Annotated in this window: 100 protein-coding genes, 2 tRNA genes and 1 pseudogene (2 of these 103 running past the window's edge); 54 read left to right on the top strand and 49 right to left on the bottom strand. The window is 70.4% G+C overall.

What is annotated here, in order from left to right; translation table 11 throughout:
- Positions 1 to 447, bottom strand: partial view of an arginase family protein gene (locus tag AB0K00_RS02310; RefSeq protein WP_363513932.1) — the 5' portion only. Its footprint begins 315 nt before the window's first position; only the first 447 of its 762 coding nucleotides appear in the window; it begins with the start codon at positions 445 to 447; its stop codon lies off the left edge, out of view.
- Positions 444 to 1,259 carry a DUF4184 family protein gene (locus AB0K00_RS02315; protein WP_363513934.1) on the bottom strand — a complete coding sequence of 272 codons (816 nt, stop codon included), beginning with the start codon at positions 1,257 to 1,259 and terminating at the stop codon, positions 444 to 446. The genes AB0K00_RS02310 and AB0K00_RS02315 overlap by 4 nt, the downstream gene beginning before the upstream one ends.
- Positions 1,260 to 1,357: 98 nt before the next feature.
- On the opposite strand from AB0K00_RS02315, the gene AB0K00_RS02320 reads away from it, so the two are divergent.
- Positions 1,358 to 1,894 carry a dihydrofolate reductase family protein gene (locus tag AB0K00_RS02320; protein WP_363513937.1) on the top strand — a complete coding sequence of 179 codons (537 nt, stop codon included), beginning with the start codon at positions 1,358 to 1,360 and terminating at the stop codon, positions 1,892 to 1,894.
- A gap of 127 nt (positions 1,895 to 2,021) precedes the next feature.
- On the opposite strand, the gene AB0K00_RS02325 is transcribed toward AB0K00_RS02320, so the two are convergent.
- Positions 2,022 to 2,342 carry a hypothetical protein gene (locus tag AB0K00_RS02325; protein WP_363513940.1) on the bottom strand — a complete coding sequence of 107 codons (321 nt, stop codon included), beginning with the start codon at positions 2,340 to 2,342 and terminating at the stop codon, positions 2,022 to 2,024.
- Positions 2,343 to 2,397: 55 nt separating this feature from the next.
- Between AB0K00_RS02325 and AB0K00_RS02330 the strand changes: the two genes are divergently transcribed.
- Positions 2,398 to 2,523: a hypothetical protein gene (locus tag AB0K00_RS02330; protein ID WP_363513943.1), complete on the top strand. Its 126-nt coding sequence runs from the start codon at positions 2,398 to 2,400 to the stop codon at positions 2,521 to 2,523.
- Between the two features lie 1,026 nt (positions 2,524 to 3,549).
- On the opposite strand, the gene AB0K00_RS02335 is transcribed toward AB0K00_RS02330, so the two are convergent.
- The 6 genes from AB0K00_RS02335 to gyrB all read right to left on the bottom strand — a co-directional run bounded on the left by AB0K00_RS02335 (position 3,550) and on the right by gyrB (position 9,334).
- Positions 3,550 to 3,625: transfer RNA gene (locus tag AB0K00_RS02335), tRNA-Ala, on the bottom strand.
- A gap of 27 nt (positions 3,626 to 3,652) precedes the next feature.
- The gene (locus tag AB0K00_RS02340; RefSeq protein ID WP_239136238.1) at positions 3,653 to 3,781 is read right to left on the bottom strand and encodes a DLW-39 family protein; all 129 of its coding nucleotides are present in this window, start codon (positions 3,779 to 3,781) and stop codon (positions 3,653 to 3,655) included.
- A gap of 1 nt (position 3,782) precedes the next feature.
- A tRNA-Ile gene (locus AB0K00_RS02345) sits at positions 3,783 to 3,856 on the bottom strand.
- A 127-nt stretch (positions 3,857 to 3,983) separates the two neighbouring features.
- Positions 3,984 to 4,853, bottom strand: coding sequence for a DUF3566 domain-containing protein (locus AB0K00_RS02350; RefSeq protein ID WP_363513946.1), 870 nt, complete (start codon positions 4,851 to 4,853; stop codon positions 3,984 to 3,986).
- 3 nt (positions 4,854 to 4,856) lie between these two features.
- A complete protein-coding gene (gene gyrA / locus AB0K00_RS02355; protein ID WP_363513949.1) occupies positions 4,857 to 7,367 on the bottom strand; it encodes a DNA gyrase subunit A in 2,511 nt (836 codons plus the stop codon).
- Between the two features lie 29 nt (positions 7,368 to 7,396).
- Positions 7,397 to 9,334 (bottom strand): DNA topoisomerase (ATP-hydrolyzing) subunit B, encoded by a 1,938-nt coding sequence (gene gyrB / locus AB0K00_RS02360; protein WP_363515016.1) that lies wholly within the window; start codon positions 9,332 to 9,334, stop codon positions 7,397 to 7,399.
- A 457-nt stretch (positions 9,335 to 9,791) separates the two neighbouring features.
- On the opposite strand from gyrB, the gene AB0K00_RS02365 reads away from it, so the two are divergent.
- Entirely contained in the window at positions 9,792 to 10,349 is a 558-nt protein-coding gene (locus tag AB0K00_RS02365; protein ID WP_327007218.1) for a hypothetical protein, read from the top strand.
- Between the two features lie 45 nt (positions 10,350 to 10,394).
- On the opposite strand, the gene AB0K00_RS02370 is transcribed toward AB0K00_RS02365, so the two are convergent.
- From AB0K00_RS02370 to dnaA, 5 genes are all read right to left on the bottom strand, one after another.
- Positions 10,395 to 10,877, bottom strand: coding sequence for a DciA family protein (locus AB0K00_RS02370; RefSeq protein WP_363515019.1), 483 nt, complete (start codon positions 10,875 to 10,877; stop codon positions 10,395 to 10,397).
- 127 nt (positions 10,878 to 11,004) lie between these two features.
- Positions 11,005 to 12,147: a DNA replication/repair protein RecF gene (gene recF, locus AB0K00_RS02375; protein ID WP_363513952.1), complete on the bottom strand. Its 1,143-nt coding sequence runs from the start codon at positions 12,145 to 12,147 to the stop codon at positions 11,005 to 11,007.
- A gap of 2 nt (positions 12,148 to 12,149) precedes the next feature.
- Positions 12,150 to 13,022, bottom strand: coding sequence for a phosphogluconate dehydrogenase (NAD(+)-dependent, decarboxylating) (gene gnd / locus AB0K00_RS02380; RefSeq protein WP_363513955.1), 873 nt, complete (start codon positions 13,020 to 13,022; stop codon positions 12,150 to 12,152).
- Between the two features lie 18 nt (positions 13,023 to 13,040).
- A complete protein-coding gene (dnaN, locus tag AB0K00_RS02385; protein WP_363513958.1) occupies positions 13,041 to 14,171 on the bottom strand; it encodes a DNA polymerase III subunit beta in 1,131 nt (376 codons plus the stop codon).
- Positions 14,172 to 15,082: 911 nt separating this feature from the next.
- The gene (gene dnaA, locus AB0K00_RS02390) at positions 15,083 to 16,921 is read right to left on the bottom strand and encodes a chromosomal replication initiator protein DnaA (protein ID WP_363513961.1); all 1,839 of its coding nucleotides are present in this window, start codon (positions 16,919 to 16,921) and stop codon (positions 15,083 to 15,085) included.
- Between the two features lie 477 nt (positions 16,922 to 17,398).
- On the opposite strand from dnaA, the gene rpmH reads away from it, so the two are divergent.
- From rpmH to AB0K00_RS02445, 11 genes and pseudogenes are all read left to right on the top strand, one after another.
- A complete protein-coding gene (gene rpmH / locus AB0K00_RS02395) occupies positions 17,399 to 17,545 on the top strand; it encodes a 50S ribosomal protein L34 (RefSeq protein ID WP_203849339.1) in 147 nt (48 codons plus the stop codon).
- A gap of 26 nt (positions 17,546 to 17,571) precedes the next feature.
- On the top strand, positions 17,572 to 18,102 hold the full coding sequence (gene rnpA, locus AB0K00_RS02400; RefSeq protein WP_363513965.1) for a ribonuclease P protein component: 531 nt from the start codon (positions 17,572 to 17,574) through the stop codon (positions 18,100 to 18,102).
- Positions 18,099 to 18,370 (top strand): annotated as a pseudogene (gene yidD / locus AB0K00_RS02405) (membrane protein insertion efficiency factor YidD). Before rnpA ends, yidD begins: the two are co-directional and overlap by 4 nt.
- A gap of 11 nt (positions 18,371 to 18,381) precedes the next feature.
- Positions 18,382 to 19,428, top strand: a complete 1,047-nt coding sequence (gene yidC, locus AB0K00_RS02410; RefSeq protein WP_363515022.1) for a membrane protein insertase YidC — start codon at positions 18,382 to 18,384, stop codon at positions 19,426 to 19,428.
- Between the two features lie 112 nt (positions 19,429 to 19,540).
- Positions 19,541 to 20,197, top strand: coding sequence for a R3H domain-containing nucleic acid-binding protein (locus AB0K00_RS02415; RefSeq protein ID WP_363513968.1), 657 nt, complete (start codon positions 19,541 to 19,543; stop codon positions 20,195 to 20,197).
- Between the two features lie 280 nt (positions 20,198 to 20,477).
- Entirely contained in the window at positions 20,478 to 21,344 is an 867-nt protein-coding gene (locus AB0K00_RS02420; protein ID WP_363513971.1) for a tetrahydrofolate dehydrogenase/cyclohydrolase catalytic domain-containing protein, read from the top strand.
- Between the two features lie 108 nt (positions 21,345 to 21,452).
- Positions 21,453 to 22,130, top strand: coding sequence for a 16S rRNA (guanine(527)-N(7))-methyltransferase RsmG (gene rsmG, locus AB0K00_RS02425; RefSeq protein ID WP_363513974.1), 678 nt, complete (start codon positions 21,453 to 21,455; stop codon positions 22,128 to 22,130).
- Positions 22,131 to 22,888: 758 nt separating this feature from the next.
- Positions 22,889 to 23,872, top strand: coding sequence for a ParA family protein (locus AB0K00_RS02430; protein ID WP_363515025.1), 984 nt, complete (start codon positions 22,889 to 22,891; stop codon positions 23,870 to 23,872).
- Positions 23,869 to 24,912, top strand: coding sequence for a ParB/RepB/Spo0J family partition protein (locus AB0K00_RS02435; RefSeq protein WP_363513977.1), 1,044 nt, complete (start codon positions 23,869 to 23,871; stop codon positions 24,910 to 24,912). Before AB0K00_RS02430 ends, AB0K00_RS02435 begins: the two co-directional genes overlap by 4 nt.
- Before the next feature lie 336 nt (positions 24,913 to 25,248).
- Positions 25,249 to 26,082: a hypothetical protein gene (locus tag AB0K00_RS02440; RefSeq protein WP_363515028.1), complete on the top strand. Its 834-nt coding sequence runs from the start codon at positions 25,249 to 25,251 to the stop codon at positions 26,080 to 26,082.
- Between the two features lie 150 nt (positions 26,083 to 26,232).
- The gene (locus AB0K00_RS02445) at positions 26,233 to 26,910 is read left to right on the top strand and encodes a GNAT family N-acetyltransferase (protein ID WP_363513979.1); all 678 of its coding nucleotides are present in this window, start codon (positions 26,233 to 26,235) and stop codon (positions 26,908 to 26,910) included.
- Between the two features lie 51 nt (positions 26,911 to 26,961).
- Here AB0K00_RS02445 and AB0K00_RS02450 read toward each other — a convergent pair whose 3' ends face one another.
- From AB0K00_RS02450 to murJ, 7 genes are all read right to left on the bottom strand, one after another.
- Entirely contained in the window at positions 26,962 to 28,125 is a 1,164-nt protein-coding gene (locus tag AB0K00_RS02450) for an N-acetylmuramoyl-L-alanine amidase (RefSeq protein WP_363513982.1), read from the bottom strand.
- A gap of 136 nt (positions 28,126 to 28,261) precedes the next feature.
- Entirely contained in the window at positions 28,262 to 28,597 is a 336-nt protein-coding gene (trxA, locus tag AB0K00_RS02455) for a thioredoxin (RefSeq protein ID WP_363513985.1), read from the bottom strand.
- Between the two features lie 34 nt (positions 28,598 to 28,631).
- The gene (trxB, locus tag AB0K00_RS02460; RefSeq protein WP_363513988.1) at positions 28,632 to 29,558 is read right to left on the bottom strand and encodes a thioredoxin-disulfide reductase; all 927 of its coding nucleotides are present in this window, start codon (positions 29,556 to 29,558) and stop codon (positions 28,632 to 28,634) included.
- Between the two features lie 98 nt (positions 29,559 to 29,656).
- Positions 29,657 to 30,553: a hypothetical protein gene (locus AB0K00_RS02465; protein WP_363513991.1), complete on the bottom strand. Its 897-nt coding sequence runs from the start codon at positions 30,551 to 30,553 to the stop codon at positions 29,657 to 29,659.
- Positions 30,550 to 31,182 carry an RNA polymerase sigma factor SigM gene (gene sigM, locus AB0K00_RS02470; protein WP_363513994.1) on the bottom strand — a complete coding sequence of 211 codons (633 nt, stop codon included), beginning with the start codon at positions 31,180 to 31,182 and terminating at the stop codon, positions 30,550 to 30,552. The genes AB0K00_RS02465 and sigM overlap by 4 nt, the downstream gene beginning before the upstream one ends.
- Before the next feature lie 37 nt (positions 31,183 to 31,219).
- Positions 31,220 to 32,752: a protein kinase family protein gene (locus tag AB0K00_RS02475; RefSeq protein ID WP_363515031.1), complete on the bottom strand. Its 1,533-nt coding sequence runs from the start codon at positions 32,750 to 32,752 to the stop codon at positions 31,220 to 31,222.
- A gap of 339 nt (positions 32,753 to 33,091) precedes the next feature.
- Entirely contained in the window at positions 33,092 to 34,999 is a 1,908-nt protein-coding gene (murJ, locus tag AB0K00_RS02480) for a murein biosynthesis integral membrane protein MurJ (protein ID WP_363513997.1), read from the bottom strand.
- Positions 35,000 to 35,180: 181 nt separating this feature from the next.
- On the opposite strand from murJ, the gene AB0K00_RS02485 reads away from it, so the two are divergent.
- Positions 35,181 to 36,623 (top strand): CCA tRNA nucleotidyltransferase, encoded by a 1,443-nt coding sequence (locus tag AB0K00_RS02485; protein ID WP_363513999.1) that lies wholly within the window; start codon positions 35,181 to 35,183, stop codon positions 36,621 to 36,623.
- Here AB0K00_RS02485 and AB0K00_RS02490 read toward each other — a convergent pair.
- Positions 36,610 to 37,449: a peptidylprolyl isomerase gene (locus AB0K00_RS02490; RefSeq protein WP_363514002.1), complete on the bottom strand. Its 840-nt coding sequence runs from the start codon at positions 37,447 to 37,449 to the stop codon at positions 36,610 to 36,612. The genes AB0K00_RS02485 and AB0K00_RS02490 overlap by 14 nt on opposite strands.
- Before the next feature lie 548 nt (positions 37,450 to 37,997).
- A complete protein-coding gene (locus tag AB0K00_RS02495; protein ID WP_363514005.1) occupies positions 37,998 to 39,137 on the bottom strand; it encodes a glycosyltransferase in 1,140 nt (379 codons plus the stop codon).
- A 214-nt stretch (positions 39,138 to 39,351) separates the two neighbouring features.
- Here AB0K00_RS02495 and AB0K00_RS02500 point away from each other — a divergent pair, with 214 nt between their 5' ends.
- Complete coding sequence (locus tag AB0K00_RS02500; RefSeq protein ID WP_363514008.1) at positions 39,352 to 40,278, top strand: hypothetical protein; 927 nt, start codon at positions 39,352 to 39,354, stop codon at positions 40,276 to 40,278.
- Here the strand turns inward: AB0K00_RS02500 and AB0K00_RS02505 are convergent.
- The 3 genes from AB0K00_RS02505 to AB0K00_RS02515 form a co-directional block, all read right to left on the bottom strand.
- Complete coding sequence (locus AB0K00_RS02505; protein ID WP_363514011.1) at positions 40,268 to 41,638, bottom strand: MFS transporter; 1,371 nt, start codon at positions 41,636 to 41,638, stop codon at positions 40,268 to 40,270. The genes AB0K00_RS02500 and AB0K00_RS02505 overlap by 11 nt on opposite strands.
- A gap of 91 nt (positions 41,639 to 41,729) precedes the next feature.
- A complete protein-coding gene (locus AB0K00_RS02510) occupies positions 41,730 to 43,247 on the bottom strand; it encodes an SPFH domain-containing protein (protein ID WP_363514014.1) in 1,518 nt (505 codons plus the stop codon).
- A gap of 13 nt (positions 43,248 to 43,260) precedes the next feature.
- Entirely contained in the window at positions 43,261 to 43,767 is a 507-nt protein-coding gene (locus tag AB0K00_RS02515) for an NfeD family protein (RefSeq protein WP_363514017.1), read from the bottom strand.
- Positions 43,768 to 43,906: 139 nt separating this feature from the next.
- Here AB0K00_RS02515 and AB0K00_RS02520 point away from each other — a divergent pair, with 139 nt between their 5' ends.
- On the top strand, positions 43,907 to 44,341 hold the full coding sequence (locus AB0K00_RS02520) for a methylated-DNA--[protein]-cysteine S-methyltransferase (protein WP_363514020.1): 435 nt from the start codon (positions 43,907 to 43,909) through the stop codon (positions 44,339 to 44,341).
- A 111-nt stretch (positions 44,342 to 44,452) separates the two neighbouring features.
- Here the strand turns inward: AB0K00_RS02520 and AB0K00_RS02525 are convergent, their stop codons facing one another.
- Together AB0K00_RS02525 and AB0K00_RS02530 are read right to left on the bottom strand one after the other, a co-directional pair.
- Positions 44,453 to 45,532, bottom strand: a complete 1,080-nt coding sequence (locus tag AB0K00_RS02525; RefSeq protein WP_363515034.1) for an inositol-3-phosphate synthase — start codon at positions 45,530 to 45,532, stop codon at positions 44,453 to 44,455.
- A gap of 23 nt (positions 45,533 to 45,555) precedes the next feature.
- Positions 45,556 to 46,155, bottom strand: coding sequence for a PadR family transcriptional regulator (locus AB0K00_RS02530; protein ID WP_363514023.1), 600 nt, complete (start codon positions 46,153 to 46,155; stop codon positions 45,556 to 45,558).
- Between the two features lie 185 nt (positions 46,156 to 46,340).
- Between AB0K00_RS02530 and AB0K00_RS02535 the strand changes: the two genes are divergently transcribed.
- The 4 genes from AB0K00_RS02535 (at position 46,341) to AB0K00_RS02550 (ending at position 52,535) form a co-directional block, all read left to right on the top strand.
- Positions 46,341 to 46,775 (top strand): DUF5318 domain-containing protein, encoded by a 435-nt coding sequence (locus AB0K00_RS02535; RefSeq protein WP_363514026.1) that lies wholly within the window; start codon positions 46,341 to 46,343, stop codon positions 46,773 to 46,775.
- 424 nt (positions 46,776 to 47,199) lie between these two features.
- Complete coding sequence (locus AB0K00_RS02540) at positions 47,200 to 49,803, top strand: transglycosylase domain-containing protein (protein WP_363514029.1); 2,604 nt, start codon at positions 47,200 to 47,202, stop codon at positions 49,801 to 49,803.
- 82 nt (positions 49,804 to 49,885) lie between these two features.
- Positions 49,886 to 51,079 carry a glycosyltransferase 87 family protein gene (locus AB0K00_RS02545; RefSeq protein ID WP_363514032.1) on the top strand — a complete coding sequence of 398 codons (1,194 nt, stop codon included), beginning with the start codon at positions 49,886 to 49,888 and terminating at the stop codon, positions 51,077 to 51,079.
- Positions 51,080 to 51,083: 4 nt separating this feature from the next.
- Entirely contained in the window at positions 51,084 to 52,535 is a 1,452-nt protein-coding gene (locus AB0K00_RS02550; RefSeq protein ID WP_363514036.1) for a glycosyltransferase 87 family protein, read from the top strand.
- Between the two features lie 50 nt (positions 52,536 to 52,585).
- On the opposite strand, the gene AB0K00_RS02555 is transcribed toward AB0K00_RS02550, so the two are convergent.
- On the bottom strand, positions 52,586 to 54,772 hold the full coding sequence (locus AB0K00_RS02555; RefSeq protein ID WP_363514039.1) for a hypothetical protein: 2,187 nt from the start codon (positions 54,770 to 54,772) through the stop codon (positions 52,586 to 52,588).
- A complete protein-coding gene (locus tag AB0K00_RS02560) occupies positions 54,769 to 55,542 on the bottom strand; it encodes a deoxyribonuclease IV (protein ID WP_363514042.1) in 774 nt (257 codons plus the stop codon). Before AB0K00_RS02560 ends, AB0K00_RS02555 begins: the two co-directional genes overlap by 4 nt.
- 225 nt (positions 55,543 to 55,767) lie before the next feature.
- Between AB0K00_RS02560 and AB0K00_RS02565 the strand changes: the two genes are divergently transcribed.
- The 5 genes from AB0K00_RS02565 (at position 55,768) to rplI (ending at position 58,460) form a co-directional block, all read left to right on the top strand.
- Positions 55,768 to 56,586 carry a hypothetical protein gene (locus tag AB0K00_RS02565; RefSeq protein ID WP_363514045.1) on the top strand — a complete coding sequence of 273 codons (819 nt, stop codon included), beginning with the start codon at positions 55,768 to 55,770 and terminating at the stop codon, positions 56,584 to 56,586.
- 222 nt (positions 56,587 to 56,808) lie between these two features.
- Positions 56,809 to 57,099: a 30S ribosomal protein S6 gene (rpsF, locus tag AB0K00_RS02570; RefSeq protein WP_033359943.1), complete on the top strand. Its 291-nt coding sequence runs from the start codon at positions 56,809 to 56,811 to the stop codon at positions 57,097 to 57,099.
- A gap of 108 nt (positions 57,100 to 57,207) precedes the next feature.
- Positions 57,208 to 57,738, top strand: a complete 531-nt coding sequence (locus AB0K00_RS02575; protein WP_363514048.1) for a single-stranded DNA-binding protein — start codon at positions 57,208 to 57,210, stop codon at positions 57,736 to 57,738.
- A 20-nt stretch (positions 57,739 to 57,758) separates the two neighbouring features.
- Positions 57,759 to 57,998 (top strand): 30S ribosomal protein S18, encoded by a 240-nt coding sequence (gene rpsR / locus AB0K00_RS02580; protein WP_033359945.1) that lies wholly within the window; start codon positions 57,759 to 57,761, stop codon positions 57,996 to 57,998.
- A 12-nt stretch (positions 57,999 to 58,010) separates the two neighbouring features.
- Positions 58,011 to 58,460: a 50S ribosomal protein L9 gene (gene rplI / locus AB0K00_RS02585; RefSeq protein WP_363514050.1), complete on the top strand. Its 450-nt coding sequence runs from the start codon at positions 58,011 to 58,013 to the stop codon at positions 58,458 to 58,460.
- An 87-nt stretch (positions 58,461 to 58,547) separates the two neighbouring features.
- Here rplI and AB0K00_RS02590 read toward each other — a convergent pair whose 3' ends face one another.
- Together AB0K00_RS02590 and AB0K00_RS02595 are read right to left on the bottom strand one after the other, a co-directional pair.
- Positions 58,548 to 60,050 (bottom strand): von Willebrand factor type A domain-containing protein, encoded by a 1,503-nt coding sequence (locus tag AB0K00_RS02590; protein ID WP_363514053.1) that lies wholly within the window; start codon positions 60,048 to 60,050, stop codon positions 58,548 to 58,550.
- 144 nt (positions 60,051 to 60,194) lie between these two features.
- On the bottom strand, positions 60,195 to 60,644 hold the full coding sequence (locus AB0K00_RS02595) for a hypothetical protein (RefSeq protein ID WP_363514056.1): 450 nt from the start codon (positions 60,642 to 60,644) through the stop codon (positions 60,195 to 60,197).
- 354 nt (positions 60,645 to 60,998) lie between these two features.
- On the opposite strand from AB0K00_RS02595, the gene dnaB reads away from it, so the two are divergent.
- Positions 60,999 to 62,453, top strand: coding sequence for a replicative DNA helicase (dnaB, locus tag AB0K00_RS02600; protein WP_363514059.1), 1,455 nt, complete (start codon positions 60,999 to 61,001; stop codon positions 62,451 to 62,453).
- A gap of 476 nt (positions 62,454 to 62,929) precedes the next feature.
- Here the strand turns inward: dnaB and AB0K00_RS02605 are convergent, their stop codons facing one another.
- Genes AB0K00_RS02605 through AB0K00_RS02615 form a run of 3 tightly spaced genes read right to left on the bottom strand, consistent with a single transcriptional unit; the run spans position 62,930 to position 67,308 of the window.
- A complete protein-coding gene (locus AB0K00_RS02605; RefSeq protein WP_363514062.1) occupies positions 62,930 to 63,550 on the bottom strand; it encodes a phosphoribosyltransferase family protein in 621 nt (206 codons plus the stop codon).
- Positions 63,551 to 63,559: 9 nt separating this feature from the next.
- Positions 63,560 to 64,792 (bottom strand): glycosyltransferase family 87 protein, encoded by a 1,233-nt coding sequence (locus tag AB0K00_RS02610; protein WP_363514065.1) that lies wholly within the window; start codon positions 64,790 to 64,792, stop codon positions 63,560 to 63,562.
- On the bottom strand, positions 64,780 to 67,308 hold the full coding sequence (locus tag AB0K00_RS02615; RefSeq protein ID WP_363514068.1) for an EAL domain-containing protein: 2,529 nt from the start codon (positions 67,306 to 67,308) through the stop codon (positions 64,780 to 64,782). Before AB0K00_RS02615 ends, AB0K00_RS02610 begins: the two co-directional genes overlap by 13 nt.
- 347 nt (positions 67,309 to 67,655) lie before the next feature.
- Here AB0K00_RS02615 and moaC point away from each other — a divergent pair, with 347 nt between their 5' ends.
- From moaC to AB0K00_RS02635, 4 genes are read left to right on the top strand one after another with little or no spacing between them, the layout of a single operon-like run.
- Complete coding sequence (gene moaC, locus AB0K00_RS02620) at positions 67,656 to 68,132, top strand: cyclic pyranopterin monophosphate synthase MoaC (RefSeq protein WP_363514071.1); 477 nt, start codon at positions 67,656 to 67,658, stop codon at positions 68,130 to 68,132.
- Positions 68,114 to 68,596, top strand: a complete 483-nt coding sequence (locus AB0K00_RS02625; protein ID WP_363515037.1) for a MogA/MoaB family molybdenum cofactor biosynthesis protein — start codon at positions 68,114 to 68,116, stop codon at positions 68,594 to 68,596. The genes moaC and AB0K00_RS02625 overlap by 19 nt, the downstream gene beginning before the upstream one ends.
- Before the next feature lie 37 nt (positions 68,597 to 68,633).
- Positions 68,634 to 69,836: a molybdopterin molybdotransferase MoeA gene (locus tag AB0K00_RS02630; protein WP_363514074.1), complete on the top strand. Its 1,203-nt coding sequence runs from the start codon at positions 68,634 to 68,636 to the stop codon at positions 69,834 to 69,836.
- Positions 69,833 to 70,255 (top strand): molybdenum cofactor biosynthesis protein MoaE, encoded by a 423-nt coding sequence (locus AB0K00_RS02635; protein WP_363514077.1) that lies wholly within the window; start codon positions 69,833 to 69,835, stop codon positions 70,253 to 70,255. Before AB0K00_RS02630 ends, AB0K00_RS02635 begins: the two co-directional genes overlap by 4 nt.
- A gap of 20 nt (positions 70,256 to 70,275) precedes the next feature.
- Here AB0K00_RS02635 and AB0K00_RS02640 read toward each other — a convergent pair whose 3' ends face one another.
- Positions 70,276 to 70,884, bottom strand: a complete 609-nt coding sequence (locus tag AB0K00_RS02640) for a DoxX family protein (RefSeq protein WP_363514080.1) — start codon at positions 70,882 to 70,884, stop codon at positions 70,276 to 70,278.
- Between the two features lie 54 nt (positions 70,885 to 70,938).
- Here AB0K00_RS02640 and AB0K00_RS02645 point away from each other — a divergent pair, with 54 nt between their 5' ends.
- The 5 genes from AB0K00_RS02645 (at position 70,939) to AB0K00_RS02665 (ending at position 79,142) form a co-directional block, all read left to right on the top strand.
- Positions 70,939 to 72,288 carry an SWIM zinc finger family protein gene (locus AB0K00_RS02645; RefSeq protein WP_363514083.1) on the top strand — a complete coding sequence of 450 codons (1,350 nt, stop codon included), beginning with the start codon at positions 70,939 to 70,941 and terminating at the stop codon, positions 72,286 to 72,288.
- A gap of 70 nt (positions 72,289 to 72,358) precedes the next feature.
- On the top strand, positions 72,359 to 73,879 hold the full coding sequence (locus AB0K00_RS02650) for a DUF5691 domain-containing protein (RefSeq protein ID WP_363514086.1): 1,521 nt from the start codon (positions 72,359 to 72,361) through the stop codon (positions 73,877 to 73,879).
- Positions 73,876 to 74,973, top strand: coding sequence for an AAA family ATPase (locus tag AB0K00_RS02655; RefSeq protein ID WP_363514089.1), 1,098 nt, complete (start codon positions 73,876 to 73,878; stop codon positions 74,971 to 74,973). The genes AB0K00_RS02650 and AB0K00_RS02655 overlap by 4 nt, the downstream gene beginning before the upstream one ends.
- A complete protein-coding gene (locus tag AB0K00_RS02660) occupies positions 74,966 to 77,971 on the top strand; it encodes a DUF5682 family protein (RefSeq protein WP_363514092.1) in 3,006 nt (1,001 codons plus the stop codon). The genes AB0K00_RS02655 and AB0K00_RS02660 overlap by 8 nt, the downstream gene beginning before the upstream one ends.
- The gene (locus AB0K00_RS02665) at positions 77,964 to 79,142 is read left to right on the top strand and encodes a VWA domain-containing protein (RefSeq protein ID WP_363514095.1); all 1,179 of its coding nucleotides are present in this window, start codon (positions 77,964 to 77,966) and stop codon (positions 79,140 to 79,142) included. The genes AB0K00_RS02660 and AB0K00_RS02665 overlap by 8 nt, the downstream gene beginning before the upstream one ends.
- 6 nt (positions 79,143 to 79,148) lie before the next feature.
- Here AB0K00_RS02665 and AB0K00_RS02670 read toward each other — a convergent pair whose 3' ends face one another.
- The 9 genes from AB0K00_RS02670 to AB0K00_RS02710 all read right to left on the bottom strand — a co-directional run bounded on the left by AB0K00_RS02670 (position 79,149) and on the right by AB0K00_RS02710 (position 91,749).
- Positions 79,149 to 80,357: an ATP-binding protein gene (locus tag AB0K00_RS02670; protein WP_363514098.1), complete on the bottom strand. Its 1,209-nt coding sequence runs from the start codon at positions 80,355 to 80,357 to the stop codon at positions 79,149 to 79,151.
- Positions 80,358 to 80,644: 287 nt separating this feature from the next.
- On the bottom strand, positions 80,645 to 81,409 hold the full coding sequence (locus AB0K00_RS02675; RefSeq protein WP_363514101.1) for a hypothetical protein: 765 nt from the start codon (positions 81,407 to 81,409) through the stop codon (positions 80,645 to 80,647).
- Between the two features lie 108 nt (positions 81,410 to 81,517).
- On the bottom strand, positions 81,518 to 84,730 hold the full coding sequence (locus AB0K00_RS02680) for a UvrD-helicase domain-containing protein (protein ID WP_363514104.1): 3,213 nt from the start codon (positions 84,728 to 84,730) through the stop codon (positions 81,518 to 81,520).
- 36 nt (positions 84,731 to 84,766) lie between these two features.
- Positions 84,767 to 86,071: a metallophosphoesterase gene (locus tag AB0K00_RS02685; protein ID WP_363514107.1), complete on the bottom strand. Its 1,305-nt coding sequence runs from the start codon at positions 86,069 to 86,071 to the stop codon at positions 84,767 to 84,769.
- Between the two features lie 4 nt (positions 86,072 to 86,075).
- Complete coding sequence (locus AB0K00_RS02690; RefSeq protein WP_363514110.1) at positions 86,076 to 86,321, bottom strand: MoaD/ThiS family protein; 246 nt, start codon at positions 86,319 to 86,321, stop codon at positions 86,076 to 86,078.
- Positions 86,318 to 87,349, bottom strand: coding sequence for a GTP 3',8-cyclase MoaA (moaA, locus tag AB0K00_RS02695; protein ID WP_363514113.1), 1,032 nt, complete (start codon positions 87,347 to 87,349; stop codon positions 86,318 to 86,320). The genes AB0K00_RS02690 and moaA overlap by 4 nt, the downstream gene beginning before the upstream one ends.
- A 31-nt stretch (positions 87,350 to 87,380) precedes the next feature.
- Positions 87,381 to 88,247: a fructosamine kinase family protein gene (locus AB0K00_RS02700; RefSeq protein WP_363514116.1), complete on the bottom strand. Its 867-nt coding sequence runs from the start codon at positions 88,245 to 88,247 to the stop codon at positions 87,381 to 87,383.
- Between the two features lie 12 nt (positions 88,248 to 88,259).
- Positions 88,260 to 89,918: a GTPase gene (locus AB0K00_RS02705; RefSeq protein ID WP_363514118.1), complete on the bottom strand. Its 1,659-nt coding sequence runs from the start codon at positions 89,916 to 89,918 to the stop codon at positions 88,260 to 88,262.
- A 10-nt stretch (positions 89,919 to 89,928) separates the two neighbouring features.
- Complete coding sequence (locus tag AB0K00_RS02710; RefSeq protein WP_363514121.1) at positions 89,929 to 91,749, bottom strand: ABC transporter; 1,821 nt, start codon at positions 91,747 to 91,749, stop codon at positions 89,929 to 89,931.
- Between the two features lie 238 nt (positions 91,750 to 91,987).
- On the opposite strand from AB0K00_RS02710, the gene dnaK reads away from it, so the two are divergent.
- Genes dnaK through AB0K00_RS02730 form a run of 4 tightly spaced genes read left to right on the top strand, consistent with a single transcriptional unit; the run spans position 91,988 to position 96,328 of the window.
- Entirely contained in the window at positions 91,988 to 93,865 is a 1,878-nt protein-coding gene (gene dnaK / locus AB0K00_RS02715) for a molecular chaperone DnaK (protein WP_363514124.1), read from the top strand.
- The gene (grpE, locus tag AB0K00_RS02720) at positions 93,862 to 94,626 is read left to right on the top strand and encodes a nucleotide exchange factor GrpE (RefSeq protein ID WP_363514127.1); all 765 of its coding nucleotides are present in this window, start codon (positions 93,862 to 93,864) and stop codon (positions 94,624 to 94,626) included. The genes dnaK and grpE overlap by 4 nt, the downstream gene beginning before the upstream one ends.
- Positions 94,627 to 94,650: 24 nt before the next feature.
- On the top strand, positions 94,651 to 95,889 hold the full coding sequence (gene dnaJ / locus AB0K00_RS02725; RefSeq protein ID WP_363514130.1) for a molecular chaperone DnaJ: 1,239 nt from the start codon (positions 94,651 to 94,653) through the stop codon (positions 95,887 to 95,889).
- On the top strand, positions 95,879 to 96,328 hold the full coding sequence (locus AB0K00_RS02730) for a helix-turn-helix transcriptional regulator (RefSeq protein WP_363514133.1): 450 nt from the start codon (positions 95,879 to 95,881) through the stop codon (positions 96,326 to 96,328). The genes dnaJ and AB0K00_RS02730 overlap by 11 nt, the downstream gene beginning before the upstream one ends.
- Positions 96,329 to 96,453: 125 nt before the next feature.
- Here the strand turns inward: AB0K00_RS02730 and AB0K00_RS02735 are convergent, their stop codons facing one another.
- Positions 96,454 to 96,885, bottom strand: a complete 432-nt coding sequence (locus AB0K00_RS02735; RefSeq protein ID WP_363514136.1) for a hypothetical protein — start codon at positions 96,883 to 96,885, stop codon at positions 96,454 to 96,456.
- Positions 96,886 to 97,085: 200 nt separating this feature from the next.
- Between AB0K00_RS02735 and AB0K00_RS02740 the strand changes: the two genes are divergently transcribed.
- The 10 genes from AB0K00_RS02740 (at position 97,086) to AB0K00_RS02785 (ending at position 107,159) form a co-directional block, all read left to right on the top strand.
- Positions 97,086 to 97,640 (top strand): DUF1707 domain-containing protein, encoded by a 555-nt coding sequence (locus AB0K00_RS02740; RefSeq protein WP_363514138.1) that lies wholly within the window; start codon positions 97,086 to 97,088, stop codon positions 97,638 to 97,640.
- Positions 97,628 to 98,779 carry a sialidase family protein gene (locus AB0K00_RS02745; RefSeq protein ID WP_363514141.1) on the top strand — a complete coding sequence of 384 codons (1,152 nt, stop codon included), beginning with the start codon at positions 97,628 to 97,630 and terminating at the stop codon, positions 98,777 to 98,779. The genes AB0K00_RS02740 and AB0K00_RS02745 overlap by 13 nt, the downstream gene beginning before the upstream one ends.
- Positions 98,780 to 98,852: 73 nt before the next feature.
- The gene (clpB, locus tag AB0K00_RS02750) at positions 98,853 to 101,447 is read left to right on the top strand and encodes an ATP-dependent chaperone ClpB (RefSeq protein WP_363514144.1); all 2,595 of its coding nucleotides are present in this window, start codon (positions 98,853 to 98,855) and stop codon (positions 101,445 to 101,447) included.
- A 10-nt stretch (positions 101,448 to 101,457) separates the two neighbouring features.
- Positions 101,458 to 101,826: a hypothetical protein gene (locus AB0K00_RS02755; RefSeq protein WP_363514147.1), complete on the top strand. Its 369-nt coding sequence runs from the start codon at positions 101,458 to 101,460 to the stop codon at positions 101,824 to 101,826.
- 69 nt (positions 101,827 to 101,895) lie between these two features.
- Positions 101,896 to 102,561, top strand: coding sequence for a hypothetical protein (locus AB0K00_RS02760; RefSeq protein WP_363514150.1), 666 nt, complete (start codon positions 101,896 to 101,898; stop codon positions 102,559 to 102,561).
- Between the two features lie 49 nt (positions 102,562 to 102,610).
- Entirely contained in the window at positions 102,611 to 103,465 is an 855-nt protein-coding gene (locus AB0K00_RS02765; protein WP_363514153.1) for an SDR family oxidoreductase, read from the top strand.
- 341 nt (positions 103,466 to 103,806) lie between these two features.
- Positions 103,807 to 104,346, top strand: a complete 540-nt coding sequence (pyrE, locus tag AB0K00_RS02770) for an orotate phosphoribosyltransferase (RefSeq protein ID WP_327007288.1) — start codon at positions 103,807 to 103,809, stop codon at positions 104,344 to 104,346.
- A gap of 63 nt (positions 104,347 to 104,409) precedes the next feature.
- Complete coding sequence (locus tag AB0K00_RS02775) at positions 104,410 to 104,790, top strand: metalloregulator ArsR/SmtB family transcription factor (protein ID WP_203848243.1); 381 nt, start codon at positions 104,410 to 104,412, stop codon at positions 104,788 to 104,790.
- A 4-nt stretch (positions 104,791 to 104,794) separates the two neighbouring features.
- Entirely contained in the window at positions 104,795 to 105,433 is a 639-nt protein-coding gene (locus tag AB0K00_RS02780; RefSeq protein WP_363514157.1) for a class II aldolase/adducin family protein, read from the top strand.
- A 49-nt stretch (positions 105,434 to 105,482) separates the two neighbouring features.
- Complete coding sequence (locus AB0K00_RS02785) at positions 105,483 to 107,159, top strand: VWA domain-containing protein (RefSeq protein ID WP_363514159.1); 1,677 nt, start codon at positions 105,483 to 105,485, stop codon at positions 107,157 to 107,159.
- Positions 107,160 to 107,213: 54 nt separating this feature from the next.
- Here the strand turns inward: AB0K00_RS02785 and AB0K00_RS02790 are convergent, their stop codons facing one another.
- The 3 genes from AB0K00_RS02790 to AB0K00_RS02800 are packed head-to-tail and all read right to left on the bottom strand — an operon-like array spanning position 107,214 to position 111,851.
- Entirely contained in the window at positions 107,214 to 107,960 is a 747-nt protein-coding gene (locus AB0K00_RS02790; RefSeq protein WP_363514162.1) for a VTT domain-containing protein, read from the bottom strand.
- Positions 107,961 to 107,985: 25 nt separating this feature from the next.
- On the bottom strand, positions 107,986 to 110,496 hold the full coding sequence (locus AB0K00_RS02795; protein WP_363514165.1) for a polynucleotide kinase-phosphatase: 2,511 nt from the start codon (positions 110,494 to 110,496) through the stop codon (positions 107,986 to 107,988).
- Entirely contained in the window at positions 110,493 to 111,851 is a 1,359-nt protein-coding gene (locus AB0K00_RS02800) for a 3' terminal RNA ribose 2'-O-methyltransferase Hen1 (protein WP_363514167.1), read from the bottom strand. Before AB0K00_RS02800 ends, AB0K00_RS02795 begins: the two co-directional genes overlap by 4 nt.
- Positions 111,852 to 111,916: 65 nt before the next feature.
- On the opposite strand from AB0K00_RS02800, the gene amrS reads away from it, so the two are divergent.
- The 4 genes from amrS to AB0K00_RS02820 form a co-directional block, all read left to right on the top strand.
- A complete protein-coding gene (gene amrS, locus AB0K00_RS02805; RefSeq protein ID WP_363514170.1) occupies positions 111,917 to 112,981 on the top strand; it encodes an AmmeMemoRadiSam system radical SAM enzyme in 1,065 nt (354 codons plus the stop codon).
- On the top strand, positions 112,978 to 113,772 hold the full coding sequence (amrB, locus tag AB0K00_RS02810; RefSeq protein ID WP_363514173.1) for an AmmeMemoRadiSam system protein B: 795 nt from the start codon (positions 112,978 to 112,980) through the stop codon (positions 113,770 to 113,772). Before amrS ends, amrB begins: the two co-directional genes overlap by 4 nt.
- A 136-nt stretch (positions 113,773 to 113,908) precedes the next feature.
- Positions 113,909 to 114,826 carry a phytanoyl-CoA dioxygenase family protein gene (locus AB0K00_RS02815; RefSeq protein ID WP_363514176.1) on the top strand — a complete coding sequence of 306 codons (918 nt, stop codon included), beginning with the start codon at positions 113,909 to 113,911 and terminating at the stop codon, positions 114,824 to 114,826.
- A gap of 59 nt (positions 114,827 to 114,885) precedes the next feature.
- Positions 114,886 to 115,343 carry the 5' portion of a SigE family RNA polymerase sigma factor gene (locus AB0K00_RS02820; protein ID WP_363514179.1) on the top strand. The gene runs 61 nt beyond the window's last position, so 458 of the gene's 519 nt are visible here — the first part of the coding sequence; the start codon lies at positions 114,886 to 114,888; the stop codon falls past the right edge of the window.

Below are 115,343 nucleotides of genomic sequence, written 5' to 3' on the forward strand. Positions count from 1 at the left end.
CAGATAGTCCACCTCTGCCGGATCGAGGTCCCGGGCGTCGACGAGCACCGCCCGCTGCTCGTCCAGCGCGCGCAGGCCGAGCCGATCCGCGATGAGCTCCGGCCGGTACCCCACCAGCAGCCGCAACGGCATCCCGCCGATGTATCCGGAGGTGGTGGTCTCCAGCGTCTGCACGTCACCGTGCGCGTCGAACCACACGATCGCGGGATCGATGCCGCTGCGCTGCAGGCCGGCCATCGTCCCCAGGGAAACGGTGCAGTCCCCGGAGATCACCACGGGCGAGTCGGCCCTGCTGACCTCGTCGGCGACCCGTTCGTACAGCACCGCCAGCCGTCCCCAGATGTCGGCGTCCTCGGGGAGCTCGGCGGTGACGGTCGCGTCCGCCGGCTCATCGACCAGCCCGTCAAGCCGCTCGTCCAGGTGGTAGGGAACGTAGATGGTGGTCATGGCCCATTTTCCCCCGCCCGTGATCGCGCCCGGCCTCGGCCTGGCGCCTGGCCCACGCTGACCTTCCGGTCTTCGTCGACCCGGGCCGACCGGGTGGCGACGGCCACCGCGGCCGCGCCGGCCAGCAGCCCGAGCATCAGCGACGTGATCAGCCGGACGCCGACAATGTGCGGGCCGTGGTATCCCAGGTGCCAGGTCACCGACGCGCCGCAACTGAAGACCACCGCAGCCGTCGGCCAGAACAGCCTCGGCAGCCGCCCGACGGTCGGCGGCGCCCCGTGCCATTGGCGAAGGAGGCGGCGGCTTCCCGCGTACCAGATGAACAACGGCATCAACAGCAATGATGAGTAATCGCTGGTCTGGCGAATGTAGAACCAATATTCCGTCGGCCCCGGATGCGTGAACAGATCCCACAGCAGGTGGCTGGCCACACCGATGGCCGCCGAGCTCACGGTGATCCACCACCGGTGCCGCACCCGCCCGAGAACGCCGTAGTCCCGCGCCCACCCGTCCGGCCGGCCCAGATGCGCGGCGACCACCGGCGCACCCAGCCGGATGAGCCAGGCGATGAGCAGCGCCACGGGCACGCTCCACCACACCGCACCCAGCAGATGTTCGGTCGAATAGCCCCATTCGTGCACGGCATGCCGCGGTACCGGCAGCTGCCGCCCCCTGTACGTCATCCGGTCGAACGCGTACGCGGTGTCCGGTGCCGCCGCCCCGGCGACCATCGCCACCCCGTCGAACCAGCGCGGGCGCCACAACTTCAGCGGCAGCACCGCGAGCGGGTGCGTCGGCAGCGTCGAAGGCATGCAGATGATCGTGCCAGGAATTTTCCGCCTGCCGTGTCGAAGCCGCCGCTGATCGTTCGACGCACCAGTAGAGGATGACCTACCTGAAGGAGCACATCATGCGGAAGATCGTCGCCGGGCTGCACATGTCGCTGGACGGCGTCATCGGTTCGCCGGAGCAGTGGAGCTTCGACTACTACTGCGACGAGGTCGGCCAGTCGATCAAATCCCGCCGCGACGCCACCGGCACGCTGCTGCTCGGCCGGCACACGTATCAGGAGTTCGCCGCGCTCTGGCCCGGCCAGACCGGTGAGGTGGCCGACTTCATGAACAACACGCCGAAGCTGGTCGCCTCAACGACCCTGACCTCGGTCGACTGGACCGGCGCCACACTGCTCGACGCCGCCGCCCTCACCGACCTCAAGCAGCGGTCCGACCTGCCCGCCGGCAACATCACGATCACCGGCAGCGCCACCCTGGTCCGGTCCCTGGTCATCGCCGGCCTGCTCGACGAGCTGCACCTCATGATCTGCCCGATCGTGCTCGGCGCCGGCAAGCGCCTCTTCGACGACAACGGCGGGCGGGTGCCGCTGCGCCTCGCCGCCTCGGAAACCTTCCCGACCGGCGTCGCCCACCTCACGTATCAGCCGGCTTGAGCTCTTGCTTGACGGCGGTTTGACGGCCGTTTTGACGACGGTTTGACGGCGGTTTGACGGCGGTTTTGACGGCGGGGCTCGCCATCCGGTGTTCGCCTCGCCGTCACGAGCCTGCGACGTGCCGCCTCTACGGTCCGACGATGCTCAGAAGGCACTTGTCGCTGCCGGTCCCTTTGCTGGTTGTCGCTTTGCTGCTCGGCGTGACGGGCTGCACTGCTGGCAGCGTTTCGGACAGCGACGCGGCCCTCCCCGGTGAGAGTGTCGCGGCGCCGCCCTCGCCGACGGCGAGCGTGCCCACCGCCGCTCCACCACCGCCGAGCGCAACCATGCCCGCACCGACGTCCGCGGCGGCGTCTAGTCCAAGCACCGCTTTTGTGTTCCCCACGTACGTCTCCCCGCTCCCGACGGCGACGGTCACGAGCGCGGAATTCGACGTGTACTCGGGCACCGGCCTGGTCCGCAGCGGCGAATTCACGGGACACCACGCGGCGAACGGAATAGCTGTGACCGCCGCTATCGTCAAGGCGAACCTCAGCGAGGGCAGCCGCACCACAGTCTTCTGGATCCAGGTGACGAGCCCGTCCGCCCTGCAGTCGAACCACGCCACCTTCCACAACAACTGCCGCTGAAAAATCGTGTGACTTGGGAGTGTGCCGGCTTGTTCGCCGGGTCACCCCTGCGTCCGCGGTCAATCGCCTCGGCGATGGCTCGCTCGCGGGTCCGGCCAGCGTGATGTCAGTTGTTCGTATTCGCCTCGTCGTGCGGATCGATGACCGGCAGGATCTCTCTGCCGCCGGGGTCCGGCCGGCCTCGTGAGCCCATACCTCGAACGCTTCAAGGTTCCCGGTGACCGGCTTGGCGAGCACGAGCGTTCCGAACCAACCCATGAGGTCCCGGCGGTTTTGTAGGCCGGGAACGCGCGTCTCAGCAACGCGAGCATTCCTCGGAGGGTGTGACAATGGATCACCACGGTCGGCTCACTCCCGCTGGAATGATCTTCCTAGGGCTGGCGGAGGCGGAGTGTCCGCTTGTTCCGCTGGCACTGGCAACCCTGGCCTTGGGAAGTCCCCCCCGGTGGCCGGGCCGCGGCCGAGATTCTTCACCGCAAGAGGTGAGCCGGATTCATCGGCAAGGCGAACCAGGGCTGGTTCGATCTCGCCGGCGCGGGCGGCCTGTTCAAGGAGGACCGTGAATTTCTGGTCGCCGTCGCGATCGATGCGAAGGCGCGCGACTGGTGGTGGGCGCGCGTCAGGCTGGCCGAGACCTGGGACCTCATGGGGGCCGGTGCCGCCGGTGCACTCGGCGGTGGGTTTGGTATGCCGGAATTCTGCACACTGTCGCCGACTGGGGACGTCTCCGTCTTCGTCATGGCGGAGGAAGCCGGGATCGGTGCTGTCCTCACGACTGGGTTCGGGGAGCTCGACGGCATCCGTAAACTCGCCGATTTCAAGGCCCGCTCGCCGAGAACGCCGCTACAGGAAAAGGCGGCGTCCGGCAGGTGGCTCGCTTCCATCGGCTATTCAGGAAGCCCGGCGGGCCGCAGAACCGTTGCGCCGTAAGCGCCCTGGACGGTCCACGACCTGCGGACGTTGAGGCGGGGACCAGAAGGGCGACAGGTCAGCTCCGAAATGGGGGCTGACCTGCGCATATGCTGTTGGTGGAAGCGAGGGGACTCGAACCCCTAACCCCCGCCTTGCAAAGGCGGTGCTCTGCCAGTTGAGCTACGCCCCCAGGCGAGGGGGAACCCCTCGATATAAACTAGCGCAGGTCCGGGGCGGTGGTCGCCTCGTGCCAGAGCGCGCGCTCTTCGCTTGCGGTCTTGACGCGCTTGGCGACGTAGGCAGCGGCACCGACGACTGCGACCACCAGAAGCACCTTTTTCCACATGTGGGGCTAGCTGGAATCGAACCAGCGACCTCAGAGTTATCAGCTCTGCGCTCTAACCGACTGAGCTATAGCCCCGTTACACCGATCCCCGCGAAAAGCGGCGTATCAGCGCGACGGCCAAGGTTACCGCACCCGGCACCGAAGCCTCAAACCGGTTCCCCCCACGGCGAGCCGCCCGGCTCGCCGTGGGGAAAACAGCAGGTCAGTCCTTCTCTGCGAGCGTCAGTTCGATGCCGCCGACCAGGTCGGCGCAGACGTTGTAGATGAAGGAGCCCAGGGTGGCGAGCGCGGTGAAGAGGACCACGTTGACCACGCCGAGCAGGGCGGCGCCGCCGATGACGCCCTTCGCGGTGATGCGGAAGGTGCTGTCGGCCTGGCCGCCGGTGGAGCTGACGATGTCGGCGAGGGCCTTGTTGACGCTGTTGAAGACGTCCATCGCGTCGAGGGCCAGGTAAAGCACCGACGTGGCGACGATGACGACGACGAACAGGACGAACGAGACCGCGAACGCGAACTTCATCACAGACCACGGGTCGATGCGCTTCAGGTGCAGCCGGGCCCGACGTGGGCCGCGGCCGACCGCTGAGCTGACCGTCTTGCGAGCGGCGCGGACGGCCTCGGTGACGCGGGCGGACCCGCTCGCCGCCGGCGCGGCCGCAGGCGCGTGCAGCGCCTGAGTGGCGCCCGCGTTGGTCGGGCGCACCGAGGCGCGGGCAACCGCGACGCTGGCCGTGCCGGTCGCCGCGCCACTGGTGGGCGCTCCGGGTGCGGCCGAGCCGAGCGTCACGGGCGGGGGCGTGACGACCCCTGCCTTGCCCTTCGCCACCAGCGGCGGCGACTGGATCGGCACCGTCAACGAGTCAGGTGGCGGCACCATACCGGGGGCACGCTGAAACTTCGGCGTGCCGCCGATGGTGGTCTCACCGGGCGCGTTGGTCCCGTTGACCGCACCGGCGTCCCCACCGGCGGCAGGCGCCCCCGAGTCAGATCCCGTCATGGCAGCCTCTCCGGCCTGCTTGGCCTCATCGGTTGCTGCCGAGGCGGTCCCCGACTTCGCCTGTGTGTCTGTCATCAACTAGTCCTGTTCGTCGGGCTCATCGGCGTTACGGGCGATCGCGACGATGGTCACACCCTCCGGCAGGTCCATGAGCTTGACCCCCATTGTGTTCCGATCCCTCGTACGTCGTACAGGCTTCACGGGAGTCCGGATCACGCCACCATTTGAGGTGATGGCGAAGAGCTCGTCATCCGGATCGATCACCACGGCGCCCACCAGACCGCCGCGACGAGACGTGATTTTAGCCGTGAGGACGCCCTTGCCGCCGCGTCCTTGCACCGGATATTCCTCGATGGGGGTCCGCTTGGCAAAACCACCGTCGGTGGCGACCAGAACGTCCAGATCCATCCCCTCGCGCACTACTTCCATCGCCAGCAGTTCATCACCCTCGGCGAATCGCATTCCGATCACCCCCGACGTCGCCCGGCCCATGGGGCGCAGCGTGTCGTCGTTGGCGGTGAAGCGGATTGCCTGCGCCTGCTTGCTCACCAGGAGGAGGTCGTCCTCCGGGCCGAGCAGCGCGGCGCCCACCAGCTCGTCCTCTTCGCGCAGGTTGATGCCGATGATCCCGCCGGACCGGTTGGAGTCGAACTCCTCGAGCTTGGTCTTCTTGACCAGGCCGTCCTTGGTGGCCAGGACCAGATACGGCGACACCTGATAGTTCGGGATCTCGATCACCTGTGCGATGTGCTCGTCGGGCTGGAATGCCAGCAGGTTGGCGACGTGCTGGCCCTTCGCGACTCGGCTTGCCTCGGGCAGCTCATAGGCCTTTGCCCGGTAGACGCGTCCTTTATTCGTGAAGAACAGCATCCAGTCGTGCGTGGAACAGACGAAGAAGTGGCTGACGATGTCGTCCTGCCTCAGTGTCGCACCGGAGACGCCCTTCCCGCCGCGCTTCTGCGAGCGATACAGGTCGACTTTGGTGCGCTTCGCGTAACCAGTGCGGGTGATCGTGACCACGACGTCCTCGCGCGCGATGAGGTCCTCCATGGAGACCTCGCCGTCGAACGGGATGATCTGCGTCCGCCGGTCGTCACCGCGACGGGCGACGATCTCGGCGAGCTCCTCGGAGACGATCTGCCGCTGCCGGGACGGGGTCGCCAGGATGTCCTTGTAGTCGGCGATCTCGATCTCGATCTTCGCCAGCTCGTCGAAGATGCGCTGGCGCTCCAGAGCGGCGAGCCGGCGCAGCTGCATGTCGAGGATGGCGACGGCTTGGATGTCGTCGATGTCGAGCAGGCTCATCAGGCCGTTCTTCGACTCCTCGGCGCTCGGGGAGCGCCGGATGAGTGCGATGACCTCGTCGAGCATGTCGAGGGCCTTGACCAGGCCGCGCAGGATGTGCGCGCGCTCCTCGGCCTTGCGCAACCGATACGCGGTGCGCCGGACGATGACCTCGATCTGGTGCGTGACGTAGTGCCGCACGAACTGCGCGAGGTTGAGCGTGCGGGGCACGCCGTCGACCAGCGCCAGCATGTTGGCGCCGAACGTCTCCTGCAGCTGCGTGTGCTTGTAGAGGTTGTTGAGCACCACCTTGGCGACCGCGTCGCGCTTGAGCACGATCACCAGGCGCATGCCGGTGCGGCCGGAGGACTCCTCGCGGATGTCGGCGATGCCGGCGAGCTTGCCCTCCTTGACCAGGTCGGCGATGCGCTCGGCGAGGTTGTCCGGGTTGACCGCATAGGGCAGCTCGGTGACCACGAGGATGGTCCGCCCGCGCGTGTCCTCCTCGACCTCGACGACGGCGCGCATGCGGATCGAGCCGCGGCCGGTCCGGTAGGCGTCGATGATCGCGGACGTGCCGACGATGAGGCCCTTGGTCGGGAAGTCGGGACCCTTGACGATCTTGATCAGCTCGTCGAGCGTCTCGGCCTCGTCGGCCTCGGGGTGGTCCAGGCACCACTGGACGGCCTGGGCGATCTCCCGCAGGTTGTGCGGCGGGATGTTGGTCGCCATGCCGACGGCGATGCCGGTGCTGCCGTTGACGAGCAGGTTGGGGATGCGCGACGGCAGGATCGTGGGCTCCTGGGCCCGGCCGTCGTAGTTCGGGACGAAGTCGACGGTGTCCTCGTCGATGTCCCGCAGCATCTCCATGGCGAGCGGGTCGAGCCGGGCCTCCGTGTACCGCATGGCGGCGGCGGGGTCGTTGCCCGGCGAACCGAAGTTGCCGTTGCCGTCGATCAGCGGGTAGCGCAGCGACCAGCTCTGCGCCATGCGGACCATGGCGTCGTAGATCGAGGCGTCGCCGTGCGGGTGGTAGTTACCCATCACGTCGCCGACGACGCGGGCGCACTTCACGTAGCCGCGGTCGGGGCGGTAGCCGCCGTCGAACATGGCGTAGAGGATCTTGCGGTGCACGGGCTTGAGGCCGTCACGAACATCCGGCAGGGCCCGCCCGACGATGACGCTCATCGCGTAGTCGAGGTAGGACCTTGCCATCTCGACTTCGATGCCGATCGGCTCGATCCGGCTCGCGACCGCAGAACCACCCTCGTCGGAATTCTCCGGAGTGGAAGTCGGTTCCGTCACTCTTTATCCCTTTTCTTGTCAGCCGCGAATCAGATGTCGAGGAACCGGACGTCTTTGGCGTTGCGCTGGATGAACGAGCGGCGCGCTTCCACGTCTTCGCCCATCAGGACGCTGAAGAGCTCGTCGGCGGTTGCAGCGTCGTCCAATGTCACCTGACGGAGCATGCGAGTTTCCGGGTTCATCGTGGTCTCCCACAGCTCGGGGTAGTTCATCTCACCGAGACCCTTGAACCGCTGGATGTCGTCCGGCTTGGCGTTGGGCTTGCTCTGCTGGCGCAGCGTGATCAGCCCGTCGCGCTCCCGGTCGGTGTACGCATACTGCGCGTCATCGCCCTTTTTGTTCCACTTGATCTTGTATAGCGGCGGCGCCGCGAGATACACGTGGCCGAGCTCGATCAGCGGCCGCATGAACCGGAACACCAGCGTGAGCAGCAGCGTCTGAATGTGCTGGCCGTCGACGTCGGCGTCGGCCATCAGGATCAGCTTGTGGTAGCGCAGCTTCTCGATGTCGAACTCGTCGTGGATGCCAGTGCCGAGCGCGGTGATCAGCGCCTGGACCTCGTTGTTCTTCAGGACGCGGTCGATGCGCGCCTTCTCCACGTTGAGGATCTTGCCGCGGATCGGCAGGATCGCCTGCACCCGCGGGTCGCGGCCCTGCTTGGCCGAGCCGCCGGCGGAGTCGCCCTCGACGATGAACAGCTCGGAGACCCGGGGGTCGTTGGACTGGCAGTCGGCCAGCTTGCCCGGCATCGAGCCGGACTCCAGCAGCGACTTGCGCCGGGCCAGCTTGCGCGCCTGCGAGGCGGCCAGGCGCGCCCGCGCGGCCTGCGACGCCTTCGTGATGATCATCTTGACTTCGGCGGGGTTGCGGTCGAACCAGTCGACCAGCCACTCGTTGCACACCTTCTGCACGAAGCTGCGCGCCTCGGTGTTGCCGAGCTTGGTCTTCGTCTGGCCCTCGAACTGCGGGTTGGTCAGCTTGATCGAGATGATCGCGGCCAGGCCTTCACGGATGTCCTCACCGGTGAGCTTCTCGTCGCCCTTGAGGAACTTCTTGTCCGCGCCGTACTTGTTCACCACCGAGGTCAGGGCGCTGCGGAAGCCCTCTTCGTGCGTGCCGCCCTCGTGCGTGTTGATCGTGTTGGCGAACGTGTAGACGCTCTCGCCATACGACTCGTTCCACTGCATGGCGATCTCCACCGAGATGCCGTCGCCGTCGGCGCCGAACTCCACCACCGAGCGGTGGATCGGCGTCTTCGTGGCGTTGAGGTGGCGCACGAAGTCGGCGATGCCGTTCTCATAGCAGAAGACGACCTCCTTCTTCTCCTCCGGGACATCGGCGCGCTCGTCGCGCAGCGTGATCTTGAGGGCCCGGTTGAGGAAGGCATATTCCTGGATGCGCCGGTAGACCGTCTCGTAGTTGAAGTCGAGCGTCTCGAAGATCGCGCCGTCGGGCCAGAACGTGACGCTGGTGCCGGTCCGATCGGTCGGCTCACCCTTCTGCAGCGGCTCGGGCACGGTGTTGCGGTAGGTCTGCCGCCAGACGAAGTCGTCCTTGTGGATCTCCAGGTCGATGCGCGTGGACAACGCGTTGACGACCGAGATGCCTACGCCGTGCAGACCACCGGAGACCGCATATGCCCCGCCGCCGAACTTGCCGCCGGCGTGCAGCATCGTGAGGACGACCTCGACGGTCGGCCGCTTCTCCTTCGGGTGCATGTCGACCGGAATGCCACGACCGTTGTCCACGACCCGCACGCCGCCACCCTCGAGGAGCGAGACCTCGATCGTGTCGCAGTAGCCCGCCAGGGCCTCGTCGACGGCGTTGTCCACGACCTCCCACACCAGGTGGTGCAGGCCGCGCTCGCCGGTCGATCCGATATACATGCCTGGCCGCTTGCGGACCGCATCGAGCCCCTCGAGCACGCTGATCGATGAGGAGTCGTAGGACTGTTCGGGCTTGTTTATTGCCACCCTCGGTCGCTTTCTCGCACTGGCCGGCCGCGCCGCTCGGCGCCCCGGGTCTCGTGCGGAGTCGTGCGAGCACTACAGTCGCGGCGCAGGCACGCCGGTGTCCTGCGCCCCGCCGAGCGGGCGCCGCGACTACCGGCGGGCCGACACCGCGGACGCGTGCACGCGGGTTGTGTCGGCTGGTTCTCAGAGCCTTCGCTCTCCTGCGGCAATCCTACTGTGCGCGTGCGACATTTTCGCATCGGGACGGCACTGTAGTCGCCGTAGCGGCCCGAACGGTACGGGTTGAAGGTCCCCCTACGCGGAAGGGGTTCCGACGGGCGATGATGGGCGGCACGGCGAGCGCTGCAAGTCCGTCACCGGGTTCGGCACCTGCGGGGGTCGCGCAAGCGGCCGTTCGTGCCGTATGTTCCCCGCCGCGGGGCGGGGTAAGTGTGAGAGCGAGGGGTCCGCGATGGGGTTGGACAACGTCGCCGTGCAGTGGCCACGCACCGGCAGGTTTTATGACCCGGTGGCGCCGGCCGAGTTCGTCGACTTCGCCGGGCTCGCCGAGAAGCTGCCGCTGCACGCGGGGCCTGCGGCCGCGCTGGCGGACCATGTGGCGAAGACCGGCACGGTGCGGGTGACCGGCTACACGGAGCTGGTCGACCTGCTCTTCGGTCTCAATGGGGTGTTGTTCGCCACCGACGCCGCGGCCGAGGACGAGGATCCGGTGATCAGCCCTGATGACTGCGCCTGGATCGCCGGTGGGCTCGAGCGCTTCGTCAACGGCCACCAGGAGTTCGGCGACGAGATCACGTTCGAGACGGTGAGCACCGTGCTGCGCCGGGCCCTCGAGGGCTCCCGCCTGGCCGAGCAGCAGCTACGGTGGCTGCAGAGCCGCCTCGACGCGCTGCGCGACGACACCGGCAACGCCCCACAGTGGAGCTACACGATCGCCGAGCTCGACGTGCTCGCGAAGTTCTACCGGCGCTGCGCCAACCGCGGGTTCGCCGTCTACGCCGACTTCTGAGACAACCGTAGACGCCGACTTCCAAGACGATCAGCCGCAAGACGATCAGCCGTAGGTGTCGCGCGGGCCCCGCCCGCGCACCCGCATCGGCCCGCGGCTCCACGACGGCGTGCTCGGCCCTTGGATGTGCAGCTTCTTGACGACGTTGTGACCGACCTCACCCGCGATGCGGGCGATGAGCCGGCCGGCGAGCATCCGCAGCTGCGTGGCCCACGCCGTCGACTCCGCCTCGACGGTCAGCTCGCCGTCCTCCAGCTTGATCGGCCGGCAGTGCGCGGCGATGTCGGCGCCGACGACCCGCTCCCATTCGCCGAACACGGTCGCCTCGGCCTTCGGCTTCTGCCAGCCGCGCGCCTTCATCATCCGCTCGAGCAACGTGCCGAACGGCTGCGGGTCCCTCGGATCGGGTCCCGGCCCCGTATACCCACGCCGCCGGCGCGGCTCCCCGGTCGCCGGATCCGTGTTGGCCTTGCGGCGCGGCTGCGCCCTGCGCTTCGCGAGTGCCGCGTCGACCGCGGCCCGGGCCAGCTCCGGCCCGCTCTTCCCAGCCTCCCCGACCGGCCCGGCGCCGCCCGCAGACCCGGCGCCGGTGCTTCCGGCCCCGGCCCCCGCACCACCAGGCGCTGAGCCGCCTCGCGCACCGGGCTTCCTGTCGTCAGCCACGTCGCACTTCGCCTCCGCCTACCTCATATCGCGCGCCGCGCAACGAACGCGGCACGTCGTCGTCCACCGCGCACGTGACGATGACCTGACTCGCGCCGCTGACCAGCTCGGCGAGCCGGTCCCGGCGGCCCACGTCAAGCTCGGCGAACACGTCGTCCAGCACCAGCACCGGCTCCACGCCGTCGTCCCGCAGCAGATCGTAGGCCGCCAGGCGCAGCGCGAGCGCATACGACCAGGACTCGCCGTGGCTGGCATACCCTTTGGCAGGCAGCTCGCCCAGCGTCAGCGTCAACTCGTCGCGGTGCGGACCCACCAGGGTCACCCCGCGCTCGACCTCCTGCTTGCGGGCCTCCCCCAGCGCGGCCAGCAGCGCCTGCTCGATGCCGGCCTGCGTGTCGGCCTGCGTCGCGGCCGGCGCCGGCACCGGGAACGACGGGCTGTAGGCGATGCGGGCGTCGGACCGGCTGGCGCTGACCGCCGCATACGCCTTCGCCACGTGCGGGCCGAGCGCGGCAACGAGGTCGAGCCGGGCCCGGACCAGCTGCGCGCCGTGCTGCGCGAGGTGGGTGTCCCAGACGTCCAAGGTCGACAGGTCCCCGCCGCGGCTGCCGCCGGTCTTGCGGGCCAGATACGCACTGCGCAGCAACGCGTTGCGCTGCTTGAGCACCCGGTCGTAGTCGGAGCGGACCCCGGCGAAGCGCGGCTGCCTGGCCACCAGCAACTCGTCGAGCATCCGACGGCGCTCACTCGGATCGCCGCGGATCAGCGACAGATCCTCCGGCGCGAAGAGCACAAGCTTCAGTGCGCCCAGGATGTCGCGGGTACGGGTCACCGGCGAGCGACCCAGCCGCGCCTTGTTGGCCTTCCCGGGCTCGATCGACAGCTCCACGAGCAGCTCGCGCTCGTCGTGGACGACAGCGCAGCGGACCACCGCGCGGCTCGCGCCGAACCGGACCAGCGGCGCGTCGGTGGCGACCCGGTGCGATTCGAGGCTGGCCACATACGCCAGGGCCTCGACCAGGTTGGTCTTGCCCACGCCGTTCGCGCCGACGAGCACGCACGCCCCGGGCCCGAACTCGACGACGACCCGCTCGTAACTGCGGAAGTCGACGAGCTCGAGACCCCGGACGTACAAACTCAGTCCTTCTTGACCGCGTGGCCGCCGAACTGGTTGCGCAGCGCGGCCACGGCCTTCATCGCCGGCGAGTCGTCCTGCCGGGACGCGAACCGAGCGAACAACGACGCCGCGATCACGTTCATCGGCACGGCCAGCCGGATGGCCTCCTCGACCGTCCAGCGGCCCTCGCCGGTGTCGTCGGCGTAACCGCGCAGGCCGGCAAGGTTGGGGTCCTCGTCGAGGGCCCGGTCCATCAGGTCCAGCAGCCACGACTGCACGACGGAACCGGCGCGCCACGACTTGAACACCTCGGGGATGTTCTCGACGTATTCGGAGGCTTCGAGCAGCTCGTAGCCTTCGGCATAGGCGTGCATCATGCCGTATTCGATGCCGTTGTGGACCATCTTCGCGTAGTGCCCGGCGCCGACGGGGCCGGCGTGCGCGAAGCCGAACTCGCCGTCGGGCTTGAGCCCTTGGAAGATCGGCATGCACTGCTCGACGTGCTTCTTGTCGCCGCCGACCATCAGCGCATAGCCGTTGGTCCGGCCCCACACGCCGCCGGAAACGCCGACGTCGAGGTAACCGAGACCCTTCGTCGCCAGCCGCTCGGCCCGCGGCCGGTCGTTGCTGAAGCGGGAGTTGCCGCCGTCGATGACGATGTCGCCCGAGGACAGCAGGCCGGAGAGCTCGTCGATGGTCGGCTCCGTGTACTGCACCGGGACCATGATCCACACCACGCGGGGCGCGGCGAGCTTCTCGACCAGTTCCTTGAGGGATGACACGTCGGTGACGTCTGGGTGGTGGTCGTAGCCGATGACCTCGTGCCCGGCGGCCCGAAGCCGCTCGCGCATGTTGAAGCCCATCCTGCCCAGGCCGATGAGACCGAGCTGCATTTCTGGTGCCTCCGAAACTCAGCTGCCGATGCGAACCGGCATGATCAAGTACCAGTATCCAGGGACGATTTCTCCATCATCCTTGGCCGGGGACATGACCGCAGGCTTCTTCGGGTCAGTGAAAGACAGCACGGCGATCGGAGCGTCGAGCGCCTTCAGACCGTCCAGCAGATATTGGTGGTTGAAGGCGATCGTCATCGGCTCGCCCTCATACGCGCAGTCCATCGCCTCGCTGGCCCGCGCGTCCTCGCTGCCGCTGGCCTCGACCACGAGACCGTCGGCGCTGAACGACAGCCGCACCGGGGTGGACCGCTCGGCGACCAGGCCGACGCGCCGCACCACCTCGTTGAGGGCGGACACCCGGATCCGGGCCTGGGCGTTGTGCGTGTCGGGCAGCAACGCCCGCACCTTCGGGAAGTCGCCGTCGAGCAGCCGGGACGTGGTGCGCCGGGTGCCACCGGCGAAACCGATCATCCCCTCGCCGAGCTTGCCCCGGGACAACGCCACCGACACCAGACCACCGACGGGCCCGAGCGTCTTCGCGGTGTCGTCGAGGGTCCGCGCCGGCACGAGTGCGGCAAGGCTCATGTCGGGCTCGTCGGGCCGCCACTCGAGCTCGCGGACGGCGAGCCGGTAGCGGTCGGTGGCGAGCAGGGTCAGCTTGCTGCCCTCGAGCTCGATCCGCACACCGGTCAGCATCGGCAGCGTGTCGTCCCGGCCGGCGGCGATCGCGACCTGCGAGACGGCACCGGCGAACGTGGCCGCGTCGACCGTGCCCGCCAGCTCTGGCATCTCCGGCAGCGTCGGATAGTCCTCGACGGGCATCGTCGGCAGGGTGAACCGGGCACTGCCACACGTGATCTCGACGTGCGACCCCACCGCGGCGACGTCGACCGGCTTGGCCGGCAACGACTTGGTGATCTCGGCGAGCAGTCGCCCGGAGACGAGCGTCGCGCCGTCGGCGTCCGCCTGGACCTCGACGGTCACCTGGCTGGACACCTCGTAGTCGAAGCCGGACACCTGCAGGCGGCCGTCACCGACTCTGAGCAGAACACCGGCAAGCACCGGCACAGAAGGGCGGCTGGGCAGACTCTTGGCTGTCCAGGCGACGGCATCGGCGAGCGCGTCGCGCTCGACTCGGAACTTCATCGCGGTCCTCCCGCGTCGACTCGTCTCAAGCGTGGTGCTGCATCGAACCTTAGGGCTTCCACAGCGCTGCCGTGCACCGACCCCTCCAAAATTCGAACCAAGAACTTATCCACTTGCTGATGATTGCTTTTTTCTCTCTATTAAAGAGATTTACTTCGTAGTCATAGGTGTTGTGGATTCTGTGGACAACCCTCGTTTTAGCAGCTCAGACCACTTATGTCTCTGGGTATGGAGTGTGTATAACCCCCTGTGTACAAGGTTGTGGATTGTGGATAAGTGATCGTCCACAGGCGTTGTCCACCGGCTATCCACCGGTAATCCACAGGGTTCGTCCACCATCTGGGGATAACTCGTCCCGAGCCGCCCTCACGTTCTGTCGACGTTTCGATCACTCTTCGGATGTGTCCACACCTCTTCCACACGTCCTCCCCAGGAGTTATCCACAGACTGTGGACAGCGCCTGTGTGCAACGCGTAGTCGTCCGGTCACTTGTGACCGTCTCGTTGCCGAGCGTGTCGAAGAGTTGGCACAAACCAAGTTATCCACAGGCTGTGTGGACAAAGTGTGTGGATAACTCGGACAAACCCCGTGGGGGTATATGCCCACACCCTGTGGACTTCCTGGGGACGAACCTGTGGACAACTTATGGGCATAAGCGCCCGGATCCCAGGTCGGTGGCCTGTGGAAACAGTGGATAACCTTCGCTGTCCACAGCCTGTGTTCAACCCCGGTGGACAGTACATTCCTCGCATATCGACCAAGGGTCGCGAAGTAACCCACAGCGCTGTCCACAGGCACTTGGCGAGTCTCGTTCACGTCCCCGGTTGTGCACAGCCCGCCGGCGCACGCAAAGAGGGCCGGACAGGCGGTGTACTACGCCCGTCCGGCCCCCTTGGGAGGCGCTGTGACCCCTACGTCGTCTGCTTGATGCGGTTCGTCAGCTCGGCGATCTGGTTGTACAGCGAGCGCCGCTCCGCCATCTGCTGCCGGATCTTGCGGTCGGCGTGCATGACCGTGGTGTGATCCCGGCCGCCGAACGCCTGGCCGATCCGCGGCAGGGACAGGTCCGTCAGCTCGCGACACAGATACATAGCGACCTGTCGCGCGTTGACGAGCACCCGCGACCGGCTGTGCCCGCGCAAGTCCTCCAGGCTGACCCCGAAGTAGTCCGCGGTCGACGCCATGATCTGGTCTGCGGTGATCTCCGGCCCGGAGCCGTCGGGGATGAAGTCCCGCAGCACCTCCTCGGCCAGCCCGAGCTCGACCGGCGCCCGGGTCAGGTTCGCGAACGCCGTGACGCGGATCAGCGCGCCTTCCAGCTCCCGGATCGACGAGGCGACCCGCGACGCGATGAACTCCAGCACGTCCGGCGGCGCGAACAGCCGCTCCTGTGCTGCCTTCTTCTGCAGGATCGCGATACGGGTCTCCAGGTCCGGCGGCTGGATGTCGGCGAGCAGGCCCCACTCGAACCGGGTCCGCAGGCGGTCCTCCAGCGTCGCCAGCTGCCGCGGCGAGCGGTCGGAGCTGATCACGATCTGCTTGTTGGCGTTGTGGAGGGTGTTGAACGTGTGGAAGAACTCCTCCTGCGTCCGCTCCCGCGTCTCCAGGAACTGGATGTCGTCGATCAGCAGGATGTCGACGTCGCGGTACCGCCGCTGGAACGCCTGTGTCTTGTCGTCCCGCAGCGAGTTGATGAAGTCGTTGGTGAACTCCTCGGTCGACACGTAGCGCACGAACCGGGCGTTGCCGAGCATCGTGGCGTACTGGCCGATGGCGTGCAGCAGGTGCGTCTTGCCCAGCCCGGAGTCGCCGTAGATGAACAGCGGGTTGTACGCCTTGGCCGGCGACTCGGCGACAGCGACCGACGCGGCGTGCGCGAAGCGGTTCGAGGAGCCGATGACGAAGGTCTCAAAGGTGTACTTGGGATTCAGCCTGTTCCCGGCCGAGTCTCCCGCGGGAGTGTGCGCGCTGCGCCGGTCGTCGCGGCCGGTGCCAGGGTTCGACGGCGGGCGCGGCGGCAGGGGGTCCTCGTCCTGCTGTGGTGGGCGGCGCAACCGTTCGTCGCGGGCGGCCTCGAACGCGGTGCCGGAGTGCTCGGTCCGATCCGCCGGCGTCCAGCCCGTCTCGGTCGGCAGGTCGAACAGGCGGTCGCTGCCCTCGCGGGCGGTCGGCGCCTGCTGCCCGCGCTGCCCGCTGTTCAGGTGACCGTGGTTCGGCTGCTGACCTTGGCCGGGCTGGCCCTGTCCCTGCGGGTCGTGCTGACCGTGCTGCCCCTGCGGCCCGCGCTGCCCGGACTGGTCGTGCTGACCGTGCTGCGGCTGGAACGGCTGCTGTTGATACTGGGGCTGTTGATACTGCGGCTGCTGATATTGCGGTGGCTGCTGGTACTGCGGCTGCCCCTGATACGGAGGTGCCGAGGTCGGCTCGGTCAGCTGGCCGGCGGTGCCGTTGGACCAGTGCGAGGCGGACGGCGCCGGCAGCGGCGGTGCGTCCTCCGGCGGCCGGACCGTGACGGCGACCTGGATCGCCCGGCCGAGCAGCCTGGACAGCGCCTCGGTGATGACCGGGCGGAGGCGCGACTCGATGACGTCGCGGGTGAACGCGTCAGGCACGGAGAGCAGCGCGGTGTCCTCGACGATGGCCCGTAGCCTCGTCAGCCGCAGATAGGCACGCTGTTGCGCCGAGACGATCTCGTCTGCGAGTTCGTCCGTCGCCGCATGCCACACCGCTGCGAGGTCGGTGTCAGTCACCGTTCGCGCACCCCCATCGTCGCCCCCCACCGCGAGTGGACCGTGCGCCGGAAGTTCCGCCCGTCCCGGCCCCCATTGTCCACAGGTTTTCCACAACCTGTGTATCAACGAGTCATGTGCCGTGGACGGATCGTCCTGATTCCCTCTCGCCCCGTGTCGACCTGGCGGTGTTCGACCGAGCTGTGGAGGTTTTGCAGGTCGGATGCGGTGCCGTGCCCCCTGTGGCGCATCCGATTGGTTGCGGAAAGTCCTTTGTATCCCGTTGCCGGTCGTCGCGGTGTCTACCGGCAACCGGGCACGTTAACAGCGTTGTCCACAACCACTCAACCGTTGTCCACAAGCAACCTGTGGATTTCGGGGCGTTCCTAGCCATCGTTGACGGTCTGTAGGGCCGCGCGTACCCTGGTTCGGCTGGACAAGCTTTCCCTGATAAACTCCAGTGACCAGCCCTACGCCGCTACGAAGACGGAGCCCGACGTGAGCAAGCGCACCTTCCAGCCGAACAACCGCCGGCGTGCGAAGACCCACGGTTTCCGGCTGCGCATGCGCACCCGTGCCGGCCGTTCGATCCTGTCGGCGCGCCGCGCCAAGGGGCGCGACCGCCTGGCGGCCGGCTCGGCCTGAGCCGACGCGGGCCCTTCGGAGGCAGCGTGTTAGCGGCCGCTCAGCGTTTGCGGCGGCGTGAAGACTTCGCCGCCACCATTCGCAACGGTCGCCGCGCCGGTCGCGGAGCCCTCGTGGTGCATTTCCTGCAGTCGACTGTCGAGCCGGCGCCAGCAGATCAACCATCTGCACGCGCCGGCTTCGTCGTGTCTGATGCGAGTGCGGTGGACGGCCTCACCTCGGACGCGGTTGTGGGTGAGGTGGGCGCCGGTGGGGTAACCAGCGATGGTGACTCGGTCTCGGCGGCGGCCACGGGTGTCGCACGTGATGGTGCCGCGCCCGCGCGGGCCGGCTTCGTGGTGTCGAAGGCTGTCGGCAATGCCGTCGTCCGAAACCTGGTGAAGCGGCGGCTCCGTCACCTGATCCGATCGCACATGGCCACCCTGCCTGAAGCTTCGATGATCGTCGTCCGCGCGCTGCCCGCTTCGGCGACGGCGAGCTTCGAGGATCTCGGCCGTGACCTTGAGACAGCATTGACGGCCGCGCGCCGTCCGAGAAGCCGGGAGGGACGTCGATGAACGTCGGAGCCCGGGTCGTTGCCGCTCCCATCGTCGCGTACCGTCGTTGGATAAGCCCGGCGTTGCCGGCGCGTTGTCGGTTCTACCCGTCGTGCAGCGCTTATGCCCTGGAGGCGGTCGGCACTCACGGCGCGATCCGGGGAATCGGTCTCGCGACCTGGCGGCTGCTGCGCTGCCACCCATTCCACCCCGGTGGGTTCGATCCGGTGCCACCGCGCCGGGGAGTCTCGCCCGAGCCCGAGTCGACGTGACTGGAGCAGTGTCGTGATTAGCAAGCTGATGGGCGGGATCTACTGGCTGATCTCGCAGGTGATGCTGTTCTGGCACACCGTGTGGGACAAGGTCGTGCCCGACCACCGCACGCTCGGCACCAACTGGCAGTGGGTTCTCGCGATCGTCTTCCTGGTGATCTCGGTCCGCGTCGTGTTGTTCCCGATCTTCGTGAAGCAGATCAAGTCGCAGCGTGCGATGCAGGCGATCCAGCCGAAGATGAAGGAACTACAGGAGAAGCACAAGGGCGACCGGGAGACCCTCCAGAAGGAGGTCATGAAGCTCTACCAGGAGGAGAAGGTCAACCCGCTCATGGGCTGCCTTCCGATGTTCCTGCAGATCCCCGTCTTCATCGGCCTCCTGCACGTGCTGCGTCACCTCAAGCCCGGCACCTCCAACCACCAGATGGAGCTGTACGGCTGGAGCATCCCGGAGTTCATGGGCGCCGTCGACGCCCGGCTCTTCGACGCACCGATCGTCGCGAAGTTCAGCAGCAGCGCCTCCGACCTCGCCAAGATCGAGGCCAACTCGACCACCGTCAAGATTGTCGCCGCCATCCTGGTCGCGCTGATGATCACGACCACCTACCTGACCCAGCGTCAGATGATTATGAAGACCGGCTGGAACAGCGACCCGCAGCAGCGCATGATCCAGAAGTTCATGCTCTACGGCATCCCGTTCTTCACCCTGACCTCCGGCTGGTACTTCCCGATCGGCGTCATCATCTACTGGGTCACCAACAACGCGATCACCCTCGGCCAGCAGTACTGGGTCCTGCACAAGTACCCGCCGCCGGCGAGCGCCACCGCGAACACCACGCCGTACAAGGGCAGCGGCAAGCCGGGCACCACGTCCCTGACCAAGGGCGGCGCTCCGGCGGCCAAGCCGGCCGGTGCCTTCCGGGCCATGCTGGGCAAGGCCAAGGAAGACGCAGCCGCACAGGCCGCGGCTGCCGCCGCCGCGAAGCAGACCAACGGCCGGGCCCTCGCTCCGAAGCCCGGCGCCAAGCCGATCAACCCGAAGAAGGGTGGCGCCGCGAAGCGGCAGTCGGGTTGACGCGACCCCGCCGGTCCACCCCTCAACCTGGACCGGCGCGGGGCGCTCCCTGTGCACCACCACCCCTCACCGACGACCTGTGACGGCGCCTCGGCGCCCCAAACAAGCGGAGATGAGTTTCGTGACCGACACCACCAGTGATCTCGACGCGCGCGGCACCAAGGGCGACGCTCTGGATCAGGACGCCAACCTCGAAGAGGTCGAGGACGGCGACGACGCCGGCGATGGCGACGACGCCGGCGACGCCGGCGACGCTGCGCCTGCGGCCGCCGGCGGCAACGGCCGAGCGGCGGCCGACCTGTTCCGGGAAAGCGAGATTGCGGCCGACTACGTTGAGGGCCTCCTCGACATCCTCGACTACGACGGCGACATCGACGAGCTCGTCGTCAGCGGTCGTCCCGTCGTCGAGGTGGTCGAGGGCGGCGACGGCTCCGGCCGCCGCCTCCAGGCGCTCGTCGGCCAGCGCGGCGCCACCCTTGAGGCGCTGCAGGAGCTGAGCCGCCTCGCGGTCTTCCGGCAGACGGGCTCCCCCAGCCGTCTCCTCCTCGACGTCGGCGGCTACCGGGCCCTGCGCCGCAAGGAGCTCGGCGCGATCGCCAAGAACGCCGCCGAGAAGGTGAAGGAATACGGTGAGGCCGTCAGGCTCGAGCCGATGAGCGCCTTCGAGCGCAAGTGCGTCCACGACGTGATCAACGCGCTCCCGGGTGTGGAGAGCGAGTCGGAAGGCGTCGAGCCGGCCCGGCGGATCGTGGTGCGGCCCGTCGCCTGACGGTCGTCCCGCCGATCTGCCGTCGCTGATCTGCTGGTTGTTTGCTGCTGTTGGCGGGGCGTCCCTCAGGGGGCGCCCCGCTTTCTGCTGTCCGGGCCCGGGGCAGACTGCCGCGGGTGACCGGCGAACCGCGGGGTGGGCTTCGTCCCCGGCTGGGCGGGCGGTTCGGGGATCGGGGACAATGGAGGCAGACGCGACTGGCGGCACCGGGATGGGACGGACCATCGGGGAGCTCGAGTAGTGAGGGTCGACCGCCTGGGTCCTCACGTCGAGGAGTCGTATGTCCACGACCACCGCCGTGCTGCTGCCCGGGGCTCCCGTGGCCGAGCAGATCCTTGCCGACGTCGCGACCCGCGTCGCGACCCTGCGTTCCCGCGGCATCGTCCCGTCCCTCGCGACGATTCTCGTCGGCGATGACGACGCGAGCGCCGGCTACATCCGCATCAAACAGCGCCAGGCGGGCGAGCTCGGGTTCGCGTCGCCGCACGAGCACCTGCCCGCCGACACCACGCAGGACGACCTGCACGCCGTCATCGACCGGTTCAACGCCGACCCCGACGTGCACGGTCTGCTCATCCAGTACCCGACGCCGAGGCACCTGGACTACGACACCGCGCTGCAGCGGGTGGACCCGGACATGGACGTCGACGGCATGCACCCGCTGAACCTGGGCCGTCTCGCCGCGGGCATGCCCGGACCGCTCCCCTGCACGCCGGCCGGCATCGAGGCGCTCCTCGCGCACTACGAGATTCCCGTCAGCGGTCGGGAGGTCGTGATTCTCGGCCGCGGCGCGACGCTCGGCCGCCCGCTCGCGATGCTGCTCTCGCAGAAGCGGCCGACCGCCAATGCCGCCGTCACGGTCGTGCACACCGGCGTTGCGGACTGGCCGCGATACACCCGGCGCGCCGACATCCTCATCGCCGCCGCCGGTGTTCCCGGCATCATCCAACCCGAGCACGTGAAGCCCGGTGCCGTCGTCATCGGTGGCGGTGTCCGTTACGAGGGCCGCCGGCTGCTGCCCGACGTGGACGAGTCCTGCGCCGAGGTCGCCGGCGCCATCACCCCGCGCGTCGGCGGCGTGGGTCCCACCACCGTCGCCATGCTCTTCCGTAACGCCGTCACCGCCGCCGAGCGCCGTTTCACGTGAAACATCGGTCTCGGGCCGCGCAGGAGCAGCGGCCCGAGACCGCCCTCGGCCGGGTGGCGCGTCGCCCGGCGGGCCGGCGGGCCGAGCCGTCGTGATTTGCTTGACCGCATGGATGGTGCTGTTCCGCATGAGGTGTTGCCGGCCGCCGAGAAGGTGTTCGGCGATCGGCTTCCGTTGGCCGAGCGATTCGCTCAGTTGCTCGTCACCGACGGGGTGATCAGAGGGCTGATCGGACCGCGGGAGGCGCCGCGGATCTGGGAACGGCACATGCTCAACTGCGCAGTCCTCGGCGATCTGATTCAGTCGGGCGCCACGGTCGTCGACGTCGGCTCCGGCGCCGGACTGCCCGGTATGGTGCTGGCAGTGGCTCGTCCCGACCTGTTCGTCACGTTGGTCGAGCCGCTCGCACGACGTACCGCGTTCCTTTCCGAAGCGGTGACGGCGCTCGGCCTCGAGCGGACCACCGTGGTCCGGGCGCGGGCCGAGGAGTGCGTCGGGAAGCTTCCCCTCGCCGATGTCGTCACCGCCAGAGCAGTCGCACCGCTGGACCGGCTTGCCGGTTGGTGTCTCCCCCTCACCGCCGTCGGTGGGCGACTGCTTGCACTCAAGGGCGCTTCCGCCGCGGCCGAGATCGCCGAACATGCGGAGGCCCTGAGCCGGCTCGGGGCGGGCACGCCGTCGGTACGCCTGTGCGGGGACGCCGTCCTCGCCGAGCCGACGACGGTCGTCGAGATCGTGCGGGAACGGGAAATCGCGCAGCGCCGAAAAGGCAAGCGCGGGCGGTAAACCGGGGGACGGGCCGAAAGCGTCTCCCGGACACGGGGGAACGCGGGGGTTCGACAATGGACATCAGGAACTGTGGCAGCGGCTGGCCGATGCCGCCGGCGAAGCGACTCGGCGGTCTTCTTCGCCGCGTCGACGGCTTTTTGGTCTTTCTACGGCCGGTTGAGAGTGACACGACCGACGACGCGCCCAAGAGCCATAGCTCAGGCCGCCTGTGCGCCGTAGGCTGGCCGCGCGCCGTTCTTGCGTTCCCGGCGCCGGTCACCGCGGCCAGTCGAGACTTCGTGTCGGGCGGTGTTCCGGAGGTGGGCACCGCGTCGCTGACGGCCGGTAGTGCACATCTTTCCGAGCGGGACAGGACTGACATGGTGCGCGACAGCGGTGATAGCCCGGACTACGGCGATGCCGGCCCTCATGTTTCACGTGAAACGAAGCCGGGCGCCGGGTCGAGGAACGGCTCTGGGGCGGATTCCGCCCCGGGAACCGGGCCAGGATCCAGACCAGAAATGCCAGCGGCGGGAGCGCGCAGCGCCGAGGGAATGGAGGGCTGGGGGGTCCGCCCACCCGCCCGAGCAGTCCCCCAGCCGCGCGCTGAGAATCCCGCCGGCGCGACACGCGGCGCCACGGTGGAGTTTCATGCCAGCGGGCAAGTCGATCGTGCAACTACCGGTACTGTTTACGGCCGGGGCGGAAAACCGGTCGTGCCCAGCGCCGATTCACAATCCGCTGCAGACGAAGCGAAAGCCGAGACGAGAGCCGACATGAGGTCCGAGCGACGGAGTACTCCGTCCCCCCGGCCACACCCGTCCGTCGTCACCGCGGATACCGAGGGCGCAATGACTGACGCGTACGTTTCACGTGAAACCGAAGACCCCCCGCTCGCACAGGAGGCCAAGCGCGCCGTGGAGATCCTCAACCCGAGCGGGGAGATCACCATGCCCCGCCCACCACGGCGGCGCACGATGTGTGTGGCGAACCAGAAGGGCGGGGTGGGTAAGACCACCACGGCGGTGAACATCGCCGTCGCTCTGGCACTGCACGGCAACCGCGTCCTGGTGATCGACCTCGACCCGCAGGGCAACGCCTCCACCGGTCTCAACGTCCCCCACCACTCCGGTGTGCCGGACGTCTACGACTGCCTCATCGACGGCGCCCCGCTCGACGCGGTGACCCAGCAGGTCGAGGGAATCCCGAACCTCTGGGCCGTCCCCGCGACGATCGACCTCGCGGGCGCCGAGATCGAGCTGGTCTCGGTCGTGGCCCGTGAGTCGCGCCTGAAGCGAGCCATCGAGGCCGGCGGCAGCGACTACGACTACATCTTCATCGACTGCCCGCCGTCGCTCGGCCTGCTCACGGTCAACGCGCTCGTCGCCGCGGAGGAGGTGCTAATCCCGATCCAGTGCGAGTACTACGCGCTGGAGGGCGTGCAGGCCCTCACGAACAACATCGAGCTCGTCCGGTCGCACCTGAACCCGAAGCTCGACATCTCGACGGTGCTGCTGACGATGTACGACCGGCGTACGCGCCTCGCCGACCTCGTCGAGCAGGACGTGCGGAACCACTTCGGGCCGAAGTGCCTGAACGCGGTCATCCCCCGCAACGTCCGGGTGTCCGAGGCGCCGAGCTACAGCCAGTCCGTGATGACGTACGACCCGGGCTCCCGCGGTGCGGTGAGCTACTTCGAGGCGGCGCAGGAGATCGCGCTGCGCGGTGCGCATGATGCGCAGGTTGGAGGAGTGGCATGAAGTCCAACCGACGTGGAGGTCTCGGGCGAGGGCTGGGCGCTCTCATCCCCACCGCCGCGCCGGCCGAGACCGCGGCGGGCGGCACCGCCACCGCGCTGGCGACTCCCCCGGCCACGACGGACGCCCCCACGAACGGCGTGACCGCAGCGCCGGTGGAGCAGCTCGCGCCGGTCCCCGGTGCGCGCTTCGCCGAGATCTCGGTGACCTCGATCGTGCCGAACCCGAAGCAGCCCCGGCAGGTCTTCGACGACGACGCCATCGAGGAGCTGAAGACCTCGATCCAGGAGGTCGGCTTCCTCCAGCCGATCGTCGTCCGTGAGCTCCCCGACGCGATCGAAGTCGGCGACGACGGGTCCGGCGCCGGCGTGACGAAGAAGTACGAACTCGTCATGGGCGAGCGTCGTTGGCGCGCCGCCCAGGCGCTCGGCAAAGACGTCATCCCGGCGATCGTCCGCGAGACCCGCGACGACGCCATGCTCCGCGATGCCCTGCTCGAAAACATTCACCGCGCCAACCTCAACCCGTTGGAAGAGGCGGCTGCATACCAGCAGCTGCTCGAGGAGTTCGGTGCGACGCACGAGGAGCTGGCGCGGCGGATCGGCCGGAGCCGCCCTCAGATCTCCAACACGATCCGCCTGCTGAACCTCCCCGCACAGGTACAGCGCCGGGTCGCCGCGGGAGTGCTGTCCGCCGGGCACGCCCGCGCACTGCTGGGGCTCGACAGCTCCGAGGAGCAGGAGACGCTCGCGCACCGCATCGTCGCCGAAGGGCTGTCGGTCCGGGCGACGGAGGAGATGGTCTCGCTCGCGGTGTCGGAGGGCACCACGGCGAAGAAGGCCGCGCCGCAGCGTCGCGCCAAGCCGCACGCGCCGGCGCTGTCGGATCTCGCGGATCGGCTCTCGGACCGGTTCGACACCCGCGTCAAGGTCGACATCGGTCAGCGCAAGGGTCGGATCACGATCGAGTTCGCGACCGTCGACGACCTGGAGCGGATCGTCGGGATCATCGGCGTCGACCAGCGAGGCCAGCGCGAGCAGTAGCGTCAGCGGCGTCGTGAGCGCCGGCGGGAGCGCAGAACGGCCCGCCAGACGGCGAAGCGAGGACCGAGCGGCGTTCGCTGGCCGTACCAACGCGGAAAAGGCAAATCAGAACGGCCGGACGCCAAAAGTCCGGCCGTTTCGCTTTGCTCTCAGGATGGCGCTGAGCGAACTTTATCCACAGGGGTTATCCACAGGCCCGCCGTTTCACGTGAAACCACGTGGTAGGGGGCTTGGGTGCCTGTGGACGAAGGTTCCGTTGGGTGCACTGTCCACAGGGTGCGGACACCGGCGCCGGGTTCGGCTAGGGTCGGGCACGTGCCCGAGACGCCATCGCAGCTGCCCTCGTTTACTTATTGGCCGACGTTCCCGTTCGAGGGTGACCTCCGGGTGAAGCGCCTGCTCGATCCCGTGCCGATCGAGCCGCCGAGGCACGGCGACAACCCGTCCGAGTGCCGGGCGTGCGGTGCGCCGGACGAGGCCTACATCTGGGTGAGCGACCGGTGGCGCGTCCGGAGCCTCGACCGGCCGACCGGGCTGCCGGCTGTGCTGATCCTCGAGTCGCGGTCACACCTGGACCTCGGCGACCTGCCGAACATGCTCGCTGCCGAGCTCGGTGTGATGACGGTGCGGCTCGAGCGGGCCATCCGCTCCCTCGACGGTGTCGCGCGGGTGCACGTGAACCGGTGGGGCGACGGCGCGGCGCACCTGCACCTGTGGTTCCTGGCTCGGCCGTATGGGCGACTGCAGTTGCAGGGCACGTTCCTCGCGCTGTGGGACGACATCCTGCCGCCGATCCCCGAGGACCAGTGGCGGGAGAACCTGGCGCTCGTCGCCGCGTGGCTCGCGGAGTTCGGCGGCCGACCGCTCGCCGAACCGCCGCGGATCAACTGGACCGCGCCGGCGAGGTTCCGCGACGAGGTCCGGACCGTCGACCCGGATGCCGCGCTCGGCGACGCGGGGATACACGTGGAACCACCGGAGCCGGCCGCGAGTGTTCCCGCCGCCGGCGGTGGTGGCGGCACGGACACGGCGACGGTTGTCGCGCCGCCCGCGGCCGACACCGCAGCGGCACCGGCCCAGAAGAACCCCGCCGCGCCGACGCTGACCAAGGACACCGCGACCGGCAATGCGACCGGCAACACGGCACCGGACGCACCGGACGCACCGTGACGCCGTCGCGGCACACGGTGCTGGTGAGGCGGCTGAGCAGGGCAGGCGACGCCGGGTGAGGAACTCTGCCCGGATGCCTCCCATGGCCGCGGATGGGTGCGTACCATCAGGACGGTTGACCGTACGTAAGCAGTGCGCGGAGATGGGCCAATGTCGCGACGTCTCGTAAGCCTGACGCTTGACACTCTCGAGGACTTGCCTCGGTCGTGCCGCGCCTGCGTTTTCTGGGAGCTTGATCCGGTCGCCGCCGACCGGGCCTGTGCCAACGGCGACCCGGGCCTCGAGAAGGAGGCCTGGGTGTCGCAGACCCTGCTTGAGTGGGGCTCCTGCGGCAAGCTGGTCTACGTCGACGGCATGCCGGCCGGGTTCGTGATGTTCGCTCCCCCGGCGTACGTGCCGCGGTCGATGGCGTTCCCCACGTCGCCGGTCTCCCCCGACGCGGTGCTGCTGATGACGGCGCACGTGGTGCAGCCGTTCGCCGACGGCGGGCTGGGGCGGATGCTCGTCCAGGGCGTCGCGCGGGACCTGACGAAGCGCGGCGTGAAGGCGATCGAGGCGTTCGGCGACGCGAAGTTCGGCGAGGTCGACGAGGCGGGCCGCAACGAGCAGGGCTGTCTCGCGCCGGCGGACTTCTTCACGGCGATCGGGTTCAAGACCGTCCGCCCGCATCCACGCTATCCCCGGCTGCGCCTCGAGCTGCGCACGGCACTGTCGTGGAAGTCGGACGTGGAGTACGCGTTGGAGAAGCTGCTCGGGTCGATGAGCCCGGAGTCGCTGCTGCGGCCGGTGCTGCCGGTGCGCCCGGCGACGCGGAGCATGCGTCCCTGAAGCCGCACGCAAAAGGGGCCCTGGAAAGGGCCCCTTTGCCGTAGGTAGCGGTCAGATCGAGTTCGAGTTGGTCAGCGCCCGCAGCAGGCTGACGTCGATCGAGCCGGTCGGCACGTCCGCCTCGACCGGCAGATACATCCGCTGGACCGCGGCCATCATGGCCTCGACGACCCGCTCACGGAACGCCGGGTCGATCAGCCGCTCCCGGTCCGTCGGCGACGTCAGGTAGCCCACGTCGACCCTGACCGCGGGCATCCGGCTGAGCCGCAGCAGCTCCCAGGTCTTCGCGTGCGTCTGGCAGTCGCGCAGCCCGGTGCGCACGACGATCTCGCGCTGGACGAGTTTCGCGAGCCGCTCGCCCACGATGGACGTCGGGCCGGAGACGGTGCCGTAGTGATACGTGGCGACGCCCTCGGCCTCCGGGTTGCGGTGGCCGTCGAGGTGGATCGAGATCAGCAGGTCGGCGCCGAGCTCGTTGGCCAGCTGAACCCGGTCACGGTCGCTGAGAGCCGCTGTGGGCTGCGGACCCCTGGTGAGGTTCACCCGCATGCCTGCGGCCGCCAGGCGGCCTTCCAGGCGGGCTGCGAGGTCATATACGAGGTCTGCCTCCGCCCACCGGAGCGGCCCGTCGGGCACGACGTTGCCGGAGTCGGGTCCGCCGTGGCCCGGGTCGATGACGATGCGCTTGCCCAGCAGCGTCGGACCCGACTCGCGGAACGTCTCGGCCTCGCGGAGCAGCTGCGGCCGGCCGCCGATGACCTTGCGGCCGAGACGGCGCAGCGCGCCGACCGTCGCCGGTCCGCACTCACCGTCCGGTCGCAGCCCGACCTCACGCTGGAACTGGGCGACGGCGTGCGCCGTGCGGCTGCCATAGATGCCGTCGGCGCGGCCAGGGTTGAAGCCCATCTCCAACAGGCGCTCCTGCAGCTGTCGGACGTCGTCGCCGATGTACGGGTCGCCGACGGTGTGGAACAACGCCCGCTGTCCGAGCCGCCAGCGTGCCGCGTCCAGCGACCGCCAGGTCTCGTCGCCCACCTCGCCGTCGACGGTCAGGCCGTGGTTCTGCTGGAACGCGCGGACCGCACGCTCCGTGTCGGCGTCGAACTCAGGGTCAGTGTCGGTATGCGGAGCGTCGACCAGCAGGTCCAGCACGACAAGAATGCTGCGGATCTCGGCAACTGCCGCTCCCCGCGCCCCGCGCCGGATTGCCCGCATGTGGTCCTCCTGAAAGTGCCTGCGAATGCACCGCAGCGTACCGCTCACGGCTGAGGGACGCGTCATCACGCGGCCTTTGTACAAAACGCGCCCCGCCTTGGCCGAAGGCGGGGCGCGTCAATGCTTGTGGCGGAGCTCAGGCTGGCTCGAGCGCCGACTCGATGAGGCGCACCAGCGCGCTCTTCGGGCTCGCGCCGACAACCGACCGGAACGGCTCGCCTTCCTTGAAGATGGTGAGCGTCGGGACGGAGAGCACCTGGTAGGCGCGGGCCGTCTCCGGGTTGCTGTCGATGTCGACCTTGACGATCTTCACCTTGTCGGCGAGGTCACCGACGGCAATCTCGTTCAGCATCGTCTCGATCTTCCGGCACGGCTGGCACCACTCAGCCCAGAAGTCCACCAAAACCGGAATTTCGGATTTGAGGACGTCAGCCTCGAAGGTCTTGTCGCTGACCGGCTGGATGGCTCCCATACGCACTCCCTCTACTACTCAAGCTCGTCTTGAACTACAGCGTCGCGATGTAGCGCTCGGCGTCCAGCGCTGCCGCGCAACCGGTGCCGGAGGCCGTGATCGCCTGCCGGTAGGTGTGATCGACCAGGTCGCCGGCGGCGAAGACGCCCTCGACGTTGGTGCGCGTGCTCGGCGCGGCCACCTTCACGTAGCCCGCGTCGTCCAGCTCGACCTGCCCGCGGAACAGCTCGCTGCGCGGGTCATGGCCGATCGCCACGAACACGCCGGCGATCTCGAGGTCGGCTTCCTCGCCGGTGTTGACGTCCTGCACCCGCAGGCCACCGACGCGGCCGCCCCGATCGAGCACCTCGGTCACCACGCTGTTCCACCGGACGTTGATCTTCTCGTTGGTGAGTGCCCGCTCCGCCATGATCTTGCTGGCGCGGAACGAGTCCCGCCGGTGCACGATCGTCACCGACTTGGCGAACCGGGTGAGGAACGTCGCCTCCTCCATCGCCGAGTCGCCGCCGCCGACGACCACGATGTCCTCATTGCGGAAGAAGAAGCCGTCACAGGTGGCACAGGACGACACGCCCCGTCCGAGCAGCTCCTGCTCCCCAGGGACGGAGAGCGGGCGCCAGGCGGAGCCGGTGGCCAGGATGACGGCGTGCGCGCTGTATTCGGTCTCGCCGACCCACACGCGCTTCACGGCGCCTTCCAGCGCGACCCGGGTCGCGTCGTCGGTGATGAACTCCGCCCCGAAGTGCTCGGCCTGCTTGCGCATGCTGTCCATGAGCTCGGGACCGAGGATGCCGTCGGGGAAGCCGGGGTAGTTCTCCACCTCGGTGGTCGTCATCAGCGCGCCGCCGGACGTGACACCCTCGATCACCAGCGGCTTGAGGTTGGCCCGGGCCGCATAGACGGCAGCCGTGTACCCGGCGGGGCCGGACCCCACGATGATCAGGTTGCGGACCTCGTCCACTGTCGACTCCTCGAGTTAAGCCTGTGCCAGCAAAACGTCATCCTACGAACCGATGATTCCCGTTGCGGGGTGACGCGTGTGCCACATCACCACTACGGTCAGGCAATGCCACGGTAGAGCTCGTCCGCGATCGCCGCGCCGATGCCGCAGTCCGGTCCGACCGCGATGACCAGCCGTTTGCCGGCGCCGAGTCGCGTGCCGTCGACGATGACGACCAGCGCCGGCTGTCCCTCGAAACGGGCGTAGTCGACCAGTGCCACCTGCCCACCGTATTCCCTGACCACCGCGTTGAGGCAGGCGGCCCTGGCCGCGGGGTCCTGCAGGCGGCGCAGCTCCTCGGGCACGGGGTTGGGCTTCGCGGATTTGCTCTGGTCGGCCGCGGCGCTGCCCTCGCCGGCCATCATGGCCGGCGGCGACCCCTTTGCCAGCTGCGCGACCGTGCCCGGCCCGTAGTCCTGCCCGGAGGCCACCAGTGCGGCATCGGTCCGCGCGGACGCCCTGGTGCCATCTGAACCCGCGGACGGTGCCAGCTGCGGGGCCGCCTCGCCGTTGCCGCCGTCGGCCGAGGAGGTGGCGGTGTCGCGGTTGCCGGTCTGCTCCCGCATGACGACGTTCACGCCGATCCCGCCGCAGATCAGCACGGCCGCCGCGGTGGCCAGGCCGACCGCCCACCGCTGCCGGCGGTGCCTGCGGGCCTCGCGGGCCCGGTCGAGATCCAGCACGGGAGCATTTGGCGGCGGTGCGACCACGGCCGCCTCCAGCGCGGCGTCCAGCCGGTGCGCCACGTCCGCCGGCATGGCCAGCCGCTCGGCGCCCAGGGCGGTCAGCTCGTCGCGGACGGCCACCTCGGCCGTCACCAGCGCGCCGTATGCCTCGGCCCAGCCGTCGTCGGTGCTGACCAGGCGGCGCACCTCGTCGGCCTCGGGCGTGCCGTCGAGCGCCCCGCCGACGAAATCGGCGAGCAGGTCGAAGTCGGCGTCGGAGAAAGTCGTCACGCGCCGCCCTCCTTCCTGGTCGCGGCGGCCCCAGTCGCTGCCTCAGCGCTGTTCGGTGATGGGACGCCGCCGTTGCCGACGGGGTTCCGCAGGTGGCCGAGCATCACAGCGAGGCGGGCGCGACCGCGCGCACACCTGCTCTTGATGGTGCCCTCCGCGACACCGAGGATCACCGCGGCCTCGGCCACCGAATACCCCTGGACGTCGACGAGCACGAGCGCGGAGCGCTGCTCGACGGCGAGTTGCTGCAGCGCCTGCTGCACGTCCATGGCCGTGTCGCGGTCGGTGACCGGCGCTGGTGTGATGTCGGTCTCGGGCAACGGCACGGTCGGCCTCGACTGCCGGCGCCGGATCCGGTCGAGGCACGCGTTGACCACGATGCGGTGCAGCCAGGTCGTGACCGCCGAGTCGCCCCGGAAGTTGCCGGCGGCGCGGAACGCCGACAGCAACGCGTCCTGGAGGGCGTCGGCGGCCTCTTCACGGTCGCCGAGCGTCCGCAGCGCGACCGCCCACAGCCGGTCCCGGTGCCGCCGGACGATCTCGGCGAACGCATAAGGGTCGCCCGCGGCGTGGGCATGCAGCAGGGCGGTGTCATCCGGCGTTTCACGCACGCCTGGCTCCGCCTCCACGGCTGGCACCCTATCGACCGCGAGCGACTTGTGGGGGCTACTGGACTCGAACGGTTATCTCCGCGATGGAAACCCGGTAGCGGCCGCTGCTGCTTTCCTTCGGCAACTTCGTGATCCACACGAGCAGATAGCGGGTCGGCTCGGCCGGGCCCGCATACAGGTTGTTGGGGCCCATGCCGTCCTTGGCAGTGCCCTCGATCAGCTTGTATTGATCGACGGTCTGCTGGTCCTGCGCCTGGCCGCTGCCGAGATCGGCCGTGCCGGAGCGCAGCTCACCGCTGGCGCCGGGGGTGGCCAGGTCAACCTGCACAGAGACGATCTGCTTGGGCTCGCCGAGGTCGATCCAGACACCCATGCCGTCCTTGAGGCCACCGAAGTTGGCCTTGTTGGAATAGCGGTCGGTGCTCCACGCGGTCGCCTGGTTGCCGTCGACCGTCTTCGCGGCGTCATCGGCGTTGTCCTGCTGGCCCTTCGGGCTCACGATCCGGACCTTCGACCCGTCGATCTTGAGCACCGTCGGCTGTCCGGCCGGCTTGGCCTGCTGCGGCGCGCCGCTGCTGGTCGCCGACGGCGTGGTCTCGCCTGGCACGGTCGGGTCACCGAGCACCTTCGCGGCGGCGAGGGTGCCCGCCAGCGCCAGCACGAGCAGACCGACCACACCGACGGCCAGCTTCCGCCCGGCGGGCCGCGGCGGCGCGGTGGACTGCGAGGCGGAGTCGAACGCCTCGAAGTCGAGCGCGTTGTCCCCGCCGGAGCCGGCATCGGCGAGGTCGCCGTCCTCGAACTGCCCGAACGACGCGAGCTCGCCGGCGAGGGATTCCGCCGACGGCAACGGCAGGTCGGGGTTGAGCAGGTCGGTGACGAGCGAGTCGAGATGCGTCGGCACGCCGGCGCGGACCTGCCGCGGCGCGGCGAGCGCGCCGGAGCTGTCCCGCACGCCGTCCGGCACCGAATAGGTGCCGGCCTCACGGTGCGGCCAGTAGCCCGTCAGCGCGCAATAGAGCACGGCACCGATCGAGCGGATGTCGGTCTCGGGGGTGGCCAGGTCGTCGGCCCGGGCGTCGGTCAGCACGACCCGCCCGTCGTGCGCGACGAGCACGGTGCCGGGGTGCACGTTGCCGTGCGCCATCCCGGTGCCGTGCAGCGACGCCACGGCGTCCGTGACCGCCCAGGCGATCGCCACCGAGCGGCCGGCATCCAGCGGGCCCGACGCCACGATGTCGCGCAGCGCGATCCCGTCGACCCATTCCCGGACCACATAGGCCCGGTGACCCTCGTCGATCGCGTCATAGACACCGACCAGGTGCGGGTGGACGATCCGGCTGGCGGCCACGGCCGCGCCCAGCATCTCCTTGGCGCTTTCCCCACCGGGATAGCGCAGGACGACCGCCACCGGCCGCCGCAGGATCACGTCGATCCCGCGATACAGCTGGCGACCCAATGAGTCGTTGCCGATGTGCTCTTCGAGCTGGTATCGCTCGGCAAGGATTTCACCGACGGATGGGGTGCCGAAGGTCAGGACCTGCGGAATTCCCCCCGAGGTCTCCAGCCCTTCGTCGAGCTCAGCCACCCGTCCTCCCTTCCGATCCGTGTGCTCACCTGAAGCGTTCGTTGTAACGCGAGTCGCAGTCACTAAGCCTAAGCGCTCCGGCGGGGCGTCGAGGTTGACCTTACCGGTCAGCTCTACGGGTTCCGACACGTCATCTTCTCCGGACCACCCGGCCCGATGCCAATTGATCACCCATGCCAGGACATAGCGGTCATATACCTTTCACCCACATTTCATCGGCTTGACCGGCCCCCGGACGGCCGTCCGTCAGGGGCGAACCGGCCTCCAGGACACCACTCTCGGCCGTCCGGTCGTCGATCCGTCTCGCGGGCGCGTGCGCGCGGGAATATGCGGTCTGGGTCATCGGCCGAGCCTGCCCTTGATCAGACCGGCGAACTGGCGAACCTCCGGCACGCGCAGCACCATCGCCACGACCGCGTAGGCCACCAGAAGGACCGTGCCTCCTGTGACGAGTTGCACCACGCCGAGGAGCTTGCCCGGGTCGAGCACCTTCCCGAAGCCCCACGAGACGGCGAATGCCAGCACGCCGCCGACCGCGGCCGCCCCCGCGAGTCGCGCGAGGGTGTCGGCGATCTTCGAGAGGCCGAGCCGACCCAGTCGCACCCGCAGGAGCCAATAGCCCATCACCAGCGCCGCCACGAACGACAGCGCCGTGCCGACCATCAGCGAGGCGGTGACGGCCGCGATCGGCAGGATGAAGTAGAAGGCGACGTCCAGCAGCAGCCGGACCGCCACTCCGCCGATGTTGACCAGCGCGGGCGTGCGGGTGTCGCGCATCGCATAGAACACGCTGGTCTGCATCTGGCTCAGCGCGAACGGCAGCAGACCCAGCCCCGCCGCGCTCACCACCCAGCCGGTCGCCAGGGCCGTGTCGTAGTCGTATTGCCCCCAGTCGAACAGCGTCACCGCGAGCGGCTGGCCCAGCACCACATAGATCGCGGCGGCCGGGATCAGAATCACCGAGGCCAGCCGGGTGCCCTGGGACAGCTGGTCGGTCACGTCGCCGAAGCGACCGTCGGCCGCGGCGGAGGAGATCCGCGGCATCAGGGCGGTGATCACGGACACCGCGACGATGCCGTGGGCCATCATGAAGATCAGGAAGGCGTTGTTGAAGACGGCCGGGCCGTCGCCGCCACGCAGGGCGTTGTTCTTCGCCAGCACCATCACGACCGTGATGCCGATCTGATTGACCCCGACATAGAGCAGCATCCAGGAGCCGAGCTTGCCGAGCTCCCGGAGGTTGAGCTTGCCGAAGTCGAACCGCCACTTCCAGCGGAAGCCGATCTTGCGCATCGCCGGCCAGAGCCCCAGCGACTGGATCACGATGCCGAGCGTGGTGCCGATGCCCAGCACCAGCACCTGGGCGAGGGTGATCGACGCCGGGTCCAGGACCTTGGGGCCGGGCAGCAACATGAACACGCCGGCAGTGGCGATGATCACGAAATTGTTGAGGATCGGGGTCCACATCGGCGCGGCGAAGTGGCCCCGCACGTTGAGGATCGCCGCGAAGATGCCGGCCAACCCGTAGAAGAAGATCTCGGGCAGCAGCAGATAGGCCAGCAACGTGATCAGGTCGCGGTCGGTCGCCGTGACCTTGTCGTTGCCGAGCGTGTAGATCGCGGTCAGCAGCGGCGCGGCCAGCACCACCAGCAGCGTCGCCGCGCCGAGCGCGACCACCGCCAGGGTCAGCAGACGCTGCGCATATGCCTCGCCGCGGTCGGGCTCCTCCTTGCGGGCCCGCACCAGCGTCGGGATCAGCACACTGGCGAGCACGCCGCCGAGGAGCAGCTCATAGATCTGGTTGGGCAGGTTGTTGGCGAGCGTGTAGTCGTCGCCGACGGCGAAACCACCGATCGCGGCGGCGATCGCCGCCGCCCGCAGGAAGCCGGTGGCCCGGCTCACCAGGCTCAGGATCGCCATCGTGCTGCTGTTGCGCACGACCGTGCCGGTGCTCTCGTCGTCGCCGAGCCCCGGCGGGGGCGCCGTCTCCTCGACGATCGGCGCGTCGGCCACGATCTGGGGCCTGGGCGTCACGAGCGGCAGGTGCACCGTCGGCGCGTTGGCAGGGTCGGCCAGGCGGGGATCTGCCAGGCGGGGGTCTACCAGGCGAGGATCGGTCAGGCGCGGGTCGAGCGGCTGGGTCGGCAGCTCTCCGAGCGGATCGGGCGCCCGGTGGGTGCCCTCACCGACCGGACGCAGCACCGCGGTCGGCTCGTTGCTCCAGCGCCCGTCGTCTGCCGGGTCCATCCGCCACACCCCAACTCGGCCGTGCTTCCGCTCGCAGCACAGACCATAGTGGCACCCCCTGACACTTCCCCCGCCCCACCGTTGTGCCGACAAATCGCGCGACCTGACGCCGACACGGCAACTACCCTCGGTGTCCGCTCCTTGCTCACCGCTCATGCCCTCGCGATAGGCTCACCGACCGATGTCCGAAACCACACGCGCCCTCACCGACGCCCAGCGCCGTGCCGTGCACGAGCTGATGCGCGTCTCCCCCGTCGCCGACGAGCTCGGCCGCCGGTTCGCAGCGGCCGGGCACGAGCTGCACCTCGTCGGCGGCTCGGTGCGCGACGCGCTGCTCGGGCGCCTCGGCGACGACCTGGACTTCACCACCGACGCACTGCCCGAGCAGACGCTGCGGATCATCGACGGTTGGGCCGAGGCGGTGTGGACGACCGGTCAGGAGTTCGGCACGATCGGCCTCGCCCGTCGGGGGCTGCGCATCGAGGTCACCACGTTCCGCGCCGACGCCTATGACCGGGTGAGCCGTAACCCGATCGTGCGGTATGGCGACAACCTCGTCGACGACCTGCGCCGCCGCGACTTCGCGGTCAACGCGATGGCGGTGTCCGTGCCGGGGCACGAGTTCACCGATCCGTATGGCGGGCTCACCGACCTCGCCGACCGGGTCCTGCGCACGCCTGGCGCGCCCGAGGACTCCTTCGCCGACGACCCGCTGCGCATGTTGCGGGCCGCCCGCTTCGCCGCACAGCTGCAGTTCGACGTCGCGCCGGAGGTCCGGGCCGCGATGGTCGCCATGGCCGCGGACCTCGCACGGATCACCGCGGAGCGGATCCGCGACGAGTTCGTCAAGCTCATGTGCGGCGCCGACCCGATCACCGGGCTGCGGCTGCTGGTGGACACGGGCCTGGCGGAGACGTTCCTGCCCGAGGTGACCGGCCTGAAGCTGGAGATCGACGAGCACGCCCAGCACAAGGACGTCTATGAGCACACGCTGATCGTGGTCCGCAACGCCATCGGCCACGAGGCCGACGGGCCGGACTTCACGCTGCGCATGGCCGCCCTGATGCATGACGTCGGCAAGCCGGCGACCAAGGCGGTCGGCCCGGACGGCGGGGTCAGCTTCCACCACCACGAGGTCGTCGGCGCGCGGCTGACCAAGCAGCGGATGAAGGCGCTCAAGTTCCCCAAGGACGTGATCTCCGACGTCTCCGAGCTGGTCATGCTGCACCTGCGCTTCTACGGGTACGGCCGGGGCGAGTGGACCGACTCGGCCGTGCGCCGCTACGTCACCGACGCCGGGCCGCTGCTGACGCGCCTGCACAGCCTCACCCGCTCCGACGTGACGACCCGCAACCGGCGCAAGGCGGCGCAGCTCGCGGCCGACTACGACGCGCTGGAGGCCCGCATCGAGCGGATCGCCGCCGAGGAGGACCTGGCCCGCGTCCGGCCCGACCTCGACGGCAACGCGATCATGGAACTGCTCGGGGTGCCGCCGGGCCCCGTCGTGGGCCGGGCCTGGCGGCACCTCAAGGAGCTGCGGCTGGAGCGCGGCCCGCTCGACCGGGACGAGGCCGAGGCCGAGCTGCTGCGCTGGGCTGCCGCCGAGGGCCTCACGAAACCCTGATCTCCGTGATCTGCACGGCCAGCGTCGGCGGACCGTCGGCACCCCCGGTGGTGGTGCCGGCGGCGGCGATCCGGTCCAGCAGGTCCAGTCCGCTGGTCACCTGCCCGAACACCGAGTAGTCCGGCGGGATGTCGCTGTCCTTGTAGACGATGAAGAACTGCGAGCCGTTGGTACTCGGCCCGGCGTTGGCCATCGCGAGCGTCCCCCGCGGGTAGGGCGGCAGCGTGGTCGGCAGGTTCTCCTCGCCGAACTGGTAGCCCGGCGTCCCAGTCCCGGTCCCGCCCGGGTCGCCGCACTGCAGCACCCACAGGCCCTCGGTGGTCAGCCGGTGGCAGGGCGTGTCGCTGTAGAAGTCGTCCCGGGCCAGGTGCACGAACGAGTTGACGGTGCAGGGTGCCCTGTCCGCGTAGAGCTGGATGCCGATCGCCCCGAGACTGGTCTCCAGGGTCGCGGTCGGCTTTCCCGTAACCGTCGCGCGCGGCGCGGGTGTCGCCACCAGGCGCGGATCGCCGCCGCCGCGGTCGGCCGGCGAGTACGCGCACGGCACGCCCGTCCCCGCCGGGGGCATCCCGCCGCCGGTCGGGCCGGCCGCCGGGCCGCGACTGGTGCCGGCGTCGGTGCCCGGCGGTGCCTGGGGTGCGGTCTCGGCCGTCGACGCCGCCACCGAGACCACCGGACCCGCCGCGGTGTCGACCGGGTCGTTGCTGCCCCGCAGGTAAAGCAGGACGGTGCCGGCGCCGCTGAGGATCAGCAGCGCGGCGATCCCGCCGGCGACGGGAAGGACCCACCGCTTCCGACGCTGGACCGGCACCGCGCCGAAGGGCACGCCGCCACCGACCGGCCCGGCCGCGGCAGAAAAGCCAGAGCCAGAGCCAGAGCCAGCGCCAGAGCCAGCGCCGGGGCCGGGGCCGGGAGCGGGGCCACGACCGGGACCTGAGGGCACGTCGGCAGCGGAGTCCGACTCGTCATGGCCGGCAGCGAACGCCGATTCACCCGGCGGATGGAAGTCCGGCACGTCCCCCGCGGGCGTGGCGGGCCGCAGCCAGGCGGGCAGGGTCGGATCCGGCGCCGACGGTGGCAGCGGCTCGGCCAGCTCCGGCGGCCGCGGCGCTCCGGGCCGCGGCGGCTCGAAGTCCGGCGCGTCGGCACGGGCCGAGTGCCGGTAGCCCCCGTCGCCGTACTCGAAGTCGGCGTAGGCATCCGTCTCCGAGGCCGGCGGTTCGTACGCGCGGGATGGCAAGGAAGGTCGCGCCGGTGGCCCCGACTCCAGCTCGAATCTGCGCCGGGCGCGGTCGGTGGAATCGGGATCCGGTGACGAAGCAGACAAAGGCGGTGGAGGTGATGACATTATGTGATCATACGATTACATACAGCTCAAAGTGGTAGTGCTGCGGCCAACGCCTTAGCCCGTTCCGCCCACGAGTGCTGCTCGGCAAATGCCTGCCGGGCCGCCACCTGAACCGGATCCTGGGATTCGGCGGCGGCGTCACGTACCGCGGCCACCATCGCCTTCGGAGTGCTCGCGATCCGCACGAGCGGGGAGTCGAGCCAGTGCACCGCGGGCAGGTCGGTGCTCACCGGCGGCTTGCCGGCGGCGAGGTATTCCAGCGTCTTGAGCGGGAACGACGCGCGGTTGAAGGGCGTGTCGCGATACGGCGTGACCCCCACGTCGATGTGCCGCAGATATGACGGCAGCGCCTCGAACGGCTGCCGGCCGACCCAGACCACGTTGGGCCGCTCGGTCAGCGCCGGGAACCGGTCCGGCTCCCAGCGGGCGTCGTGCGGCCCGACCAGCAGCAGCGACACGCCGTCGTCGGCCAGGGCGGCGAGCAGCTCGAAGTCGGTCCGGTCGGAGAACTGGCCGATCACCCCCGCGACCGGCCCGGCCAGCGGCTTGGGCAGCTCGGCCGGCTCGCCCGGGATGCGGTACGCCGACGTCTGTACCCCGTTCGGGATCAGCACGACCCGCTTTGCGCCCAGCCCGGTCCAGCGCTCCGCCAGTACCGTGGAGACCGCCACCACCAGGTCGGCGTTGTCGAGCTGGCGGCGCTCGTCCTCGGCGACCCGCGCCGCGTCGTGCCCCATCAGCTCCGCACCCGCGACGTAGTCGTCGGTGCCGTACAGCACCTTGGACACCCCCGGTCCCCAGCTGCGCAGCACGTCGACGAGGTTGCACGCGACCACCGCGACCGGCCGGCGGTCGAGCTTGCGCAGCGCCCAACGGCTCTGCGAGCGGATCAGGGCGGCGGTGCTGACCTTGATGTACGGGCGGGTGTGCAGCGGCAGCACCCGTGGGGTCAGCCGGGTCACACCGTCGGACACCTGACGTATCTGCGGGGCGACGCCCAGGCGGGAGGCGCCGTAGCGGTAGCGGTCCGGGGTTGCCGCAGAGATCGGCGGATCGACCCAGAGGATGTCAGCATGAGGGGTGAGCGCGGCGGAGAGCAGCCGGTCAGAACCGGTCACCCCGTCCCACGACGTTCCGGCGAAGACGACGACCAGCGGCTGAGGCACGCCCACATTCTCCTGGAGGGACCGTGAGCGGTTCAACGCTGTCGGAACTCTGACCACCGCTGCGTCGTGCATGTGGCGATTCGGTCGGTTCTACACGTAGACGGGGTCAGCTACCGTCGCTACACGATCCCCCCTTCGGCCGCACCAAAGCACCTGGGCTGGCCACCCCTGAACCCTGGAGGCAGACATGCAGCCGTGTCCTACCTGCGGCGGCATGGGTATTGATATGAACGGCTACTGCACGCAGTGCCGCACCTATCGAGGCGTCCCGCAGGCGCCGCAACCGCCGGTCAGCGGAACGCCCTACAGTGGCGACCCGTACAGCGGCGGGCCCTATGCCGGCTACCAAAGCTCTGGACCCTCGTTCCCCGATCAGCAGGTCAGTGGCCCCGGCTACCCCGGTCAGACCAGCGGTCCCGGTTACCCGGGCCAGACCAGCGGCCCGGGCTACCCCGGGCCGGTCAGCGGGCCGCCGGCGTTCCCGCCGACCACCTACGGCGGGCAGTACGGTGCGACACCGACCCCGCCGCGCAAGAACAAGTTCATGATGCCGCTGATCGCGCTGTCCGGCGTGGTCGTGGTGCTCGTGATCGCGATCGTCGCGGTTGTCGCCCTGCGCAAGGACGACACGAAGAACGTCGCCGACCCGAGCCGGACCACCGGCGCCTCCACCGGTGCGAGCGCCAAGACGGAGTCGAAGATCGACAAGTGCCTCGTCGGCACCTGGCAGACCTCGACCTACACCGAGACCGCCGCGATGGATGGCGTCGAGGGTGGCGTGTCGATCAGCCTGACCAAGAACGGCTCGACGCTGAAGTTCACGCCCGAGGGCACGCTCACCGAGACGTACCAGGACAGCGTGTTCAGCGGCAGCCCGACCATCCAGGGTCAGAAGGTGCCGATCACGATCACCGTGAACGCGACCGTGAACTCGGACATCCAGACGGCCAGCGGCAGCATCGTCTACTCCAACGTCAAGGCGAGCGGCAACACGCTGACCACGGCGCCGTCGATCGGCTACAGCCAGACCGACGCGTTCGAGGCGGACGACAACCCGGCGAAGTACACCTGCAACGGTGACAGCCTGACCTTCAGCACCACCCAGATCCAGGCCACCGCGAAGCGCACGTCTAGCGGCTGACCAGCGCCGCAGGAGTCCCGTCGGGTTGCGCGATGTCGTCGCCGACCCGGCGGGCCCACCGGCCGCCCAGCACCCCATAGGCGGCCGCGGCCAGCACGTAGCCCAGCGCGACGACGCTCAGCACCGCCGCCGACCGGCCCGTGTAGGGCAGGGTGAGCGCGCCGATGTACATGCCGGCGACCAGCATGATGTTGAACGCGGTGTCGTTGATGCTGAACACCCGCCCCCGGAACTCGTCCGCGCACTCGTGCTGCAGCGACGTGTCCGTGACGATCTTGATCGCCTGCGCCGCCAGGCTGGTCGCGAAGACCGCCCCGAGCAGCAGCACCGGGTCGAAGGGCAGGCCGAAGCCGAGGATCGCCGCGCCGGTGGCCACCAGCACCGCCGTCACCCAGCGCCAGCCCCCGATCCGGCGGGCGATCGGCGGCGTCACGAAGGACGCCAGCAGCATGCCGACGCCTCCCGCGGCAAAAGCGTTGGCGATGGTACCGAAGGAGTCGCTGACCTCGTCACCGGTGTTGAACACGGTGCGGAACAGCAGGAGACAGGCCAGTAGCACGACGCCGTAGAGCAGCCGGAACACGGACTGCACCAGCACCAGATAGGCGGCGCCGCGCTTCGCCCCGAGGTGGCGCACCCCGGCGACCGTGCCGCGGTTGACGTCGCCGACCGCCTGCCGGATCGAGCCCTTGGTCTGCTGCGCGGCGTCGGGGCCGAGCTCGTCGGCGGTGAACGAGGACCGGCCGAGCAGCGCGGAGGCCAGGTAGAAGCCGGCGGCCATCGCGGCGACCAGGGCATAGCCGTGGAACGAGGTGGCCAGCACCGTCTTGATCAACGCCGCACCGGTGCCGATGCCGACGGAGAAGCTCAGCGAGCCCAGCGTCGCCGAGAAGGAGTTGGCGGTCACCAGCATGTGGTCGTCGACCACGTGCGGGGTCGCCGCGGACAGCCCGGCCAGGAAGAACCGGTTCAACCCGGTCACCACCAGCGCCAGCAGGAACGGCACCGGCGACTCGTGGCCCTGCCAGATGTACAGCGCGATCGGCAGCACCAGGACCGTGCGCAGCAGGTTGGCCCGGGAGATGATCGTGCGCCGCCGCCACCGGTCGAGGAACACCCCGACATAGGGGCCGATCAGTGAATACGGCAACAACAGCACGGCGAAACCGGCCGCGATCGCCATCCCGCCGGCCCGCTGCTCCGGGTTGAACAGCACCGTGCCGGCCAGCGCGCCCTGGAAGAGACCGTCGCCGATCTGCGCCACCATCCGCACGCCGAGCAGCCGGCGGAAGCCACGTTGCCGCAGCACGGCCCGCACGAAATGGGACTGCGGATGGGCGCCTGCGGTGACGGTGGACACGGCAAAAGCCTACGGCTCGTTCAGGCAGGTGCACCCGCCAAAGCTCGGCGAAGACCCGTGACACGATCTCCGCCGAGCGTTCAGCGACCCGTCAGGACTTCGGTGGCTCGACCGCCGCCCGGCCGTTGACCGGCTCGTCGACGGCCATGCCGCTGAGCCTGCCGAGGAGTTTCGCCAGGTCGATACCGGTCAGGTCGTTGCTGAGCTGCAGCCCCTGGGCGACGTTGCCGGCGACCGACTTGGTCAGCGACGACGCGCCGTCGGTGGAGATGACGGTCATCTTGTCGATGTTGGCCATCGGCTCGCTCGCCGCCCGGACCACGTCGGGCATCACCCGCACGAGCAGGTCCAGGATCGCGGCCTCGCCGTAGGTGGCGAACGCGTCGGCCTTGAGCTTCATCGCCTCGGCCTCGGCCTGGCCACGGGCCAGGATCGCCGACGCCTCGGCGACACCCTCACGCTCCAGCGCCTCGGCGATCGCGACCCGGCGCCGCTGCTCCGCCTCGCCCTCCTTGGCGCCCTCGATCGCGTTGGCCTCGGCCAGCGCGGCCCGCCGCGACCGCTCACCCTCACCGGTGAGGCGGGCCTGCTCGGCCGCGCCCTGTGCGGCGGCGATGACCGCCTGCCGCTGCGCGTCGGCCCGGAAGATCGCGGCGTTCTTCGCCGCCTCGGCCTCCTGCTCGACCCGATACCGCTCGGCGTCGGCCGGCTTGCGCACCTCGGTGTCCAGCTGGCGTTGCTTGAGCTCGGCGTTGCGCTCGGCCACCTTCTGCTGCTCGGCCAGGATGATCTGCTCGCGCTCGGCCTGCGCGAGCGGGCCGGCCGCGGCCGACCGGGCCTTCGCGGCGTCGATCTCGGCCTGGATGCCGGCCTGCTTGAGCGACAGGTTCCGGTTCGCCTCGGCGATGGCCTCCTCCGCCTTGAGCCGCTCCGACTCGGCGGCCTGGCGGGCGTGCGCCTCGGCGATCGCGGCGTCGCGGAGCACCCGGGCGGCCTCCGGACGGCCGAGGTCCTGCAGGTAGGACCCCTCGGCGAAGATGTCCTGCAGCTGGAACGTGTCGAGCACGAGCCCCTGGTTGGTCAGCGAGTGCTCGGCCTCCTCGGCCACCGCGCTGGCGAACGCGGTCCGGTCGCGGATGATCTCCTCGATGGTCAGCCGGCCGACGATCGAGCGCAGCGCACCGGCGAGGACCTCGCTGGTGAACAGGTCGATGCCCTGCTGCTGGTTGAGGAACCGCTGGGCGGCCGCCCGGATCGCGTCCTCGGTGCCGCCGACCTTGACGATCGCGACGCCCTGCAGGTTGGCGCGGATGCCCTGTTTGCTGACCGCGCCGGTGATCTCGACGTGGATGCGGCGGCTGGACAGGTCCAGGACCTGCAGCTTCTGCACGATTGGCACCACGAACACCGAGGCGCCCATGACGACCTTCTGGCCCGACAGGTCGGTCGAGCGGGACCCGTCCAGGCCCTGCACCGACTTGCCCTTGCGGCCGGTGATGATGAATGCCTCGTTGGAGCCGGCGACCTTGATCCGCGACACGACGAACAGCATCAGGAAGAGGATCAGCAGGACCGCGCCACCGATTGCGATGAGCAGGACCGTATCCATATGTCCGTCCCTTCTATAAAGGGGTTTCTTCGACGATCACGCTGGTGGAGCTGGTCGCCTCCACCACGAGGACGCGCGTGCCGAGCGCGATCGGGTGATCGGCACGCGCGTTGAGCTTCACCGGCTGCCCGCCGAGGGAGATCCGCACCTCGCCGAAACCGTTCACGGTGATCGGGGTGACCACGACGCCCGTGGTGCCGATCATGTCCCGCTGCGTCGGTGTGGCGTCGGTACGCATGTTCATCGCCATCCGAGCGAGCCGCGTCGCCAGCCAGGCAGTGGGCAGCGCCGCGGCGAACCCGCCGAGGACCGCGACGGTCGTGCCCCCCGGCACGCCGAGCGCTGAGACGATCGCGGCGCCGAAGCCGAACGCGCCGATGAACCCGGCAACCGCCGGCAGGGAGAACACACCGCCGGCGTCCGGGTGGTCGACGTCAAAATGGAAGAGGTCGCCGAGCAACAGCGACACGGCCAGCACGAGAATCCCGAGCCCACCGATGACCAGAAACAGCACATCCAACGCCGGCCCCCTCCCCCCGCCCCAGCTGGCACCTGGAGGGTATCGATGCGACGCAAATCTGACACTCGCGTTTTCGGGCACAATTGGTGGTGTGCGTTGGGCGGAAATGCAAGCGCCGATCGATGCGGTCGGAATCGCGGTGGATGACGCCGGTGTGTGCGCGGTCCGCTTCGGCGGCGCGGCGGGTCCCCTGGTCAGCGGTGACCCGGTGCTCGAGCGGGCCGTCGAGGAGCTGACCGGCTACTTCTCCGGCGAGTCGGCGCCGTTCACGGTGCCGTTGTCCGTGCCGGGCGGCTCGCAGTTCGAGCGGTCCGTCTGGCGGGCGTTGTGGGCCATCCCGTATGCGGAGATGCGCACGTACGGTCAGATCGCCGCCGCGGTCGGCGAGCCGGACGGCGCCCGCGCGGTCGGGGTCGCCTGCAACCGCAACCCGCTGCCGATCATCGTGCCCTGCCACCGGGTGGTCGGCGCCGACGGCAAGATGGTCGGCTTCGGCGGCGGCATCTGGCGCAAGAAGGTGCTGCTCGAGCTGGAGGCCAAGGTCCGCATCGAGCGCGAGTTCGGCCTGTTCTGAGTTGGTTCGGCCTGTTCCGAGTTGCAACAGGCTGTTCTGAGTTGCAGACGGCGAACGCCCCCTCCGGAGGAAGGGGCGTTCGCCGTTGCGCGTCAGGTATAAGGAACGAGCTCAGCGCTCGATCTCACCCTTGATGAACTGTTCGATCGACTCGTGGGCGTCGTGGTCGTTGTACTGCACCGGCGGCGACTTCATGAAGTAGCTCGACGCGGACAGGATCGGGCCACCGATACCCCGGTCCTTGGCGATCTTGGCGGCGCGCAGCGCGTCGATGATGACGCCGGCGGAGTTGGGGGAGTCCCAGACCTCGAGCTTCAGCTCCGCGTTGAGCGGGGTGTCGCCGAAGGACTTGCCCTCGAGCCGGATGTAGGCCCACTTGCGGTCGTCGAGCCACGGCACGTGGTCCGACGGGCCGATGTGAACGTCGGACTTCACCATCTCGTGCGGGATCTGCGAGGTCACCGACTGGGTCTTCGAGATCTTCTTCGAGACCAGGCGGGTGCGCTCCAGCATGTTCATGAAGTCCATGTTGCCGCCGAAGTTCAGCTGGTAGGTGCGCAGCAGCTCGACGCCCCGGTCCTCGAACAGCTTGGCGAGGGCGCGGTGGACGATCGTGGCGCCGACCTGGCTCTTGATGTCGTCACCGACGATCGGCAGCCCGGCGTCGGTGAACTTCTGCGCCCACTCCGGGTTGGAGGCGATGAACACCGGCAGCGCGTTGACGAAGGCGCAGCCCGCGTCGATCGCAGCCTGTGCGTAGAACTTGGCGGCCTGCTCGGAGCCGACCGGCAGGTAGCAGACGAGAACGTCGACCTGCGCGTCGCGCAGCGCCGCGGTCACGTCGACCGGCTGCTCGTCGGACTCGTCGATCATCTCGCGGTAGTACTGGCCCAGGCCGTCGAAGGTCGGTCCGCGCTGGACGGTCACGCCGGTGGGCGGCACGTCGCAGAACTGGATGGTGTTGTTCTCGCTGGCGCCGATCGCGGCGGCGAGATCCTGACCGACCTTCTTGGCGTCGACGTCGAACGCGGCGACGAACTGCACGTCACCGACGTGGTAGTCGCCGAACTTGACGTGCATGAGACCCGGTACCCGGTCATTCGGGTCGGCGGTGCGGTAATACTCCACGCCCTGAATCAGGGACGAGGCGCAGTTGCCGACACCGACGATGGCAACGCGGACGGAGCCCATCGCGGATGCCTCCTTCTTGTTGTTCACGATGACCGCTCCGGATCTGCCGAAGGCGGTTGAGGGGTGGTGCCATTGCGTTCGTTCGCAATGAGTTCTTCGAGCCAGCGGACCTCGCGCTCGCACGCGTCCAGGCCGTGGCGTTGCAGCTCCAGGGTGTAGGCGTCGAGCCGCTCCGCGGCCCGGCTCAGCACGTCGCGCATGCCCTCGCGGCGCTCTTCGACCCGGCGGCGGCGGCCCTCGAGGATCCGCAACCTGGTTGCCGGGTCGGTGCGCGCGAAGAACGCGAAGTGGACCCCGAAGCCGGCCTCGCTGTCATAGGTCTCGGGGCCGGCCGCGGTGAGCAGCTCCTGGAAGCGCTCCTTGCCTTCCGCGGTGATCGTGTAGACCACGCGGCCGCGCTTACCGGTTAACAACGGGACCTCGTCGGGTGACGTCGGCATGCCCGCCGGCGGCGCACCCTCGGAGATCCAGCCATCCGTCTGGAGCCGACGCAGTGTGGGGTAAAGGGAGCCGTAGCTGATCGCGGCCCGGAACGCGCCCAGCTTGGTGGTGAGCTGCTTGCGGAGCTCATAGCCATGCATCGGGGATTCGTGGAGGAGACCCAGGATCGCCAGTTCGAGCATTCCCAGCCTCCCTCCGTTAACCCGGCCGATGTATCGGTCCGATACATCGCAACGGTAGGCCCATGACCGAACGGATGCAACGTCGCTGACCAAGTGGCCTGGGCCACAGCGCTGATCGTCTATCCGACGGTTACCGATCGTGACCGATGTCGCCGAGCGGCGCGTGACCGCGTACCCTCGGGCGCATGCGTACCCAGCGTCAGGTGGTCGACTTCTCCTTGCGGAGACGCGCCCTGCTGCGTGAGGTGCATTCCGGGCGCGTCGGCACCTATGAGGTGTGCGACGCGTCGCCATACCTGAAGAGCGCAGCGAAATTCCACGGCGAGCCGACGGACGAGCTGTGCCCGGTGTGCCGCCGGGAGAACCTCACCCATGTGCACTACATCTATGGGGATGAGCTGCGGCAGTCGTCCGGTCAGGCCCGCCGCCTGACCGAGCTGCCACTCCTGGCGATGACGCTGAGTGAGTTTCACGTCTACGTGGTGGAGGTCTGCCGCGACTGCGGCTGGAATCATCTCGTGGAGCAGTATCTGCTGGGGCGGGACGGCCTTGCGGCCGGATCGGACGATGGAGCCGCCAGTCGGTCATCGACGCGGGTCCGAGGAGGGGCGGCCGAGTGAACCTGGCCCGCAATCGCGGCGGGCCGATTTGCATCGATGCCCTCACGGACGGTGAACACCGCCCGTGCGGCCAGTGGCCTCACGGCCGCTTGACCGCGAAGACCGCAGACTTGAGACCTGACAGACGAGTGCCTCAGCTCACAGACATGGTGGCGACGGAGCATGCGACAACGACGCAACCGGCAAGGTGGGACGAATGAACTACGGTGACCCGACCAACTCCCCCTCGGGCCGGGCGCAGGTTCCTGGATCCTTTCCGGGACCAGACGGTGACGACCCCTTCGGTGGCCCCCCGCTGCCGCCCCCGCCTCCGCTGCCACCTCCGCCGCCGAGCGCGAGCGCTGGTTCCGCGGGCCGGGCGACGGTCGGCCGCGCGAGCGTAGGCCGCCCCGGCGGCGACGAGCCGCGCACCGGGCGTGCCTCCGTGCCAGGCGCGTCCGGATCGGCGTCGGTCCCGGGCGCGTCGGGCTCGGCGTCCGTGCTGGGCTCCGCGTCCGTCTCCGGCTCCGCCTCCGTGTCGGGCTCGGCGTCGGTGCCCGGCAGCGGATCCCCCGCCGGCCGGGCGACGGTCGGCCGGGCCACGGTCGGCCGCGCGTCCGTCTCGATGCCGTCGGGTGCCGAAGGCTTCGGCGACGGGCCGGGCGGCCCCGGTGGCCCGGGCGGTCCAGGCGGCCCCGGCGGTCCCGGTGACAGCGGCCAGGGCAAGGGCAAGGGCAGCAGTAGCGCGAGGGCCAAGCGCCGGCGGCGCCGCAACATCGTCATCGCCTCGATCGCCGCGTTCATCATGATCGCCGGCATCGGCATGGTCAGCGGCACGTATTACTTCGACCAGGTCGCCCTGCCGGAGAACCTGGCCATGGAGCAGTCGACCACGATCTACTACGCCGACGGCGTCACGCCGATGGGTCGCATCGGGGACAAGAACCGCACGGTCATCCCGTTCGACCAGATCCCGCCTGACGTGCAGCACGCCGTCGTCGCGGCCGAGGACAACACCTTCTACACCAACGACGGCGTCGACTACAAAGGCGTCGTCCGCGCGGCGTGGAACAACGTCACCGGCGGCGACCGGCAGGGCGCCTCGACGATCAGCCAGCAGTATGCCCGTAAGTGGGCCGAGCTCGAAGGCGTCACCTACGCCCGGAAGCTGCGCGAGGCCGTCATCGCGCTGAAGCTCAATCAGTCCTACACCAAAGACCAGATCATGACGATGTACCTGAACATCGTCTACTTCGGCCGCGGCGCTTACGGCATCCAGGCCGCCTCCATCGCGTACTTCAACAAGCCCGCGAAGGACCTGTCGATGGCGGAGGGCATGGTCCTCGCCGGCATCATCAAGAGCCCCGACAGCACCGGCGGCAAGGGCAGCCCGTTCGACCCGAACGTCGACAAGCAGCAGGCCATGGACCGCTTCAACTACATCAAGAGCCAGATGATCTCGTTGAAGTTCGTGAAGGCCGAAGAGGCCGAGACGAAGATGGCCTACCCGGCGAAGGTCATCACGCCGGCCGAGTCCAGGGCCAACGCGATCAAGACCCAGGGCAGCATGGACAAGCCCGAGGGCCTGATCGTGCACCACGTGCTCGACGAGGTCGCCGCGCTGACCGACCCGAAGACCGGTGCCCTGCTCTACGAGGGCGTCGACGCCGACGGCAGCAAGAACTTCGACAAGATCGCCAACGGCGGTCTGAAGATCGTCACCACGATCGACCAGAAGCTCCAGCAGGCCGCGGTCCAGGAGGCGAGCCGCAACCCCGAGTCGCGGATCAACAAGTATCCGGGCAACCTGCAGGCCGCCCTGGTGTCGGTCGAGCCGGGCACCGGCGCGGTCAAGGCCTACTACGGCGGCGACAGCGGCAACGGCGGCGACTTCGCCGGCTACTACAACGACCCGGTGCTGAGCAATGGCGAGGACAGCTGCTGCGGCGGCCACCCACCGGGTTCGACGATGAAGGTCTACACGCTGGCGACCGGTCTGATCAACGGTTACACGATCGACTCGTACTGGAACGGCGACTCGCCGCAGCAGTTCCCGGCCAGCGGCCGAACGGCGAAGAACCCGGTCAAGAATGCCGGTGAGGGCAACGTCTCCTCGCCGAAGTGCAAGTCGGGCGACGGCAAGTGGTGCACCTTGGAAGAGGTCACCGTCATGTCGCTCAACGTGCCGTTCTTCGCGCTCGCCGAGAAGGTCGGCCCGGCCAAGGTGATCGATACCGCTCGTGCGGCCGGCATCACCGACATGTGGGCCAACGTCGAAGGCAAGTCCAAGAAGATCGACCTCGTGGCCAACAAGGGCACCGACGTGTTCCCGAGGTACTTCAACACCGAGGTTGCCTTCGGTCAGTACCCGATCACGGTCCTGGAGCACGCCGGCGGCATCGCCACCTTCGCCGCCCGCGGCGTCGCGGCGAAGACGCACTTCCTGAAGGAAATCTGGGAAGGCGGCAAGAAGACCTACGGCGAGGTGATCAACCCGAAGCGCATCCCGGGCTTCACCGACCAGATGGCCGACGACCTCAACACCGTCCTGCAGGGCGTGCCGAAGCACTACGGCCTGAAGCTCAAGGACGGCCGCCAGATCGCCGGCAAGACCGGCACCTGGCAGCTCGGCCAGACCACCTCCAACGCGCACGCGTGGTTCGTCGGCTACACCGCCTACGACCCGGGCAAGAAGTCGCCGGGCCTGGCGACCGCGGTGTGGGTCGGTAACAAGGCCGAGGAGCAGAAGATCGTCGACAGCAAAGGCAATGGCATCATCGGCGGTAACCTGCCCGGCCCGATCTGGCAGGACTTCATGGACAAGGCCGAGGCCATCATGAAGCAGCCGAAGATCAACTTCCCGGGACCGAAGAACGTCGGCAACCTGGAGGTCGGCACCGGTATCTCGCCGCAGCCGAGCATGCCGGTCGACCCGAACATCCCGAGCGGTGGCCCCGGCAACCCGGGCCCCGGCAACAGCCAGAGCCCGGGCCCCGGCGGCAACGGCGGTGGCATCATCCCGACCGTCGGGCCGACCCGAAGGCGCTGAGCGGGGTAGGGCCGAAGATGTGCGGCCACGGTAACGGCGGTATGTTCGCCGGGACCGTGGCCGCTGTCGTTGGGGGTTTGCGTTGGAAGCGGGCAGGCTGAAGGCCGTCCGGTGGGGGTTGCTCGCGCTGTTCGTGGCGCTGGTGGCCTATGCGCACTGGTGGTATGGCATCCGGCACCACTTCTACGACCTCACGATCTACCGGCAGGCCGTCAACTGGTGGCTCGACGGGCACGACCTCTACACGTTCACCAAGCCCGACGACACGCAGGGCGCGCTCGGCTTCACGTATCCGCCGTTCGGCGCGATGGTGCTGGTCCCGTTCGCGCTGCTGAGCAAGAACGCGGCCGTGACCGTCTACGCCGTCATCGCCCTCGCCGGCCTGCTCATCACCAGCTACTGGCTGGTCGCCCCGGTGGCTCGCCGGCACGGCTGGTCGCTGCCGTTCATGCTGGTCCTGTCGACCGTCGTCTTCAGCACCCTTGAGCCGATCCGTGAAACGTTCAGCTTCGGCCAGATCAATGTGCTGCTGATCCTGCTCATCCTGGCCGACCTGCTGATCCTGCTGCCGCGGGAGAGCCGTTGGGCGGGCGTGCTGATCGGCCTGGCCGCCGCGATCAAGCTGACCCCGGCGATCTTCATCGTGTATCTGCTGGTCAGCCGGCGATACCGGGCCGGCATCACGGCCGTCGTGAGTGCCGCGGTCGCGACGCTGCTCGCCGCCGCGATCGCACCGCGCGCGTCGTGGGACTTCTGGAGCGACACCCTGTGGAAGGGCGACGGGATCGGCAACAAGGCCTACATCCCCAACCAGTCGCTGCGCGGCCTGCTCGCCCGCTATGACGCGCCGGGCTGGCTGTGGGTGCTGCTGGTGCTGGCCGTGGTCGCCGCCGGGCTGTGGCGGGCCCGCCGGGCCGCGCTCGCCGGCGACGACCTCGTCGGGCTCACCATCGCCGGCTTCGTCGGCTGCCTGGCCAGCCCGATCACCTGGATCCACCACCTGTACTGGTTCGTGCCGGCGCTGGTCGTCCTCGTCGACGCGGGCCGGCGATGGCTGGCGGTATTGATCGCTGTCACCGTCGGTGTAGGCATGGTGTCGCTGTACGACCAGGGCCTGCCCGTCGACCCGTGGGGCGAGGGCATCCTCGGCTTCTTCATCGAGAACTGGTACGTGCTGCTCGCCGTGGTGCTGCTGTTCGCACTGCCGATCCGGCGCATCGGCGAGCAAACCACGTCGGGTGGTGCACCCGCCTCGGAGGTCGCGACGGTACGGTGATGCGATGCCGCCGACTGTGCGACCCGAGCGCCGCCTGAGTGACGAGCCCGCCAATTCCGACCGCTTCGTCGGTGGCCTCTCCGAGTCGATCGGTGGGCCGCTGGGCAGTCACGCGGTGCGGACGTCGAGCCGTTTCTGGACCCCCTCCAGAGTGGTCCTCCTGCTGATCTGCGCCATGCTCAGCTTCTCCTGGATGCAGAAGTCCCCCTGTCGCGACGGCGCGTGGGCGGACATGAAGCAGTACAAGTACTTCTGCTACACCGACGTGCTGGCCCTGTATTACGCCGAGGGGCTCAACGAAGGCCAGGTCCCCTACGCCGACCACCAGGTCGAGTATCCGGTGCTGACCGGCGCGTTCATGGGCGTGCTCGGCCTGCCCGTGTACTCCCTCGGCCAGCAGGAGCGGATCGACAACCCCGGCCAGACGTTCTACGACCTCAACGCCGTCGTGCTCAGCGCGTTCGGCATCGCCGCGGTCGCCGCCACGCTCGCCATACGCCGGCGAAGGCCCTGGGACGCCGCGATGTTCGCCGCGGCACCCGCGCTGTTCGTCTCCGCGACCGTCAACTGGGACCTCTTCTGTGTGGGGCTCGCCTCCATCTCGCTCGTGTTCTGGGCCAGACGAAGACCGCTGCTCGCCGGTCTCTTCCTCGGCCTGGCGACGGCCGCGAAGTTCTATCCGGTCCTGATCCTCGGCGCCCTGCTGGTGCTGTGCCTGCGCACCGGCAAGTGGAAGGAAGCGCTCGCCACGTTCGGCGTCGGCGCCGGCACCTGGCTCGCGATCAACGTGCCGGTCGCGGTGCTCTACTGGGACTCGTGGGCCAAGTTCTGGGAGTTCAACTCCAAGCGTGGCATCGACTGGGGCACCCTCTGGTACATCGGGGCGCACTTCCCGCGCGGCTCCGGCCAATACGGGTTCCCGTTCTTCCAGAACCTCGACACCGACCCGGAGCACGCCACCCTGAACGTGCTGTATCTCGGCCTGTTCCTGATCAGCTGCGTCGGCATCCTGATCGTCGGGCTGACCGCGCCGATCCCGCCGCGCCTGGCACAGCTCGCGTTCCTGATCGTGGCCGCGTTCCTCATCACCGGCAAGGTCTGGTCCCAGCAGTACGTGCTGTGGCTGATTCCCCTCGCGGTGCTCGCCCGTCCTCGATGGGGTGCGTTCCTCGCGTGGCAGGCGGCCGAGGTGCTGTATTTCGTGTCGTTCTACGGCGAGCTCATGGGCGCCTCCGGCCGGCAGGTGTTCCCCGAGGGCGTGTTCGTGCTCGCCTCGATCCTGCGGCTGGTCACGCTCGTGGTGCTGGTCGGCTACGTGATCCGCGACATCCGCCACCCCGAGATGGACGTCGTGCGGGACACCTACGAAGGCGAGGATCCCGACGGCGGGGTCTTCAACCGCGACGAGGTCGAGCCGTCACTGACCGATCCGCCACCACTCGTCAAGTCGCTGTAACAGCCAAAAAGGGCCGGCGGGATCCGCCGGCCCTTTTTGCTGCCCTCGTGTCAGCCGGCCTCGACCTTGTAGAGCACGACGTCGCCCTGCTCCGTGCGGGTCAGGCCCAGACCGTCGATCGGCGCGTCGATCGCCCGCTCATACGCAGTGCCGAGTGCCTGGCTGCGCACCACGACAACCGTGCGGATGCCCCGCTCCCGCAGCAGCGCCACGGTCGCCGCGTCGGGGAACTGCTGCATCGTGAGCCGCAGCTCCTGCTGGTCCATCGGCGTGAAGCCGCTGCCACCGTTGACGATCTTCGGGAACCCGTCGGTGCTCCACAGCATGACGTTCATGTCGAACAGCTCGTGGCTCGGCAGCACCATCAGCGGACCCGGCACCGAGCTCATCGCCACGGGCGTGTTCGGCACCACCGGGTGCGGCGTCATGTGCGAGCCCTCGAACAGCACCAGCATCACCGGGATCAGCGTGGCCAGGCGGGGCAGGAACCCGGCGCGGTCGCCGCGCTCCGTCTGCGTCCGGTCGGCGAACAGCTCCACCGCCCGCTCCGCGAACGCGCTCACCGCCCCCGCCGCGAGCAGCGCCAGGAACAGCGTCGTCCACACCACCAGGCGCCCCGAGGTGCGGATGCCGTCGAAGCCTGGCAGCGCCCGGTACAGCGCCAGGTAGCCGAACTCGCCCTTGCCGAAGCCGTGCGTCCCCATCGCCAGCGCGACCGAGGTCACGACGCCGACCAGCATCCAGATCCGGTGCTTGATCCGCCACGTCGACACGAACAGCCCGGCGAACGCCAGCCCGTACAGGAAGAAGCCGGGCAGCAGCGCCATCTCCGGCGCCCAGCTCAGCGTGCCGCGGGCGGCCGCATACGCGTCGCCCCACAGCCACGACTCCGGCGGCGCGATGAAGAACCCCTTCAGCGGCGGCGAGAACAGCCCGACGAGCTCCTCGCTGCGCCGCGCATACGGATGGTCCTTCAGCACCTGCAGGTAGGGATACGCCATCAGCGCACCGACGGCGGCGAACACAGTCCCGCCGCCGAGGTTGGCGAAGAACAGCTTCCAGCCGAACGGCCGGGTGACGGCCCACTTCCGCACGTGCCGGTAACCCCACGACACCGCGGTCGCGACCACGATCAGCAACAGTGCATATACGAACGGGATGCCGATGCCGAAGCCCAGGCTGATCTGCCAGGCCGCGACGAGCCACCCGGCGAGCACCCAGCCCCACCGGCGCCGGTCCGGCTGGTAGCCGTCACGCAGCGAGAAGCCGTGCCCGCGCGCGAGCATCGCCAGTGCCAGCGCGATCCCGCCGATCGACAGCACGTGCAGGTGACCCGCCTGCCCCAGCCGCCACGGCGCATAGGCGAACGCGGCACCGGCCACGACCGCGCCGGTCGGCTTTGCGCCGAGCTGCCGGGCCAGCACGTAAGCGCCGAAGAACGCGAGCGCGAAGATCAGGACGTACATGATGTTGTACCGCACGAGCGCCGCCACCGGCCCGCTGCCGATCATGCCGGCGGGCGCGTAGCCGAGCAGCGTGTCCGAGAACGCGTAGCTGTACTTGTCGGGGAAGAACGCGTTGGCATTCCACAGCTGCGCCGGGTTGGTGAGCAGGGCGTGCCCACCCCACGACATCTGCCACGCCTGCAGCGTCGGATCCGCGATGTCCTGCGGGATCGTGGTCGCCGGATGCCGCAAGGTCGGCCAGGTCATGAACGCGGCGAGCAGCACCGAGCCGACCGCCGCCATCGTCCACTCGTGGCCGAGGAACTCCCCGACGGCGTTGCCGACGCGGGCCGCTACCCTGCGGGCCCGGCCGGGCACCTCTTCGGGGACGGGTGCAAAGGAGCCGAACGGGTCCTCGTCCTTGGCCTTGTCCCCGGCCTTGATCAGGCTCACGCGCTGGTCGGCGGCATCGGCCTTCGCCGGTCCCGCGTCGCCAGCTTTCACGGGGTCCGCGCCATCGGCCTTCACTGGTTCCGCGGCGTCGGCCTTTAGAGGGTCTGCGGCGTCGGCCTTTAGAGGGTCTGCGGCGTCGGCCTTGACGGGGTCCGTGGTGTCGGATGCCGCCATGGCCTTCGCTTCCAGGCTTCTGGCCGCGGCGGCCTCCGTGCCCGCGCGCCTTCCGTTCTCGGAGGCCGGCGACTCGAGGGCGGCCGCCGACGGCTCCGGCTCCTCGGGCTTCGCGGTGGCCGGATCCGCCTCCGGGTCCTTCTCGGTCTCGGACACGTTGCTCACGCCAGCCGCTCCCGCAGGTAGGTGATGTCGGCGGTCTGCCCGTCGGCCCCGCCGGGCGTCTCAACCAGCGCCGGCGCGCCGGCGGCCCGGATCACCGCGACGATGAGCTCCGGGTCGATCTCGCCCGCCGTCAGGTTGTCGTGCCGGTCCCGGCCCGAGTCGAACCCGTCGCGGGAGTTGTTGGCGTGGATCAGGTCGATCCGGCCGGTGATGCCCTTGACCCGCTCCACGATGTCGAGCAGGTCCTCGCCGCCCGCGTGGGCATGGCAGGTGTCCAGGCAGAACCCGACCTCATACTCACCGACGGCGTCCCACAGCCGGGCCAGCGCGTCGAAGCGCCTGGCGCAGGCGTTGTCGCCGCCGGCGGTGTTCTCGATCAGGATCGGCGTCTTGAAGCCGCCCTCGTCGGCGGCGAACGCGAACGTCTTGCGCCAGTTGTCGAAGCCAGCGTCCAGGCCGTCGGCGCTCTCCACGTGCCCCCCGTGCACGATCAGCCCCTTGGCGCCGACCTTCGCGGCCCCCGCCGCATGTCTGAAGAGCAGCTTGCGGCTGGGGATGCGGATCCTGTTGTTGGACGACGCGACGTTGATCCGATAGGGCGCGTGGATGTAAACGTCGACGTCGGAGGCGATGAGCGCCTCGGCGTCCGGACGGTCTTTGGGATCGGCCCAGCCCTGCGGGTCGGTCAGGAAGAACTGGACCAGGTCAGCGCCGCGCGCCGCTGCCTCGGCCAGTGGCTCAGCGGGGTCGACGTGAGCACCGATTCGCATGCCGCAGAGCCTACGACGTGGGACCGACAGTTTGCGCGACCCGGGGCCTGGGGCCTGGTGGTAACCCGACCGAAGGGTCCGGAATGCCAGGCTTCCGTCACCGTCCAGTCGGCCGCGTCGTTACGCAACTAGGTCGCCCGTGATCGCGTGACCTCGATGGAACAACACCTGCTCAATCCTCAACCTTGGATGGCTACCTTGTCTGGACACCGACCGGCTCTCCGCGTGGCGGCAGCAGCCGCTGCGCTGTTCGCCGCGGCCCTGACCGTGGGCGCCAGCCCCGTGCACGCCGCGCCCTCCACCCCGACCGTCGAGTTCAGCGGCGGGAGCGTGTTGAGCCTGCTGGTGTGCAAGTCGGAGCCCAGCACCGGCAGCGTCTCGGTGCCGGCCGAGTCGCGGGTCAACTTCGTCAACCGGCTCGGCCAGGACGCGACCCTCAAGGTCGACGGCAAGGCCGTCTCGTCGGTGCAGCCCAACCAGGCCGTGCCGGTCGTGTTCAAGAAGGGCCCGGTGAACGTCGCGATGACGTTCTCCTGCGGCGTCGGCGTGGTCGAGCAGTTCAAGCCGGTCTCCGTCGGGGTCACCGCGCCGCCCGCCGCACCCGCCGCCGGGCAGGGCGCGGGGCAGGCCGGTCAGGGCGGCCAGGCAGGCCAGCCGGCGAACACGAGCGGCCCGGCCGGCGCCGCGGCAGCGGCCGCCAACCAGGCCATCAACGCCTCACCGAACGGCCGCTCGACCCGTAAGCCGTCGACCACCCCGTCGAGCAGCACCGGCGAGGCGGACGGCACCGGCACCGAGCCGGTCGACCCGTCGCTGCTCGGGCCCGACGCGACCGCGTCGCCCGCGGCGGGGGCCAACGTCAACGCGAGTACCTCGACGGACGAGCGGGTATACGTCGAGGAGCCCGTCGCCGCGAGCGGTCCGGCCACGAACGCCCCCACGGGGCTGCTGGCGCTGGTCGCGACGGTCTGCGTGGTCGGTGTTGGAATCGCCGCAATTCGGGCTATTATTGCGCAGCGGTCATCACGTACTAGCTTCGCTTAAGGTACAATTAGGTAGCTCCGCGGGGCGCCGTCATCCAACGCACCGGTGTGGTCGTTCCTCCCCAGGTCCCACCCAGAGAAGCGGATGACGCGCCCCGCGGTCTTTGCATGTCCACGCCCCGTGTACTCTAGTTCGGTCTGCCGCCTATCGGGTGGCAGACGACGCACGACCTCCTGCCGCGGATGGACCGCGGCCGTTTAGCCCGTAGGAGGTGAGAACGTCTTGCGTCATTACGAAATCATGGTGATCCTCGATGGAAGTCTCGAGGAGCGCACCGTCGCACCGTCGCTCGACACGTATCTGAACGTGATCCGGACGTCGGGTGGCTCGGTGGAGAAGCTCGACGTGTGGGGCCGCAGGCGCCTCTCGTACGAGATCAACAAGAAGACCGAGGGCATCTACGCCGTCATCGACCTCCAGGCATCGCCGGAGTCGGTGGCCGAGCTGGACCGTCAGCTGCGACTCAACGAGTCCGTGCTGCGCACCAAGGTCATCCGGCCCGAGGTCCGCTAAGCGGATCCGGGCGAGATCGACCTGCTTCGCCGGCCACACGTCACGGGGAATTGTCATACCCCTGTGACAAGGTGGGCCGTACCCCAGTGCGCGAGGAGTTGACTCAATATGGCAGCAGGAGACACCACGATCACGGTCATCGGCAATCTGACCGACGACCCCGAGTTGCGCTTCACTCCGTCTGGAGCCGCCGTGGCCAAGTTCCGGGTGGCATCCACCCCCCGGTTCATGGACAAGGCCTCCAACGAGTGGAAGGACGGCGAGCCGCTGTTCCTGTCCTGCACGGTGTGGCGCCAGGCGGCGGAGAACGTCGCCGAGTCGCTGCAGCGTGGTGCCCGCGTGATCGTCTCCGGCCGCCTGAAGCAGCGGACCTATGAGACGCGCGAGGGCGAGAAGCGCACTGTCATCGAGCTTGAGGTCGACGAGATCGGCCCCTCGCTGCGCTATGCGACTGCCAAGGTGCAGAAGATGCAGCGCTCCGGTGGCGGTGGCGGCTTCGGCGCTTCGTCCGGTGGTGGCGGAGGCGGCGGCGGTGGTGGCGGCGGGTTTGACGACCCGTGGGCCAGCGCGCAGCCGGCGAACGCCTCGAGCGGCGGCAGCAGGGCGAGCTCATCCTTCGACGACGAGCCCCCGTTCTAATGGCATCAGGAGCAAGAGCAATGGCGAAGGCTGCGGCCCTGCGCAAACCGAAGAAGAAGGTGAACCCTCTCGACAAGGAGGGCATCGCCTACATCGACTACAAGGACACCGCGCTGCTGCGCAAGTTCATCTCCGACCGCGGCAAGATCCGCGCTCGGCGGGTGACCGGCGTGACCGCCCAGCAGCAGCGGCAGATCGCGCGCGCCGTCAAGAACGCGCGCGAGATGGCCCTGCTCCCCTACACCGCGACTGCGCGATAAGGGGAGGCTGACATGAAGATCATCCTGAAGCAGGAGGTCACCGGTCTCGGGACCCCCGGCGACGTGGTCGAGGTCAAGGACGGCTACGGCCGTAACTACCTGCTCCCCCAGGGCTTCGCGATCCGCTGGACCAAGGGCGGCGAGAAGCAGATCGTCACGATCAAGCGGGCCCGCGGGGCCCGTGAGATCCGCGACCTGGGCCACGCCAACGAGGTCAAGGCCCAGCTGGAGAACCTCACCGTCAAGCTGGCCGTCCGTGCCGGCGAAGGCGGCCGGCTCTACGGCTCGGTCACCCCGGCCGAGGTCGCCGACGCGGTGCAGAAGGCCGGCGGTCCGTCCCTGGACAAGCGTCGCCTCGAGCTGCCGGGCCACGTGAAGTCGGTCGGTGACTACAAGGTGCAGATCAAGCTGCACCCCGAGGTTGCCGCCACCTTCACGCTGAAGGTCACGGCCGCCAAGTAACACCAGCTGCAGACGAAAGGGGGCCCGCTTGGTGGAGCGGGCCCCCTTTCGGCGTCCGGCGCGGTGCCACCGGCTCAGTGCTGTCCCCTACCGGTAGAACTTCGTTGCCGCCTGAATCACGTCCGCGAGCTCCGCGACCTGCTTGTCCCCCTCCGACAGGCGCTCCGCCAGCCGCAGCAGATCATCGAGCTGGACCTCCTCGGCGTAGCGGCTGGCCCGCAGCACCTCGGCGAAGTACGCCGCCGCGTAGCAGACCTGCACCTGCGGCGCCGCCGCCGAGAACTCACGCTCCAGCGACGCCACCGTCACCGACAGGGTCTGCTCGCTCGGCTCCCGCGTCCGCGGGTCCTGCCAGCGCACCCGAACGTCCGCCAGGTGCCCCTCGGCGCCGCTGCGCAGGTGCAGCGCGTACAGCGCGGTCACCGCATGACCCGGACCGACCTCGCCACCGTCGACCCGGTCGTTGCGGAACGCCGACGCCGACAGCGTGCGGTTCTCGTAGCCGATCAACCGGTACGACGCGACGGCCGCGGCATCGAACTCCACCTGCGCCTTCGCGTCCAACGCGCGGACCGCGAGCGTTGCCGGCAGCTGCTCCACGAAGACCTTGCTGGCCTCGGCGGCGTCGCTGACGTAGACGACGTAGCCGTCGCCCTTGTCGGCCAGCTCCTCCATGAACTTGTCGCCGTAGTCGCTGCCGACGCCGACGCCCATCATCGTGATCTGCTTCGCCGCCGCCTCCTGAACCTCGCGGACCAGGGACGTGGCGTTGGTGGTGCCGACATTCGGCAGACCGTCGGACAGCAGGATCACGCGGTTGGTCGAACCCGACCGGAAGCTCTTGCGCGCCGTCTCGTACCCCAGCCGGAGACCCGCCTCCAAGTTCGTGCTTCCCGCCACCCGCAACCGGTCGATCGCGCCGTGCAACGCCGACCGGTCCCGCACCGGCGTCATCTGCCGCAACACGTCGGCTTCGTCCGAGTAGGCGATCAGCGCCACCGAGTCCGTGGTCCGCAACTGGTCCACCAGCGTGTGCAGGCCACTCTTGACCAGGTCGAGCTTGCCGGGCTCGGCCATCGAACCGGACACGTCGACGACGAACGTCAGTGACGCGTCGAGGCGCTGCCCCTCAGGCTCGGCTCTCGTCTGCAGCCCCACCCGGAGCAACCGGGCCGTGTCGCTGGAGTTGCGATGGGTCCGAGGCAGCCGGGCACCGTCGGCCGACACGGCGAAGCCGTCGCCGGAGGGCTGCCGGTACCCCTGCTGGAACGAGTTGACGAACTCCTCCGGGCGGATCGTGTTCGTCGCCGGCCGCTGCCCCGACAACAGTTGCCGCTTCGCGTAGCCATAGGAGGCGGTGTCGACGTCGACCGCGAACGTGGACACCGGCTGGTTCGACGCCGCCTGCTCACCGGGGGCCTCATCGGCCAGCTCACCGGTCGCGGGCGGTCCAGGCTGACCACCCTGCGGGTTCATCGTCTGCGCCTTGTCGTAGGTGGGGCTGGCGCTGTCATCGGACGCGGCGCCGCACGCCGTCAGGCACAACGCGGCGATCACGGCCACGGCGACGGCACGGAACTGGCTGACCATGGAAGCCTCCCTGAAAGGTGTTTGGCCAGTCAGACGACGACCCGCCCGTGATCGGCTCCGAGCGTAACCGGACAGAGACCCAAGCGTGAGCATCGGTGATCATCTCGCAAGGATGCTGTGACCCTTCGACGGGAACCGATCGAATCAGAACTGCGTCGCAAGCACCGCGAAGATCACCGTGGCCATGCCGGCGCCCAGCACCGCGGAGGCGAAACCGATGGTCCACGCCCGCCAGCCGGACGTCGCCCACCCCAGGAACATCGCCACCACGATCCCGAGCGCGAGCGCCACCGCGAGCTGCGGCACGCCGTCCAGCAGATTGGTGAACGCCTCTGCCCGCGGCGCCGGGCACTGCACCCCGAACGCGTCCACACAACCGGGCCGCGGCTGCGACGACAGCGTCGCCGCCCAGATCACATAGCCGATCAGCGGCACCACGTACCAGCAACCGGTGGCGATGAACGCGGCCGCATAGTCGGTGGACTCGTCCTCTTCCTCTTCCTGCCGCCGCACCGGCCGGGGAGTGCGATCACGACGACCCGAGTAGTAGCCCTCGCCGGGCTCACGTGACCTGTCCCACTCCGGGTAACCCACGGCCGCAGCGTCACCCCCATGTGCGGTGCCCGCCATCGTCCGTCCAGCCGGAAAACATCCGGCGGTCACGTCACTCGATCGGGGAACTATTTTTCGCACACAGGCTGTGGATGAAGAAGTCCCAGCTCAGCCGTCCTTTGTGGATCCAGGTTGCTGGGTTATCCACAAGGCTGTGCACAGCTGATCCCCCGATTGTGGCCAGTGGTCCACAGGTTGTCCCAAGGGTTGTCCACCGGTCGGTTTTGCCGAACGCCGGTCGCTCCATACGGTTGCGCGGGGCGCTCCATGCGTACCGCGAAATTGTCATACCCACGAGGTCTACTGGTCGGTGCGGGTATGACGTTGGAGGGGCAAGTGTCGATCACCGAAGACAGGCAAAGCGGCGATCCGTGGGACGACGCGGTCCCGGCCGAGCCGCGCCGGCAGCAGCCGCCAAAGGATCAACCACAGCGATCTGAGCGCCCATCCGGCGGCGCCGAGACCTTTGAGCGCACCCCACCGCAGGACGTCGCCGCTGAGCAGAGCGTCCTCGGCGGCATGCTGCTGTCCAAGGACGCCATCGCCGACGTCGTCGAGATCCTCAAATCCCCCGATTTCTACCGGCCCAACCACACGGTCGTCTTCGACGCGATCCTCGACCTCTACGGTCGGGGCGAGCCCGCCGACGCCGTCACCGTCGCCGCGGCACTGACCGACGCGGGCGAGATCGCCAAGGTCGGCGGCGCCGCCTACCTGCACACCCTCATGGCGGCCGTGCCCACCGCCGCCAACGCGTCCTACTACGCCCGCATCGTCGCCGAGCGCGCCGTCCTGCGCCGCGTCATCGAAGCCGGCACCCGCATCGTCCAGCTCGGCTACGGCTCCGCCGGCCCCGGCGGCCGCGACGTCGACGACGTCGTCGACCTCGCCCAGCAGGCCATTTACGACGTCACCGAGAAGCGCGTCAGCGAGGACTTCGCCGTCCTCGCCGAGATGCTCCAGCCGACCCTCGACGAGATCGAAGCCGTCGGCGCCCAGGGCGGCGTCATGAGCGGCGTCCCCACCGGCTTCAGCGACCTCGACCGCCTGCTCAACGGCCTGCACCCCGGCCAGCTCGTGATCGTCGCCGGCCGACCCGGTCTGGGCAAGTCCACCGCCGCAATGGACTTCAGCCGAGCGGCATCGGTGAAGCACAACATGGCGAGCGCGATCTTCAGCCTGGAAATGTCCAAGGTCGAGATCGTCATGCGACTGCTCTCGGCCGAGGCCCGGGTGCCGCTGCACGTCCTGCGGTCCGGGCAGTTGTCGGACGACGACTGGACGAAGCTGGCCCGGCGGATGGGCGAGATCAGCGAGGCGCCGCTGTTCGTCGACGACACGCCGAACATGAACCTCATGGAGATCCGGGCCAAGGCCCGGCGGCTCAAGCAGCGCCACGACCTGAAGCTGATCATCGTCGACTATCTGCAGCTGATGACGAGCCCGAAGCGGACGGAGAGCCGGCAGCAGGAGGTCGCGGACCTGTCGCGTGGCCTGAAGCTGCTCGCGAAAGAGGTCGAGTGCCCGGTGGTCGCGGTCAGCCAGCTGAACCGTGGACCCGAGCAGCGCACCGACAAGCGACCGCAGCTGTCTGACCTGCGCGAGAGTGGTTCGATCGAACAGGATGCCGACGTTGTCATCCTGTTGCACCGCGACGACTATTACGACAAAGAGTCCCCGCGCGCCGGCGAGGCCGACTTCATCGTGGCCAAGCACCGAAACGGCCCGACCGACACGATCACGGTCGCCGCGCAGTTGCATCTGTCGCGCTTCGTCGACATGGCGATCTAGGCAGCGGCCAGCAGCGAGACTTGCGTGCCGCGAGGCTGGCGAGCAACAGCGGCGGGGTCTGCGCTCGGGGTTGCTGCGGCGAGGCGCTGCGTCTCTCCGTGTTACGCGGACAGCGGCAAGACCGCCGTTCGAACTCCTCGCGTACAGGCCACCCGCGCCCAACTGCGGCCTGGTCGCCGTCGGCTCCCGCGGCACTTCGGCGATGAGAGAACGCCGATCATGCGGGAAGGTGCCGCGGAAGCGGGTCCGTTCCGCTCCTCGTGCGCGGCTTCGGTGCGGTTCCAGCGTGGGACTTGGGTGCGGGTCACCGCCAGGCCGCCGCCCGCCTTTGTTGATCGAAGTTCCACGCTGGTCGCATGGAGCAGCCAGGCGCTGTGGAGGTCCCAGGTACCGCCAGCTGGAGTGCTGCCGGGAGGGCGGATAGCCTGCCGATCGGCAGGCGTTGGTCAATGCCCGCTTTGTGACCGCGGACCGGCTCAGGTGCGGGTCAGGAGGCGGGCCACCTCGGTGTCAGGGACCTGGCGGAAGTCGTCGTAATAGCTGCTGACCGCGCCGAAGTAGTCGGCCGTCAACGGGCAGACGACCTCGTCGGCGACGAGGGCCAGCCGCCGGACCGCAGGAGTCGCGCCGACGGGGACGGCCAGCACCACGCGTGCGGCCGACAGCGCCCTGGCGACCGCGACCGCCGCGCCGGCCGTCGCGCCGGTGGCCAGGCCGTCGTCGATGATGAGGGCGACCCGCCCGGTGAGGTCCAGCGGCTCGCGGCCGATGCGGAAGAGGCGGTCGCGGCGGCGGAGTTCGGCGGTTTCGTGGCGGATGACGGGGGCCATCTCGTGCGGTTCGAGGCGGATCTCCGGGTTGAGGACCTGCACGCCGCCGGGGCCGATCGCGCCGAAGGCGACCTCGGGTGACCACGGCACGCCGAGCTTGCGCACGACCAGGGCGTCGAGCGGGACGCGGAGCCGGCCGGCGACCTCGGCGGCGACGGGCATGCCGCCGCGGACCAGGCCGAGGGCGATGACGTCGGCCCGGTCGGCGTAGCCGGTGAGCCGCGCGGCGAGCGCGGCGCCGGCTTCTTGGCGGTCCCGGAAGGCCATGCTTCCTGTTTACGCCGCTCCGGAGGATGCCGACCAGAGATTGGCAGGTCGATCAACGGGGGCGGCCGTCGGGCGCAGCGCCCACCAGAGGGCGGCGAAGGCGGCTGGGTAGAGCAGGTAGCCGAAGCGGGTCGACGGGATGAGCATGATCGCGGCGGTCAGGCCGACGGTGACGACGAGGGCGGCGGCTCGGGTGTCCTTCGGGGGGCGGCGCACCAGCCAGACGCCGATGGCGAGGCCGGCGGCGACCAGGAGCGACAGGGCGATGGTCCGTCCGGCGTCTGTCGACGCGGCGATGAGCTGGCCCGGCAGCGGCGACTGGGCGGGGCTGGTGACGAGGCCGTGGCCGGCGGGGAAGCGCAGGACGTTCTCGACGAACGCGGACGGGGCCACGGCCAGCGCGGGGAGCATCGCCAGCACGGGCAGCCCGAGCGCGAGGCCGGAGAAGGTCCAGGCGTTACGTCTGCCGGACTGCAAGGCGAGCACTACCAGTACCAACGCCGCAGGAAGAGCGAACAGCTTGAATGCGCCGGCCAGGCCGATGGCGACGCCTGCCGCGGCCCAGCGGTGCCGGGCGGTGAAGGCCATGGCGAGCAGGGACAGGCTGACCACGGGCAGGTCGTCGCCGCCGGTGGTCAGGGTGAGGGCGCAGATCGGCAGGACGGCGACGGACTGGGCGACGAGGACGAGGCCGGGTGGGGCGACGAGCTCGGAGAGCAGTCGCAGGGTCCAGAGCAGCGCGACGACGGTGGCGGCCGCGAACCAGATGCGGGCGTCGGTCCACCAGTGGTTACCGAAGAACGCCCGGGGGAGGCCGAAGATCGACATGCCGGGTTGGTACGGCGAATACCCCAGCAACCGCTCCGACGCGGGGAGTGCGGCGATGTCGGGGCGGTCGAGGTAGGGCGTGCCGGTGTCGAGCAGTCGCCGGCCCATCTGCTCGACGACGAGGACCTCTTCCTGCGCGCGATCGGTGCGGCCGCCGGTGCGCTGCACGGCCTGCGTGACCAGGGGCACGATCGTGACCGCCGCGAAGACGACGAAGGTGAGCAGGAGGCGGCGGAGCACGACGAACGTCACCAGGAACGCCGCAGCGTAGCCCCACCAGGCGATGGCGCCCCAGGCCCGGTGCGGCGGGAGCGTCGACGCGGCGGCGGTGAAAACGGCGAACACCGCCGACAGTCCGTAGAGCACGGCGTCGCTGATCCGGGCGGGGGAGAAGAACGTGGCTATGGCACCCATTCTTGCCCGGGCTCGGCCGGCCCGGCGCGGCGGGCCCGGCGGTTGCGCGGCAGGCGGATCACGGTGTCGGTGTCGTGCAGGGGTGGCGCGAGGCAGCCGGGTTGGCCGTCGTGGCCGCGGCGCAGCGCGGCGAGGAGCCGGTCGGCGGGCATGGCGCGGGCGAAGAGGTGGCCCTGGCCGGCGGGGCAGCCGAGCTCCCAGAGCTGCTGGCGCTGGTCCTCGCGTTCGATGCCTTCGGCGACGACGACCAGGCCGAGGCTGCGGCCGAGGTCGATGGTGGAGCGGACGACGGCGCCGGGGGCGGAGGCGTTCATGGCGGCCACGAAGCTCCGGTCGATCTTGAGCTCGTCGACGGCGACCCGGGCGAGGGTGGCCAGGGACGAGAAGCCGGTGCCGAAGTCGTCGAGGGCGAGCCGGATGCCCTGGTCGCGCAGCGCGGCGAGGACGTCGTCGACGACCTCGAGCTTGCTGAGGGTGATGGACTCGGTGAGTTCGATGACGAGCGAGGAGGACGGCACGCCGCGGGCGGAGAGGCGGCGGGCGACGGCGTCGGGGAACGACGGGTCGAGCAGGCTGCGGGGCGAGACGTTGACGGCCACCGGGATGGCGTGACCCGCGTCGGCCCATTGGGAGACGGCGGTCAGCGCCTGGTCGAGGACGGCGTCGGCGAAGGCGGAGAGCTGGCCGGAGCGTTCGATCGCGGGCAGGAACCGGTCGGGTGCGAGGTCGCCGCGGTCGGGGTGGAGCCAGCGGGTGAGCGCCTCGGCGCCGATGACCTGGCCGGTGGCGAGGTCGACGATCGGTTGGAAGTTGACCACGAACTGGCCCTCGGCGACCGCGCGGGCGAGGTCGCCGCCGAGGGTGAGGGTGCCGATGTCGGCGGTGTCGCGGGCGTGCGCGTAGACGACGACCCGCTGGCCGTCCTGTTTCGCCTGGTACATGGCGACGTCCGCGCGCCGCAGCAGCTCGCCGATGGTGCCGCCGCTGGCCGTCGTGACGCCGCAGCTGGCCTCGACGCTGATGCGCATGTCGTCGAGCTGGATGGGCGGGGCGAGGGCGTCGAGGATCGTGTGGGCGCGCATCTCGGCGAGGGCCGGCGCGCTGAGGTTGGCCAGGATGACCGCGAACTCGTCGCCGCCGAACCGCGCGACCAGGTCACCTTCGCGGACGGCGGCGGACAGCCGCTCGCCGACGGTGATGAGGACCCGGTCGCCCGCGGAGTGGCCGAGGGTGTCGTTGACCTCTTTGAAGTGGTTGAGGTCGATGAGCAGGACGCCGACGATGCCGGTGGCGAGGACCTCGTCGCCGTACTGCTGCAGCTTGCGCCGGTTGGCCAGGCGGGTGAGGGGGTCCTGGGCGGCGGCCCTGGCGTGGCTGTCGGCGAGGCGTTGCGTCTCGGCGAACGTGGCGGCGTTGCGCAGCGCCGTGCACAGCGCGGCGGCGAAGGTGTGCAGCGTGTAGCCCTCGCGCTCGGAGAGTTTGATCGGCGCCCGGAACCGCAGCCGCAGCTCGCCGAGGTCGGCGTCGCCGCGGTAGCTCTCCAGGCCGATCGGGATGACGAATCCGGTCACGGGGGGCGCGTCGTCGGGGTTGCCGTCGTACAGGATGTCGCGGCCGTTGCTGCGCACGAGCCGGGCCTCGTCGGTCGGCGGCCGGATCTGGACCTCGACCTCGTCGGTGGAGAAGAGCTCGGCGGCCTTGCGCACGGCGGCGTGGAGCACGGCGGTCTGGTCGACGGAGTTGAACTCGTCGGTGGCCTCGGCGAGCCGCTGCCAGGCCTCGTTGCCCTGGCGGGCGCGGACCCGGTTGCCGGAGGCGAGGTGGATGCACCACAGCAGCAGCGGCAGGAGCAGCAGGAGCCAGTAGTTGATGTAGTACGCGACGACGGCGGCGACGGCGATGACGAACGCGCCGGCCTGCGCGACGGCGAGGTTGCCCCAGTCTGCGAGCAGGCGCTGCCGGTACGACGTATGGGTGAGCATCGCGAACAGGGCCTTGGACACGAGTTCGTCGACGGCGGTGTATGCGACGGAGGCGATGACGGTGGCGATCAGTGCGCCGCCGAGCGGTCCGATGTCGTGCGGGGCCACCAGGATCGGCTGGAACCCCACGGCGGCCAGCGCGAGCGTCGCGGCGGTGCTGTTGAGCACGTCCTTGCCGACGTTGAAACTGATTTTCACCGGCACGTGCGCCACGTTCAGGAACTGGTCGATGAGTTTGCCCGCGGCGACGGACAGGATGACGAGCGGGGCCGGTAGGAACACCGCTGCCAAGGTGATGACGGCCGATACCGGCGTCCAACCGTGGATCGTCGAGCGGATCCGCATCTGGAGCCGCATGTATCCGCAGCTGAGGACCAGCGCGGTCGGCAGCGGCAGGATGAGAATCAGGCTGCCGTAGCCCCTGACCAGCCACAACGCCGCGATGACGGAGAGGCCCGCACCGACGACGACGGGACCAACGAGACGCCAGAGGCGCCGGTTGGTCGCGTCGTCGGTACCCAGTGGTCTTTGCATCGCGGTCTGTTCATCGTGACCGATGGTTGTGTGCCTCTGTCAAGGCCGAGCTTTTAGAGCCACTCGTGTCCACGCATTTTTGCCCCCTAGGTCGTTTTCGCGGTTACGACCCCCGTTCACCAAGGCATCGATATGTATCGAACTCCTTGGTGTTGAACGGAGCCTAGGGTGCATTTCGCAAGTTGCCCATACCTATTTGTCTGTCGACTCACAGTTTGCGAAGAAAGGCAGAGCTTGTCATATTTTGGTAACGTGAAAGTGACTCTCCGTGCAAGTGAATCGACGCATCTTCCCACTAGCGTGCATGATCAAATGAAAGTCCACCGCACGATCGATAAGGTGATGTCGTGGCACACGAACTGACCCATGTCGACCGGAGCGGCGCGGCCCGGATGGTGGACGTCGCCGGCAAGGAAATCACCTCCCGGCGTGCGGTTGCGGCTGGTTCCGTCCGTACGACCGCCGAAGTAATAGCGTTGCTGCACGACGGTGCGTTACCCAAAGGTGACGCTTTGGCGGTTGCCCGGATCGCCGGAATCATGGGTGCGAAACGCACGCCCGATCTCATCCCGTTATGTCATCCGATCGCCCTTCATGGGGTGACGGTCGACTTGACTCTGAGTAACGAGTCGGTTGACATCGAGGTGGCCACCCACACGGCCGACCGCACCGGCGTCGAAATGGAGGCGCTCACCGCCGTTGCCGCCGCCGGCCTCGCCCTCATCGACATGATCAAGGCGGTCGACCCGGCCGCGTCGCTGGAAGGAGTTCGGGTGCTGCGCAAGGAAGGCGGCAAGACCGGCCTCTGGGAGCGGGCCTCGTGAAGGCCGTCGTGATCGTGGCGTCCAACCGGGCCTCGGCCGGTGTCTACGCCGACACCAGCGGTCCCCTGCTCGTCGCCGGCCTGCGCGAGCTGGGCTGCGACGTCGGCGACCCGGTCGTCGTCCCCGACGGCCCGCCGGTCGAGGAGGCACTGCGCGCCGCGGTCGCCGGCGGCGCCGACGTGATCGTGACCAGCGGCGGCACCGGCGTCACCCCCACCGACGCCACCCCGGAAATGACCCGGCGCGTGCTCGACTACGAGGTCCCCGGCATCGCCGAGGCCATCCGGGCGGCGGGTGCGGCGAAGGTGCCGACCGCCATCCTGTCCCGCGGCCTCAGCGGGGTCTCCGGCCGCACGCTGATCGTCAACCTGCCCGGCTCGAAGGGCGGCGCCAAGGACGGCCTCGTCGTGCTCGGCCCGGTCCTCGCCCACGCCGTCGACCAACTCCGCGGCGGCGACCACTGAGCGCAGTCCCTTGTCTGGCAAGGGCTAGGCTCGACTCGTGACGTTACCGATCGCGTGGGCCGATGCCCGCGAGGCGGTGTTCGAGGCGGGTTCGGCGGTCGCGTCGAGCCCCGTGCCCGTCCCCCTCGTCGAGTCCGACGGCCTGACGCTCGCCGAGCCACTGACCACGCTCACCGCGCTGCCCGCGTTTCCCACCTCGAGCGTCGACGGCTGGGCCGTCCGCGGCCCGGCACCCTGGCAGATCGTCGGCCGGGTCCTCGCCGGCGACCATGCCGAGCCGCTGACCGCCGACGGCACCTGCGTGGAGATCGCCACCGGCGGCATGGTGCCCGAGGGCACCCTGTATGTCGTGCGCACCGAGGACTCCACGGTCGACGGTGACCGGGTCGTCTCCGGCGAGCCCCGCAAGATCCCCGACTGGCGGCTGACCGGGGAGGAGGCCGCCGTCGGCGAGGAGCTCCTGCCCGCCGGCACGCCGATCACGCCCGGCGTCATCGGCTTGGCCGCCGCCTGCGGCTACGACACCCTGCCGTGCCGCCCCAAGCCGCGCAGCGCCCTGCTGATCTTCGGCGACGAGCTGCTGACCACCGGCGTCCCGGGCGACGGGCGGGTCCGCGACGCGCTCGGCCCCTCGCTGCCGTCGTGGCTGCGGCGGGCCGGCACCGACGTCGTGCACCACCGCGCGCCCGTCGCGGACACCCTCGAGGACCATGTCGCCGCGCTCCGGGCCGCCGTCGACGCCGGTGCCCAGCTCATCTGCACGACCGGCGGCACCATGCACGGCCCCGTCGACCACCTGCACCCCGCGCTCGCCGAGCTCGGCGCGACCTACATCGTCAACACCGTCGCCGTCCGGCCCGGCTTCCCGATGCTCGTCGCGCAGCTGCCCGGCGGGCAGTTCGTCGCGGGCCTGCCTGGCAATCCCCAGTCGACCTTCGTTGCGTTGGTTTCGCTGGTACTGCCACTGCTGGCCGGACTGACCGGGCGCGCCCGGCCCGAGCACACGACCGTCAAACTGGGTGCCGACATCGCCGGGCGCGGCGACTACACCCACCTGGCCCTGGTGCGCCGCGATCCGCTGGACGGGATGGCGTATCCGGTGGCCCATGCCGGCTCCTCGATGCTGAGAGGTCTGGCCAACTCGATCGGCTTCGCGATCATCCCGCCCGGAGGGCGGGGACTGGCGGGGACGCCGGCGCAACTCGTACCACTGCCGATTCTGGATGGGGAGCGGGTGTGACCGACCGGATCACGGTCCAGGTGACCGGCGAGGCGATCGACGTGACGGCCCACGAGCTGGCGGTCTCCGACCGGGCGGCGGGCGCCGTGGTGTCCTTCGCGGGCGTGGTGCGCGACCACGACGGCGGGCGCGGCGTCGTGGAGCTCGAATACGAGGGCCACCCCAGCGCCGGCGACGTGCTCGCCGAGATCGCCGCGGAGATCGCCGCCGAGCCGGCCGTGCACGCGCTGGCGGTGTCGCACCGGGTCGGGCGGCTGGAGATCGGCGACGTGGCACTCGCGGCGGCGATCTCGACCTCGCACCGGGCCGACGCGTTCCTGCTCTGCGCGCGGCTCGTCGACGAGGTGAAGGCCAGGCTGCCGGTGTGGAAGCGGCAGGTCTTCACCGACGGCGAAGAGGAATGGGTCAACTGCCCGTAGGTGCTTTCGGCTCCAGGGCGCTATGACAGGCGGCGTCCTGCGCGGGCCGCCATCCGGGCGATCCTCGCGTCACGCTGCGCGGCGTGCAACACGTGCCGGGCTTCCCGTTGCGCCGTGTGTACGGCGTGCTGCGCCTCCCTGCGCGCGGTCCTCGCGGAGTGACCGACGCTGCGGCGGGCGACGCCGGCCGTGTTCCGGGTCCGCCAGGCGAGGCTGGGGCGGCCCTCGTTGTCCAGCGCCGCGAACAGCAGGCCACCGATCAGGCCGAGGTTCTTCAGGAAGTTGATCCGCTGCTGGTTGCGCTGCGCCGGGTCGTCGATCTCCCAGAACGCGTGCCCGGCGAGGGTCGTCGGCACCAGCGAACCGGCCAGCACCAGCGCCGCCGGGGTCGTCGCACGCCCGGTCGCGAGCAGGATCCCGCCCGCGACCTGAGCCGCGCCGTTCACCCGGACCAGGGTCTCCGCGTCGGTCGGCAGGCTCGGGTGCACCGCCTTCAACCTCGGCTCCAGCCGGTCGGTGAGCGGCCGGGCCTTGTCGGCGAGTTTCGCGGGGTCACGGAACGCCGCCCAGCCCTGAATGACGAAGATCGCGGCAAGCATCGAGCGGGCCGCGGTGCGCACGGGTCTCATGGCAGGTTCATACCCAACCACGGAATGTCGTACCCCCTCACTACGCTTCGCAGCATGGCCGAAACTTCGACGGAGACGACGGTCTGGACCACCGACCAGGTCATGGCGCTGGCGCCCGACTCGTCCGCACAGCGGGCGGCCAGGGGCATGGCCGGCGACAGAGCGTGGCTGGAGTCCGGGCTCAGCGCCACCGACGACGTCCCGCCGACGATCTGGGGGCTCTGCCAGGGCAGCGGCAGCACGCCCTATCAGACCGCCGTCGATCTCACCGAGCCCGCGTTCAAGTGCACCTGCCCGAGCCGCAAGTTCCCCTGCAAGCACGCCCTGGGCCTGCTGCTGCGCTGGTCGGCGGGCAGCGTCAACGACGCCACGGCACCCGCCTGGGTCCAGGACTGGCAGGCCTCGCGCGCCGCCCGGCGCTCGGTCCCCGCGCAGACCTCACCGGCCGCACCCGGCGGCGGAGGCGGTGGTGGCGGCCGCGCGGCGCCGGGGGAGAAGGCGCAGGCGCGCCGGGCCGACCGGATCTCCGCCGGGCTCGACGAGCTCGACCGCTGGCTCGCCGACCAGGCCCGGGCCGGGCTCGCGAGCGTCGCCAAGAGCGGCTATGCGCACTGGGACACGATGGCAGCCCGGCTGGTCGACGCCCAGGCGGCCGGTGCGGCCGGCATCCTGCGCCGCACCTCCGCGGTCACCGGCTCCCCCGAGCGGCTCCTCGGCGAGCTCGCCCGGCTCCACCTGCTCGTCGGCGGCTATCGGCGGATGGCCGACCTGCCCGAGGACCTCGCCGCGAGCGTCCGCATGCGGGTCGGCCTGCCGATCGCCACCGAGACCGTTCTGGCCGGACCCGCCCTGCGCGACCGCTGGCAGGTCCACGGCGTCCGCGACGAGATCGAGGACCAGCTCACCGTCCGCCGCGCCTGGCTGCGCGGCGCCGAGACGCTGCGGCCCGTGCTCGTGCTGTCGTTCGCCGTCGCCGGGCAGTCCCTGCCGATCGACCTGCTCCCCGGCACGCAGATCGACGCCGACATCTGCCTCTATCCCGGCGGGCAACCGGCCCGGGCCCTCATCGCGAAGCGGCACGGGCCACCGACCCGCATGCCCGCCGTCGCGGGCGCCACCGGCATCGAGGCCAACCTGCGCGCCCACGCCGCCGCCCTCGCCGAGGACCCCTGGCTGGACTATTGGCCGATGACCGTCGACGCGGTCTGCCCCACCCGCGACGGCGGCACCTGGCACCTGGTCGACCCCGACGGCCTCGCCCTCCCCCTCGACCCCGCCGCCGGCGACCCGTGGCGCCTGCTCGCCATCACCGGCGGCCGCCCGACCACCGTCACCGGCGAATGGTCCGCAGGCGGCCTGCGCCCCCTCGGCGCCTGGTCCGAAGGCCGGCTGGTGCGCCTGTGAGCGGCGCGGAGCGTGGTGAAGGCGGGCGGATGCGGGCGTCCGTCAGGTTGTCCGCGGCGGAGGTGACGGCGTGAGCGGGTTGCCGGAATGGGGCGACGTCCTGGCGACGGCCCTGGTCGGGACGCAGCGGCGGCACCTCCCGGCCGGTGACGGCGACCCTGCCGAGGTGCTGCTCGACGCGGCGGCCGCGCTGACGATGTATCGACGCGCGGGCGTGGCACCCCGGCACGGCGTCCCCGTGCCGGTCCCCGCGCCCGACGACTCCGGCATCCCGCTGGTGCCATGGCCGGCCTCGGCCCGCGCCGCGGACCTGCTCGCGGTGGACGCCGCAGGCTATGGCTCCAGCAACGCGACCCCGGTGCGCGACGCCGACGGGCGGCTGGAGCTGCTCGCGGAGTGGCTGGGCGCGGTCGGGCCGCGGCGGGTGCCGGGCGAGCTGCTTCCCGCGCTGCTGGAGGTCGGCCGCCGGCACCGGATCCTGCGGACCCTGATCGCCGCGGCGGGCGGTCCGCGGGCGGAGTGGCTGGCGGCCCAGCGACCCGACTGGGGCTATCTGGTCACCGCGGCCGTCGACGGTCCCGCCGACGACGGCAGCGCCTGGGAGCTGGGGTCGATCGGGCGGCGGGTGGGGTTCCTGACCGCGCTGCGCCGCCGGGATCCCGACGCCGCCCGCGACCTGCTGCGCGCCGCCTGGCCCACCGAGACGCCCGACGACCGGGCCGCGCTGCTGGGCGCCCTGGCCACCGGCCTGTCCGGCGCCGACGAGGCGGTTCTGGAGACCGCGCTCGACGACCGGCGCAAGGAGGTGCGGGCCGCCGCGGTCGAGCTGCTCGCGCTGCTGCCCGACAGCGCCTATGCGCAGCGGATGGCCGAGCGCTCGACGGCCTGCGTCCGGGTCAGCGGCGGGCGGATCATGGTCGTGCCACCCGCCGCGTGCGACAAGGCGATGCGCCGCGACGGGATCACGCCGCGACCGCCGGTCGGCGTCGGCGAGCGGGCCTGGTGGCTGGAGGAGCTGCTCACCCGGACCCCGCTGCGGGTGTGGGGCGAGCCGGATGCGTTCCTGCGCCTGCCCGTCACCGACGAGTGGGCCGCGGTCCTGCGGCGCGGGCTGGCCCGGGCCGCGGCCGGCCAGCGCGACGCACCGTGGGCGACCGCGCTGACCGGCCAGCTGACCGAAGAGGTCGCGGCCGGTGGACGGCCCGACGACCGGCTGCTGCTCGAGGCGCTGTATGACGCGTTGCCGTCCGACGCGCTGTCGGCGATCGCGGTCGAGGTCCTGCGCCGCGGCCTCGCCGGCGCGGCCGCGGTCGGCGTCGAGCACGTGCTGGAGCTGTGCCCGCGGCCGTGGCCGCCGGCACTCGTCGAGGCGGTGTTCGCCGCGCTCGACGACCTCGGCGGCCGCCGCTCGGCAGGATGGCGGCTCGCCGGGCTGTGCGAGCTGGCCGCGCTGCGACTGCCCACCGAAGCCACGGACCGGGCCGTCAAGCTCGCCACCGGGCTGGCGTCCGATGACCCGATGTCCTCCATCGTCGGCCGTTTCGCCGACACCCTCCGGTTCCGACAAGACATGCTCGAGGAGCTCGCGTGACCAGCACAGTCGAAGCGCAGGCAGTCCAGCGGCGGCACGCCGAGGACGAGTTCGCCGCCGAGCTGGCCGCACTGGCCGCAGGAGACGACCGCCCGCGGCCGCCGGGGTGGCTGCTGTCCCCCACGGCCGTGGTGACCTATCTGCTCGGCGGCGCCGCCGCGGACGGCACCGTGATCATCCCGAAGTATGTCGGGTCGCGCCGGCTGATGGAGGTCGCGGTCGCGACCCTCGCCACCGACCGGGCGCTGCTGCTGCTCGGCGTGCCCGGCACCGCCAAGACCTGGGTGAGCGAGCACCTCGCGGCGGCCGTCAGCGGAGATTCGACGCTGCTGGTCCAGGGCACCGCCGGCACCCCTGAAGAGGCGATCCGGTATGGCTGGAACTATGCCCGCCTGCTGTCCGAGGGGCCCAGCCGGGCCGCGCTCGTGCCCAGCCCGGTGCTGCGCGCCATGGCCGAGGGCAGGATCGCGCGGATCGAGGAGCTGACCCGGGTCCCGTCCGACGTGCAGGACAGCCTGATCACGGTGCTGTCGGAGAAGACCCTGCCGGTGCCCGAGCTCGGCGAGGAGGTGCAGGCCCGCAAGGGGTTCAACGTGATCGCCACCGCCAACAACCGCGACCGCGGCGTCAACGAGCTGTCCTCCGCCCTGCGTCGCCGGTTCAACACCGTGGTCCTGCCCGTGCCCGCCGGCGTCGAGGAGGAGGTCGACATCGTGTCGCGCCGGGTCACCGCCCTCGGCAAGGCCCTCGAGCTGCCCGAGCTGCCGCCCGCCGTCGATGAGATCCGCCGGGTCGTGACCGTGTTCCGGGAGCTGCGCAACGGCGCCACCGAGGACGGGCGCACCAAGCTGAAGTCACCCAGCGGCACCCTCTCGACCGCCGAGGCGATCTCCGTGGTCACCAACGGCCTCGCGCTCGCCGCACACTTCGGCGACGGGGTGCTGCGCGCCGGCGACGTCGCGGCCGGCATCCTCGGCGCGGTCGTCAAGGACCCGGTCTCCGACCAGGTCGTGTGGCAGGAATACCTGGAGACCGTGATCAGAGAGCGCGAAGGCTGGCGCGACTTCTACCGGGCGGCCCGTCGCGGTGAATGATCCGCTGCTGCTCGGCGTGCGCCACCACGGCCCGGGGTCGGCGCGAGCGGTGCGCCGCGCCCTCGCCGCGTTCCAGCCCGACGTGATCCTCATCGAGGGCCCCCCGGAGGCCGACCCGCTGGTGCCGTTCGCCGGCGACGAGGACATGCGCGCGCCGGTGGCGCTGCTGGCATACCCGGCCGACAACCCGGACCCGAAGCTGCGGGCGTCGTTCTGGCCGTTCGCCGAGTTCTCCCCCGAGTGGCAGGCGATCCGGTGGGCGGTCGCGTGCGACATCCCGGTCCGCTTCATCGACCTGCCCGCGGCGGTCCGGCTCGCCTCCGGCACCCCTGCCGCGCCGACCCCCGCCGACGACACGGTCCGCATCGACCCGATCGGCGCCCTGGCCGAGGCAGCCGGCTATGACGACCCCGAGCGCTGGTGGGAAGACGTCGTCGAACACCGCCGCGACCTGCCGCCGACGCCTTCCAGGCAACCCACCGCGGCCCGCGGCCCCGATGCCATCGTCGGTGAGGCCCGGGGTGGAGCCCCTTCCGCGGGAAACCCGACGACCGGGAGCGGCGCCGCAGGAAACTCCGCGGGCGGAGACAGCGCTGCGGGCAGGGACAGCGCCACAGGCGGCGAGGGCGCCGCGGCCGGCACCAGCGGCAGCAGCGGCGCGGGCGGCGAGGGCGCGGCGGCCGGCACGACGGGCGGCGCTGCGGGGATCACCGCTGCAGAACGCGCCACGGCGCAGGGCACCCCCGCCGGAAGCAGCGCCGGGGGCGGGGACAGCGCCGCAGGCGGGGAGGGCGCTGCGGCCGGCACGACGGGCGGCGCTGCGGGGATCACCGCCGCAGAACGCGCCACGGCACAGGGCACCACCACCGGAAGTAGCGCCGCGGGCGAGAGCAGTGCCGCGGGCGGGAGCAGCGTCGCGGGCGGGGAGGGCGTCGCGGGCGGGGAGGGCGCTGCGGGCGGGGAGGGCGCTGCGGCCGGCACGACGGGCGGCGCTGCGGGGATCACTGCCGCAGAACGCACCACGGCACAGGGCACCACCACCGGGAGCAGCGCCGCCGGAAGCAGCGCCGCGGGCGGGAGCAGCGCAGCCGCCGGGAGCAGTGCCGCGGATGGCGCGACGGCGGAAGGTGTCACCGTCGGGAGCCGCACCGTCGATGGACTGGGTGGGGCGGGGTCGCTGTTCGCCGTCGAGCCTGACATCGACGAGGAACGGCTGGCCGCGGCGGTCGCGCCCTTCGCGGCGATCGCGGAGGCGATGACCGTCGTCAGGGCGCACACGCCGGCGCCGCCCGAGGCTGAGCGGATCGATGAGGAGCGGCGCGAGGCGTACATGCGGCAGGCGCTGCGGGCGGCGACGAAGGAGTTCGACCGGGTCGCCGTCGTGTGTGGGGCGTGGCACGTGCCGGCGTTGACCGCGCCGTTACCCAGCGCGTCCTCCGACGCCGCAGTGCTCAAGGGGCTGCCGAAGGTCAAGGTCGCGATGACCTGGGTGCCGTGGACGCACGCGCGGTTGGCGTCGTGGCAGGGGTATGGCGCGGGGGTTCGGTCGCCGGGCTGGTATCACCACCTGTTCACCGCCGTTGACGAGCACGTCGTGGCGCGGTGGCTGGTGCGGGCCGCGGGCGTGCTGCGCAAGGACGGCGTGCCGGTGTCCAGCGCGCACGTCATCGAGGCGACCCGGCTCGCCGAGGCGCTCGCGACGATGCGTGGGCGGCCGCTCGCCGGGCTCGCCGAGGTCACCGACGCCGCGCACGCGGTGCTCTGCGACGGCGACGACCTGCGGCTCAGTTTGATCAACCGGCGGCTGGTGGTCGGTGACCGGCTCGGGCGGGTGCCGGACCGGACGCCCGGGGTGCCGATCGCACGGGACGTGGCCAGCAGCCAGCGCCGGCTGCGGCTCCAGCCGGCGGTGAGCAGCCGCGAGATCGACCTCGACCTGCGTCGCGACCTGGACCTGCAGCGCAGCCAGCTGCTGCACCGGCTGCGGCTGCTGGGCGTGGACTGGGGGCAGGTCCTGGCCAACCGGAAGGGCCGCGGCACGTTCTGGGAGTCATGGCAGATTGCGTGGCAGCCGGAGTTCGCCGTCGACCTGGTCGAGGCCGGCGCGTATGGGACCACGGTCCGGGAGGCGGCGACCGCTCGGGTCGCGGAGCAGGCCGCCGAGGCCGAGACCCTCGCCGACGTGACGGCGCTGGTCGAGCGGTGCCTGCTGGCGGACCTGCCGGACGCGCTGCCGGGCGTGCTCGACGCACTCGACGAGCGGATGGCGCTCGACGCCGACGTGGCGCACCTGATGGACGCGCTGCCGGCGCTCGCCCGGACGCTGCGGTACGGCGACGTGCGCGGCACGGACCTGTCGGCGCTGCGGTCGGTGACCCACGGCATGATCACCCGGGTCTGCGTGGGTCTGCCGGCGGCGGTCGGCGGGCTCGACGACGCGGCGGCCGCAGTGATGCGCGATCGCATCGATGGCGTACAGGGTGCGCTGGCGTTGATCGACGACGCCGACGCCAACCAACGGTGGCAGGCGCTGCTCGGTGGCCTGTCCACCCGGGACGACCTGCACGGGCTGCTCACCGGGCGGATGAGCCGGCTGCTGCTCGACGCGGGCACCGTCGACGCCGACGAGATCGGCGCAAGGATGGCGCTGGTGCTGACGGTCGGCGTACCGGTGGCCAAGGCCGCCGCGTGGATCGAGGGATTCCTCGCCGGCGACGGGCTGCTGCTGGTCCACGACGAACGACTATTGGCGCTGGTCGACGCCTGGCTGACCGGCATTCCGGCGGACGGGTTCGTCGAGGTGCTGCCGCTGCTGCGCCGGACGTTCAGTGGATACCCCGCGCCGCAACGGCGCATGATCGGCGAGCGGGCCGCGCACATCGGCACCGGTGGGCGTCCGCGCGCCGGCGAGCACGACGACCAGGTCGACCCGGACCGCGGCGCGCTGCTGCTCCCGGTCGTGGCCCGGCTGCTGGGCAAGGAGCCGCACGATGTCTGATGACGAAGAGAGCCACGACGACCAGCACGACGAGCGGCTCCGCCGGTGGCGGCTCGCGCTGGGCGGCGCGTCCGGCGGTGAGGGCACCGGCTACGGGCTCACCGGCGCCGACGTGTCGATCGACGCGGCCCTCGGCGCCCTGTACGACGGCGGCGAAGGCACCGGCAGCCAGCGCGGTGCGGGCCTCGGCGCGTCGGCGCCGAGGGTCGCCCGCTGGCTCGGCGACATCCGGCAGTACTTCCCGTCGACGGTCGTGCAGGTCATGCAGGCGGACGCGATCGAGCGGCTCGACCTGACCCGGCTCCTACTCGAGCCGGAGATGCTGGACGCCGTCGAACCCGACGTGAACCTCGTCGGGACGCTGCTGTCGCTCAACCGGGTCATGCCCGACAAGAGCAAGCGGGCCGCGCGCAAGGTCGTCGCGAAGGTGGTCGCCGATTTGGAGCGACGGATCGCGCAGCCGACCAGGACCGCGCTGGCCGGGGCGCTCAACCGGGCCGCCAGGATCAACCGGCCACGCCACCATGACATCGACTGGAACCGGACCATCCGGGCGAATCTCAAGCACTACCAGGCCGAGCACCGCACGATCGTGCCGGAGCGGCTGATCGGCTACGGGCGCCGGGCCCAGTCGGTGCAGCGCGACGTCGTGCTGTGCGTCGACCAGTCCGGCTCGATGGCGGCCTCCGTCGTCTACTCGGGGGTGTTCGCCGCGGTCCTCGCCTCAATGCGGTCGCTGAAGACGTCGCTCGTGGTGTTCGACACCGCCGTGGTCGACCTGACCGACCAGCTCGCGGACCCGGTCGACGTGCTGTTCGGCACCCAGCTCGGCGGCGGCACGGACATCAACCGCGCCATCGCGTATGGCCAGCAGCTCATCACCCGCCCCCAAGACACGATCTTCGTGCTGATCAGCGACCTGTACGAGGGCGGCGTGCGCGAGGAGATGCTCCGGCGGGTCGCCGCGATGACCGCCGCCGGCGTGCAGGTGATCGCGTTGCTGGCGCTGTCGGACGAGGGGGCGCCGGACTACGACCACGAGAACGCGGCGGCGCTCGCGGCGCTGGGCGTGCCGGCGTTCGCCTGCACACCCGACGTCTTCCCGGACCTGATGGCCGCCGCCATCGAGCGCAGAGACCTGCGCGGCATCATCGAACAGGCAAAGAGCTAGAAAGAGCTAGTCAGAGGGCTGCGAGCGGATGTACCGGGCGAAGTGCGGCACCGTGAAGGCGACCGTGCCGCGCTCGCCGGAGTAGATGAGCCCCTTCTTGATGAGGGCGTCGCGGGCAGGGGAGAGGCTCGCCGGGCGCCGGCCCAGGCTGCGGGCGATCTCCGCGGTCGGCACGGCCTCGGACACGTCGACCGCGGGCAGGAGGGTCGCCATCGAGCGCATGTACTCGCGTTCCGCGGGTGTGGCCCGCTCGTAGCGGGAGCCGAAGAAGCCGACGGCCAGCTCCGCCTCGGCCTCGGGCGCCGCCACCCGCACGTCCGCCGCGGTGATCGGCGAGTGCGGCGCGTGGTCCCAGGTCGCCTTGCCGTAGGCCTGCACGAAGTACGGGTAACCGCCCGAAGCCTCGTAGAGCGCGTCGAGCGCCTTCGACTCGTATTCGACCTCCTCCCGCATCGCGGGTGCGGTGAGGGCGAGGTCGGCGGCGATCCGGTCGAGCCGGTCGATGCGCTGGTAGCGGAAGAGCCGCTCGGAGTAGGACTTCGACGCGGTGAGCAGCGCCGGCAGGTGCGGCAGCCCGGCGCCGACCACGATCAGCGGCGCACCCGTCTGCGACAGCTCGTGGCACGCCGCGCACAGCGCCGAGATGTCGTCGGCGGAGAGGTCCTGCATCTCGTCGATGAAGATCGCGACGCCGGTGCCGACGTCGGTGGCGACGCTCGCGGCATCGGTGAACAGCTCGACGAGGTCGATCTCGATGTCGCCGGAGTCGGCGCGGCCCGTGGTCGCCGGCACGTCGATCCCGGGCTGCCACCGGTCGCGGAGCTTCCCCGGCGGCTTGTTGGGATCTTCCCGGACCGCGAACGCCTTCAGCACCCCGAGGAACTCGTCGATCCGGTCCGGCGCCCGGTGGTGCGGAGCGAGCTCGCGGATCGCCATGTGCAACGCCGCGGACAGCGGCCGGCGCAGCGACTGGTCGGGCCGCGCCTCGATCTTGCCGGTGCCCCACAACCGTGAGATCGCCTGCGAGCGCAGCGTGTTGAGCAGCACGGTCTTGCCGACGCCGCGCAGGCCGGTGAGCATCAGCGAGCGCTCGGGCCGCCCGCGGGCGACGCGCTCGAGGACGACCTCAAAGGCCTGCAGCTCACGGTCACGGCCGGCCAGCTCGGGGGGGCGCTGCCCAGCTCCGGGCGCATACGGGTTGCGAACGGGATCCACGAATCGCACCGTATCGGCGTCTCTAGCCAAAACGCTAGAACCGCATAGAACATCCTTGTGGCGTGTCGTGCCTTATCTAGGGCAGTCTAGGGCGCACGCAAGAAAGGCTTAGATCGGTGCATCAAGTCCACCGTCTGCCAGGCTCGAACTAATGTACTACAGGCCTCAGGGGCGCCGCGCAAGGGGGGTCAAACAAATGTTCGAGTCGCCTCTAGTTGCAAACGAGCGTGGACCACGGAGGTTCTCCTCCGTGGTCCACGAAACGTGGGTCGTCTACGCCAGGCGAACTAGTTCCTCAGCTTGAGGCACAGCACGAAGTCCTCGCTGTCCACGGTGCTGTCGTAGAAGTAGTCATGCGTGTAGCCGGCGGTGTCCTTGCACTTGGTCACGTCCTTGGTCGCGGGGATGCGCTTCAGGACCTCGAACGTCGCCGGCGCGCAGGCCGTCTTCACCATCCGGGGCTGCTGTGCGGTGCCCTGGTTGGTGAGGCACTCGCCGACCTTCACCGTCTTGGCGTCACCGGGCTGCACGCCGGTCGCCGACGACGGGGCACCACTCGGCGCGGCGCTGCCGGAGGACTTCCCTGAAGTGCTCACCTTCGGCGTCGGTGCGGACGTCGAGGGGGTGGTCTTGTTGTCCTTCAGGACATACCAGGTGCCGACGCCGCCGAGACTGCACAGCACCAGCACGATGATGACGACGATCGCCACCGTGCCGCCGGAGCCCTTCCGGCGCGGCGGTGCGGCCGGCGGACCCCACTGGTCGCCGCCCTGGCCGGGCCCGGGTGGCTGGCCATAAGCAGGCTGCTGATAGGTGCCGGTCTGCCCGTAGTTGCCCCCATAAGGACCACCCGACTGCGGTTGCTGACCCCACTGCGGTGGCTGACCGTAAGGATCCGGCTGCTGGCCATAGGGATCAGGCTGCTGCCCATACGATCCCGGCGGCGGACCGTACGGGTCCGGCTGACCATAGGGATCTTGCTGGCCACCGCCGCCCTGCCAGGGGTCCTGCGGTTGGCCCTGGTACGGGCCCGGCGGTCCGTAACCCGACATGTGATCCTCCTGCTCCGCGAAGCTCCAGGCAGCCTAGTTGCGTCAATGCAGCTACGGTAGCGCCACCCCCCGACACTTCCACCTCACGGATTTGCGACAGGTCGGGGTTCAGATAAGGCGGAGCTGCCGATCCTTGGGCTTGCGGGGCGCCGCGGGACCCCGCCGCTCCAACAGTCCGGGGTCGATCGACGACAGGAACGGCGTCGGCGCCATGTCCCGCTCCGAACCGTGCCGGAAGCGCGTCCGGCTGTGCGAAAGGAAGAGCCGGTCCTGCGCCCGGGTCAGCCCGACGAAGAACAACCGGCGCTCCTCCGCGACGTCGTCCTCGGAGCGGCCCTGCGAGCCTGGCATCCGCAACGGCAGCAGCCCGTCCTCGCAGCCGACCAGGAACACGACCGGAAACTCGAGCCCCTTCGAGGCGTGCAGGGTCAGCAGCGTCACCCGGTCCGCGCGCCGGTCCCAGCCGTCGACCTCGGCGCCGGTGGCGAGGGCGCCCAGGAACTCGTCCAGGTCGCTGCCGGCCCGCAACGCCGGTGGCGTCATCAGCTCGACCGCGGTCCACACGTCGGCCTCGGTCAGTCCGATCACGTCGGTGTCGAGCTGCCCGCAGCGCCCCGCGACGACCTGCCCGGCCAGCCGCACCCGGGCCGCTATCGACCCGCCGAGCCCGGTCGCGAACCGCAGCTCGCGGGCGATGGCGGCGACGCCGGGGCGGTCCAGCAGCCGGTCGTGCGAGCGCTTCTGCACCGGCACGCCCGCCCGCGACAGGGCGTCGACGATCGGTGCGGCCTGCGAGTCGGTGCGATACAGCACGGCGATGTCCGAGAACGACATCGCGCCGACCGTGGCCCGCGAGTCGACCCGGTTGTCGTGCGAGCGGTGCGACAGGCCGCCGACCAGCTCGTCGACGGTGCGCACCACGAAGTCCGCCTCGTCGGCGACCGACATGGCCGGATACAGCCCGACCATCGGCGCTTCCAGGTCCAGCCGCGCGGGATCGAGACGTCGCCCCGGCACCAGGGTCGTCGGCGCGATCGCCTGCACCGCCGCGGCGAGGATCGGCGCCGACGAACGGTAGTTGCGGGTGAGGCGCACGACCCGCGCGTCGACGTCCGGCGTGGTGAAGTCGCTGGAGAAGCGCAGGAAGAACGAGACCTCGGCGCCGCGGAAGGAGTAGATCGCCTGGTCGGGATCGCCGATCGCGCACAGGTTGCCGCCGGGCGGGCACAGCAGCCGCAGCAGGTCGTACTGCACCGGGTCGACGTCCTGGTACTCGTCGACGAAGATCCACTGCCAGCGGTCCCGGTACCGCTCGACCAGCGCCGGCGACTCGGTGAGCAGCTGCACGCTCAGCGTGAGCAGCTCGTCGAGCGACACCATGTCCCGCGCCCGCAACGCCTTGGCCAGGGCCTCGGCGGTCGACGGCTCCATCGCGGCGAGCGCCCGACGGGCCTCCCGCTCCGACAACGGATCCAGGGCGGCCAGCAGGTCGGCCTCCTCCGCGATGCGGAACTTCGGGGTCAACCCGACCGCGGCGGCGTTCTCCCGCAGGATCGACAGCCCCAACGCGTGGAACGTCGACACCGTCACCGCCTCGGTCACCGGACCGAGCAGGCCCTCCAGCCGCTCCCGCAGCTCCTCCGCGGCCCGCCGGGTGAACGTGATCGCCAGGCACTCCTCCGGATACACGTCCAGCTCGGCGCACAGGTAAGCGATGCGGTGCGTGAGCGTCCGCGTCTTGCCGGTGCCCGGGCCGGCCACGATCAGCAGCGGGCCGCCCGGCGCGGACGCCGCCACCCGCTGCAGCGCGTCGAGCCGGTCGAGCAGGCCCGTGCCGACCTCCTCCATCCCGGCCAGCATCGGCTCGAGCGGCTCGTGCGGCGACACCGGTGAGGAGATCGGGGGCGGCGACTCCTGGACCGGGGTGGGCCGGCGGCGTTTCACGGCGGGCTTGGGAGCCGACTCGGCTTTGCGCTGTTTGGGCAGTGCCGGCATCGGTACGTCGAACAGCACGTCCTCCTGCACGCCACGGGATCGCAGCTCCTCGGGTGCGAACAGCTTGATCACCCCGTACTCACCGTCGAAGCCCGGCGTGCGGCTCACCTCGCCCCTGCGCAACCTGGCGATGCCCTCGCCGAGCAGCTCCCCGCCGGCGCGGCTGATCGCGTCGACCGGCACCTCGCGCAGGATCGCAAGCTCCGAGCCCAGCTCCGCGACCAGGGCGGTCAGGGCGGCGTCGACGGTCTTGGACTTCGCGCCGACGCCGTGGATCTCGCCGAGGATCTCGTGCAGCTGGATCAGGTGGGTGACCTGGGGTGCGCCCGGCGGCACGTAGCCGTCGGGCCGGTCGGCGAGCTCCTCGACCCGGTGCAGCACCCCCACGGTGAGCGCCTTGCCGCAGACCGGGCAGAGGCCCTCGGCCTCGCGGGTCTGCGCCGGGAGCCAGTTCACGTCGCAGGCGCGGTGCCCGTCGCCGTGATACTTGCCCTCCTCGGGGAAGAACTCGATCGTGCCGGCCAGGCCGTCGCCGGTGCGCAGCGCGTCGCGGACCTTGAAGTAGTCCAGCTCGCTGGTCAGCAGGGTCGCCTCGCGGGCCAGCGCCGGCGGCGAGTGCGCGTCGGAGTTGGACACCAGCCGGTAGCGGTCCAGCGACGACACCCGCCAGTTCATCGCCGGGTCGGACGACAGCCCGGTCTCGACCGCGAAGATGTGCTCCGCCAGGTCCGCGTAGCAGTCGGCGATCGCGTCGAAGCCCGACTTGGAGCCCAGCGCGGAGAACCACGGCGTCCAGATGTGCGCCGGCACCAGGAACCCGTCGGGGCTGGCCTCCAGCGTGATCTCGAGCAGGTCGCGCGAGTCGAGGCCGAGGATCGGCCGGCCGTCGGAGCCGAGGTTGCCGATCCGCCCGAGCGCGGTGTTGAAGCGGGCGGCCGCCTCGAAGTCCGGCTGGTAGATCAGGTGGTGGACCTTGCGGGTCCGGTCGTCGCGCTTGTAGATCGTGGAGATCTCGACCGACAGCATGAACCGGACCGGCGAACCGTCGGCGCCGTCGGACAGGCGCCCCGGCAGGCGGCGCAGGATGTCCGCCTCGCGGTCGGGGTGGAGGCGGAACAGGCCCGGCTCCGCCGGCACGAGCGCCTCACGCAGGTGGTCATGCCAGGCCGGGTGGGTGAAGTCGCCGGTGCCGAGCAGCGTGATGCCCTTGCGCCGGGCCCACCAGGTGAGCGTCTCGATGCTGAGGTCGCGACTGCACGCCCGGGAGTATTTCGAGTGGATGTGCAGATCGGCCACGAACGAGTGGTCGGAGACGTTCGAAGGCACGCCGCATCCTGTCACACGCCCACCGTCCGGCGCCCGCTACGCGCCGTGCAGCTCAACGATCGAGATGTCCGGCGGCGCCCCGAAGCGCACCGGCGGACCCCAGAACCCGGCGCCCCGCGTCACGTAGACCTGGGTGCCGTCGACGGTGCCGAGACCGGCCACGACCGGCGCCTCCAGGCCGACCAGCAGGTTGAACGGCACCATCTGACCGCCGTGGGTGTGTCCGGACAGCTGCAGGTCGACGCCGTGCTTCGCCGCGTCGTGCGCCTGGACCGGCTGGTGCGCGAGCAGCACGACCGGTCGCGAGGCGTCGCGGCCGTCGAGCGCCTTGGCGAAGTCTGGCCCGTCGCCGACGTCCTCGCCGGTGACGTCGTTGACGCCGGCGAGGTCGATGCCCTGGATGTCGAGCCGCTCGTTGCGCAGCACCCGGACACCGAGCGAGTTGACCTCGTCGATCCACTCCTTGTAGCCGGAGAAATACTCGTGGTTGCCGGTGACGAAGAAGCTGCCGTGCCGCGCCTTCAGGTCCTGCAGCGGCTCGGCGGCCGGCCCGAGCTCCGCGACCGAGCCGTCGACCAGGTCACCGACGATCGCGACCAGGTCGGCGTCGACCGAGTTGATGATCCGGACGATCCGCTCGGTGTGTGACCGGCCCAGCAGCGGCCCGAGGTGGATGTCGGACACCAGCGCGATCTTGAACCCGGCCATGCTCGCCGGGAGCTTCGCCAGGCGGATCGGGACGCGCTTCAGCACCGGCGCGCTCTTCGCCTGCCAGGTGCCGATGCCGACGGCCGCCACGGACAGGACCCCGGCCGTCGCCGCCAGCGACCGCCCGAGCAGCAGCCGGCGGGAAGGGTCGAACCGCCCCTCCACCGCCGCCGGCAGCGCCTCCGCCGAGGACCGCGCCGGCTCGAGGCCCGTCGCGTCGTCCACAGGCCCGCCCGGCCCGTCCACAACCCCTTGCACAGGTCGGGCCGCACTGTCCACAGGCAAAGCACTGCTGTCCACAGAGTTATCCACAGGCTGCGGCGTCCTCCGGAGGGTCCACCCGCGCAGCGCCAGCCGCGGCAGCTCCAGCACCGCCAGCGTCACCAGCAGGTAGAACATCAGGGCCAGCCACAGGAACCCCGGCCACGCCAGCACTGGCTGCTGCTTCAGCGGCAGCACCCGCGACCCGACCAGCGTTACCGGGATCAGCACCCCGAGCAGCACCACGACCAGCGTCCCCACCCGCCGGCCGCGCCGCGTGGTGACGACGTCCTTGACCAGCCGCTTCCACAGATACCAGTGGATGGCGCCGATGACGAGCAGCACGACGACCAGGAAAAGCGCAATGAACACGTGCTCAGCCGCCCGCGAATGGTGGAAGGACGTCGACCGTCGCCGTCTCCGGCAGCGCCGCGTCGCGGTCGCGCCAGGACGTGCCGTCGACCAGGAACGAGCAGGCCGTGAGCACCGAGGCCAGCTTCGGCCTCGCCGCCGTCACGGCGGCCGCGAGCTCACCGAGCGTCGCCGCCTCGATCTTCTCCTCGGGCACGCCGGCGGCCGCGCGGGCCCCGGCGAAATAGCGCACGAGCAGCACCGCGGTCATCCCCCGATCGCCGACATGGGACGGGCAGGCTGCAGGAACTTCGGGTCGTCGATGCCGTGCCCGGCCGGCTTCGCCCACATCGCCTTGCGCCACAGGTCGGCCAGCTCGCCGTCCGTGGCCCCGGCCCGCAACGCGCTGCGCAGGTCGGTCTCCTCCTGGCTGAACAGGCACGAGCGCACCGACCCGTCGGCGGTCAGCCGGGTGCGGTCACAAGCGCCGCAGAACGGCTGCGACACGCTCGCGATCACGCCCACCCTGGCGGGCCCGCCGCCGATGCTCTCATGCCCCTCGACCAGCCAGGTCTCGGCGGGCGCACCCCCGCGCAGCGCCGGATCGGGCCGCAGATCGAACGCCTCGCGCAACCGGCCGAGGATCTCCTCGCCGGTCACCATCTCCTCGCGGCGCCAGGTGTGTCCGGCGTCCAGCGGCATCTGCTCGATGAACCGCAGCTCATAACCGTGCTCGAGGGCGAACCGCAGCAGCGGCACCGCCTCGTCGTCGTTGACCCCGCGCAGCAGCACCGCATTCATCTTCACCGGCACCAGGCCTGCCTCGGCGGACGCGGCGAGCCCGGCGAGGACGTCGGCGTGCCGGTCGCGCCGGGTCAGCGCCTGGAACCTGGCCGGGTCGACGGTGTCCAGCGAGACGTTGACCCGGTCGAGCCCCGCCTCGGCGAGCGTCCCGGCGAGCCGGGCCAGGCCGACGCCGTTGGTCGTCAGCATCGTGCTCGGCCGCGGCTCCAGCGCGGCGACGGCCCGCACGATCCCCGGCAGTCCCCGGCGCAGCAGCGGCTCACCGCCGGTGAAGCGGACCTCGGTCACACCCAGCTGGGTGACCGCCACCCCGATCAGCCGGACGACCTCGTCGTCGGTGAGCAGCGTCGGGCTGGGCAGCCAGTCGAGCCCCTCGGCGGGCATGCAATAGGTGCAGCGCAGGTTGCACCGGTCGGTCAGCGAGACCCGCAGGTCGGTCGCCACCCGGCCATGGCGGTCGGTAAGACCGGCACCCGGTGGCTCCGAAAGCGTCATGACCGAAACGGTACCCCAGCGGTATGACAGTTCAGAGGGCTCGCAGTGTGGAGCGGACCGACTCCCGGTATGCGGCGCCGAACAGCGCCGTGTGCACCAGCAGGAGGTAGAGCCGGTGCAGCGGCACCCGGTCCCGCCAGCCGTCGGCGAGCGGCCAGGCCTCGCCGTATGCGGCCAGGAACCGGTCATAGTGCGGCGCGCCGCCCCACAGGCCGAGCAGCGCCAGGTCGGTCTCGCGGTGCCCGCCGTGCGCGGCCGGGTCGACCAGCCAGCCGTCGCCGTTGCGATCCCACAGCACGTTGCCCGGCCAGAGGTCACCGTGGATCCGGCAGGGCGGTTCGGCACCGCCGTACCCCTCGATGCCGGCGATCACCCGCTCGACGTCGGCAACGTCGGCGCCAGTCAGCGCGCCGTTGTCGATCGAGATGCGCAGGAAGGGCAGCAGCCGCCGCTCGGCGAACCAGGCCGCCCAGGGACCGTCGGAGGCGTCGTTCGGCAGTGCCGCCGTGCCGATGAACCCGGTCCAGGGCGCCCCGAACGACGGCGCGCCGGCCCGATGCAACGCCGCCAGCCGCCGCCCGAGCCGTTCGGCCCCGTCCGTGGTGGCCTCGCCGTGCTCGATCCACTCGAGGGCGAGCAGCTCCGGCAGCTCGACGATGACGTCGGGCACCGGCACCGCACCGGACTCCCGCAGCCACCGCAGCCCGGCGGCCTCGGCGGCGAAGAACCCTTCCGGCGGATCGGCGAGGGACTTGCAGAAGATGGAACTGCCGTCGTCGAACGTCAGCCGCTGGGCAGTGCAGATCGACCCGCCCGGCACCGGCGTCTCACGGATGCGCTGGTGCTTGATGAACACCGGCAGCTGCGCCGGATGCTCCTTCAGGTAGTGCAGGTCCATCAGCGCCACCGCTCAGCGGGCGGCGGTTCGCAATGCGTCACGCGCGTCATCGTACGAGCGCAGCACCGCTCGCATGGGCGCGACGATGTGCACGTCCGCCACCTCAGCGATCGCGGCGCGCAGCCGGCGCTCGGCGCGCGCCTTGGCCCGGCGGGCGGCCAGCCCCACGATCGGCCGGACCACGATCGACAGCAGCACCCCGAACAGCAGCCCGCCGAGGAGCAGCGCGGTCGGCAGTGGCAGCCGCCCGACCTCCGGGGCGTCGACGCCGGGCAGGCCGAGGAACGCGAACGCCGCCCGCACCGCCAGCCACAGCAGCCCGACCAGCGCGGCGGCGGCGCCGAGCCACTGCAGGCCACCGACCAGCCGCCACCAGAACGGTCGGCGGGCCATGCCGAGGTCGGCGGAGGCGACCGCGACGTCCATCGCGTCGGGCACGTCGTCGAGGTGGGCGCGGGACGCGGCGGTGACCGCGGCCGGCCACGGCTCCGGCAGCCCCGCACCTGCCTGCTCGGCGACCTCGCGGGACGCCAGCGTGACCGCGGCCTTCTGTGCCGCCGTCGACTCCGGCAATGACGAGGCGGCAGGTGTACCGCCAGCCGGCTGGTCCAGATGCAACCTGCGCAAAGGGTCGGGCCGGAGCTTGCGGGCCCAGCGCGCGACCGGCCAGCCGAGCACGCCGGTCGCGCGGTGCCGGTAGGTCCGTTCGGTCGCGGTGACGACGATGGGCACCCCGGCCGCGACGGCGAGCGACTCGGCGAGCCGGTCGACGGCGGCCGGTTGGATCTTCTCGCCGCCGACGTCGGCGGCCACCAGCGGCTCCAGCTCGCCGACCGCGCCGCTCACGTCGCCGGCGAGGCGCTGCAGGGCGGCCTGGCGCTGCTCGACGGTGCGCTCCAGCGTGGCGCGCAGCATGTCGAGGCCCGGCTGGCCCTTCGCGGAGGTCGCGAACGCCGGCACCCCGCCGAGCCCGTCGGCCTCCAGCAGCCGGCGCAGGTCGGCGACGAGCCGCTCGCTGTCGGCCCGGTTGAGCCGGTCGGCCTGGTTGAGCACCACGACGGTCACGTCCCGGTGCCGCTGGAACTGGGCGAGATACTGCTGGTGCACGACCCGGTCCGCGTACTTCTGCGGGTCGAGCACCCACACCACCAGGTCGACGAGGCGCAGCAGCCGGTCGACCTCGAGCCGGTGCCGGGCCTCGATCGAGTCGAAGTCGGGCAGGTCGAGCAGGACCAGGCCACGCAGGCCGGCCTCGTCGTTGCCGTCCAGCGCACTCTCCCGGGTGAAGCGCCGGTTGGGCGGCACCCCGAGCCAGTCGAGCAGCGGCCCGGCGCCCTGCGGACCCCACACGCAGGCGTGCGCGACGCCGGTCGTCGGGCGGCGCACCCCGACGCGGGACAGCTGGAAGCGGCACAACGCGTTGAAGAGGCTGGACTTGCCGCTGCCGGTGGCGCCGGCCAGCGCAACGACCGTGTGCGCCCGCGACAGGGCCAGCCGCTCCCCGGCCCGGTCGATGACGGTACGGGCGGTGACGAGCTGCGCGTCCGGCACGTGGTCCTCGGTCGCCCGCACGAACCGGCGCAGCCCCTCGACCCGGTCCGCGAGACGGTCGGCGTCCACCGTGCCACCCTGCCGCGGGATCGCCTGTTTGATCCGCTCCACCAAGCTCATCGGGTCGCTCTCATTTGGAGTCCAGCCGGACGTCGGCGCGGGCGAGTTGCACCGCGGTGCTGGCGGCCCGCAGCCGGCCGGCGTAGTCGTCGTCGACCCCGGCGCCGGCCAGCGCGCTGCGGTAGCGGCCCGCCTCCTCGTCGAACAGGGCGGCGACCCGGTCCAGCAGGTCCTGCCTGGCCCGCTCGGCGAGGGACCGCACCGCCTGGTCGCCGAAGATCGCCTCCAGCACCTTCTGTGCGGTGACGGTGGTGCCGCCGGCCACCACGATCTCCAGGCCGGTCGGGATGAACGCGGTGGCGGCGAAGACCGACACCATCACCAGCAGGCCGGTCGCGTTGACCGCATAGGCGCTGGCCCGGGCGAGCACCCGCTTGTCGCCCGCCTCGGTGCGCACCAGCTCGAGGACGGAACGCTGCCAGTCGCGAGTGAGCCGGGAGATCCGCTCGTCCAGGTCGTCGGAGGGGTGGGTCAGGTTGGGCGCGGCGGCCAGCAGCGCGGCACCCGCGGGGTGGGACTTCCAGGCGACGCCGGCCCGCTCAGCGGCGTCGGTGGCGGCGCCCTTGAGCAGGATTCCCAGCCCGGAGCCGATCGCCTCCTGGAAGCGCTCGCCGGGCGCCGGGCGGCCGGTGAGCGCGGCGATGATCCGGTCGCGGGCCCGCCCGACGCGGGCCTGCAGCGCGCGCATGATGTCGCCGGTGCCGACGAGCTCCTGCCAGCGGGCGAGCACCTCACCCCGCAGCAGCGCGCCGTCGTGGATGCCCTGCTCCACCGAGGAGGTGGCGGCCCGGTAGGAGCCGCGGACCGCGTCGTCGAGTGACTTCGCGGCGGTGACCTGGTCCTCGGCGGCCGCGGCGAGGACGCCCACGTCCATGGTGAGCGCGTCCACGGCGCCGCCGACGGTCTGGCGGACCACCGCGGCGCGCGCGTCCGCGGAGCGGGCCAGCTTGCCGAACCAGTCCCGCAGCGGCGCGACCTGCGCCTCGTTGAGCAGCCCCTGGCTGTCGAGGCGGACCTCGGGCAGCACGAACAGCGGCACCCCGCCGAGGTCCTGCTCCTGCAGCATCGAGGTCAGGTGCGGGCCGATCTCGTCGGCCGCCCCGCCGCCGGGCACCCGGTCGAGGACCAGGGCGATGGCGGTGCCCCGGTTGCGGGCGGTGCGCAGCATCCCCCACGGCACCGCGTCCGCATAGCGGGCGGCGGTCGTGACGAAGAGCCAGAGGTCGGCGGCGGCGAGCAGTTGCGTGGCGAGCTGCCGGTTGGCGTCGACGACGGAGTCGATGTCGGGCGCGTCGAGCAGGGCCAGGCCGGCGGTGAGCGCCTGCGCGGACACGACCTGCAGGGTGCCGGTGTCGCTGCTCGCGCCGGTGGTGCGGATCAGCGACGGCAGCACGTTGGGCTGGGAGAACCAGGACATGTCGGTGGGGTGGCAGACCAGCACCGGCGCGCGGGTGGTGGGGCGCAGCACGCCCGCCGGGCTGACCGGCGTGCGGATCAGGCTGTTGACCAGGGTCGACTTGCCGGCCCCGGTCGAGCCGCCGACGACGACCAGCAGCGGCGCGTCGAGCCGGTCGAGCCGGGGCAGCAGATAGTCGTCGAGCTGGTCGACCATGGCCGCGGCGACCGTGGTGGCCCGCTCGGCGCTGGGCAGCGGCAGGGCGAAACGGGTCGCCTTGCCGAGGTCCCGGAGGTCCACGAGGGCTTGGACGAGGTCGGCGACGGGGGACCGCTCCGGCTCCCGGGCGCGTGGGGGCCGACCGGTGGACGGGTCATCCGCTGAAGGGCTGGCGGCCGTCGACCGGGCGGACACCGACTCGCCCTGTGTGGTCACGGGTAAAGCGTGCACGATGTCGCTGTCGAGCGCCATGCAATGCCGGTAAGCATCGATGGCACCCAGCGCAATCTCACCCATGACCTACCACAGCGGTACCCCCGGGTGTGACAAGTTGCGCCGAACTCACTCAAGGTTCGACTTGACGATCGTGAGTTGCGTGGCACTATTGAGTGACAGTCACTCAACTTCGCGGTCGGTGCCTTCGCACCGACTGCTTCCTGGAGGTCTAGCAGCTATGGCACGTGCGGTCGGCATCGACCTCGGAACCACCAACTCGGTGGTCAGTGTCCTTGAGGGCGGCGAGCCCAGCGTCATCGCCAACGCCGAAGGTGCGCGCACGACGCCGTCCCTCGTTGCGTTCGCCCGGAACGGCGAGGTGTTGGTGGGTGAGGTCGCCAAGCGGCAGGCCGTCACCAACCCGGACCGGACCATCCGCTCCGTCAAGCGGGAGATGGGCACCAACTGGGCCATCGACATCGACGGTAAGAAGTACACCCCGCAGGAGATCTCCGCGCGGGTGCTCATGAAGCTCAAGCGCGACGCCGAGGCGTATCTCGGCGAGCAGATCACCGACGCGGTCATCACCGTGCCGGCATATTTCAACGACTCGCAGCGCACCGCCACGAAGGAGGCCGGCGAGATCGCCGGGTTCAACGTGCTGCGCATCGTCAACGAGCCCACCGCGGCCGCCCTGGCCTATGGCCTGGACAAGGGCCCGAAGGAGCAGACCGTCCTGGTCTTCGACCTCGGCGGCGGCACGTTCGACGTGTCGGTCCTGGAGCTCGCCGAGGGTGTCGTCGAGGTCAAGTCGACCTCCGGTGACAACCACCTCGGTGGCGACGACTGGGACGAGCGGGTCATCGACCACCTGGTCAAGACCTTCCGCGGCCAGCACGGCATCGACCTGTCCGCCGACAAGATGGCGATGCAGCGGCTGCGTGAGGCCTCCGAGAAGGCCAAGATCGAGCTGTCGGCGGCGACCACCACCTCGATCAACCTGCCCTACATCACCGCCGGCCCCGACGGCCCGCTGCACCTGGACACCCAGCTGTCGCGCGCCGAGTTCCAGCGGATGACGCAGGACCTGCTCGACCGCACCAAGGGCCCGTTCGAGAGCGCCATCAAGGACGCCGGCCTCAGCGTCTCCACGCTGGACCACGTGATCCTCGTCGGTGGCTCGACCCGTATGCCCGCCGTGACCGAGCTGGTCAAGCAGCTCACCGGCCGGGACCCCAACAAGGGTGTCAACCCGGACGAGGTCGTCGCCGTGGGCGCCGCCCTGCAGGCCGGTGTCCTCAAGGGCGAGGTCAAGGACGTCCTGCTGCTCGATGTCACCCCGCTGTCGCTGGGCATCGAGACCAAGGGCGGCATCATGCACAAGCTGGTCGAGCGCAACACGACCATCCCGACCAAGCGCTCCGAGGTCTACACCACCGCGGACGACAACCAGCCGTCGGTGCTCATCCAGGTCTTCCAGGGCGAGCGCGAGATGGCTGCCTACAACAAGCGCCTCGGCACGTTCGAGCTGACCGGCCTGCCGCCGGCGCCGCGTGGCGTGCCGCAGATCGAGGTCACCTTCGACATCGACGCCAACGGCATCGTGCACGTGTCCGCCAAGGACCTCGGCACGGGCAAGGAGCAGTCGATGACGATCACCGGCGGCTCCGCGCTGCCGAAGGACGACATCGAGCGGATGATGCGCGACGCGCAGGACCACGCCGACGACGACAAGCGTCGCCGCGAGGAGGCCGAGACCCGCAACCTGGCCGAGGCCCTGCAGTGGCAGACCGAGAAGTTCCTGGCCGAGAGCGGCGACAAGATCCCCGCCGACGCCAAGGACCAGATGAACGAGGCACTGGGCGACCTGCGCAGCGCGCTCGGCGGCAACGACACCGAGCGGATCAAGTCGGCGCACGAGAAGCTGGCCCAGGTCTCGCAGCAGGCCGGCAGCGCCCTGTATGAGCAGCAGCGTCAGCAGGGCGCCGGCGGCGGCGAGACCCCCGGTGCCGGGTTCGGTGGTGCCGACGCCGGCGGCGCGCAGGCCGGCCCGCAGGGCAACGGCCCGGATGACGTCGTCGACGCCGAGATCATCGACGAGGACAACAAGAAGTGACCGACGAAGCCCGCGCCGCCGGCCCGGAAGGGCCGGCGGAGCGCGTTGTGATCAAGGACAAGCGAAAGGTGTCGGCCAACGGCAAGCCGGCCGACGCACCTGACGCCGGACACACCGCGGAGGAGGCCGATGTGGAGGTCGAGGAGACCGAGACCGTGACCGAGACGGCTGCAGCGCCGGTTGAGCCGCAGGACGGGGACGCCGATGAGGCGCCGGTCGAGGGCGAGATCGTGGACGAGACGTTCACGGTCCACGCGCCCCCGTCCGGGGCACCGGGCGAGGCCGCGGCGCAAGGCACCACCGACGACACCCACCAGCACGGCCTCGGCGCGGAGCTGGCGGCGCTGCGCACCGACCTCGACGAGCGCACCCGGGACCTGCAGCGGGTCACCGCCGAATACGCCAACTACCGCAAGCGGGTCGACCGCGACCGGGCGCTGGTGGTCGAGCAGTCCACCGGCACCGTGCTCGGCGCACTCCTGCCGGTGCTCGACGATCTCGACCGGGCCCGGGAGCACGGCGACCTGGTCGGGCCGTTCGGTGCGGTCGCGGAGCAGTTGACCGCGGCGCTGACCAAGTTCGGGCTGACCGTGTTCGGGTCCAAGGGCGACCCGTTCGATCCGACCCGTCACGAGGCGGTAGCCCACCTGACCTCGGCCGAGGTGACCGAGCCGACCTGCATCGACGTGATGCGGCGCGGCTATCTCCTTGGCGAGCGGCTGCTGCGACCGGCTCTGGTCGCCGTTGCCGACCCGGAGTAAGAGACGTCTGGAGGAGGTGGCGCAATGAGTTCGAAGGACTGGTTGGAAAAGGATTTCTACGCGGTTCTGGGCGTCACCAAATCCGCTTCCACCGACGAGATCAAGAAGGCCTACCGCAAGCTCGCCCGGGAGCTGCACCCCGACCGCAACCCCAACAACGCGGCGGCCGAGGAGCAGTTCAAGGAGGTGTCGGAGGCGTATGACGTGCTCTCCGACACGGGCCGCCGCAAGGAATACGACGAGATGCGGTCGCTCTTCGGCGCTGGTGCGTTCCGGCGCAACGCGCGGGCCGGCAACCACGGCCCGGGCGGCGGCCCCGGCTTCGACTTCTCCGACCTGTTCGCCAACGGCGCGCAGGGCGGTGCGCCCGGCCAGGGTGCCGGCGTCGGTGGCGACCGCCGCTTCGGCGGCGCGGGCTTCTCGGACCTGTTCAGCTCGATCTTCTCCGGTGGTGGCGGGGCCGGGGCCACGGGTGCGCCGCCCGGACGCCGCGGCCGCGGTCGTGACGTCGAGACCGAGGTAGTGCTCAACTTCGCCGACGCGGTGCAGGGCGCCACGCTGCCGATCACGCTGCGCACGCCGGGCACCTGCGAGACCTGCCACGGCAACGGCGCGGCCCCCGGCTCCACGCCGCGGACCTGCCCCAACTGCCGGGGCCAGGGTGTCGTCAGCAGCAACCAGGGCTCGTTCAGCTTCACCGAGCCGTGCCGGGAGTGCCAGGGTGTGGGCACGATCGTCGACGAGAAGTGCCCGGAGTGCGTGGGCAGCGGCGGGGTGACCAAGACCCGCACGATCAACGTGCGTATCCCTCCGGGGGTCGCCGAGGGTCAGCGGATCCGGTTGACCGGTCGCGGTGAGCCGGGCACCCGCGGTGGCGCGGCCGGCGACCTGTTCGTGTTGATCAGGGTGCGTCCCGACTCGGTCTTCGGCCGGACCGGCGACGATCTGACCCTGACGGTGCCGGTGACCTTCGCCGAGGCGGCGCTCGGCGCCGACCTGCGGGTGCCGACCCTCGACGCGGCCGTCACGCTGCGGGTGCCTCCGGGCACCCCGAGCGGGCGGACGCTGCGGGTGCGCGGCAAGGGGGTCGCCCGGCGCGACGGGAAGGTCGGCGACCTGCTCGTCACGATCGACGTCCACGTGCCGGCGGAGCTCTCCGAGGCCGCCCGGCAGGCACTGTCCGACTACGCGGCCGCGGCGCCGCCGGCTCCGAGGGAGCGGCTCGAGGCGATCGCACGGGAGCGCAGCAGCTATGAACGATGATGGGCGCTTCGAGGAGCGCGAGGTCTTCATCAGCTTCGAGGCGGTCTCCGACGCCAAGGTGCTGATCATCTCGATCGCTGCCCGGCTGGCCGGGATGCACCCGCAGACCCTGCGGCAATATGACCGCATGGGGCTGGTGCAGCCCGGCCGCACCTCCGGCGGTGGCCGGCGCTACAGCGAGCGCGACGTGGCGCTGCTGCGGGAGGTGCAGCGGCTCAGCCAGGAAGAAGGCGTCAACCTCGCCGGCATCAAGCGGATCATCGAGCTCGAAGGTCTCGTCAGCGACCTGCGCCAGCGGGTCGCCGACCTGGAGGACGAGCTGATCCGCACCCGGACCAGGCTGGCGCGCCTGGAGGCGAGCGGCTTCCCCCGCCGGGACTTGGTGCCGACGCACCAGCATCAGACCGCCCTGGTGGTCTGGCGACCCAACCAGAAATAGCGTGTTTGCCCTTCCCCGCCGCCGGGCATGACCTGGGCAGGGAATGGTGTGGTCATCCGGAGGGCTGACCGGATGTTCGCAGGGTGTGGTCAAACTGTTGGGGCGCCGTCGCTGACGGCGCCCTTTCAGCTGATCCGGCGCGGCGCGCGGACCAGGCCGCCCTCACACCAGTCGTGATACTCGAACAGCTCGGGCCGGGCGAGCAGCATCCTGGCGTTGTGTGCCCAGATCGTCAGCTGATCGTCACCCTGCTCCTCCGCCTGCTCGACGAACTTGCGCAGGCGCCGCTTCGGGTGGGCACGGAAGTGCGTGCGGATGCCGTCGGCGGCGTAGATGTACAGGCAGTGCAGAGCGAACCGGCGGGCCGGGCAGGCCGGGTCCATCGCCAGGTCGAACAACGTGCCGATCAGCCGGTCGCCGGCGACCAGGAGGTCCCAGTCCGGCGGCATGGTCTGCAGCACCGACGCGTCGGGATGGTAGGCCCACGCGCGCAGTTCTGCTGGAGTAGGGTCGACCGGGTTGTCAAAGCCCCGGAATCCGGCTTGTTGCACGCTCAACGTCAGCTCCCGTGGCCAGCGGGTATGTGATCGCCAGAGGTCCTGGAGTCGGCGACAACTTAGCCCGCCACCTGGCAACAGCGGAAGAGCCGAAGGGACCGGTTACTCTCCGGATACCGCCATACGGGTGACTTTACGGTGATAAGTCCCCTGCGATCTGGGCTATGTCAATGGGTTCCGGCTGGGTCTACAGTGTCGTCGTGAGCACGGACCATCGCGGCATGCGCATCTCCGACGCAGAGCGCGAACGGGTGGTCGCCCAGCTGAACCTGGCCGTGTCCGAGGGCCGGCTGACCCTGGCGGAGTTCGAGGAGCGGGTCGACGGCGTCCTGCGGTGCCGGACATATGGCGAGGTCGAGCCATACGTGATGGACCTTCCCGGGCAGCAGATCAAGGCGCCCGAGGCGGTCGAGATCCGCAACCGGTCCTCGTCGCTGAAGCGGCAGGGCCGCTGGACGGTCCCTCGCCGGCTGTCGATCACGACCCGGGCCGGCTCCGTAAAGCTCGACTTCACCCAGGCGATCTTCGCCAGCAGCTTCGTCGACGTCGTGCTCGAGGCGCAGTCGAGCTCGGTCGAGCTCATCCTGCCCACGGGCGCCACCGCCGACCTCGACAGCATCGACGCCCACGCGAGCACCGTGAAGTCGCGGATCGAGCCGTCGGGCCAGGGGGTCACGTTCCGCATCAGCGGCGAGGTCAAGAGCAGCAGCGTCAAGGTGCGCTACCAGCGGAGGTTCTGGCGGTGGCGTTGGTAAAACGTCGAGCGCTGGCCGCCGCGCTGGCCGCCGCGCTGACCATGACGCTCACCGCCGGGTCCTGCACGCCGGACAAGGAGTCGGCCGACGAGCCGGCCACGGACGTCTCCTACCAGGAGGAGCCACCGGCGCCGGCCGGGTCGGAAGACCCGCACAACCGGCAGTCGGTGGTCCAGGTGCCGAAGGGCACCTCGCCGCGCGCGGTCGAGTTCGCCGACGCCGACACCGGCTACGCCCTGTTCAGCACGTGTGTCAGCGGGCTGGCCTGCCAGGTCGGCCTGGTCATCACGCTGGACGGCGGGCAGTCGTGGGTGGCCCGCAAGGTGCCCTTCGACGACGCCACCGAGGTGGAGATGCGGCTGGGCCGGGGCAATGTGCTGCTGCTGCGCACCGTGCCCGGCGGCTGGTATGTCTCCCGCGACTCCGGCCACACCTTCCAGCAGCACCCGCTCATCCCGACCCCACCGGAGGTCAACCTCACCGAGCCGCGGTTCAGCCTCGGGTGCATCGACGGCACGGTCGACTGCGCGGCCAGGCAGCCGATGGAGGTCACCGACGACGGCAAGCGGACCGCGCTGCCCGGCCGTCCCGCCGGCAACCAGCGCTTCACCAGCCTGGTGGCGCAGGCCGACGGCAAGCTGTGGCTGACAGCGCAGGCCGTCGAGACCTCGAACACCGCGGCACCGATGATCACGGTCAGCGTCTGGAGCAGCGCCGATCACGGCCGCACCTGGCGGGCCGAGGGCACGGCCCGGCTGCCGCAGCAGAGCGGGGTGGAGCCGCACGTGGTCGTCGCTCCCGACGGGTCCGACGTGTGGCTCGCGGCGAACCAGTACGCGGCCCGGCGCAGCGCCGACGGCACCTGGGTCGAGGCGAACGCGATGCGCGAGGTGGCCGAGGTCTACAGCGCCGAGGTCCTGCCCGGCGGCATCCTGCTGATCGCCAGCGGCCAGGGCGTCTGGACGGTCGACGGTGACAAGCGCATCCGTGACCAGGGCGGCCGGCTGGTCTTCCGGCTCCGCCGGCTCTCCGACACCGCCATCCTCGGCTACCCGGCGCAGCAGTCGGGTGAGGTGTGGCTCTGCGTGGTGAAAGACAAGAATTGTGAGTGGTCGAGGGTCGCTGTCGCTGCACGATAAGACTTGAGTGGAATAGACTCAACCTCGGAAGCGTCGTATCTGGAGCACGGGTACGAAACAGAACGAGGAGCCGATGAACGCCGAACGCCTGACCACCAAGAGTCGCGAGGTCATCAAGGCCGCCGTTGACGCGGCGAGCCAGCGCGGGCACGCGACCGTCGAACCATGGCACCTGCTGCTGTCGCTGCTGGACACGGGCGGATCGACCGCCGCGGGCCTGCTGCGCGCGGTGGGCGCCAATCCCGCCGACATCCGCCGCGCCGCGCTGCACGCCGTCGACCGGCTGCCCAGCGCCAAGGGATCCAGCGTGGTCGAGCCCAACATGGCCCGCGAGTTCGCCAACGCGATCCAGGCCGCGGAGCAGATCGCGCGCCCGCTCGGCGACGAATACACCTCGACCGAGCACCTGCTGGCCGGCCTGGCCCGCGTCGGCGGTGCGGTCGCCACCCGGCTCAAGGAGTCCGGGGCCACCGAGCAGACCCTCGTCGCCGCGTTCCCGCAGGTCCGCGGCGGTGACCGGCGGGTCACCACGGCCGACCCCGAGCAGACCTTCCAGGCGCTGGAGAAGTATGGCGTCGACCTCACCCAGGCCGCCCGCGACGGCAAGATCGACCCGGTCATCGGCCGGGACTCCGAGATCCGCCGGGTGATCCAGGTGCTGTCGCGCCGCACCAAGAACAACCCCGTGCTCATCGGCGAGCCCGGCGTCGGCAAGACCGCGATCGTCGAGGGCCTCGCCCAGCGGATCGTGGCCGGCGACGTGCCCGAGTCGCTGCGCAACAAGCGCCTGGTCAGCCTGGACCTGGCCGCCATGGTCGCGGGCGCGCAGTATCGCGGCCAGTTCGAGGAGCGCCTCAAGTCCGTCCTGGAGGAGATCAAGAGCTCCGACGGGCAGGTCATCACCTTCCTCGACGAGCTGCACACCATCGTCGGCGCCGGCAAGGGCGAGGGCTCCATGGACGCCGGCAACATGCTCAAGCCGATGCTGGCCCGCGGCGAGCTGCGGATGGTCGGTGCGACCACGCTGGACGAATATCGCGAGCACATCGAGAAGGACCCCGCGCTGGAGCGCCGGTTCCAGCCGGTCGTGGTCGGCGAGCCGTCGATCGAGGACACCATCGGCATCCTGCGTGGGCTCAAGGAGCGCTACGAGGTGCACCACGGCGTGCGGATCACCGACGCCGCCCTGGTCGCGGCGGCGACGCTGTCCGACCGGTACATCGCCGACCGCTTCCTGCCGGACAAGGCGATCGACCTGGTCGACGAGTCGGCGTCCCGGCTGCGGATGGAGATCGACTCGCGGCCGGTCGAGGTCGACGAGGTCGAGCGGATCGTCCGCCGGCTGGAGATCGAGGAGATGGCGCTGGCCAAGGAGCCCGACGTCGCCTCCGCGGAGCGGCTGCAGCGGCTGCGCGCCGAGCTGGCCGACCGCCGCGAGCACCTGACCGCGCTGACCGAGCGTTGGCAGAACGAGAAGCAGCACATCTCGGCCGTCTCCACGATCAAGGAGCAGCTGGAGCAGCTGCGGGGCGAGGCCGACCGGGCCGAGCGCGACCTCGACCTGGCCAAGGCCTCCGAGCTGCGCTATGGGCGGATCCGCGACCTGGAGCAGGAGCTGCGCACCGCCGAGGTGGAGCTGGCCGAGCTGCAGTCCGCCGGGTCGATGCTCAAGGAGGAGGTCTCCGCCGACGACATCGCCGCGGTGGTCGCCTCGTGGACCGGGATCCCTGCCGGCCGCCTGATGGAGGGCGAGACGGCGAAGCTGCTGCGGATGGAGGAGGCACTGCGGAGCCGGGTCGTCGGGCAGGAGCAGGCGGTGCAGGCCGTCTCCGACGCGGTGCGCCGCGCCCGCGCCGGGATCGCCGACCCCGACCGCCCGACGGGCAGCTTCCTCTTCCTCGGCCCCACCGGGGTCGGCAAGACCGAGCTGGCGAAGGCGCTCGCGGAGTTCCTCTTCGACGACCAGCGCGCCATGGTACGCATCGACATGAGCGAGTATGGCGAGAAGCACACGGTCGCCCGGCTCGTCGGCGCGCCCCCTGGATACGTGGGCTACGAGGAGGGCGGCCAGCTCACCGAGGCGGTCCGCCGCCGGCCCTATTCGGTGGTGCTGCTCGACGAGGTCGAGAAGGCCCACCCCGATGTGTTCGACGTGCTGCTGGCGGTGCTCGACGACGGCCGGCTCACCGACGGGCAGGGTCGCACGGTCGACTTCCGCAACGCCATCCTGATCCTGACGTCCAACCTGGGCTCCGAGGTGCTCGCCGACGACCCGACGCTGACGACCGAGCAGCGGCGCGACGCCGTGATCGCCGCGGTGCGGCAGCACTTCAAGCCGGAGTTCGTCAACCGGCTCGACGACATGGTCGTGTTCGACGCGCTGTCGCCCGCCGACCTGCGCGCGATCGTCGACATCCAGCTGCAGGCCCTGGCCCGCCGCTTGGCGGACCGGCGGCTGGCGCTGGAGGTCACGGACGCGGCACGTGACTGGCTCGCCAGTCTTGGGTATGACTCGGTGTATGGCGCCCGCCCCCTGCGGCGCCTGGTGCAGACCTCCATCGGAGACCAGCTCGCCAAGGCGCTGCTGGCCGGCACGATCCGCGACGGTGACCGCGTCGTCGTGGACCTGGCGGACGACAAGAAGGCGCTCACAGTCAGCGCCGGATAGGACGAGGGCGATGCTGTGGAAGAAGAACGGTGCGTTCGATGAGGAACTGCGCCAACTCGCCGACGCCGACACGCTGGCGTTCGGCGGGGTCGGCATCGCCGGCACGCTCCTGCCGGCCACCAAGGCGTATTTCGCGGTCGAGGAGGGTCTCCGCCAGCACGGCGCCGAGCTGCGGCCCAAGCTGGAGGCGCTCCTCGACCGCGCCAAACCCGCTGGCCGGCTCTATGCGGCCGAGCTCCTCACCCACGTCGACGCCGACGCGGGCAGGGCGGCCTGGCAGCGCCTCGCACGGCAGGATGCCGAGGTCACGACGTTCAGCGGCTGCATGATGGGCACCACCACGCTCACCCGATATGCGCAAGATCGCCTCAACAACTGAGGCCAGCGCCTGCGGTGCCGGCCCGACATCGATACGGTTGATCCTCAAGGTTTCCTGGGAGGAGATCCGATGGCATACGCCGACCCAGCGTCTGGGCCGCGCGCCCGACCGTCCACCGTCAACCTGGCCGTCTACCTGCTCTACGCGGCGGCCGGCCTCGAGCTGATCAACATCATTCTCTCGCTGGCCTATTCCGGCGCACTCACCGACGGCGCGAAGAAGGCCGTCGCCGGCACCTCGCAGGAGGGCGCCGGCCTGGGGCAGGGCGCCACCGGCGCCATCACGGTCGTCGTCGGCGTGCTCATCATCGTGCTGCTGAGCCTGCTGGCGGTGTTCGTCGGCAAGGGCAAGCAGGTCGCCCGGATCCTCACGTGGGTCCTCGGCGGCATCGCGGTGTGCTGCACGATCGGCGCGTTCGGCTCCACCATCCTGCTCAAGAGCTCGTGGGAGCAACTCCGCAAGGACGACCAGTCCCTGCCCACTTGGGACCGCTACAACGAGCTGCTCTACTCCGAGGTGCCGAGCTGGTATCAGCCGGTCACCACGGTGCTGGGCATCCTGCTGATCCTGGCGATCCTGGCGGCGATCGTGCTGCTGGCGCTGCCCGCGTCGCACCCGTACTTCCGCAAGGTCGAGCAGCAGTGGGAGCCGCCGGTGCCCGGCACCGGTGACCCCGGGTACCCCGGTTATCCGCCGGCCGGCGGACCGCCGAACCAGCCGCCACCGACCGTGTGAACCAAGGAGGGCCCCGGGGAACCGGGGCCCTTCCGCGTATGGTGCCGGCATGATCGAGCGGCCAGTCGCACTCATCACCGGCGCCACCGCGGGCATCGGCGCCGCGTTCGCACGTGAGCTCGCCGCCCAGGGGTACCACCTGGTCCTGGTGGCCCGCGACCAGGCCCGCCTCGAAGCCATGGCGGCCGAGCTGGCCACAACGGCCGAGCGGGGCGACGCGGCCGAGCGGGGCGACGTGGCCGAGCGGGGCGACGCGGCCGAGCGGGGCGGCGTCGAGGTGCTGCCCGCGGACCTGTCCACGCCGGAGGGCTGCGATCTGGTCGCCGCCCGCCTCGCCGCCGCCGCCCGCCCCGTGGACCTGCTGGTCAACAACGCGGGGATGAGCCTCAACACGCCGTTCCTGCGCTCCACTGTGGAGCGGGAGGAGCTGCTGCTGCGGCTCAACGTCAACGCGGTCATGCGGCTCACGCTCGCGGCGCTGCCCGCCATGACCGCCCGCGGCAAGGGCGACATCATCAACGTCTCCTCGGTGTCCGGGTTCGCCGCGCTGATGCCCGGGTCCACGTATCCGGCGAGCAAGGCGTGGGTCACCAACTTCAGCGAGTCGACCGGGCAGCTGGTGCGGTCCAAGGGGGTCCGGGTGATGGCGCTGTGCCCCGGCTACACCCGCACCGAGTTTCACGAACGGGCCGGCATCGACGTGTCCAAGACGCCGTCGTGGCTGTGGCTGGACGCCGGCCGCGTGGTCCGTGACGGGCTGCGCGACCTGCGGAAGGGCAAGCTGGTCAGCGTGCCCGACTGGAAGTACAAGTTGGTGGTCTTCGGGATGCGGCACGCCCCGCAAAGCCTGGTGCGGCGCGTCTCGAAGGGCACCAGGGGTCGCATCGGCCGCGATGATCATTGAGTGGGACGAGCATTGAACATGATTGTGGTCACGGTGCCGCCGAACGGTCGGAAATCAGCGGCGAAGGGCTGAGTCCTTGCGTACCGGCCCCCTAGAAAGGGGTGTTCGCGCTGGTCAGGGCCAATGTGACAGGCCCTGGGCGATGCTCCGGAATCGGTGAAACCAACGCGAACCTCCCTCACGTGTGCTTCGTTGACCCCTGTCACCATCACCCCTCGCGTCACTCGTGGTGATCGCTGCGATCACCTTCGTATTCCTCCTTGTCCCCTTGACGGCCCTATATTTCTGCAAGAGTGCGGGTCATCGATTCGCTCGGGAGATTTAGCGCGTACGCTTCGGTCATGACCGACCGTGACGACCTGCTGAAACTCGTACGAGACCTGGCTGTGGTCCAGGGTCGAGTGACGCTGTCGTCCGGACAACTAGCCGACTGGTATGTGGACCTACGTCGCTTGACGCTGCACCATGCTGGTGCGCCGCTCGTCGGCCGGGTGCTGCTCGATCTGGTCGCCGACTGGGATTTCGACGCTGTGGGAGGGCTGACCCTCGGCGCCGATCCGGTGGCCACCGCGATGCTGCACGCAGCTGCCGCGCGGGGAACGGGACGCAAGCTCGACGCGTTCGTCGTTCGGAAGAGTGACAAGGCTCACGGTCTGCAGCGGAGGGTCGAAGGACCCGATGTTGCCGGCCGCCGGGTGCTGGCGGTCGAAGACACCTCCACGACAGGAGGGAGCGTTCTGACTGCCGTAGAGGCGTTGCGCGAGGCCGGCGCTGAAGTCGTCGGTGTCGCGGTTATCGTCGACCGTGGGGCGGAAAAGGCGGTCCGCGCCGCGGGGCTGAGCTATCGCTCAGCATTTTCGTTGGCCGACCTCGGCCAATAGGGCTGAAAAATTGTCGATTCGGACCTGCGTATATGCAGGCGGGTCGATGGTGTTGGTGGAAGGATGGAATACGTGGGAACTGCGCTGGCTGAGATGACCCTGCCCCAGATCTCGCCGCTTGCTGGCGAGCCGATTGACCGCGCCGATGCCGAGCGTCTTGCCGGCGTCCTGAAGGCACTTGCCGACCCTGCCCGACTCCGGCTCCTGAGCCTGATCCAGTCGGCGCCGGACGGCGAGGCGTGTGTGTGTGACCTGACGGCCCCGCTCGGGCTCTCGCAGCCCACGGTGAGCCACCACCTGCGAATCCTGACCGAGGCTGGGCTGCTGGAGCGCGAGAAGCGGGGTGTCTGGGCGTTCTACCGCCTGGTGCCCGCCGCCATCGGCACCATCGCCGACCTTCTGACGCCGCCGCGCAAGCGGGCGACCAAGAAGGCTCCTCGGTAGGGCTTTGTTTCATCGGCCCGACGATCTGCGCGACCAGCTTGCCCTGCTAGGGCAGGCGGTCGTGCAGGCTGGGCTCGTCGTGGGCTCGGGCGGCAACCTGTCCGCCCGAGCACCCGGCTCCGACGAGTGCTGGGTGACGGCCGCCGGCACCTGGCTCGACGGACTGTCCCGAGACTCGTTTGTTCGGGTCCGAATCAGCGATGGCGCGGTACTTGACACAGCCGCCGCGCCATCTTCTGAGATCGGGCTGCACCTGGCGACCTACCGCGTCCGGCCCGACGCCAACGCGATCGTCCACCTGCACCCGCAGACGGTGCTGCTGCTCGACGCGATCGGCGAGCCCATCCGGCTCGTCACCACCGACCATGCCTTCTATCTGCGGCAGGTCGTGACCACCTCGTTCAGCCCGCCCGGCGACGCCCGGGTCGGCGAGCTCGCCGCGGCCGCGTGCGCCGGCGGCGTCGACTGCGTGATCCTCTCCCACCACGGCTGCTCGGTGATCGCCGACTCGGTCGAGCTGGCACACAAGCGCGCCCTCTATCTCGAAGAGGCGGCGCAGTTGACTTACCGAGCGTTAACCCTGGGTCGCACGCTGCAGCCGGTGCCGACCGACTGGCTCGACCGTCCCTCCGCAACCGTGTGACCTGCGCCTACACTCGTCCGATTGCACGGACGAAGGGCAGGGTGAGCACGTGGAGCAACGTCGGGGACGCTCGTTGCGGGCACCGTTGGCGATCGTCGGAGTGCTGGGGCTGATCGGCGGCACCGTCGTCGCCGTCCGCGCCATGGCCGGTGGCGACGGCAACTGCAGCAACGGCGTCAGGCTCGTCGTGGCGGCCGCGCCCGACATCGCGCCCGCCGTCCGCGACGCCGCCGTCCGCTGGAGCGCCACCAAGCCGCGGGTCAGCGGCGACTGCGTGCAGGTGCAGGTGCGCGCCGCCGAGCCGGCGGACGTCGCCAACCAGCTCGCGGCCCGGGCCGGCGGCGCGATCAACGTGGCCGCCACCGCCCTGCCCTCACCCGCCGACGCCGACGTGCCGACCGTGTGGATCCCCGACTCGACCGCGTGGATCGTGCGGATGCAGGCGGTCAGCCGCGAGGCCTTCGAACCCGACGCCACGTCCGTCGCCGCCAGCCCGGTCACCCTGGCCGTGCCCGACCAGCTCGCCGGCGCCCTCAACACCGCCGGCACCGCCGGTGCGCCGCAGGTCGCGGCGCTGCTCACCAAGGTCGCCGCCAAGCAGGTCCAGCTCGCCGTCGTCGACCCCCGCCGCAGCACCGCCGGTCTCGCCGGCGCCGGCCTGCTCTATGACTCGATCGTCACCGAACCCAAGAAGCTCGTCGACGTGGTCAAGGCCTACCGGTCGATCGCCGTCGCGGCGGACCAGGCCGGGCTGAACAAGAGCACCGGCCCCGCCCAGGTCGCGCCGATGAGCGAGCAGGCGGTCATCGCCTACAACGCCACCGGGCCGGCCGTGTCGCTCACCGCACTGCCGGTCGATCCGACGGTCACGCTCGATTACCCGTACGCCATGGTCAGCGGCAAACCCAGGGCCAACCTGGAAGCGGCGGGTCTGTTCCGCACCGCCCTCGCCGACGCCGGCAACCGGGACCTCTTCGCCAAGCTCGGCTTCCGTGGCGCCGACGGCTCGACCAGCGCCGGGTTCCCCGCCGGCCGTGGTGCCGCCACCGCCCCGGTCACGGTCAAGCCCCTCACCGAGCCGCAGAAGATCAACGACATCCTGGGGTACTGGAACGCCACGACCGCCCCGTCCCGGGTCCTGACGCTGGTCGACGTCACCTCGTCGATGAACCGGGCGATGGCCGGCGGCGGCTCGCCGTCGCGCCTGCAGGTGCTGCGCAAGACCGCCACCGACGGGCTCGGCCTCTTCACCGACGACAGCGAGCTGGGCCTGTGGGCCTACGCGTCCGGCCTGCCCGGCGGCAAGGACTACCAGGAGGTCGTCCCCCTCAACCCGCTCAACCAGGGCCAGCGGGCCAGGCTGACGACGGCGGTCGCCGGGGCGAAGACCGTCGGGACCGACGTCTCCGGCCTGTACGAGACGGTGCTCTCCGCGTACAAGGCGCTGAAGGACGGCTACAAGGAGGGCCGCTCGAACACCGTCGTCGTCTTCACCGACGGCGCCAACTCGAAGCCTGGCATGAGCCTGGAGACGCTGAAACTGGAGCTGGAACGGGCGACGGACCCGACCCGGCCGGTGCGCGTCGTGCTGCTGGGGGTCGGGCCGGACGCGCGGCAGCAGGAGCTGGCGGAGATCGCCGCCGCCACCGGCGGCCGGTCCTTCGTGGTCACCGACCCCGAGCAGATCGGCAACATCTTCCTGCAGGCCCTGATCAGAACCAACTGACCGGCAAAAAAGGACCCGACCGCCAGCGGCGGCCGGGTCCGACGTCGAACGGGGTCAGTCGGCGGCGCGGTGGGCGCCGGTGCGGCCGTCCTCGACCGGCACGGCGGGCAGGCCCTTGTTGCGGCGACGCTCGCGCCAGCCGCGGAAGATCTCGATGAAGATCGGCATCGCCGAGATCAGCACGATCAGCAGGACCGCCGGCAGCAGGTAGGTGTCGATCTTCTCCGGCGGGATCAGGTCGCTGATCTGCTTCGCGAGGCCCCAACCGGCAAGCAGGATGCCGTCGGTCCAGAGGACGCCACCGACCACGTTCCACAGGAAGAACTGCCGCGCCGGCATGCCGATGGTGCCGGCGACCGGGTTGAGGAAGGTGCGCACAATCGGGATGAACCGGGCGAGCACCACGGCCTTGGCCGGGCCGAACTTCACGAAGTAGTACTCGGCCTTCTCGACGTACTCCTTCTTGAACAGCTTCGAGTTCGGCCGGTCGAACATCCTGCGGCCATACCTGGCGCCAAGAAAATGACCCAGCTGCGCACCGGCGATCGCGCAGATCGGCGCACCGATGAGCAGCTGGGTCAGGCTCAGCTTCGTGCCGAGCAACTCCTGCGCGACGGATGACGCTCCGACACCGGCCAGGAACAGCAGGGAGTCTCCTGGGAAGAAGAAGCCCACGAGCAGGCCCGTCTCCACGAACATGATGATCCAGACGCCGATCACACCGAACGTGTTCAGCAGGCCCTTCGCGTCGAGCGGGTTGAAGGCGAGCAGCTCGCCGACGGCGCGAGTCTTTTCTTCCATGGCGAACCAGGGTACGTGAGCCCGGCTACAAACGGGGATCGACCGGCTCGCTTTCACAGGCGAGCACGGCAAACACCAGCTGATGCACGGCTCGCCCGGAGCCGCCGGCGGCGAGCAGGTCCAGCGCGGCGAGCCCCAGACCGTGCTCCCGCAGCGCGAGGTTGCGCTTGCGCTGCAGCCCGCGGCCCCGCAGCGGGTCCAGCCGGGAGAGGTAGTCCGGGCCGTAGATGATCCGCAGGTACTCCCGGCCGCGGCACTTCAGCGCCGGCTGGACCCGTGGACCGGCGTCGACCGCGGGCTTGAGCACCATGCCCTCCCCGCCGGCGCCGGTGAGCTCCAGCCACCACTCGGTCGCCGCCGCGACGTCCGCGCCGGCCGCCGGGTCGACCACCAGCCGCCGGGTTGTGGCGAACAGCGAGGGATCCAGCAAAGCCAGCCGGTCCACCAGCGCCAGGTGCCATTCGTGATCCTGGCGCAGATACGAACCGCCCTCCCCGGCCAGCACGTGGAACGGCGCCAGCCGGAGCCCCTCGAGGCCGTCGGTCGGCCAGCAGTACCGCCGGTACACGTCCGTGAACGCCGCGATCGACGAGACCCGGGCGGCGAACCTGTCCGTCAGCGCGGCCACGTCGACGCCGCGGGCGGCCGCCGCCGCCAGCGCGGCGTGCGCGACCGGCAGCGCCGCCCCGGCCGCCGCCGCGACGCTCGCGTACTGCTCCCGGATCAACGGCTCCGCCTTGGCCGACCACGGCAGCACCTCGGCGTCCAGCAGCAGCCAGTCGGTGCCGAGCTCATCCCACAGCCCGGCGGCGTCCACGGCCGCCCGGACCCGGTCCAGGATCGCCGTTTCCACGGAAGCCGAGCCGAAGAACGGCCGGCCCGTCCGCGTGTAGATCGTCCCGCCGGCCGCGATGCCGAAGCGCCGCTCCCCGGCCGCCGGGGTCCGGCACACGACCAGGACCGCCCGCGAGCCCATGTGCTTCTCCTCGCACACCACCCGCGGCACGCCCGCCGCCGCGTAGTCGGCCAGCGCCTCCACCGGGTGCTCCAGGTATCCCTCGACCTTCGACGTCGACGCTGGCGCCATCGTGGGCGGCAGCCAGACCAGCCAGCGGGGGTCGACCGCGAAGCGGCTCATGACCTCGAGGGCCGCCGCGGCGTTCTCGGCCGCGACCGTCACCCGCCCGGCGGGGGTGACCAGGGTCCGCCGACCGACGACGTCAGCGAGATCGAGTCCACGTTCCGCCGGAGCCGGTACGACCAGCGGCCGCACCGGCTCGTAATAGGTGCGGATGGCCGGCACTGAGACCAGCTCCCGGGACGGATACCGCAGCGCGGTCAGCGCCCCGCCGAACACGACGCCGGTGTCGACGCAGATCGTGTTGTTGACCCACTCGGCCGAGGGGACGGGCGTGTGCCCGTAGACGACCGTGGCCGCGCCCTTGTACTCCTCCGCCCACGGGTAACGCACCGGCAGCCCGTACTCGTCGGTCTCGCCGGTCGTGTCGCCGTAGAGCGCGAAGGACCGCACCCGGCCCGACGCCCGCCCGTGGTAGGCCTCCTTGAGCCCGGCGTGCGCGACCACCAGCCGTCCGCCGTCGAGCACGTAGTGGCTGATCAGCCCGTCCAGGAAGGCGGGCACCGCCTCGACCAGCGAAGGGTCGGCGGCGTCGAGCTGGTCGAGGGTCTCCTGCAGGCCGTGCGCCACCCGAACCGTGCCGCCGCGCAGCTTGCGCAGCAGCTTCGCCTCGTGGTTGCCCGAGACGCACAGCGCGTGCCCGGCCGCGACCATGCCCATCACCAAGCGCAGCACGCCGGGGGAGTCCGGCCCGCGGTCGACGAGGTCACCGACGAACACCGCCGTGCGCCCGTCCGGGTGATGCGCGTCGACGGCCCGTTGCGTAGCGTCGCGGTCCACGACGTAGCCGAGCCGGTCGAGCAGCAGCTCCAGCTCCTCGCGGCAGCCGTGCACGTCGCCGATGACGTCGAACGGTCCGGTCAGGTCCTTCTTGTCGTTGTAGAGCTTCTGGTACGCCACGACCGCCGCCTCGACCTCGGCCACGTCGTGCAGGACGTGCACCTGGCGGAAGCCCTCCCGGCCGAGCGACCGGAGCGAGCGGCGCAGGTCGCGGTGCTGCCGCGACAGCACCGGCCGGCCGAAGTCACGGTCGGGGCGCAGCTGGGTCCGCGCCCAGCACTCGCTCTCCGGCACGTCCAGGACGATCGCGACGGGCAGCACGTCGTGCGCGCGGGCCAGGTCGACCAGGGCCTTGCGCGCGTGCGCCTGCACGTTGGTCGCGTCGACCACGGTGAGCCGGCCCGCCCGCAGCCGCTTGCCGGCGATGTAGTGCAGCGCGTCGAACGCCTCCGCCGACGCCGACTGGTCGTTCTCGTCGTCGGCGACCAGCGCCCGGAACGCGTCGGAGGACAGCACCTGCGTCGGGGTGAACTGCCGCCGCGCGAACGTCGACTTGCCGGAACCCGAGATGCCGACCAGCGCCACCAGGCACAGTTCGGGAATCGTCACCGTGGTCACTTCTTGAACACCGCCATCTGGGTGGATGCGCCGACTGATGGGTCTTCCTCGCCGATGCCGTGCCGCGTCACGGTGTAGCCGTGCCGCGCCGCGACCTCGTCGCACCACGCGCCGAACTGCGCCCGGTCCCACTCGAAGCGATGGTCGTGATGGCGCAGGTGGCCGTGGTCCAGGCCGGGATACCGGACGTTGTACTCGACGTTGGGGGTGGTCACGACGACCGTCGCCGGCGCCGCGTGGCCGAACACGCTCGCCGCGAGCGCGGGCAGCCGCGGCGGGTCGACGTGCTCGATGACCTCCATGAGGACCGCCGCGTCGTAGCCGCGCAGCCGGTCGTCGCGGTAGGTCAGCGCGGTCTGCAGCAGCTTGATCCGCGCCTGCTGCCGCTCGGGGAGCCGGTCCAGCCGCAGCCGGCGGGCCGCCATGTCCAGCGACACGGTCGAGACGTCCGCGCCGACGATCTCGGTGAAGCGCCGGTCCCGGATCAGCTCGCCGAGCAGCGCGCCGGGGCCGCAGCCGAGGTCCAGCACGCGGTGCGCGCCGGCCTCGATCAGCTGCCGCACGACCGCGGCGCGGCGCAGGGCGGCGAGCGACTCGGGCCGGGCAGCGGCCTCGGCGTCGACGTCGGCGTCGGTGTCGGGGTCCGACAGCCGGGACAGGGCCTCGTCGGTCAGCGACCTGCGGTGCGCGAGGTACCGCCGGGCGATGACCGCCTTCGCCGGATGCTCCGCCAGCCACCCGGTCCCGGCCCGCAGCAGCTTCTCCACCTCGTCGGAGGACACCCAGTAGTGCTTCGCGTCGTCGAGGACCGGCAGCAGGACGTAGACGTGGTTGAGCGCGTCCGCGAGCCGCAGCGTCCCGCGCAGCGTGAGGTCGACGTACCGGCTGGCGCCCCACTGCGGGTACGCCGTGTCCAGCGGGATCGGGGTCGCCTCGACGGTCCAGCCGAGCGGTCCGAAGAACGCCGCCGCGTCGCCCTTGCAGCGCAGCGCCGGGATCCGCAGCTCGAGGGGGATCGGTCCGGCGGCGAGCTCCGGCCGGTCGCGGGAGTCGCCGCGCAACGCGGTGCGCAGCACCCGGCCCATGGCCGCCGCCAGCAGGCTCGACGCGGCGTAGGGCCGGTCGTTGACGTGCTGCCGCAGCGTGAACGTCTCGGGCTGCTTCGAGGGCCGGGCCGCCGCCGGATCCGCTTCCAGCAGGAGCGCCGCGGTGCACCGCTCCTCGGTCGCCTCGGGGTAGAAGACATGCGCCGTGCCGCCGCTGACCTCGAACGACTGCAGCCTGTCGGGATGCTTCACGAGCAGGTAGCCGAGGTCGGTCGCGGGGCGGTGGGTGGTGGTGATGGTGAGCAGCACCCCACCATCGTCGCGCCCGGATTATTGCTGGGTCAGGCGGTTTTGCTGGGCGTACAGTCGAGACCATGGCGACGGTGCCGACCGTGCACTGGCACCGGTTGGCTGACGGCCGGGTGCAGTGTGACGTCTGCCCCAGAGCGTGCCGGCTGCACGAGGGGCAGCGCGGGTTCTGCTTCGTCCGGGAGCGCGCCGGCGACGAGATCGTGCTCACCACGTATGGCCGCTCGTCCGGGTTCTGCGTCGACCCGGTCGAGAAGAAGCCGCTCAACCACTTCCTGCCCGGCTCGCCGGTGCTGTCCTTCGGCACCGCCGGCTGCAACCTCGGCTGCCGCTTCTGCCAGAACTGGGACATCTCCAAGAGCCGCGAGGTCGACACCCTCGCCGCGTCGGCCAGCCCGTCGCAGCTCGCCGAAACGGCGGTGAGTCTCGGGTGCCGGTCGGTCGCGTTCACCTACAACGACCCGGTCATCTTCATGGAGTACGCGATGGACGTCGCCGACGCCTGCCGCGAGGCCGGGGTCAAGACGGTCGCGGTGTCCGCCGGCTACATGAACCCCGCGCCGCGCGAGGAGTTCTACCGGCACATCGACGCCGCCAACATCGACCTGAAGGCGTTCAGCGAGAAGTTCTACGAGAAGGTCACGTTCGCCCGCCTCGACGCGGTGCTGTCCACATTGGACTACCTGCGCGGCACCGACGTGTGGCTGGAGATCACGACGCTGCTCATCCCGGGCCAGAACGACAGCGACGACGAGCTGCACCGCCAGTGCGACTGGCTGCTGGAGCACCTCGGCACCGACGTCCCGTTGCACTTCTCCGCGTTCCACCCCGACTTCAAGATGCGCGACATCCCGCACACGCCGCCGGAGACGCTGTCCCGGGCCCGCCGGATCGCCCTGGACGCCGGCCTCCGCTTCGTCTACACCGGCAACGTGCATGACCCCGAAGGCCAGACCACGCGCTGCCCCGGGTGCGCCGAGCCGGTCGTCGTCCGCGACTGGTACGACCTGCGCGCCTACCGCCTGACCGACGACGGCCGGTGCGTCCGCTGTGGACATCAGCTGCCCGGGGTGTTCGACGGCCCGGCCGGCGACTGGGGCCGGCGGCGGCTGCCAGTAGTCCTCAAGTGACGACCAGACCCACCGCGGTCGCCGGCACCTTCTACCCGGCCGACCCGGCCGAGCTCGCGGCGACGGTCGACACGATGCTCGCCGCGGCGCCGGCCACCGAGCCGGCAACTGAGCCGCTGGACGCCGCGGCCTACGTCGTGCCGCACGCGGGCTACCGCTGGTCCGGCCCCACCGCCGCCCGGGTCTACCGCGAGCTGCGCGACCACACCGGGCCGTTCGAGCGCGCCGTGGTGCTCGGACCAGCGCACCGGGTGGCGTTGCGGGGTGCCGCCGTGCCGACCGACACCGCCTGGGCGAGCCCGCTCGGCCCGATCGACATCGACCTGGAAGGCGCCCGGCTGCTCGTCGACCGCGGCCTCGCCGTCGCCGCCGACGAGCCGCACGCCCCTGAGCACTCGATCGAGGTGCAGGTGCCCTTTCTGCTCCGGGTACACCTGCCGAAAATGCTGCCCGTGCTGGTGGGGCCCGGCGATCCGGCCGCGACCGCCGCGCTGCTGTCTGCCGTCGCCGGGCCCGGCACGGTGGTGATCTGCAGCACTGACCTGTCGCACTACCTGAGCGAGGACGAGGCGCACCGGCGCGACGCCGCGACCGCGGCGGCCATCGGCGACCTGGCCCCGGAGCGGATCGGCGACGGCGACGCCTGCGGCCGGCACGCGCTGCGCGGGCTGCTCACGTGGGCCCGGCAGCAGGCGCTACGGGTCGATCGGCTCGCGCTCGCCACGTCCGCGGACACGGGCGGGCCGAAGGACAGCGTCGTCGGTTACCCGGCGTTCCGACTTTCTGAATAGACGTCCGTGGTGGGTTCATCCGTTGCACGCGGAATGTCCAGAAACTGGTGCACGAACGGGCGACCACGGTCGTGGAGACCCCTCACGTCTGGACCGGTGAGGGCGCCTGCGGACGGCGCCGGAACTGGAGACGGGGATGTCAGCGATTGCGGCAGCGCCGGACAACGGCACCGCGACCTGGGCGCCGATGACCCGCGAGCAGCGCGAACAGTTCGACGCGGACGGCTACCTGGTGCTCAAGGGCGTGCTCGGCCCGGACGAGGTGCGCCACTACGCGTCGGTGCTCGACACCGCGCACCAGCAGCACCCACGCGCCGCGGACGGCTCACTGCACCTGCTCAGCCCGGTGTCGAGGTATCCGGATCTGGTCGACCTGATCGACCACCCGGCGACGTTCCCACTGGTGTGGTCGATGCTCGGGTGGAACGTGCACATCTATCACTCGCACCTCGACGTGCACCCTCCGCTGGCCGCGCCGAAGCCCGACTGGTGGCACTGGCACCAGGACGGCGGCCGGCAGAACCGCGAGCTGGAGACCGACCCGCGGCCGCGGCTGTCGGTGAAGCTCGCCTACTGGCTGTCCGACGTCTCGGAGCCCGGCCGGGGCAACCTGACCCTGGTCCCCGGCAGCCACCGCACCAACTGGCTGCCCGGCCCGCCGACCCGCGACGTGCCGTGGCCCACGCCCGACGGCGCGCGGCAGGTCACCGTCGACGCCGGTGACGTCGTGTTCTTCGACCGGCGGATCTGGCACGCGCGGTCGGACAACCTCTCCGACATCACGCGCAAGTGCGTGTTCCTGGGCTACACGTATCGCTGGATCGCGATCCGCGACGACGTCGCCGACCTGCCGGCCCGCCCCTGGTGGTCCGGGCTGAACCCGGTCCAGCAGCAGCTGCTCGGCGGCATCGGCAACATCGGCGGCGGGCACGGCGCCGACAACGGCACCGACGGAGACCATCACTGGGGTCACTATCCGCAGACCACGCCGCTGTACGAGGCCCTGCGTGACCGCGGACTGTTGGATCCCAACCACCCACCGTTGATTCCCTGAGGCATCGCAACACATCCCTCCCCTTGACCCGTCATTAGGGTCATGGGGAGGGGGTCGGGTTGACGTTCGAGGAGTTCGTCGAGGCGCGGCTGCAGGCGCTGCTGCGTTACGCGGTCATGCTCACCGGTGACCAGCACACCGCGCAGGATCTCGTCCAGGAGACGATGATCCGGGCGCAGGTGAAGTGGCGCCGGATCGCCGCCGCCAGCGCGCCCGAGCACTACGTCAAGCGCATGCTCACGAACGCCTACATCGACCTGCACCGCGGATCATGGCTGCGCCGCGTGGTCCTGCGGGCCGAACTCACCGAACCGCACGGGGCGCCGTTCGGCCTGCCGCCGGTCGCCGACCACGCCGAGGCGTCCGCGGACCGCGACCAGATGTGGCTCTGGCTCGGCCGGCTTCCCCGGCGCCAGCGGGCCGCGCTGGTCCTGCGGTACTACGAAAGCCTCAGCGACGTCGAGATCGCCGAGGTGCTCGACTGCGCGATCGGCACGGTCCGCTCGCTGATCTCCAG

Source organism: Dactylosporangium sp. NPDC049525, assembly GCF_040676755.1.
In the GTDB taxonomy this organism is placed as follows: Bacteria; Actinomycetota; Actinomycetes; order Mycobacteriales; family Micromonosporaceae; genus Dactylosporangium.

Bases quoted from the DNA above. Each gene is read 5' to 3' on its own strand.
- dnaN (WP_363513958.1), bottom strand. From the start codon at position 14,171: ATGAAGTTCCGAGTCGAGCGCGACGCGCTCGCCGATGCCGTCGCCTGG.
- AB0K00_RS02430 (WP_363515025.1), top strand. From the start codon at position 22,889: ATGAGGTCCGAGCGACGGAGTACTCCGTCCCCCCGGCCACACCCGTCC.
- AB0K00_RS02510 (WP_363514014.1), bottom strand. From the start codon at position 43,247: ATGGATACGGTCCTGCTCATCGCAATCGGTGGCGCGGTCCTGCTGATC.
- gnd (WP_363513955.1), bottom strand. From the start codon at position 13,022: ATGCAGCTCGGTCTCATCGGCCTGGGCAGGATGGGCTTCAACATGCGC.
- AB0K00_RS02415 (WP_363513968.1), top strand. From the start codon at position 19,541: ATGAGTTTCGTGACCGACACCACCAGTGATCTCGACGCGCGCGGCACC.
- yidC (WP_363515022.1), top strand. From the start codon at position 18,382: ATGGGCGGGATCTACTGGCTGATCTCGCAGGTGATGCTGTTCTGGCAC.
- pyrE (WP_327007288.1), top strand. From the start codon at position 103,807: ATGACCGACCGTGACGACCTGCTGAAACTCGTACGAGACCTGGCTGTG.
- AB0K00_RS02755 (WP_363514147.1), top strand. From the start codon at position 101,458: ATGCTGTGGAAGAAGAACGGTGCGTTCGATGAGGAACTGCGCCAACTC.
- rsmG (WP_363513974.1), top strand. From the start codon at position 21,453: ATGGATGGTGCTGTTCCGCATGAGGTGTTGCCGGCCGCCGAGAAGGTG.
- AB0K00_RS02775 (WP_203848243.1), top strand. From the start codon at position 104,410: ATGGAATACGTGGGAACTGCGCTGGCTGAGATGACCCTGCCCCAGATC.
- dnaJ (WP_363514130.1), top strand. From the start codon at position 94,651: ATGAGTTCGAAGGACTGGTTGGAAAAGGATTTCTACGCGGTTCTGGGC.
- AB0K00_RS02665 (WP_363514095.1), top strand. From the start codon at position 77,964: ATGTCTGATGACGAAGAGAGCCACGACGACCAGCACGACGAGCGGCTC.
- AB0K00_RS02700 (WP_363514116.1), bottom strand. From the start codon at position 88,247: ATGGACCTGCACTACCTGAAGGAGCATCCGGCGCAGCTGCCGGTGTTC.
- AB0K00_RS02320 (WP_363513937.1), top strand. From the start codon at position 1,358: ATGCGGAAGATCGTCGCCGGGCTGCACATGTCGCTGGACGGCGTCATC.
- rpsR (WP_033359945.1), top strand. From the start codon at position 57,759: ATGGCGAAGGCTGCGGCCCTGCGCAAACCGAAGAAGAAGGTGAACCCT.
- AB0K00_RS02445 (WP_363513979.1), top strand. From the start codon at position 26,233: ATGTCGCGACGTCTCGTAAGCCTGACGCTTGACACTCTCGAGGACTTG.
- AB0K00_RS02530 (WP_363514023.1), bottom strand. From the start codon at position 46,155: ATGCTCGAACTGGCGATCCTGGGTCTCCTCCACGAATCCCCGATGCAT.
- AB0K00_RS02640 (WP_363514080.1), bottom strand. From the start codon at position 70,884: ATGAGACCCGTGCGCACCGCGGCCCGCTCGATGCTTGCCGCGATCTTC.
- AB0K00_RS02705 (WP_363514118.1), bottom strand. From the start codon at position 89,918: ATGAGCTTGGTGGAGCGGATCAAACAGGCGATCCCGCGGCAGGGTGGC.
- AB0K00_RS02550 (WP_363514036.1), top strand. From the start codon at position 51,084: ATGCCGCCGACTGTGCGACCCGAGCGCCGCCTGAGTGACGAGCCCGCC.
- rplI (WP_363514050.1), top strand. From the start codon at position 58,011: ATGAAGATCATCCTGAAGCAGGAGGTCACCGGTCTCGGGACCCCCGGC.
- AB0K00_RS02485 (WP_363513999.1), top strand. From the start codon at position 35,181: ATGTCCGAAACCACACGCGCCCTCACCGACGCCCAGCGCCGTGCCGTG.
- amrS (WP_363514170.1), top strand. From the start codon at position 111,917: ATGGCGACGGTGCCGACCGTGCACTGGCACCGGTTGGCTGACGGCCGG.
- AB0K00_RS02645 (WP_363514083.1), top strand. From the start codon at position 70,939: ATGGCCGAAACTTCGACGGAGACGACGGTCTGGACCACCGACCAGGTC.
- AB0K00_RS02365 (WP_327007218.1), top strand. From the start codon at position 9,792: ATGGGGTTGGACAACGTCGCCGTGCAGTGGCCACGCACCGGCAGGTTT.
- AB0K00_RS02690 (WP_363514110.1), bottom strand. From the start codon at position 86,321: ATGACCGCGGTGCTGCTCGTGCGCTATTTCGCCGGGGCCCGCGCGGCC.
- AB0K00_RS02590 (WP_363514053.1), bottom strand. From the start codon at position 60,050: ATGGTCAGCCAGTTCCGTGCCGTCGCCGTGGCCGTGATCGCCGCGTTG.
- murJ (WP_363513997.1), bottom strand. From the start codon at position 34,999: ATGGACCCGGCAGACGACGGGCGCTGGAGCAACGAGCCGACCGCGGTG.
- AB0K00_RS02790 (WP_363514162.1), bottom strand. From the start codon at position 107,960: ATGGAAGAAAAGACTCGCGCCGTCGGCGAGCTGCTCGCCTTCAACCCG.
- AB0K00_RS02765 (WP_363514153.1), top strand. From the start codon at position 102,611: ATGATCGAGCGGCCAGTCGCACTCATCACCGGCGCCACCGCGGGCATC.
- AB0K00_RS02500 (WP_363514008.1), top strand. From the start codon at position 39,352: ATGGGTATTGATATGAACGGCTACTGCACGCAGTGCCGCACCTATCGA.
- AB0K00_RS02315 (WP_363513934.1), bottom strand. From the start codon at position 1,259: ATGCCTTCGACGCTGCCGACGCACCCGCTCGCGGTGCTGCCGCTGAAG.
- AB0K00_RS02730 (WP_363514133.1), top strand. From the start codon at position 95,879: ATGAACGATGATGGGCGCTTCGAGGAGCGCGAGGTCTTCATCAGCTTC.
- AB0K00_RS02615 (WP_363514068.1), bottom strand. From the start codon at position 67,308: ATGCAAAGACCACTGGGTACCGACGACGCGACCAACCGGCGCCTCTGG.
- AB0K00_RS02350 (WP_363513946.1), bottom strand. From the start codon at position 4,853: ATGACAGACACACAGGCGAAGTCGGGGACCGCCTCGGCAGCAACCGAT.
- AB0K00_RS02340 (WP_239136238.1), bottom strand. From the start codon at position 3,781: ATGTGGAAAAAGGTGCTTCTGGTGGTCGCAGTCGTCGGTGCCGCTGCC.
- AB0K00_RS02525 (WP_363515034.1), bottom strand. From the start codon at position 45,532: ATGGGCTCCGTCCGCGTTGCCATCGTCGGTGTCGGCAACTGCGCCTCG.
- AB0K00_RS02760 (WP_363514150.1), top strand. From the start codon at position 101,896: ATGGCATACGCCGACCCAGCGTCTGGGCCGCGCGCCCGACCGTCCACC.
- AB0K00_RS02535 (WP_363514026.1), top strand. From the start codon at position 46,341: ATGCGTACCCAGCGTCAGGTGGTCGACTTCTCCTTGCGGAGACGCGCC.
- AB0K00_RS02610 (WP_363514065.1), bottom strand. From the start codon at position 64,792: ATGGGTGCCATAGCCACGTTCTTCTCCCCCGCCCGGATCAGCGACGCC.
- clpB (WP_363514144.1), top strand. From the start codon at position 98,853: ATGAACGCCGAACGCCTGACCACCAAGAGTCGCGAGGTCATCAAGGCC.
- AB0K00_RS02560 (WP_363514042.1), bottom strand. From the start codon at position 55,542: ATGCGAATCGGTGCTCACGTCGACCCCGCTGAGCCACTGGCCGAGGCA.
- AB0K00_RS02575 (WP_363514048.1), top strand. From the start codon at position 57,208: ATGGCAGCAGGAGACACCACGATCACGGTCATCGGCAATCTGACCGAC.
- AB0K00_RS02450 (WP_363513982.1), bottom strand. From the start codon at position 28,125: ATGCGGGCAATCCGGCGCGGGGCGCGGGGAGCGGCAGTTGCCGAGATC.
- AB0K00_RS02435 (WP_363513977.1), top strand. From the start codon at position 23,869: ATGAAGTCCAACCGACGTGGAGGTCTCGGGCGAGGGCTGGGCGCTCTC.
- AB0K00_RS02420 (WP_363513971.1), top strand. From the start codon at position 20,478: ATGTCCACGACCACCGCCGTGCTGCTGCCCGGGGCTCCCGTGGCCGAG.
- AB0K00_RS02675 (WP_363514101.1), bottom strand. From the start codon at position 81,409: ATGTCGGGTTACGGACCGCCGGGCCCGTACCAGGGCCAACCGCAGGAC.
- AB0K00_RS02815 (WP_363514176.1), top strand. From the start codon at position 113,909: ATGTCAGCGATTGCGGCAGCGCCGGACAACGGCACCGCGACCTGGGCG.
- AB0K00_RS02605 (WP_363514062.1), bottom strand. From the start codon at position 63,550: ATGGCCTTCCGGGACCGCCAAGAAGCCGGCGCCGCGCTCGCCGCGCGG.
- moaA (WP_363514113.1), bottom strand. From the start codon at position 87,349: ATGACGCTTTCGGAGCCACCGGGTGCCGGTCTTACCGACCGCCATGGC.
- dnaK (WP_363514124.1), top strand. From the start codon at position 91,988: ATGGCACGTGCGGTCGGCATCGACCTCGGAACCACCAACTCGGTGGTC.
- trxA (WP_363513985.1), bottom strand. From the start codon at position 28,597: ATGGGAGCCATCCAGCCGGTCAGCGACAAGACCTTCGAGGCTGACGTC.